The sequence below is a fragment of the Pseudomonas sp. D2002 genome (genome assembly GCF_013385735.1).
GTDB lineage: Bacteria > Pseudomonadota > Gammaproteobacteria > Pseudomonadales > Pseudomonadaceae > Aquipseudomonas.
In genome coordinates, this window is sequence record NZ_JACAPL010000010.1 from 221174 (window position 1) to 336516 (window position 115343).

The 115343-nt window shown below is 57.8% G+C and carries 112 protein-coding genes, 4 tRNA genes and 3 pseudogenes (1 of these 119 cut by a window edge); 39 read left to right on the forward strand and 80 right to left on the reverse strand.

The window, feature by feature from the left end:
* Together HX783_RS20665 and HX783_RS20670 are read right to left on the reverse strand one after the other, a co-directional pair.
* A protein-coding gene (locus HX783_RS20665) for a hypothetical protein (RefSeq protein ID WP_177018066.1) crosses the window boundary here: on the reverse strand, positions 1–1426 show its start. It extends 1787 nt beyond the left edge of the window; the window shows 1426 of its 3213 coding nt (coding positions 1–1426); the start codon lies at positions 1424–1426; its stop codon lies beyond the left edge, outside the window.
* A 395-nt stretch (positions 1427–1821) separates the two neighbouring features.
* Positions 1822–3720, reverse strand: coding sequence for a sigma-54-dependent Fis family transcriptional regulator (locus HX783_RS20670; protein ID WP_177018067.1), 1899 nt, complete (start codon positions 3718–3720; stop codon positions 1822–1824).
* A gap of 271 nt (positions 3721–3991) precedes the next feature.
* Between HX783_RS20670 and HX783_RS20675 the strand changes: the two genes are divergently transcribed.
* The 11 genes and pseudogenes from HX783_RS20675 to HX783_RS20725 all read left to right on the forward strand — a co-directional run.
* Complete coding sequence (locus HX783_RS20675) at positions 3992–5512, forward strand: aldehyde dehydrogenase family protein (RefSeq protein ID WP_159960184.1); 1521 nt, start codon at positions 3992–3994, stop codon at positions 5510–5512.
* 184 nt (positions 5513–5696) lie between these two features.
* On the forward strand, positions 5697–7130 hold the full coding sequence (gene eat / locus HX783_RS20680; protein WP_099603282.1) for an ethanolamine permease: 1434 nt from the start codon (positions 5697–5699) through the stop codon (positions 7128–7130).
* Between the two features lie 61 nt (positions 7131–7191).
* Complete coding sequence (locus HX783_RS20685) at positions 7192–8586, forward strand: ethanolamine ammonia-lyase subunit EutB (RefSeq protein WP_159960188.1); 1395 nt, start codon at positions 7192–7194, stop codon at positions 8584–8586.
* On the forward strand, positions 8583–9413 hold the full coding sequence (gene eutC / locus HX783_RS20690; RefSeq protein WP_177018068.1) for an ethanolamine ammonia-lyase subunit EutC: 831 nt from the start codon (positions 8583–8585) through the stop codon (positions 9411–9413). Before HX783_RS20685 ends, eutC begins: the two co-directional genes overlap by 4 nt.
* A gap of 96 nt (positions 9414–9509) precedes the next feature.
* Positions 9510–9968 (forward strand): N-acetyltransferase, encoded by a 459-nt coding sequence (locus HX783_RS20695; protein ID WP_159960199.1) that lies wholly within the window; start codon positions 9510–9512, stop codon positions 9966–9968.
* A gap of 321 nt (positions 9969–10289) precedes the next feature.
* Positions 10290–10946, forward strand: a complete 657-nt coding sequence (locus HX783_RS20700; protein ID WP_159960201.1) for a DedA family protein — start codon at positions 10290–10292, stop codon at positions 10944–10946.
* 6 nt (positions 10947–10952) lie between these two features.
* Positions 10953–11783, forward strand: a complete 831-nt coding sequence (locus HX783_RS20705) for a zinc-dependent peptidase (protein WP_177018069.1) — start codon at positions 10953–10955, stop codon at positions 11781–11783.
* Between the two features lie 93 nt (positions 11784–11876).
* A complete protein-coding gene (ppa, locus tag HX783_RS20710; protein WP_003219382.1) occupies positions 11877–12404 on the forward strand; it encodes an inorganic diphosphatase in 528 nt (175 codons plus the stop codon).
* Between the two features lie 214 nt (positions 12405–12618).
* Positions 12619–13389: a helix-turn-helix transcriptional regulator gene (locus tag HX783_RS20715; protein WP_177018070.1), complete on the forward strand. Its 771-nt coding sequence runs from the start codon at positions 12619–12621 to the stop codon at positions 13387–13389.
* Positions 13390–13747: 358 nt separating this feature from the next.
* Positions 13748–14989, forward strand: a pseudogene (locus HX783_RS20720) (tyrosine-type recombinase/integrase).
* Between the two features lie 936 nt (positions 14990–15925).
* A pseudogene (locus HX783_RS20725) lies at positions 15926–16395 on the forward strand (hypothetical protein); the annotation flags it as partial.
* 31 nt (positions 16396–16426) lie between these two features.
* Here the strand turns inward: HX783_RS20725 and HX783_RS20730 are convergent.
* Together HX783_RS20730 and HX783_RS20735 are read right to left on the reverse strand one after the other, a co-directional pair.
* Positions 16427–17257: a hypothetical protein gene (locus HX783_RS20730; RefSeq protein WP_170044006.1), complete on the reverse strand. Its 831-nt coding sequence runs from the start codon at positions 17255–17257 to the stop codon at positions 16427–16429.
* A gap of 112 nt (positions 17258–17369) precedes the next feature.
* A complete protein-coding gene (locus HX783_RS20735) occupies positions 17370–20453 on the reverse strand; it encodes a DEAD/DEAH box helicase family protein (RefSeq protein WP_218175315.1) in 3084 nt (1027 codons plus the stop codon).
* Positions 20454–20977: 524 nt separating this feature from the next.
* Between HX783_RS20735 and HX783_RS20740 the strand changes: the two genes are divergently transcribed.
* The 4 genes and pseudogenes from HX783_RS20740 (at position 20978) to HX783_RS20755 (ending at position 25952) form a co-directional block, all read left to right on the forward strand.
* Positions 20978–21361, forward strand: coding sequence for a nucleotide pyrophosphohydrolase (locus tag HX783_RS20740; protein ID WP_170044005.1), 384 nt, complete (start codon positions 20978–20980; stop codon positions 21359–21361).
* Positions 21362–21385: 24 nt separating this feature from the next.
* Positions 21386–23257 (forward strand): annotated as a pseudogene (locus tag HX783_RS20745) (DNA/RNA helicase domain-containing protein).
* 415 nt (positions 23258–23672) lie between these two features.
* Entirely contained in the window at positions 23673–24056 is a 384-nt protein-coding gene (locus tag HX783_RS20750) for a nucleotide pyrophosphohydrolase (RefSeq protein ID WP_177018071.1), read from the forward strand.
* Positions 24057–24080: 24 nt separating this feature from the next.
* A complete protein-coding gene (locus HX783_RS20755) occupies positions 24081–25952 on the forward strand; it encodes a DUF2075 domain-containing protein (protein ID WP_177018072.1) in 1872 nt (623 codons plus the stop codon).
* A 46-nt stretch (positions 25953–25998) separates the two neighbouring features.
* Here the strand turns inward: HX783_RS20755 and HX783_RS20760 are convergent, their stop codons facing one another.
* Positions 25999–26235, reverse strand: a complete 237-nt coding sequence (locus HX783_RS20760; protein WP_177018073.1) for a DUF6124 family protein — start codon at positions 26233–26235, stop codon at positions 25999–26001.
* A 462-nt stretch (positions 26236–26697) separates the two neighbouring features.
* Between HX783_RS20760 and ycaC the strand changes: the two genes are divergently transcribed.
* Positions 26698–27330, forward strand: a complete 633-nt coding sequence (gene ycaC, locus HX783_RS20765) for an isochorismate family cysteine hydrolase YcaC (RefSeq protein WP_177018074.1) — start codon at positions 26698–26700, stop codon at positions 27328–27330.
* 124 nt (positions 27331–27454) lie between these two features.
* Here ycaC and HX783_RS20770 read toward each other — a convergent pair whose 3' ends face one another.
* The 8 genes from HX783_RS20770 to HX783_RS20805 all read right to left on the reverse strand — a co-directional run bounded on the left by HX783_RS20770 (position 27455) and on the right by HX783_RS20805 (position 33502).
* Positions 27455–28612, reverse strand: a complete 1158-nt coding sequence (locus tag HX783_RS20770; RefSeq protein ID WP_177018075.1) for a glutathionylspermidine synthase family protein — start codon at positions 28610–28612, stop codon at positions 27455–27457.
* A 12-nt stretch (positions 28613–28624) separates the two neighbouring features.
* Complete coding sequence (locus HX783_RS20775) at positions 28625–29338, reverse strand: DUF1190 domain-containing protein (RefSeq protein ID WP_159960212.1); 714 nt, start codon at positions 29336–29338, stop codon at positions 28625–28627.
* A gap of 18 nt (positions 29339–29356) precedes the next feature.
* The gene (locus tag HX783_RS20780) at positions 29357–29785 is read right to left on the reverse strand and encodes a DUF350 domain-containing protein (RefSeq protein WP_159960214.1); all 429 of its coding nucleotides are present in this window, start codon (positions 29783–29785) and stop codon (positions 29357–29359) included.
* Positions 29786–29800: 15 nt separating this feature from the next.
* The gene (locus tag HX783_RS20785; protein WP_177018076.1) at positions 29801–30475 is read right to left on the reverse strand and encodes a DUF2491 family protein; all 675 of its coding nucleotides are present in this window, start codon (positions 30473–30475) and stop codon (positions 29801–29803) included.
* Positions 30462–31496 carry an ion channel gene (locus HX783_RS20790; protein ID WP_177018077.1) on the reverse strand — a complete coding sequence of 345 codons (1035 nt, stop codon included), beginning with the start codon at positions 31494–31496 and terminating at the stop codon, positions 30462–30464. The genes HX783_RS20785 and HX783_RS20790 overlap by 14 nt, the downstream gene beginning before the upstream one ends.
* Before the next feature lie 54 nt (positions 31497–31550).
* Complete coding sequence (locus HX783_RS20795; RefSeq protein ID WP_177018078.1) at positions 31551–32111, reverse strand: rhomboid family intramembrane serine protease; 561 nt, start codon at positions 32109–32111, stop codon at positions 31551–31553.
* A 93-nt stretch (positions 32112–32204) separates the two neighbouring features.
* The gene (locus HX783_RS20800) at positions 32205–32903 is read right to left on the reverse strand and encodes a PspA/IM30 family protein (RefSeq protein ID WP_177018079.1); all 699 of its coding nucleotides are present in this window, start codon (positions 32901–32903) and stop codon (positions 32205–32207) included.
* Between the two features lie 17 nt (positions 32904–32920).
* Positions 32921–33502 (reverse strand): YjfI family protein, encoded by a 582-nt coding sequence (locus HX783_RS20805; protein ID WP_145162716.1) that lies wholly within the window; start codon positions 33500–33502, stop codon positions 32921–32923.
* 595 nt (positions 33503–34097) lie between these two features.
* Between HX783_RS20805 and HX783_RS20810 the strand changes: the two genes are divergently transcribed.
* The gene (locus tag HX783_RS20810) at positions 34098–37265 is read left to right on the forward strand and encodes a hypothetical protein (protein WP_177018080.1); all 3168 of its coding nucleotides are present in this window, start codon (positions 34098–34100) and stop codon (positions 37263–37265) included.
* Between the two features lie 60 nt (positions 37266–37325).
* Here HX783_RS20810 and HX783_RS20815 read toward each other — a convergent pair whose 3' ends face one another.
* Positions 37326–38357: a YhcG family protein gene (locus HX783_RS20815; protein WP_177018081.1), complete on the reverse strand. Its 1032-nt coding sequence runs from the start codon at positions 38355–38357 to the stop codon at positions 37326–37328.
* Between the two features lie 207 nt (positions 38358–38564).
* Between HX783_RS20815 and HX783_RS20820 the strand changes: the two genes are divergently transcribed.
* From HX783_RS20820 to HX783_RS20845, 6 genes are all read left to right on the forward strand, one after another.
* The gene (locus HX783_RS20820) at positions 38565–39209 is read left to right on the forward strand and encodes an NAD(P)H-dependent oxidoreductase (protein ID WP_177018082.1); all 645 of its coding nucleotides are present in this window, start codon (positions 38565–38567) and stop codon (positions 39207–39209) included.
* On the forward strand, positions 39148–39516 hold the full coding sequence (locus tag HX783_RS20825) for a MerR family transcriptional regulator (RefSeq protein ID WP_159960230.1): 369 nt from the start codon (positions 39148–39150) through the stop codon (positions 39514–39516). Before HX783_RS20820 ends, HX783_RS20825 begins: the two co-directional genes overlap by 62 nt.
* Positions 39517–39631: 115 nt before the next feature.
* The gene (locus tag HX783_RS20830) at positions 39632–39874 is read left to right on the forward strand and encodes an exodeoxyribonuclease VII small subunit (RefSeq protein ID WP_003176346.1); all 243 of its coding nucleotides are present in this window, start codon (positions 39632–39634) and stop codon (positions 39872–39874) included.
* A complete protein-coding gene (locus tag HX783_RS20835; RefSeq protein WP_177018083.1) occupies positions 39871–40758 on the forward strand; it encodes a polyprenyl synthetase family protein in 888 nt (295 codons plus the stop codon). The genes HX783_RS20830 and HX783_RS20835 overlap by 4 nt, the downstream gene beginning before the upstream one ends.
* A 110-nt stretch (positions 40759–40868) precedes the next feature.
* Complete coding sequence (gene dxs, locus HX783_RS20840) at positions 40869–42767, forward strand: 1-deoxy-D-xylulose-5-phosphate synthase (protein ID WP_159960234.1); 1899 nt, start codon at positions 40869–40871, stop codon at positions 42765–42767.
* A 158-nt stretch (positions 42768–42925) separates the two neighbouring features.
* Complete coding sequence (locus tag HX783_RS20845) at positions 42926–44827, forward strand: TonB-dependent receptor domain-containing protein (protein WP_177018084.1); 1902 nt, start codon at positions 42926–42928, stop codon at positions 44825–44827.
* A 9-nt stretch (positions 44828–44836) separates the two neighbouring features.
* Here the strand turns inward: HX783_RS20845 and HX783_RS20850 are convergent, their stop codons facing one another.
* The 12 genes from HX783_RS20850 to nrdR form a co-directional block, all read right to left on the reverse strand.
* Positions 44837–45193 carry a lipoprotein gene (locus HX783_RS20850; RefSeq protein ID WP_177018085.1) on the reverse strand — a complete coding sequence of 119 codons (357 nt, stop codon included), beginning with the start codon at positions 45191–45193 and terminating at the stop codon, positions 44837–44839.
* Positions 45194–45319: 126 nt separating this feature from the next.
* A complete protein-coding gene (locus HX783_RS20855) occupies positions 45320–46120 on the reverse strand; it encodes a cobalamin-binding protein (RefSeq protein WP_177018086.1) in 801 nt (266 codons plus the stop codon).
* Positions 46117–46536: a nuclear FMR1 interacting 1 family protein gene (locus tag HX783_RS20860; RefSeq protein WP_159960240.1), complete on the reverse strand. Its 420-nt coding sequence runs from the start codon at positions 46534–46536 to the stop codon at positions 46117–46119. Before HX783_RS20860 ends, HX783_RS20855 begins: the two co-directional genes overlap by 4 nt.
* A complete protein-coding gene (gene ribA / locus HX783_RS20865) occupies positions 46533–47150 on the reverse strand; it encodes a GTP cyclohydrolase II (RefSeq protein WP_017135999.1) in 618 nt (205 codons plus the stop codon). The genes HX783_RS20860 and ribA overlap by 4 nt, the downstream gene beginning before the upstream one ends.
* Positions 47151–47279: 129 nt before the next feature.
* Positions 47280–48005, reverse strand: a complete 726-nt coding sequence (locus tag HX783_RS20870) for an ABC transporter substrate-binding protein (RefSeq protein WP_159960242.1) — start codon at positions 48003–48005, stop codon at positions 47280–47282.
* Positions 48006–48060: 55 nt separating this feature from the next.
* Entirely contained in the window at positions 48061–49026 is a 966-nt protein-coding gene (thiL, locus tag HX783_RS20875) for a thiamine-phosphate kinase (protein ID WP_177018087.1), read from the reverse strand.
* 18 nt (positions 49027–49044) lie between these two features.
* On the reverse strand, positions 49045–49545 hold the full coding sequence (gene nusB / locus HX783_RS20880; protein ID WP_159960246.1) for a transcription antitermination factor NusB: 501 nt from the start codon (positions 49543–49545) through the stop codon (positions 49045–49047).
* Positions 49542–50018 carry a 6,7-dimethyl-8-ribityllumazine synthase gene (gene ribE, locus HX783_RS20885; RefSeq protein WP_003176356.1) on the reverse strand — a complete coding sequence of 159 codons (477 nt, stop codon included), beginning with the start codon at positions 50016–50018 and terminating at the stop codon, positions 49542–49544. The genes nusB and ribE overlap by 4 nt, the downstream gene beginning before the upstream one ends.
* Positions 50019–50106: 88 nt before the next feature.
* Positions 50107–51198: a bifunctional 3,4-dihydroxy-2-butanone-4-phosphate synthase/GTP cyclohydrolase II gene (ribBA, locus tag HX783_RS20890; RefSeq protein WP_159960248.1), complete on the reverse strand. Its 1092-nt coding sequence runs from the start codon at positions 51196–51198 to the stop codon at positions 50107–50109.
* Between the two features lie 15 nt (positions 51199–51213).
* Positions 51214–51876 carry a riboflavin synthase gene (locus HX783_RS20895; RefSeq protein WP_065909971.1) on the reverse strand — a complete coding sequence of 221 codons (663 nt, stop codon included), beginning with the start codon at positions 51874–51876 and terminating at the stop codon, positions 51214–51216.
* A gap of 47 nt (positions 51877–51923) precedes the next feature.
* Positions 51924–53060 carry a bifunctional diaminohydroxyphosphoribosylaminopyrimidine deaminase/5-amino-6-(5-phosphoribosylamino)uracil reductase RibD gene (gene ribD / locus HX783_RS20900; protein WP_159960250.1) on the reverse strand — a complete coding sequence of 379 codons (1137 nt, stop codon included), beginning with the start codon at positions 53058–53060 and terminating at the stop codon, positions 51924–51926.
* Positions 53057–53527: a transcriptional regulator NrdR gene (gene nrdR, locus HX783_RS20905; protein WP_162530299.1), complete on the reverse strand. Its 471-nt coding sequence runs from the start codon at positions 53525–53527 to the stop codon at positions 53057–53059. Before nrdR ends, ribD begins: the two co-directional genes overlap by 4 nt.
* Positions 53528–53666: 139 nt before the next feature.
* Here nrdR and HX783_RS20910 point away from each other — a divergent pair, with 139 nt between their 5' ends.
* From HX783_RS20910 to trxA, 4 genes are all read left to right on the forward strand, one after another.
* Positions 53667–54122 carry a YbaY family lipoprotein gene (locus HX783_RS20910; protein WP_159960252.1) on the forward strand — a complete coding sequence of 152 codons (456 nt, stop codon included), beginning with the start codon at positions 53667–53669 and terminating at the stop codon, positions 54120–54122.
* Positions 54119–54772 carry a methyltransferase gene (locus HX783_RS20915; RefSeq protein ID WP_177018088.1) on the forward strand — a complete coding sequence of 218 codons (654 nt, stop codon included), beginning with the start codon at positions 54119–54121 and terminating at the stop codon, positions 54770–54772. The genes HX783_RS20910 and HX783_RS20915 overlap by 4 nt, the downstream gene beginning before the upstream one ends.
* A gap of 263 nt (positions 54773–55035) precedes the next feature.
* The gene (locus tag HX783_RS20920; protein WP_177018089.1) at positions 55036–56037 is read left to right on the forward strand and encodes an Abi family protein; all 1002 of its coding nucleotides are present in this window, start codon (positions 55036–55038) and stop codon (positions 56035–56037) included.
* Between the two features lie 72 nt (positions 56038–56109).
* Positions 56110–56982, forward strand: a complete 873-nt coding sequence (trxA, locus tag HX783_RS20925; RefSeq protein WP_177018090.1) for a thioredoxin — start codon at positions 56110–56112, stop codon at positions 56980–56982.
* On the opposite strand, the gene HX783_RS20930 is transcribed toward trxA, so the two are convergent.
* The gene (locus HX783_RS20930) at positions 56979–57320 is read right to left on the reverse strand and encodes a hypothetical protein (RefSeq protein ID WP_177018091.1); all 342 of its coding nucleotides are present in this window, start codon (positions 57318–57320) and stop codon (positions 56979–56981) included. The genes trxA and HX783_RS20930 overlap by 4 nt on opposite strands.
* 130 nt (positions 57321–57450) lie before the next feature.
* Between HX783_RS20930 and HX783_RS20935 the strand changes: the two genes are divergently transcribed.
* The 5 genes from HX783_RS20935 to HX783_RS20955 all read left to right on the forward strand — a co-directional run bounded on the left by HX783_RS20935 (position 57451) and on the right by HX783_RS20955 (position 61373).
* Positions 57451–58062, forward strand: a complete 612-nt coding sequence (locus tag HX783_RS20935; RefSeq protein ID WP_177018092.1) for a DUF2796 domain-containing protein — start codon at positions 57451–57453, stop codon at positions 58060–58062.
* 6 nt (positions 58063–58068) lie between these two features.
* The gene (locus HX783_RS20940; RefSeq protein ID WP_159960262.1) at positions 58069–58779 is read left to right on the forward strand and encodes an ABC transporter ATP-binding protein; all 711 of its coding nucleotides are present in this window, start codon (positions 58069–58071) and stop codon (positions 58777–58779) included.
* Between the two features lies 1 nt (position 58780).
* Positions 58781–60046, forward strand: coding sequence for an ABC transporter permease (locus HX783_RS20945; RefSeq protein ID WP_110621737.1), 1266 nt, complete (start codon positions 58781–58783; stop codon positions 60044–60046).
* A gap of 11 nt (positions 60047–60057) precedes the next feature.
* Positions 60058–60579 (forward strand): DUF3299 domain-containing protein, encoded by a 522-nt coding sequence (locus tag HX783_RS20950; RefSeq protein ID WP_177018093.1) that lies wholly within the window; start codon positions 60058–60060, stop codon positions 60577–60579.
* Between the two features lie 95 nt (positions 60580–60674).
* Positions 60675–61373 carry an OmpW family protein gene (locus HX783_RS20955; protein ID WP_159960266.1) on the forward strand — a complete coding sequence of 233 codons (699 nt, stop codon included), beginning with the start codon at positions 60675–60677 and terminating at the stop codon, positions 61371–61373.
* A 137-nt stretch (positions 61374–61510) separates the two neighbouring features.
* Here the strand turns inward: HX783_RS20955 and HX783_RS20960 are convergent, their stop codons facing one another.
* The gene (locus HX783_RS20960) at positions 61511–62395 is read right to left on the reverse strand and encodes a sugar nucleotide-binding protein (RefSeq protein WP_116629445.1); all 885 of its coding nucleotides are present in this window, start codon (positions 62393–62395) and stop codon (positions 61511–61513) included.
* A gap of 167 nt (positions 62396–62562) precedes the next feature.
* Here HX783_RS20960 and HX783_RS20965 point away from each other — a divergent pair, with 167 nt between their 5' ends.
* Positions 62563–66810: a DEAD/DEAH box helicase gene (locus tag HX783_RS20965; RefSeq protein ID WP_177018094.1), complete on the forward strand. Its 4248-nt coding sequence runs from the start codon at positions 62563–62565 to the stop codon at positions 66808–66810.
* A 129-nt stretch (positions 66811–66939) separates the two neighbouring features.
* Here HX783_RS20965 and HX783_RS20970 read toward each other — a convergent pair whose 3' ends face one another.
* Positions 66940–69048, reverse strand: a complete 2109-nt coding sequence (locus tag HX783_RS20970; RefSeq protein WP_177018095.1) for a mechanosensitive ion channel family protein — start codon at positions 69046–69048, stop codon at positions 66940–66942.
* A gap of 400 nt (positions 69049–69448) precedes the next feature.
* Between HX783_RS20970 and HX783_RS20975 the strand changes: the two genes are divergently transcribed.
* The 3 genes from HX783_RS20975 to HX783_RS20985 are packed head-to-tail and all read left to right on the forward strand — an operon-like array spanning position 69449 to position 72430.
* Positions 69449–70225 (forward strand): endonuclease/exonuclease/phosphatase family protein, encoded by a 777-nt coding sequence (locus HX783_RS20975; protein WP_159960274.1) that lies wholly within the window; start codon positions 69449–69451, stop codon positions 70223–70225.
* On the forward strand, positions 70222–71484 hold the full coding sequence (clsB, locus tag HX783_RS20980; protein ID WP_177018096.1) for a cardiolipin synthase ClsB: 1263 nt from the start codon (positions 70222–70224) through the stop codon (positions 71482–71484). Before HX783_RS20975 ends, clsB begins: the two co-directional genes overlap by 4 nt.
* Positions 71474–72430, forward strand: a complete 957-nt coding sequence (locus tag HX783_RS20985; RefSeq protein WP_159960278.1) for a lysylphosphatidylglycerol synthase domain-containing protein — start codon at positions 71474–71476, stop codon at positions 72428–72430. The genes clsB and HX783_RS20985 overlap by 11 nt, the downstream gene beginning before the upstream one ends.
* A 112-nt stretch (positions 72431–72542) precedes the next feature.
* Here HX783_RS20985 and HX783_RS20990 read toward each other — a convergent pair whose 3' ends face one another.
* Complete coding sequence (locus HX783_RS20990; RefSeq protein WP_177018097.1) at positions 72543–73298, reverse strand: S9 family peptidase; 756 nt, start codon at positions 73296–73298, stop codon at positions 72543–72545.
* Complete coding sequence (locus HX783_RS20995) at positions 73288–74397, reverse strand: DUF3182 family protein (protein ID WP_177018098.1); 1110 nt, start codon at positions 74395–74397, stop codon at positions 73288–73290. Before HX783_RS20995 ends, HX783_RS20990 begins: the two co-directional genes overlap by 11 nt.
* 239 nt (positions 74398–74636) lie before the next feature.
* On the opposite strand from HX783_RS20995, the gene HX783_RS21000 reads away from it, so the two are divergent.
* Complete coding sequence (locus HX783_RS21000; protein WP_177018099.1) at positions 74637–75197, forward strand: cysteine hydrolase family protein; 561 nt, start codon at positions 74637–74639, stop codon at positions 75195–75197.
* Positions 75198–75218: 21 nt separating this feature from the next.
* Here HX783_RS21000 and tam read toward each other — a convergent pair whose 3' ends face one another.
* Entirely contained in the window at positions 75219–75980 is a 762-nt protein-coding gene (gene tam / locus HX783_RS21005; protein WP_177018100.1) for a trans-aconitate 2-methyltransferase, read from the reverse strand.
* A 115-nt stretch (positions 75981–76095) separates the two neighbouring features.
* Between tam and HX783_RS21010 the strand changes: the two genes are divergently transcribed.
* Positions 76096–77004 carry a LysR family transcriptional regulator gene (locus tag HX783_RS21010; RefSeq protein ID WP_177018101.1) on the forward strand — a complete coding sequence of 303 codons (909 nt, stop codon included), beginning with the start codon at positions 76096–76098 and terminating at the stop codon, positions 77002–77004.
* Positions 77005–77071: 67 nt separating this feature from the next.
* Here the strand turns inward: HX783_RS21010 and HX783_RS21015 are convergent, their stop codons facing one another.
* Both HX783_RS21015 and HX783_RS21020 read right to left on the reverse strand, forming a co-directional pair.
* Positions 77072–77599: a single-stranded DNA-binding protein gene (locus tag HX783_RS21015; protein ID WP_010467282.1), complete on the reverse strand. Its 528-nt coding sequence runs from the start codon at positions 77597–77599 to the stop codon at positions 77072–77074.
* 9 nt (positions 77600–77608) lie between these two features.
* Positions 77609–79003, reverse strand: a complete 1395-nt coding sequence (locus tag HX783_RS21020) for an MFS transporter (protein ID WP_177018102.1) — start codon at positions 79001–79003, stop codon at positions 77609–77611.
* Between the two features lie 178 nt (positions 79004–79181).
* Here HX783_RS21020 and uvrA point away from each other — a divergent pair, with 178 nt between their 5' ends.
* Entirely contained in the window at positions 79182–82016 is a 2835-nt protein-coding gene (gene uvrA, locus HX783_RS21025; RefSeq protein WP_177018103.1) for an excinuclease ABC subunit UvrA, read from the forward strand.
* 64 nt (positions 82017–82080) lie between these two features.
* Here uvrA and bfr read toward each other — a convergent pair whose 3' ends face one another.
* The 46 genes from bfr to HX783_RS21255 form a co-directional block, all read right to left on the reverse strand.
* On the reverse strand, positions 82081–82545 hold the full coding sequence (gene bfr / locus HX783_RS21030; RefSeq protein ID WP_015886133.1) for a bacterioferritin: 465 nt from the start codon (positions 82543–82545) through the stop codon (positions 82081–82083).
* A gap of 155 nt (positions 82546–82700) precedes the next feature.
* Complete coding sequence (locus HX783_RS21035) at positions 82701–84140, reverse strand: catalase (protein WP_218175316.1); 1440 nt, start codon at positions 84138–84140, stop codon at positions 82701–82703.
* A gap of 246 nt (positions 84141–84386) precedes the next feature.
* Positions 84387–84773 carry a 50S ribosomal protein L17 gene (gene rplQ, locus HX783_RS21040; protein WP_003176402.1) on the reverse strand — a complete coding sequence of 129 codons (387 nt, stop codon included), beginning with the start codon at positions 84771–84773 and terminating at the stop codon, positions 84387–84389.
* Between the two features lie 41 nt (positions 84774–84814).
* Complete coding sequence (gene rpoA / locus HX783_RS21045; protein WP_003176403.1) at positions 84815–85816, reverse strand: DNA-directed RNA polymerase subunit alpha; 1002 nt, start codon at positions 85814–85816, stop codon at positions 84815–84817.
* Between the two features lie 22 nt (positions 85817–85838).
* The gene (gene rpsD / locus HX783_RS21050; RefSeq protein WP_003210056.1) at positions 85839–86459 is read right to left on the reverse strand and encodes a 30S ribosomal protein S4; all 621 of its coding nucleotides are present in this window, start codon (positions 86457–86459) and stop codon (positions 85839–85841) included.
* Positions 86460–86477: 18 nt separating this feature from the next.
* Positions 86478–86867, reverse strand: a complete 390-nt coding sequence (gene rpsK, locus HX783_RS21055; RefSeq protein ID WP_002555466.1) for a 30S ribosomal protein S11 — start codon at positions 86865–86867, stop codon at positions 86478–86480.
* 30 nt (positions 86868–86897) lie between these two features.
* Complete coding sequence (rpsM, locus tag HX783_RS21060; protein ID WP_024077676.1) at positions 86898–87254, reverse strand: 30S ribosomal protein S13; 357 nt, start codon at positions 87252–87254, stop codon at positions 86898–86900.
* Positions 87255–87383: 129 nt separating this feature from the next.
* Positions 87384–87500 (reverse strand): 50S ribosomal protein L36, encoded by a 117-nt coding sequence (rpmJ, locus tag HX783_RS21065; protein ID WP_002555468.1) that lies wholly within the window; start codon positions 87498–87500, stop codon positions 87384–87386.
* A 27-nt stretch (positions 87501–87527) separates the two neighbouring features.
* Entirely contained in the window at positions 87528–88856 is a 1329-nt protein-coding gene (gene secY / locus HX783_RS21070; RefSeq protein WP_071485371.1) for a preprotein translocase subunit SecY, read from the reverse strand.
* Complete coding sequence (gene rplO, locus HX783_RS21075; protein ID WP_003176407.1) at positions 88857–89294, reverse strand: 50S ribosomal protein L15; 438 nt, start codon at positions 89292–89294, stop codon at positions 88857–88859. It abuts the gene before it with no gap.
* A gap of 3 nt (positions 89295–89297) precedes the next feature.
* Complete coding sequence (gene rpmD, locus HX783_RS21080; RefSeq protein WP_003176408.1) at positions 89298–89474, reverse strand: 50S ribosomal protein L30; 177 nt, start codon at positions 89472–89474, stop codon at positions 89298–89300.
* Positions 89475–89476: 2 nt separating this feature from the next.
* The gene (gene rpsE / locus HX783_RS21085; protein WP_003176409.1) at positions 89477–89977 is read right to left on the reverse strand and encodes a 30S ribosomal protein S5; all 501 of its coding nucleotides are present in this window, start codon (positions 89975–89977) and stop codon (positions 89477–89479) included.
* 3 nt (positions 89978–89980) lie between these two features.
* Positions 89981–90331, reverse strand: coding sequence for a 50S ribosomal protein L18 (rplR, locus tag HX783_RS21090; protein ID WP_003186037.1), 351 nt, complete (start codon positions 90329–90331; stop codon positions 89981–89983).
* A 10-nt stretch (positions 90332–90341) separates the two neighbouring features.
* A complete protein-coding gene (gene rplF / locus HX783_RS21095; RefSeq protein WP_177018105.1) occupies positions 90342–90875 on the reverse strand; it encodes a 50S ribosomal protein L6 in 534 nt (177 codons plus the stop codon).
* 12 nt (positions 90876–90887) lie between these two features.
* Entirely contained in the window at positions 90888–91280 is a 393-nt protein-coding gene (rpsH, locus tag HX783_RS21100; protein ID WP_010566853.1) for a 30S ribosomal protein S8, read from the reverse strand.
* A gap of 208 nt (positions 91281–91488) precedes the next feature.
* Positions 91489–91794, reverse strand: a complete 306-nt coding sequence (gene rpsN, locus HX783_RS21105; protein WP_003176414.1) for a 30S ribosomal protein S14 — start codon at positions 91792–91794, stop codon at positions 91489–91491.
* Between the two features lie 13 nt (positions 91795–91807).
* On the reverse strand, positions 91808–92347 hold the full coding sequence (rplE, locus tag HX783_RS21110) for a 50S ribosomal protein L5 (protein ID WP_003194642.1): 540 nt from the start codon (positions 92345–92347) through the stop codon (positions 91808–91810).
* A 22-nt stretch (positions 92348–92369) separates the two neighbouring features.
* The gene (gene rplX, locus HX783_RS21115) at positions 92370–92684 is read right to left on the reverse strand and encodes a 50S ribosomal protein L24 (RefSeq protein WP_003176416.1); all 315 of its coding nucleotides are present in this window, start codon (positions 92682–92684) and stop codon (positions 92370–92372) included.
* An 11-nt stretch (positions 92685–92695) separates the two neighbouring features.
* Entirely contained in the window at positions 92696–93064 is a 369-nt protein-coding gene (rplN, locus tag HX783_RS21120) for a 50S ribosomal protein L14 (protein ID WP_002555479.1), read from the reverse strand.
* 23 nt (positions 93065–93087) lie between these two features.
* A complete protein-coding gene (gene rpsQ, locus HX783_RS21125) occupies positions 93088–93354 on the reverse strand; it encodes a 30S ribosomal protein S17 (protein WP_003176419.1) in 267 nt (88 codons plus the stop codon).
* Between the two features lie 2 nt (positions 93355–93356).
* On the reverse strand, positions 93357–93548 hold the full coding sequence (rpmC, locus tag HX783_RS21130; RefSeq protein ID WP_002555481.1) for a 50S ribosomal protein L29: 192 nt from the start codon (positions 93546–93548) through the stop codon (positions 93357–93359).
* Positions 93548–93961 (reverse strand): 50S ribosomal protein L16, encoded by a 414-nt coding sequence (rplP, locus tag HX783_RS21135; RefSeq protein ID WP_003232424.1) that lies wholly within the window; start codon positions 93959–93961, stop codon positions 93548–93550. The genes rpmC and rplP overlap by 1 nt, the downstream gene beginning before the upstream one ends.
* Before the next feature lie 12 nt (positions 93962–93973).
* Positions 93974–94660, reverse strand: a complete 687-nt coding sequence (gene rpsC / locus HX783_RS21140; RefSeq protein WP_003176422.1) for a 30S ribosomal protein S3 — start codon at positions 94658–94660, stop codon at positions 93974–93976.
* 13 nt (positions 94661–94673) lie between these two features.
* A complete protein-coding gene (gene rplV / locus HX783_RS21145) occupies positions 94674–95006 on the reverse strand; it encodes a 50S ribosomal protein L22 (protein ID WP_003103908.1) in 333 nt (110 codons plus the stop codon).
* Positions 95007–95017: 11 nt separating this feature from the next.
* Positions 95018–95293, reverse strand: coding sequence for a 30S ribosomal protein S19 (gene rpsS, locus HX783_RS21150; protein WP_002555486.1), 276 nt, complete (start codon positions 95291–95293; stop codon positions 95018–95020).
* Between the two features lie 16 nt (positions 95294–95309).
* Positions 95310–96134, reverse strand: coding sequence for a 50S ribosomal protein L2 (gene rplB, locus HX783_RS21155; protein ID WP_003210080.1), 825 nt, complete (start codon positions 96132–96134; stop codon positions 95310–95312).
* 14 nt (positions 96135–96148) lie between these two features.
* Positions 96149–96448: a 50S ribosomal protein L23 gene (gene rplW / locus HX783_RS21160; RefSeq protein ID WP_002555488.1), complete on the reverse strand. Its 300-nt coding sequence runs from the start codon at positions 96446–96448 to the stop codon at positions 96149–96151.
* A complete protein-coding gene (rplD, locus tag HX783_RS21165; protein WP_159960300.1) occupies positions 96445–97047 on the reverse strand; it encodes a 50S ribosomal protein L4 in 603 nt (200 codons plus the stop codon). Before rplD ends, rplW begins: the two co-directional genes overlap by 4 nt.
* 12 nt (positions 97048–97059) lie before the next feature.
* Positions 97060–97695, reverse strand: a complete 636-nt coding sequence (gene rplC / locus HX783_RS21170; RefSeq protein WP_003194649.1) for a 50S ribosomal protein L3 — start codon at positions 97693–97695, stop codon at positions 97060–97062.
* Between the two features lie 81 nt (positions 97696–97776).
* Positions 97777–98088, reverse strand: a complete 312-nt coding sequence (gene rpsJ / locus HX783_RS21175) for a 30S ribosomal protein S10 (RefSeq protein WP_003186070.1) — start codon at positions 98086–98088, stop codon at positions 97777–97779.
* Positions 98089–98247: 159 nt separating this feature from the next.
* Positions 98248–99441 carry an elongation factor Tu gene (gene tuf / locus HX783_RS21180; protein ID WP_003176426.1) on the reverse strand — a complete coding sequence of 398 codons (1194 nt, stop codon included), beginning with the start codon at positions 99439–99441 and terminating at the stop codon, positions 98248–98250.
* A 30-nt stretch (positions 99442–99471) separates the two neighbouring features.
* Positions 99472–101577 (reverse strand): elongation factor G, encoded by a 2106-nt coding sequence (fusA, locus tag HX783_RS21185; RefSeq protein ID WP_010206921.1) that lies wholly within the window; start codon positions 101575–101577, stop codon positions 99472–99474.
* Between the two features lie 30 nt (positions 101578–101607).
* Entirely contained in the window at positions 101608–102078 is a 471-nt protein-coding gene (gene rpsG, locus HX783_RS21190) for a 30S ribosomal protein S7 (RefSeq protein WP_002555493.1), read from the reverse strand.
* 118 nt (positions 102079–102196) lie between these two features.
* A complete protein-coding gene (rpsL, locus tag HX783_RS21195; protein ID WP_002555494.1) occupies positions 102197–102568 on the reverse strand; it encodes a 30S ribosomal protein S12 in 372 nt (123 codons plus the stop codon).
* Positions 102569–102784: 216 nt separating this feature from the next.
* Positions 102785–106984, reverse strand: coding sequence for a DNA-directed RNA polymerase subunit beta' (gene rpoC / locus HX783_RS21200; RefSeq protein ID WP_159960302.1), 4200 nt, complete (start codon positions 106982–106984; stop codon positions 102785–102787).
* A gap of 64 nt (positions 106985–107048) precedes the next feature.
* Positions 107049–111122, reverse strand: a complete 4074-nt coding sequence (rpoB, locus tag HX783_RS21205; RefSeq protein WP_053258275.1) for a DNA-directed RNA polymerase subunit beta — start codon at positions 111120–111122, stop codon at positions 107049–107051.
* Between the two features lie 220 nt (positions 111123–111342).
* Entirely contained in the window at positions 111343–111708 is a 366-nt protein-coding gene (rplL, locus tag HX783_RS21210; protein ID WP_010566858.1) for a 50S ribosomal protein L7/L12, read from the reverse strand.
* A gap of 78 nt (positions 111709–111786) precedes the next feature.
* Complete coding sequence (gene rplJ, locus HX783_RS21215; protein WP_010174464.1) at positions 111787–112287, reverse strand: 50S ribosomal protein L10; 501 nt, start codon at positions 112285–112287, stop codon at positions 111787–111789.
* Between the two features lie 199 nt (positions 112288–112486).
* Positions 112487–113182, reverse strand: a complete 696-nt coding sequence (gene rplA, locus HX783_RS21220) for a 50S ribosomal protein L1 (RefSeq protein WP_003232403.1) — start codon at positions 113180–113182, stop codon at positions 112487–112489.
* Positions 113182–113613 carry a 50S ribosomal protein L11 gene (gene rplK, locus HX783_RS21225; RefSeq protein ID WP_003176435.1) on the reverse strand — a complete coding sequence of 144 codons (432 nt, stop codon included), beginning with the start codon at positions 113611–113613 and terminating at the stop codon, positions 113182–113184. The genes rplA and rplK overlap by 1 nt, the downstream gene beginning before the upstream one ends.
* A 117-nt stretch (positions 113614–113730) precedes the next feature.
* Positions 113731–114264, reverse strand: coding sequence for a transcription termination/antitermination protein NusG (gene nusG, locus HX783_RS21230; protein ID WP_003176436.1), 534 nt, complete (start codon positions 114262–114264; stop codon positions 113731–113733).
* A 9-nt stretch (positions 114265–114273) separates the two neighbouring features.
* Positions 114274–114642, reverse strand: a complete 369-nt coding sequence (gene secE / locus HX783_RS21235; protein ID WP_003194658.1) for a preprotein translocase subunit SecE — start codon at positions 114640–114642, stop codon at positions 114274–114276.
* Positions 114643–114687: 45 nt separating this feature from the next.
* Positions 114688–114763 (reverse strand) — tRNA-Trp (locus HX783_RS21240).
* A 161-nt stretch (positions 114764–114924) separates the two neighbouring features.
* Positions 114925–115000 (reverse strand) — tRNA-Thr (locus HX783_RS21245).
* A 26-nt stretch (positions 115001–115026) separates the two neighbouring features.
* Positions 115027–115100: transfer RNA gene (locus HX783_RS21250), tRNA-Gly, on the reverse strand.
* A 24-nt stretch (positions 115101–115124) separates the two neighbouring features.
* Positions 115125–115209 (reverse strand) — tRNA-Tyr (locus tag HX783_RS21255).
* Positions 115210–115343 lie beyond the last annotated feature (134 nt).

Genomic DNA, 115343 nt, shown 5'->3' on the forward strand with positions numbered 1-115343 from the left:
CCCATTGCGGGGAGCCGAACGTTACCGACTCCGGCACATCCGTGACCAAAAACTCCGGAGCCGACATCGCCAGCAATTGGTAGGCGGCTACTTTCGCCATCTCGGGGCCGACGATGCCTGCCATATGGGTTTCAAAACGCTTGACGATCTCGGCTGGCGTACGCCCCACATTGTCTGGTTGGCGCAAGTTATAGCCGGCCAAATTATCGCGTTCCAACCCCGCTGCTGACTTGTCGGCTTCCAACCCCAATGCCGTGAGCAGTGCTTCCTGGCCACTGGTCGCGGTAGGCAATGCGCCAATCGCTTCCTGCAGTTGTTTACCTAATGCACGGGCTTGAGGGGTGTCGATCAAGGCTTTGAGAAACGCCTCTGGATGGGTGTCGGCCAGGGCCCTCGAAGACTCTGGAACCGCACGCTTGAGGTACTCGAAAAGACTGGGAGCCTTACCCTCTGCGTCCAACGGAACCTGAGTTTGAAGCGCCTTCCAGGCACTGACGGTTTCGATTATCTTTTTCTGAGCATCCTCGCCCAGCGGCACACTTTTAGTCAGCAACCCACCATAATTGCCTTCACGTGGCGCACTTAACGGCGGTGCGAACAATACGCGCTCCAAGTTAGCAAGTGCCTCCAGTGTGGTTGGAACTTGCAAACCGTAGGCGGCCATCAATTGCTTGAGGTTCATCGTGATCGGCTGCGGCTGGTCTTCACGCCAAAAGGCGGAGTGCGGTGCGATCTCTACGACGATGGATTCCAGGTCCGGCTTCGCGCCGGGCGCTTCAATCTGTTTTTTCAAAGCGGCGAGCAGGTTATGCTGGGTTTCGGCTTCGCCTGTCTTGTTTAAAATAGTCGCAGGCACGTGATCATCAGCCATTGAGTTCGGCTTTGGGTCATCAATAAATTGACGAACAAGATTCGAATCGACCGTGTAATTGCTGTGCCCTAACTCTTCGAGTTTAAAAACATCGCCACGCCTAAAGGTGCTATCAGGCGCCAACTTTTTAGCGATGATCATCAAGTTTTCAAACAGCGCTTTACCGCCCGGAATAGCGTCAAGTTCAGGCGAGTCTCTATTTATTTTTCTATGCCCCCCGTCAAACCAGATCTCACCTTTATTGTGATCAATGTGAGTAAACGCACCACGCCCACCCTCCAGTTGCGTGAACGCAGAAGAGTTGGTCGCAAACCTCAGCGCTTCAAGCCATCCTCCCAAGGTCGACTCCGGTGGAACCGGCAGGCGCGATCCGGCTGAATGCTGCTTCAAAGTATCTTTGAGACGCGCATCCGCCGCCGCTCGTGAAGTTTCAGTGCTACCCGCCGAGGTGTTCTCATGCGTCGTGGACGGGGCACTGCTCGCGCCAGGGTTGAACTGAGGGGCATCATTCTTTGGCGAGCCAAGGGGCGCAATATTTATATTATGCACAGTCATAAGTAATCTCTTTCACGGTTTTGATGAACGGCTCACAAACGCACCTGAATCAACCGCGCGATTCGCGAACACATTGTATAAAGCCGGCCAAGTTTAACGCCCACTTAATGAGCGCCAACTTTCAGAGTCAACCGTTCGAACAGCCCCGAACTAACGAGCTGTTTTAAATCCCTATAACATGAGCGCAGACCAACTGATCAGCAAAGCTAACCTGCCAGTACTTGACATTGAACAGAGGCTCTCTCGGCCCTCAGTTATTAAGTGGCCCTCACCACCCAAACAGTTCCAAAACAACTAAGACAGGCAGCGGTTATATCGATTAAATATAACTAACAACCCAATAAATCTACCCTATGAACTAACACCCGCACGTGCGCCTATTCCTCTTTACCCCCCTAATCATTGCGCTTGGACACCACCACGCCATGTTTGCGCAATTTGCGGTAGAGCGTATTACGGCTGACGGCCAGTTGCTCAGCGGTACGGGTTATATGCCAACGTTGCTGTTCAAGCGCAGTCAATAGGGTTTTTCGCTCCGCCTCATCCAGCAGCGACGTGTTCAAAGGCGCAACGCTTGGGGTGCGCACGTTCACTGGTAAATCGGCCTCCACAACACGGCCGTTCTCCGCCAACGCCACTAGCGTGCGCAACACCATGCGTAATTGCCGCACATTGCCAGGCCAGGCGTAAGCCAGCAGCGCCTCTCGTGTCGCCCTGTCTACTGTGACCGCCTGCCCTGCCGACTCCTGGTCGAGAATGAAATCCAGCAATTGAGCCTTGTCAGTGCGTTCACGCAGTGCCGGCAGCGCGACCTCCAAACCATTGAGCCGGTAATACAAGTCTTCCCGAAAACTGCCGGCCTGGACTCGCTCACTCAAATCACGGTGGGTAGCACTGATGATGCGCACGTCCACCGCCTGCGCAGCCCCGCCGATAGGCACCACCATGCGATCTTCCAACACCCTCAAAAGGCGGGTTTGCAAAGCGAAGGGCATATCGCCGATCTCGTCGAGAAACAATGTTCCGCCATCGGCCTCTTGCAGCTTGCCGCGCATGCCTTCTTTAAGCGCCCCGGTAAAACTGCCGCCGCGGTAGCCGAACAACTCGCTCTCAATCAGGTTCTCCGGGATGGCGGCGCAGTTGATGGCGACGAAAGGCTTGCGGGCGCGCAGGCTGGCGTGGTGCACAGCCTTGGCAAAGGCCTCTTTGCCGCAACCGGTTTCGCCGCGGATCAGCAACGGCACGTCGCGCTCGAACACCTTCAGCGCCTTGCGAAAATCATTCTGCAGGGCCGGATCACCCAAGCAGATGCCGGGTAACCGTGGCGCCTCGGGCTTGGCCAGTGGCAACGGCACACTGCGCGGCTGCCCACGCAATGCAGCGAACAAACGCCGGCCATCACGGGTTCGCAGCGGCCAACTGGCCGTGGCATTGGCGCAGGCGCGGCCGAGCAGTTCGTCGAGGGAACAGTCGAACAGCGCCTCCACCGGCTGCCCCAGCAAACCACCGCGCACCTGGCCGAGCAGATTCAGCGCGCTCTGATTGACCGCGCAGACGCGCCCTTCGCCATCAAACGCCAGCAACCCTTCACTGAACAGCCCCACGGACTCCGCCTGCAGGTGAAAACGCAGCAGCCAGTGGTTTTCAAAGTGGCGCAGGAAGTAACAGCTCTCGATCATCTTCGCCGACAGATTCACCAGCGCCATGGTGTGGAACTGGCTCTGGCGCGACACCGCCTCACGCGCCGAGGACACGTCCAGCACCGCCAATAGTTCGCCATGAGGGTCAAACACCGGGCTCGCCGAACAGGTCAAGCCGGTGTGGCGGCCACGAAAGTGCTCATCGCGGTGAATCGTCAGCGATTGGCGCTCCACCAGGCAGGTGCCGATGCCATTGGTGCCTTCGCACGCCTCGCTCCAGTCGGCGCCGAGCCACAGGCCGGCGCGCTCGAAAATCTTGCGCTCCGACGGTGCGGTGACGCAGTTGAGGATGACCCCGCGCGCGTCGGTGAGCAGTACCGCATGGCCGGCACCGGAAAGCTGTTGGTGCAGGCTGTTCATCTCGGTGCCGGCAATGTGCAGCACCTGTTGCAGACGCTCGCGGCTTTCCAGCAAGCGGCCGTGTTCGAGCACGGTGGGGGCGATGCTCAGCGCGGGGTCGAGGTGGTAGTCCTCGATGCACCGCAGCCAGGAGCGCGCGATGGACGGGTCGCTGGCGGGGCCGTGCGCAAGGTCTTGCCCGCGCGTAACGGTAAGGACTTGCTGGGCATGGCGACTGAAATGATCGTTTTGCATGTTCTTATTATTCTCTCTGCGGGAGAACAGTCAGCATCCCCTAGCCTCCCGACCATTGCAATCCCGGGCAGGCCCACCCGTCACAGGCTGTACCGTTTATGGCACAAACTGTCACCCGGCCTGTACCAACCCTGTCACAGCAACGCCTTGCGACAAACCCTATCCCCTTGATTTACCTGGCCTGCACAGCAGTGGCCCGACCTTTGCTCTACGCTTTATCAAGCGCAAGACCGCTGTACTCCAATAAACATAAAAGCAGGAGATAACCACCATGCGTTACGCACATCCCGGTACTGACGGCGCGATCGTTTCGTTCAAGGCCAAGTACGGTAACTACATCGGCGGCGAATTCGTTGCGCCGGTGGATGGCAACTACTTCACCAACACCTCGCCGGTCAACGGCAAGCCCATCGCCGAATTCCCGCGCTCCACGGCCAAAGACATCGACAAAGCCCTCGACGCTGCCCATGCCGCCGCTGATGCCTGGGGTAAAACCTCAGCCCAGGACCGCTCGCTGGTGCTGCTGAAAATCGCCGACCGCATCGAACAGAACCTCGAACTGCTGGCCATCACCGAAACCTGGGACAACGGCAAGGCCGTGCGTGAAACCCTCAACGCCGACATCCCGCTGGCCGCCGACCATTTCCGCTACTTCGCCGGTTGCATCCGCGCCCAGGAAGGCACCAGCGCCGAAATCAACGAACTCACCGCGTCGTATCACTTCCACGAGCCGCTGGGTGTGGTCGGCCAGATCATCCCGTGGAACTTCCCGCTGCTGATGGCTGCGTGGAAACTCGCCCCGGCCCTGGCGGCCGGTAACTGCGTGGTGCTCAAACCCGCCGAGCAAACCCCGCTGGGCATCAACGTGCTGATGGAGCTGATCGGCGACCTGTTGCCGCCCGGCGTGCTCAACGTGGTGCACGGTTTCGGCAAAGAAGCCGGCGAAGCCCTGGCCACCAGCAAACGCATCGCCAAGATCGCCTTCACCGGTTCCACGCCGGTGGGTTCGCACATCATGCACGCGGCGGCCGAGAACATTATTCCGTCCACCGTTGAGCTGGGCGGCAAGTCGCCGAACATCTTCTTCGCCGACATCATGAAAGCCGAACCGTCGTTTATCGAAAAAGCCGCCGAAGGCCTGGTGCTGGCCTTCTTCAACCAGGGCGAGGTGTGCACCTGCCCATCGCGCGCACTGGTGGAGGAGTCGATCTACGACGACTTCATGAAAGTGGTGATGAAGAAAATCGAGCAGATCAAACGCGGCGACCCGCTGGACACTGACACCATGGTCGGCGCCCAGGCGTCCGAGCAGCAGTTCGACAAGATCCTGTCCTACCTGGAAATCGCCAAAGGCGAAGGCGCGCAACTGCTGACGGGCGGCAAGGTCGAGCAGCTCACCGGCGACATGGCCGGCGGTTATTACATCCAGCCGACCCTGCTCAAGGGCACCAATGAAATGCGCGTGTTCCAGGAAGAAATCTTCGGCCCAGTGGTGAGCATCACCACGTTCAAGGACGAAGCCGAAGCCCTGGCGATTGCCAACGACACCGAGTTCGGCCTGGGCGCCGGCGTGTGGACCCGCGACATCAACCGCGCCTACCGCATGGGCCGCGCGATCAAGGCCGGCCGTGTGTGGACCAACTGCTACCACCTGTACCCGGCGCATGCCGCGTTCGGCGGTTACAAGAAGTCGGGCGTGGGCCGTGAGACGCACAAGATGATGTTGGACCATTACCAGCAGACCAAGAACTTGCTGGTGAGCTACGACATTAATCCGTTGGGTTTTTTCTAACTCTCCCCGATCGTTCCCACGCTCTGCGTGGGAATGCCGCCTGGGACGCTCCGCGTCCCGATGTCTGCACAGGGCTCAAGCCGGGTGCAAGGTGACGCAGAGCGTCACGGAATGCATTCCCACGCAGAGCGTGGGAACGATCGCTCTTGCTAAAAAAAACAATAAGAATGGACGGTACTTTCCCATGCCTAGCGAACCCACTGGCTCTTCCGTCGACTTTGAAAAAGTCGACTCCCAATACTTCCAACAACGCGAACTGAAAAAAGGCGCCGCCGGCTGGGTGCTGTTAGTTGGCCTTGGCGTTGCCTATGTCATCTCCGGCGACTACGCCGGTTGGAACTTTGGCCTGGCCCAAGGCGGCTGGGGCGGCATGTTCCTCGCCACCTTGCTCATGGCCACCATGTACCTGTGCATGTGTTTCTCCCTGGCCGAACTGTCTTCCATGATTCCCACCGCCGGCGGCGGCTACGGCTTTGCCCGCAGCGCCTTTGGCCCCTGGGGCGGGTTCCTTACCGGCACCGCCATCCTGATCGAATACGCCATCGCCCCCGCCGCCATCGCGGTGTTTATCGGCGCTTATTGCGAGTCGCTGTTCGGCATTGGCGGCTGGATGATTTACCTGGCGTTCTACATCATTTTTATCGGCATCCACATCTTCGGCGTCGGTGAAGCCCTGAAGCTGATGTTTGTGATTACCGCCATCGCCGCCATTGCCTTGGGCGTGTTCCTGGTGTCGATGGTGCCGCACTTCAACGTCGCCAACTTGCTGGATATTCCAGTCACCGAGGCCAAGGGCGCGAGCACCTTCCTGCCGTTCGGCTACGTCGGCGTGTGGGCAGCGATTCCCTACGCAATCTGGTTTTTCCTCGCCGTCGAGGGCGTACCGCTGGCCGCCGAAGAAACCAAAAACCCCAAGCGCGACCTGCCCCGTGGCCTGATCGGCGCCATTGTGGTGCTGACCAGTTTTGCCCTGTTGATTCTGGTCATCGCACCGGGCGGCGCGGGCACTTACGCGCTGATCAAATCCGGCAACCCACTGGTTGAAGCACTGGCACTGTCCTATGGCGGTTCGACCTGGATGGGCAGCTTCGTCAACCTCGTGGGCCTGGCCGGGCTGATCGCGAGCTTTTTCTCGATTATCTATGCGTATTCGCGGCAGATCTTTGCGCTGTCTCGCGCCGGTTACCTGCCGCGCAAGCTGTCGCAAACCAACAAAAGCAAAGCGCCCGTGCTGGCCTTGGTGATCCCCGGCATCATCGGTTTCGGCCTGTCGCTGACCGGCCAGGGCGATTTGCTAATCTTGGTGGCGGTGTTCGGCGCGACCATTTCCTACGTGCTGATGATGGCCGCGCACATCACCTTGCGCATCCGCCGCCCCAAAATGGATCGCCCGTACCGCACGCCGGGCGGCATTTTCACTTCCGGCGTCGCCTTGGTGCTGGCCTGCGTGGCCGTGGTGGCGGGCTTTCTGGTCGATCCTCGAGTGGTGATTGGCGCCGCGATCATCTATGGAGTATTAATTGCTTACTTTGCTTTCTACAGCCGGCATCACTTGGTAGCAGGCACGCCCGAAGAAGAATTCGCGGCGATCCAGGCCGCAGAGGCCGCCTTGCACTAACTGCCGTAAACCTCGACGCGGGCGCTCTCTCATTCTGCCCGCGTCGCCAAGGAGACACTGTATGGCAAGCTTTTCCCACGCGGTGGGTGCACAGACCTACCGCTTCGACAGCCTCAAGGACGTGATGGCCAAGGCCAGCCCGGCGCGCTCCGGGGACTTCCTCGCCGGCGTCGCCGCGCAGAACGACGGCGAGCGCGTGGCCGCGCAAATGGCGCTGGCGAACATCCCGTTGAAACACTTCCTCGAAGAAGTGCTGATTCCCTACGAGCGTGACGAAGTTACCCGGCTGATCATCGACACTCACGATAAACAGGCGTTTAGCGTGGTCAGCCACCTGACCGTCGGCGGCCTGCGCGACTGGCTACTCAGCGACGCAGCCGATGAACATTCCCTACGCGCCCTGGCGCCCGGGCTGACACCGGAAATGGCCGCTGCCGTGTCCAAGATCATGCGCGTGCAGGACCTGGTGCTGGTTGCACAAAAGATCCGCGTGGTCACCCAGTTTCGCGGCACCATGGGCCTGCGCGGGCGTCTGTCGACGCGCCTGCAACCCAACCACCCCACCGACGAACCGGCCGGCATTGCCGCGAGCATTCTCGACGGCCTGCTTTACGGCAACGGCGACGCCATGATCGGCATCAACCCGGCCACCGACAGCATCGCGTCGATCTGCGCCATGCTCGAGATGCTCGATGCGATCATCCAGCGCTACGAAATCCCCACCCAGGCTTGTGTGCTCACCCACGTCACCACATCGATCGAAGCCATCAACCGTGGCGTGCCGCTGGACCTGGTGTTTCAGTCGATTGCCGGCACCGAGGCGGCCAACGCCAGTTTCGGCATCAGCCTGAGCGTGCTGCAGGAAGGTTATGACGCGGGCTTGAGCCTGAATCGCGGAACCTTGGGCCAGAACCTGATGTATTTCGAAACCGGCCAGGGCAGCGCCTTGTCGGCCAATGCGCACTTTGGCGTCGACCAGCAAACCTGCGAAACCCGTGCCTACGCCGTGGCGCGGCACTTCAAGCCGTTTTTGGTCAACACCGTTGTAGGCTTTATCGGCCCCGAGTACCTGTACAACGGCAAGCAAATCATCCGCGCCGGCCTCGAAGACCACTTCTGCGGCAAGCTGCTTGGCGTGCCGATGGGCTGCGACATCTGCTACACCAACCACGCCGAAGCCGACCAGGACGACATGGACACCCTGCTGACCCTGCTGGGCGTGGCCGGGATCAATTTCATCATGGGCATCCCCGGCTCCGACGACATCATGCTCAACTACCAGACCACCTCGTTCCACGACGCCTTATACGCCCGCCAAACACTGGGTTTAAAACCGGCGCCGGAGTTTGAACAGTGGCTGGCGAAAATGGGCATCTTCACGCAAGCCGACGGCAAGGTGCACTTCGGCAACAGCCTGCCACCGGCATTTCGCCACGCCTTGAAGCAATTGGGATGAAGGAGCCGCCTGTGCAACTCGACCTGCCTGACAACCCGTGGCTGGAACTGCGCCGCCTCACGCCGGCGCGCATCGCGCTGGGCCGCACCGGCACCAGCATCCCCACCAGCGCGCAGCTGGATTTTCAATTCGCCCACGCCCAAGCGCGTGATGCCGTGCATTTGCCGTTCGACCATGAGGGCCTGAGCAGCCAAATGGCTGAGCGCGGCCGAGACAGCCTGCTGCTGCACAGCGCCGCCGTTGACCGGCATATGTATTTGCAACGCCCGGACCTGGGGCGGCGCTTGAGTGACGAATCGGCGCAGCGCCTGCGCGAGTATGCCGCCGCCAACCCTGGCGGCGTGGACCTCGCCGTGGTGGTGGCCGACGGGCTGTCGGCGCTGGCCGTGCATAAACATACGCTGCCGTTTCTTACACGCATGGAGGAACAGACCCACGCTGAAGGCTGGTCGTTGTCGCCGGTGATCCTGGTGGAACAGGGCCGTGTGGCGGTGGCGGATGAAGTCGGCCAGTTGCTCGGCGCCAAGATGGTGGTGATTTTAATCGGCGAGCGGCCCGGGCTCAGTTCGCCGGACAGCCTGGGGCTGTATTTCACTTACAACCCCAAGGTCGGGCTCACCGACGCCTACCGCAACTGCATCTCCAATGTGCGCCTGGAAGGCCTGAGCTACGGCATGGCCGCGCACCGCCTGCTTTACTTGATGAAAGAAGCGTGTCGTCGGCAGCTGTCGGGGGTCAATCTCAAGGACGAGGCGCAGGTTCAGACCATCGAATCGGATGATCCTGACTTGATGAAAGGCAATTTCCTGCTCAGCCCGCCGGAATGACTGATCGCTGCACGATTGCGCTTTTTTGCGCCATTAGGCAGCATCCGGTCACGGCCGCTTGTGTGGTCATACCCCCTTTGGAAGTTGAGGCCTGGCATGCGGATTACTCAAGCGACCCTTGAACACCTGGACCTGTTGACGCCGCTGTTCGTCAAATACCGTGAGTTTTATGGGGCGCTGCCGTTCCCGGACTCGTCGCGGGCCTTTCTGGAAAAACGCCTGCGCCGCAAGGAGTCGGTGATTTACCTGGCCCTGGCCGATGATGACGACAAGCGCTTGCTGGGGTTTTGCCAGCTGTACCCGAGCTATTCGTCGCTGTCGCTTAAGCGTGTGTGGATCCTCAATGACATCTACGTCGCAGAAGATGCGCGCCGGCAATTGGTGGCGGACAACCTGATGCGCACGGCGAAGAAGATGGCCAAGGAGACGCATGCGGTGCGGCTGCGGGTGTCGACCAGCAGCGACAATGAAGTGGCGCAGAAGACCTATGAGTCGATTGGGTTTCGCGAAGATACGGAGTTCAAGAACTACGTGTTGCCGATCAGTGAGGATTGACCCAATAAGCCCAAACACCGCAGATCCCCTGTGGGAGCGGGCTTGCTCGCGAAAGCGGTAGTCCAGTCGAATCTTTGTTGACTGATACGCCGCTTTCGCGAGCAAGCCCGCTCCCACATTAGGGTCTGAGTCACCTTTAGATCGTGCACATCGTTGATAACCACGACATCCCCCGCTACAAAACCAACACGCTTTTCACCTCCCAATACGTATAATGCGGACCTTTCAGGGTTGTAAGAAATACGGCATGCCTTTGTAGCCTTACTTACCCGAGCTTCCGCACAGGCCTGCTGAGCCGGGCCATTCACACAGGTGCCACCCATGGATTTCAACCCGCTCGACCTTATCCTGCATCTCGACGTCTACCTCGACATGCTGGTGAGAAACTACGGAGTGTGGATCTACGCCATTCTGTTCCTGGTTATCTTTTGCGAAACCGGTTTGGTGGTCATGCCATTCCTGCCTGGCGATTCCTTGCTGTTTATCGCCGGCGCCATCGCCGCAGGCGGCGGCATGGACCCAATCCTCTTGGGCGGCTTGCTGATGCTGGCAGCGATCCTCGGTGACAGCACCAACTATGTCATCGGGCGAACAGTGGGAGAACGCTTGTTCAGCAACCCGAACTCGAAAATCTTCCGCCGCGATTACCTGCAAAAAACCCACGACTTCTACGACAAGCACGGTGGCAAAACCGTGACCCTGGCGCGCTTCCTGCCGATCCTGCGCACCTTCGCGCCGTTCGTGGCCGGCATCGCCAAAATGCCCTACCCGCGCTTTTTCGGGTTCAGTGTGTTCGGCACCATCCTCTGGGTTGGCGGCCTGGTGACCCTGGGTTACTTCTTCGGCAACGTGCCGTTTATCAAGAAGAACCTGTCGCTGCTGGTGGTATTTATCATCCTGCTGTCGCTGGTGCCGATGATCATCGGTGTGTTCCGCAGCCGCTTCGGTCGCAGTTCTTCCGAAGCCAAGCCGCAGTAACCGGCGATGTGGTCCCTCAGCGCCTGGCGTCGCCGGCGCCTGCTGGCCAAGCACCCGATTGCAGATGACACGTGGCAGCGGGTGCGCCAGCATCTTAGCTTCCTCGACGGCATTACGGCCGAGCAAGACCAGTGGCTACGTGAAGCCTGCGTCGTGTTCCTCGCCGAAAAACACCTCACCGCCCTGCCCGGTGTCGAGCTGCACCAGGAGCAACGCCTGCTGCTCGCCGCCCAGGCGCAGTTGCCACTGATGAACCTCGGCGACCTCGACTGGTATCAGGGTTTCCACGAAATCGTGCTGTACCCCGACGACTTCATCAGCCCCCAGCGCCATCGCGATGCCAGCGGCGTCGAGCACGAGTGGGACGGCGAACACAGCGGCGAAGCCTGGCAACAAGGCCCGGTGATCCTCGCCTGGCCCGGCGTGCTGGCCAGCGGCAACTGGGAAGGCTACAACCTGGTCATCCACGAACTGGCGCACAAGCTGGACATGCTCAACGGCGATGCCAACGGCCTGCCGCCGCTGCACCACGACATGCGCGTGCAGGAATGGGCCAGCGTGATGCAAAGCGCGTTTGATGACCTCAACCACCAGTTGGACGCCAAACCGGACGTCGACACCGAAATAGACCCCTATGCCGCCGAAAACCCGGCGGAGTTTTTTGCCGTCACCAGCGAATACTTTTTCAGTGCCCCGGATTTACTGGTCAACAGTTATCCACAGGTGTACGCACAACTGAGCCGCTTTTATCGCCAGGACCCGCTTGCCCGCCTGCACCAACTGCAAGCCGGCGACGCGCGCTACCAGACGGAACGCCAAGCGCCGTACGACGTCTGACGCATGGCATCGGCGTCAGAATATGCCTATAATCGCCGCCACTTTTAGGCCAATCCGGCCATGTTTCATGGCCAACTACGGGGGCATCGCCCAATGAGCTACAGCAAGATTCCGGCTGGCAAAGACCTGCCGAACGACATCTACGTCGCCATCGAAATTCCGGCCAACCACGCGCCGATCAAGTACGAAATCGACAAAGACAGCGACTGCCTGTTCGTTGACCGTTTCATGGCCACCCCGATGTTCTACCCGGCCAACTACGGTTTCATCCCGAACACTCTGGCTGACGACGGTGACCCCCTCGACGTGCTGGTTGTAACCCCTTACCCGGTTACCCCAGGCTCGGTTATCCGCGCGCGCCCAGTCGGCATCCTGAACATGACCGACGACGGCGGCGGCGATGCCAAAGTCATCGCGGTGCCACACGACAAGCTGTCCCAGCTGTACGTGGACGTGAAGGAATACACCGACCTGCCGCCACTGCTGCTGGAACAGATCAAGCACTTCTTCGAGAACTACAAAGACCTCGAAAAAGGCAAATGGGTGAAGATCGACGGTTGGGGCAACGCAGACGCCGCCCGCGCCGAGATCCTGAAGTCGGTAGCTGCCTACAAAGGCTGATACCCGCTCCTCATTGCCCCGGCAATCAAAAAAGCCCCGACGATTCGGGGCTTTTTTTGTGGGAAAAATTAAACCCAGAGTTCAATGTTTAATGCGCAGCGTTTAATAAAGTTAAAATATTGAAATATCGGCCTACAACTAAGCAAATCCCTACACGCGACATTCAACGCATAGTTTATTTGATGTATTTTTCCGGCCAGTAAACTCTGCGTTTATGAATACATCAGGTGATCGACTAAAAGCGTTATTACGGGAAGTTCATCTTTCCGCCTCCGACTTCGCCAAGAACCGCGGTGTCACGCCTCAACACGTGAACAACTGGTTCAAACGCGGCGTGCCCATGGGCCGACTCAACGAGATCGCAGAACTGCTCTGCGTCTCCAGCCGTTGGCTGCGCACCGGCGAAGGCCTCAAACACCCACCGGCCAACTTCCTGCTGGAAGGCCCGGACACCGCCAAAGGACTGCGCACCCGCGAAGAAAGCGGCAAATACCTCACAGGCCCCGCCTGCCTCCCGGAAAAAATCGACGTGGAGATCGCCCTCCACCCCACCTTCACCTCCAACGAACGCATCCGCGTCACCCTGCACACCCTCGAAGCCCTCAACGTCAACCCCGACCGCGCCATAGGCGCCTACATGGTCGACAACAGCATGATCGACATCATCCAACAAGGCGCCACCCTCGCCATCGACCGTGGCCGCAGCCAAATCACCGACGGCGAAATCTACGCCGTCGAACACGACGGCATGCTACGCATCAAATACCTCTACAACCGCCCCGGCGGCGGCCTGCGCATGCGCAGCCACAACGCCAGCGAACACCCCGACGAATACCTCACCTACGAGCAACGCTTCGAACAGAACTTCCAGATCGTGGGCTGGGTGTTCTGGTGGTCCACCCTCAACAACCGCCGCCCCGTACCCCTGGACGAACACCTGCTCGGCTGGGAAGGCTCTAAATCGGACCCGGAGGTAGGCATTTGAGGTGAATGTGGGTATCATCCGCCGCACATTTGGCAGGGGGTGGCTTAAAGCTATTCACCCTGCTCGGCGATGCGGAGGAGTTCCCGCAGATGCCCCTACTATTCAGCCCGACGTGATGTGGGCTGAGCGATTTGAAGGCTGGTGAGGTTTGTCAAAAACAAGCTGAAGCAGTCCCCGAGAAGCCGGCCACAAGCCGGCTTTTTAATGCCTTTTTGAAAGCTATTCTCATCTACCAAAATCCGCGAGAGCCTTGCTAGATCATGGGTTTCAGCCTATTTTTGTTCCTGTGACTTCCGTTTTGATCCGAGGCGTTCCACGCGTAAGTGGGGGAACAAGTGGGGGAACAGAGGGCGAAAAAATGGGCAAACTGACCGCCAATCAAATCAAAAATTTGGTTGAGGCTGGGACGTATGAAGACGGTGAAGGGCTTCGTCTTTTGGTGAAACCCTCAGGACGAAAAACCTGGGTACTCCGCTTTCAATTGAACGGCAAACGCAGGGAAATGGGTCTGGGGAGCTACCCTCAGCTCGACCTGAAAAAAGCCCGCGCAGCCGCCTATGAAAATAAAGTCCAGATCCTCCACGGCACTGATCCACTCGCGAAACGACAGGCTGAACAAGCCGCTCAGCGGGAGGCAGAGCGCCGAGAACTGGCACATCTGATTACCTTCGAGAAATTGGCCACCGACTATCGAGATGCCCACGGCTCGAGCTGGTCGGAGAAATGGCGCAAGGGCTGGCTGAGGAAACTCGAACTCTATGCATTCCCTACGGTAGGGAAGCTTTCAGCGGACCAGATCGAGACCAAGCATCTGATCAAAGCCTTGCAGCCAATATGGTAAACTAAAACGCGGACGGCTGACGAAGTACGTGGGCAAATCGAACAGATCCTGGATGCCGCCAGAGCCCGAGGTCTCAGAACCGGAGAGAACCCGGCACGCTGGCGCGGCCATCTCGAAAACCTGCTCAGCCGGCATGAGAAGAAGAAAGCTCGCAAACGCCAACATCATCCTGCATTGAAATGGCAGGACCTGCCGAAGCTCATGGAAGCCTTACGCAAGGATACCAGCCACGTTTCTGTCGCAGCTCAGTTACTGATCCTAACCGGGGCTCGCTCGCATATGGTCCGATTCGCACGCTGGGATGAATTTGACTTGAAGTTGGGTCGGTGGTCTCTGCCTGTTGAGCGCATGAAAACACGACAAGCGTTCGCGATTCCCCTGGCCCCAGAGGTGCTTTCACTTCTGAAGGGCCTTCCGAAAATCAATATCAGAAGTCCATACGTTTTCCCCGGCCACGGCCGAAGCGGCGTGATGCACGCTAATGGCATTCGCAATCTGCTACATACACTGGGTTATGAGCACATCACTCGTCACGGCTTCCGCTCGACCTTCCGGGACTGGGCAGGTGAAAAGACTCCTTTCCCGAGAGATATCTGCGAGCTCGCACTGGCCCATGACGAGCGCGGGGAAACGGAAAGCGCATACTCTCGATCAGACTTTTTTGATAAGCGACGGGAGCTGATGAACGCGTGGGCCATCTACGCTACATCCACACCTGAACGCGCTGATAAGGTTCAACGCGAAACCTCTGAAGATTGATGAGGCCGCAACCACGCGACTAACGTCGGTGTAAGGCCACAAGGTCTCTGGTTATCGACTTTCAAGCCGGGTCCATCCAAACAGGGCTGCAAAGCCGCCCTGCTTGGATGGACCTCATTTAAAAAATCTAAAGCCCACGCAACTATCTGTGGAAAACCACGGATCTCCACCAGCGGATAATTTCATCACAGCCGCAGAACTCCCAAAAATTCGAGCCTTGACCCGAATTACCCACAGGGGTAAAAAAGATCGGGCAAAGCGCTGTCGTCGACAGCAACCCAGGTAGCCAGAACCTTTAAGGCTACGCCACACGGTGGTGGTTCTCCCAAAGTGCGATTAGCGTCCGGCGGCTCGCACGGTCACAGCGATGTGATGGATGCCTACTTTTACCAGTGTGCCCACTGCGGCAACTCATTCCCTTTCATAGCTGCCTTGCAGCAACCTATCCGCTTGGCCATTTCCTTGCGCCAACCTGCGCCCGTCTCTTTCTTCAGGAAAGAGACGGGCGCACCTACCGCTGCTGCAGCCCAACTCGTACAAGGCTTTGCGGCATTCCCCCTCGTGACAATCGGCGTGACAAACACCGAAGTCACCAGCAACAGCGATGCAGATGATGGTGCCAGCTCACGGAATGGACTGCACCTGACTGACGGTCAGGCATGCCCCGGTCATCGCTTCACTGCCTTCACCTGACTCAGGATCTCGCGGCGCTGTTCTCGTCAGCCAGTGCAGCCTCCACCCGCCCACGTCCGCGGAAGTGCTCAGGAGGCCAGATCATGAGATGCCCAAGCTCCCGGTCGTAAAGAGCCGCCAGTCCCGCGTTAGTGGACAACCCTCACAGGTCGCAGGGGCCTTGATCCCTGATAACACTCAACATTCTTGGCGGGATGACGTGAGGAAAGGCTTCAACGGTTTGGTTTTGCGAGCAGTTCGATCATGGCACTGATAGGTAAACGGGATGGGCGCAACTTTGGCTACGGCCGGCAATTGAGTTATTCCGGCCACAAGCGTTGCGGGACATGTTTGGCGGCGGCCATTACGGCACGGTCAAAGCGCACAGTGATCGTCGGCAGGCGTTTGTGCGCTGGTGTCGGTTACTACGCGAAGCCAAACACTTAGGCATCATCAACCATCCAAGACGGCACCAAAGGCGGCCGCTCAGGGGCTTCAGCGCCGCGATGGGTCGTGGCAAATGAAGAGGTGAAGGGGCGCTGATGTTTGCTCGTAATGCGTCGCCGACCGGCAGCCGCAACTTGCTGGCCCGAGACGAAAGTTACGCTGCGGTCCTGCAACAGACCGTGCTCCCCGCCCGAGGAATACTGCGTGACCAAGGACTGAAAGGCTTTCATAAACTGTGGGCGGCCTACGCCTGCGAGCGTTACGAGCAGCTGACTGGTCACACCGCCACAGCACGAATACTTAACATTACACTAAAAATTATTTAGTCATCCCAAGGACAGCCTTAACACTATCTATTCGCTTCTTTGGAAATATCCAGCCCTTTAACGAACCATTCCATTTACCACCAAGCTCGACAAACTTATCCTTATAAGAGGTTGTATTTCCTTTTACCAAAATTGCTTTTTCACTGTAATCTATAATTACTGGAGCAACGGTGAAATCGCCGACCGAAGTCGGTGTTACCTTAGGTAACTCGACAACATGTGAACCTGCATTAGTACGCGGTGGTGGAATATCGCTCTCCTCAAATTGCCCAATAATGAGAGACAAGTGATCTTTAATTTTCGCATTAAGCTCATCAACAGATGCATAATCACCAATTAGTCCGTTTCTCATACACTCCTCTTTGAACTCGCAAAGCTCTTCGAACTGCTTTGCATTTTTTTTGTATTCATTCGGATTCATAGGCTTGTTTGAAAAATAAACAATGACAGGCTTACCCATTTGCATAAAAGTCTGAATTTCTTCGACCGTACCACTCCTGGCCTCTCCAGTCGGGCTACCTAGCCTTAAGCCAAATATCGCGATAAGAATATCTGACCCTATGACTATTTGTTTATTTATAAGCTCCTGAGGACGCCCCCCCATAATTGGAACAGTATCCGTCTCCCATTTAGTAGGTAAAAACACTGTTTTCTTATCAAATGAGTTTTTAACATTCCACTCATTTAGTGCCAATGGAATGGCTTTACGCTCTTCAGCAACATCGGATGGAGAACCAATCAACACTCTATAAACTTTTGCGGGAAATGACATTTCTAACTCCAAAGCCAAATTGAAAATTTTATTCTCTAAGAAACTTTTCATCAGCAAAACAACCACTTCACTGAAGCCCCTCTTACTGCGCAACTCTCACCATTCATCAGACTCTAAAACACACACGACACTAAATTAATTCAATATCGCCTTTCACAAAGAACTATACAGAAACGAAAATCTTTAAATCAACATCATTACTATTTGCTGTGGATATCCAACTCTGGATTAGCTGATAGGCTTGGAGCGATTCCTGACTACCATTGTGACCTTTATTCAGTTGGATCTCAAAATGGGTAGCCGAAAAGCTATTTGCGGAAACTATCCAAACTTCTTTTTGCACACGACTTGATCTGCGCCGTTGAGCTACAATTTCCCAAGCCTGCTCAACTGCTCGCTCACGAGCTTTCTGATTAGGAGCTGAAAAGCGCGCACCACGTAGAAGCCTAATCCGTTCCGTCATTTGCTGTGGAGCGTTTCGCGTCGGCCAACTTGATGCCAAAATATTCCAGTTAGCCGCTTTGAGGTTTTTATTACCAGTTATCAGCATTTCAATGTTCTTGATAGCCTGCCCTCCCACCTCTGCTAATGCACCGGCTGAGGAGTGAGGCTTTACTTTGGCGCTGCCGCACTTAACGTGAACGTAAATAAGTTTACTTACCGACGAAAGTATAAAATCTGCTGGCTCGGTATCCATATCCGTACAAAAAACAAGATCAACATCCGGAATATACTTATGAAAAGGGCCAAGCTGGGATCGAGTTGGATTGGGTTGTGAATTGTCTTTTAGCTTATCAAGCAAATGAAACAAAGAACCCTCATTAAATTCTTCATTGACTACTTGAATAACTTTTTTCTCATCCTTATCGAGTTCCACATAACCTTTCTCATCGAGCAACGGACTGAGCAACTCTGGCAACCCAATGACTATATTTTCAAGACTTGAGCTCGCAATTCGAAAACCACCTTCAACTGGAAGTTTTAGCTCGTAGAATTTCCCTTGGGAATAACTAACCCCATCTTCTAGAAGAATTTTGTGCAAGTGTTCAAAGAGAAATGGAAAAAGGTCTACATATTGCTGACCGTCTCCGTATACATCACACAAAAAATTGCTTTCTGATTCAAAGATCACGAATGGACTTTGATCGCAAAGTGAAATATTTATTTTCAACTTTGGAAAAGCCGGATCTAAAATCACTCCACCGCTATTTTCTAGGTACACAAAACTATTATCTATAACAGCTTTGTGCCCATCGATGAGGATGTGTACGGGCTGAGGCAAATCGCTAAAATCAAAAATTACACTTTCAATTTTCAGGTTAAGATCAACAGGAATAGGCTTCGCAAATGAATGCAAGAGATTACTACTTATAATCTTATCGGCAGAAATGGTCGCCTCCATATTTTGTAGCCATTGATCTAGCTCATCCAACATATATTGACCATCTTTTTGATCGGATATTCTTCCAGAATCGATGCCTATATAATAGCTGCTCTGTTTTGCGCCTAAATGATCAAGATTGTCACATTTCAATGTCGCAACACGATAGGAAGAATTTCGCTGAAGATCAGCTATATTTTCAAGATTACGGCCTTTCATCGAAACGCTTTCTGGCCGTTTATTGGCCGTACCAACCGACCTACTACTTGCTTCCTTAGTTACGGCCGAAGCCCCTAGAGACATTACATTTAATAATTTATCTTGTCCTATGGGGCTTCCTATGCACATTTCCGCATCATAGTTAAATCTGCGCCCTCTACTGTCATAGATAGCAACGACGCTTGGTTGAAGCTTTTTCAGGAGAGTAACCTCTAATGACGGTTCAAAGAAAAACTCATCTTTTAAAAACCTAGATCTATTAAAGGCTATTGAAATAATTATATTTATACCTCCTGCAACCTCAAAGTGCTTAGCTAACTCCCCCGCTTGGTTGCTCCGCCAGTACAGAACGTCGGCCGCAGCTTGAATATCAAAATTATCGAGCGTATTAAGAAAACAGATAGATGCGGTTGGTATTATCAATGAGTCTTCAGGATTGAAAGCATTTATATCAAATTTTTTTAGAAACCTATTACCGTAATAACTAGCATCAGGAAACGAATCAAGATATATCTCGATCAGCTTATTTACATCTAAAGAAGATATAAATTTACTTGCCGCCGCGGGGGTGCTTAGTGACCTATCAAAGTACCTATAGTTAACCCACATCCTTTCGTTAGCGTTTACATTACATTCAATCACTATCGGATTAATATCTTGATAAAGCCTTACGATTCGCCCAACTGTTTGTACTAGTTCACGCCCTGAATTTACTGCATAGGTGAGAATCAGCAGCTTTGCCTGAGGAATATCAACCCCTTCATCGAGTTTACGCTGATGTATTATTACTTGATATTCAGAGTCGCGAAGATTTGCAGGGACATCAACCTTTACATTATGCCTTGGGTCGCGAACATACTGTTCATGCACTGCTAGAACGGAGAACTTTTCATTCAAAAGCTTGTAATAGTATTCGATATCCCCGAACTCTTTACACTTTACTATGCATTTCGCACTAGGATAATCTTGTAAGAACATCGTTATGCTTTTAATTAACTCGTCACCTTCTGCCAAGCAGAAGACGGGATCCATCAATATTTTTTGTTCCAGCGCCTCTTCAAATGTATAGATGTAGCTGGAGCTATCATCAACGTCAAACTGGAACAAATCATTCCGATAAGGGGTAGCTGTAATTACAATCTTATGTGCTCCAGCGTCACGAACTAGACCTTTCCAGATTGGAGAGGGTTCGGAGTGACCTTCATCCACTATAATCAAGTCAATTTCTTTCTTAAGTCTGGCAAGCTGCTCGGGCGTAAAACTTACGAGCTTTTGAAAAGTTGATACGTAAACTCCAGGAGCGCTTGTATCATTGACATCTTCGTAAACCTCTTTCTTAGCCCCTTCATAACCAGGAACTAGAGCCTCAAAAAACCCCCCACTAATTTCTTTTATCAACTGGTCGCATACAGCTCTGCGATGACATAAAACCAATACTCTAGGTTGCGGTGATGTATGTGCCACTACAGCTATTACACCAGACTTTCCGGCTCCGGTTGGCAAGCTGATTAGGCAAGATTTTGAGCCTAGCGCCTCCACCGGCCTCTTAATATAGGTGAGAGCTGTCTCGACACTTCGCTTTTGACATTCCCTCAATCCGCTCCACAATTCCGCATTCAGCGGAAAGCCACAAATTTTAATGCTCACATATACCTCCCTGTACGTTAAAACTATAATTTACAAAGGCAGATTTCTGCTTTTATGAGATTAATTTACTAACCATGCCAAGGATAGCATAATGCCACCCCTTAATGAGAGCAGCCACTTATAAACTGCGCATCTTATTCGTGCTCTGCTCTGAGTGGCGTGAGCTCTGCTGAAAACAGTCGTTGATAGTTTCTGCGGCAAAAAAATACCCGCCTGAATTTGAAATGTTCACTTGATCTTGACGTAAAGAAAAACTGGCTCAAATTTCACGTAGCAGTGTTGAACACGGGCGCTCTGCAAACTCACTGTGGCGAGAGCCGGACTGCTCGGGTCTTATCAACCGCACCGGTCGATTGCGGCCCGTCGCCGTTAGTCATTTCAAGCAAGATCCTCGTAGCAAACGAACGAGCCGAGGAAAATCAGCGAAAAATCTGCCACAAAAAAGGAAAGCTCTTACAATCTCGACCTGGATTTCTGAACCAGCTTTTCGGTCACCTTAACTGCTGGCACCAAGAGGCGAGTCTGTGAGCAAGGTTGATAGAACACCCGAGCAGTTGGTCGACGTGAAGAATCTTGAAGCATCGCTGCAACGCTTTGCGGATGATCGCGACTGGCAGCAATTTCACTCACCCAAGAACCTCCTCATGGCACTCACAGGCGAGGTAGGTGAACTCTGCGAAATTTTCCAATGGATGAGCGAGGCCGATTCAACGGGTGCAGCAAAGCGTCCCGAAACCGCTCAAGCTGTGAAGGACGAACTGGCTGACGTGCTTATGTACTTGGTCCGCTTGGGCAGTGTGCTGGGCGTCGACCTCAACGAAGCAGTGACAAGCAAGCTCACCCTGAACGGGCAGAAATACCCTGTCGACAAAGCTAAAAGCACCAGCAAAAAGTACGACCAACTCTGACCCATTGGGTTCTAAGGACCACTCGTGATCGTTTACGCTGCGACCAAACAGCAATTCCTCAAAGACAGCGATAACGACGATATTGAAGACGTGATCCTCAGGCACTTCAAAGAGGCCACCGGTAAGAAGGTAGGAGCTTCGGAGATTAGATCCTGGCAGGGTTCACTGACTTATATGGCCAAGGTGCTTCGAGACGACGGCCTGCCCAACAGCGCCGGCCTGGCAATTGAGCTGCATATCCCTCAGTCATCGAAACGAATCGACTTTTTGCTGACAGGCCGCGATGAGAATCAGGCCAAAAATGCGGTATTGATCGAACTGAAGCAATGGAGCAAGGCCAGCGCAACCACCAAGGATGCGATTGTCAAAACGACGCTGGGTGGAGGTCTTGTCGAAACCATTCATCCGTCCTACCAAGTCTGGTCATACGCCGCGCTGCTGGAGGGCTTCAACGAAGCCGTCTACGACAAAAGCATCGAAGTACGCCCCTGTGCCTACCTCCATAACTATGTCAGTGATGGCGTCATCGACTCTGCTCACTACGAAGCCTATACCAGAAAAGCCCCTTTGTTCCTCAAGGGCCCCGAAGAGCTAGCAAAGCTGCGAAGTTTCCTCAAGAAACACATCATTCATGGCGACAACAAGGAGGTTCTTTACGAACTCGCCAACGGGAAGATTCGCCCGTCCAAAGCACTGGCGGAGGCGCTGAGCGGGCTAATGAAAGGCAAGCCTGAGTTCGTATTGATTGATGATCAAAAGTCAATCTTCGAGTCGGCGCTCGCTGCGGCAAGTGAGGCCTCTGTTGAAGCGCCGAAGGTGCTGATCATCGAAGGAGGTCCGGGTACCGGAAAAACAGTATTAGCGATCAACTTGCTGGTGAGGCTCACCGCCTTGAAGCTGTTGAGCAAGTACGTCTCAAAAAATGCTGCGCCGCGCAAGGTGTACGAGAGCAAGTTGGTTGGCACCGTCAAACGTAGCCACTTCTCCAACTTTTTTTCCGGTTCGGGAGCCTTCATCGATACCGAGCCCAATACGTATGGCGCGCTCATCGTTGACGAAGCCCACAGGCTCAATGAGAAAAGCGGGCTTTATGGAAACCTGGGTGAAAACCAGATAAAGGAGCTGATCGAATCAGCAAAATGCTCGATTTTTTTCATCGACGAAGACCAGCGCGTGACCTTGAACGACATTGGTAGCAAGCAGGCTATCCGCGCCTTTGCCAAAGCCAAAGGCGCAACCGTGGAGGAATACATACTGTCTTCCCAGTTCCGTTGCAGTGGTTCTGATGGCTACCTGGCGTGGTTGGATGACGTATTGGGGATTCACGCGACAGCCAACCCGCTACTCGATACCAGCGAGTATGAGTTCAAGGTGTTCGACTCCCCTCAGGCGATGCATGCGGCTATCGAGCAGAAAAACCACGGAAACAAGGCTCGCGTTGTCGCGGGTTACTGCTGGTCTTAGCTCAGCAAGAAAGACTCCAAGGCCGCTGACATCGTTATCGGCAATGACTACGCACGCCAATGGAATCTGGATCAGGATGGCAGCTTGTGGATCATCGCTGAAAATTCCATTGAACAGGTCGGTTGTATCCACACCTGCCAAGGGCTGGAAGTTGATTATATTGGAGTGATCATCGGACCGGATCTAGTCGTGCGTGATGGGCAGGTGGTGACTTCGCCGCATGAGCGAGACAAGCACGACAAATCGATCCGTGGCTGGAAGAAGTTGATGAAGGAACAACCTGCTCTGGCGCAGCAAGAGACAGACCTGATCATCAAAAACACGTACCGAACATTGATGACTCGTGGGATGAAGGGCTGCTACCTATACTGTACAGATCAGGAGACCGCGCAATACTTTGAGAGTCGACTTGCCGGGTACAGCAACGACTGATGGCCCCGCGGGTTGGATGTCACTATTCGGGTCCAGCCTCACGAAAACCGTAGGCTGAACCACAAAAAAGTCGGTCAAATGCCGTGCAAAAACCACAAAAAAGTGGGGGAACAAATGGGGGATCAGAGCGCTTTTCAAACTATTTAACTTATTGTTTTTCAAACATATAGATCGATTAAAAGCTAACCACAAGCCGGCTTTTTAATGTCTGGAATTCCCCGATCAGCACGGCCTGCTAAATCAAATAGCCTCACGCCTAACACCATTCTCCAATGCCTGAATGGCGTCCAAAAAACTGACCTTACGCTCAGACTGCAAAAAGCTCACACCCAGAACGAATTCTCTTACAATCCCTGTCTAGTTTTCCAAATCCACTTACGGATGCGATAACGATTGGCGATCAAGAGGCGAGCCTGTGAGCAAAGTAGGTAGCACATCCGAGCACCTGGTGAACGTTGAAAATCTTTCTGCTTCATTGCAGCGCTTTGCTGATGATCGTGACTGGCGACAATTTCATTCTCCGAAAAACCTTCTCTTGGCACTGACGGGTGAAGTGGGCGAACTCTGCGAAATTTTCCAGTGGATGAGTGAGGCCGACTCAATGGACGCAGCAAAACGCCCCGAAACAGCCCAAGCCGTAAAAGACGAACTCGCAGACGTCCTCATGTACTTGGTCCGCTTGGCCAGCGTGCTGGACGTCGACCTCAACGAAGCCACCAAAAGCAAACTCGCACTTAACGGTTTGAAGTACCCCGTCGATAAAGCCAAAAGCTCCAGCAAAAAATACGACCAACTCTGACATACAACGCGCTAAGGATTTCTCGTGATCGTTTACGCTGCGACCAAACAGCAATTCCTAAAAGACAACGATAACGACGACATCGAAGAGGTCATTCTCAGGCACTACAAAGAAGCCACGGGCAAACGCGTTGGGGCATCGGAGATAAAATCCTGGCAGGGCTCGCTGACGTATATGGCGAAGGTGCTTCGAGACGAGGGGCTACCGAATGACGCTGGCTTGGCTATTGAACTGCACATCCCCCAATCCTCGAAGCGTATCGATTTTTTGATGACTGGCAGGGATGCAAATCAGGGTAAAAATGCCGTTCTGATTGAGTTAAAACAGTGGAGCAAATCGACAGCGACCACCAAGGACGCAATCGTCAAAACCGCCTTGGGTGGCGGCATAGTGGAAACCATCCACCCGTCTTACCAAGTCTGGTCATACGCCGCATTGCTGAAGGGATTCAACGAGGCTGTCTATGACAAGAGCATTGATGTCCGTCCCTGCGCCTACCTTCACAACTATGTCAGTGATGGGGTCATAAATTCAGCGCATTACGAGGCGTACATCAGCAAAGCTCCGCTGTTCCTAAAGGGACCGGATGAGCTGGAAAAGCTGCGCACTTTTCTCAAGACACACATCCTTTACGGCGATAACAAGGAAATACTCTATGAGCTTTCCAATGGAAAAATTCGCCCGTCGAAGGCTTTGGCTGACGCACTTAAAGGGCTTCTAAAAGGCCAGCCTGAATTCATATTGATCGACGATCAAAAAGCGACGTTTGAATCCGCACTTGCAGCGGCGAGTACCGCCTCTGAGGCTGCGCCGAAGGTGATTATCATCGAGGGCGGCCCAGGGACTGGCAAAACAGTCCTGGCAATCAATTTGCTCGTGAGGCTTACAAGCCTTGGGTTACTGGGCAAATATGTTTCTAAAAATGCTGCGCCGCGAAAAGTGTATGAGAGCAAATTGGTAGGTACGGTCAAACGCAGTCACTTTTCCAATCTATTCTCCGGCTCAGGCGCCTTCATCGATACCGAACCCAACACGTTTGATGCACTAATCGTCGACGAAGCCCACCGCCTAAACGAAAAAAGCGGGCTCTACGCTAATTTGGGTGAGAACCAAATCAAGGAGTTGATCGAGTCGGCGAAGTGCACGGTCTTTTTCATCGATGAAGACCAACGAGTCACCTTGAATGACATTGGTAGCAAACAAGCCATACGAGCTTTTGCTAAAGCAAAAGGAGCAGAGATTGAGGAATACACGCTGTCATCGCAGTTTCGGTGCAGTGGGTCCGACGGCTATCTGGCTTGGCTAGACGACGTGTTGGATATCCGTACAACAGCCAACCAACTGCTTGATAACAGCGAGTATGAATTCAAAATATTCGACACGCCTCACGCCATGCATACGGCGATCGAGCAGAAGAATCACGGTAACAAAGCTCGGGTTGTAGCCGGTTACTGCTGGCCATGGCGCAGCAAGAAGGATGCTCGAGAGTCCGACATCGTCATAGGCAGCGACTACGAACGCCAATGGAATCTGGATCAGGACGGCAGTTTGTGGATCATCGCAGAGAACTCGGTTGATCAGGTCGGGTGTATCCATACCTGCCAGGGTCTGGAGGTCGATTACATCGGCGTAATTATCGGACCGGATCTCATCGTACGGGATGGACGCGTTCTCACCTCAGCTCTAGAGCGAGATAAAAACGACAAGTCTATTCGGGGCTGGAAAAAGATGATGAAAGAGCAACCCGACCTGGCCAAACGGGAAACAGACTTGATCATCAAAAACACCTACCGGACCTTGATGACTCGAGGCATGAAAGGCTGCTACCTGTACTGCACAGATCCTGAAACAGCTCAATACTTTGCGGCTCGGCTTACAAACCAAATCCACGATTGATAGTTCATGGGCGCTTGCCTCGATTACACGAAGCAAGCGCCTCGCATCACCTCGGCTGCAAACACTCCACAGCCCGATCCGCAACCATCTTCGCCATCTCCACCAAATGCATCACCGCCCGATGCGGCGCCCCCAGCGGTTCACCCAGCGCCTGCGACGTAGCCACCGCACATTGCAGCAACTCCGCCACTCGCACCCAGGCATCCTCAAAGCTCAGCTCTTCATTAACAGTGAATGGCTCAGTCGCAGCCGATAACAGCGAATCCGAAACAACGTTATCCATAGAAAACCTCTAGCGGTAAGTAATTACCACCGTCCTTTCGCGACTAAACGAGCAGAGGTGGCGGCTGTACGCAGGTTAGTCGACCGGCCGCTAGGCACCGGCGCACCCGAAGGTGCCCTGCGCACAGCCACCATAAAGTGCAGGTGAGAAGACACCTGGCTTTGGGATGGCGCGTGCGCCTAGCGAAGTCCGGGCGACTAAACCCGATCACTGAATATGCAGTGACGGTCCGCAGCCTAGTCCCGCGATTTTGCTGGCGCAAGCCGCTCGGATTCTCTAGGAAACGTCCTGCAAATGAAAGGGACCGGTACTGCTGGCCACCCAACCACTGTCACCCCTGAGTTGACAGTATTACCCCTCCCACCCGATTTATCCCCCACCACCCACCCATTAATCTATGCCCATGTTGAACGCAACGCCCAACCCAACCCAACCCAACCCAACCAAAAAAGGATTTCAACCATGAGCACTCCAACCCTCAGCCGCTTGAACAAAGACGACGCCGTAGTCTTGCTGGTCGACCACCAAACCGGCCTGATCTCCCTGGTGCAGGACTTCTCCCCCAACGAGTTCAAGAACAACGTGCTGGCCCTGGCCGACCTGGCGAAGTTCTTCAACCTGCCGACCATCCTCACCACCAGTTTCGAGCAAGGCCCTAACGGCCCGTTGGTGCCGGAGTTGAAGGAGATGTTTCCGCAGGCGCCGTACATCGCTCGTCCTGGTCAGATTAATGCGTGGGATAACGAGGATTTCGTTAAGGCAGTCAAGGCGACTGGGCGTAAGCAGATCATCATTGCGGGCGTGGTGACGGATGTGTGTGTGGCGTTCCCGACGTTGTCGGCGCTGGCGGAGGGGTTTGAGGTGTTTGTGGTGACGGATGCGTCGGGCACGTTCAATACCACGGTGCAGCAGGCGGCGTGGAACCGGATGACGCAGGCGGGGGCGCAGTTGATGAATTGGTTTTCGGTGGCGTGTGAGTTACAGGGTGACTGGCGCAATGACATGGAAGGGCTGGGGAATTTGTTGTCTCAGCGGATTCCTAACTATCGGAATTTGATGAATGGGTATGCGGCGGTGACGGCGCGTCAGGGCTAAGGCTGAGGGGGGCTGCCACATTTGAACTTTGCTGATTTGAGCATTAGGGCAAGCCCGCTCGCCATCTGACGCGGAGCGTCACAGGAGGCATTCCCACGCGGAGCGTGGGAACGATCAGCGATCATCAGTCGAGGATCAGGTGCGGCAAGAACCGGCTTGAGTCTTTGGTAATCAAACTATTGTCTTCCCGCACGCCAATCCCCGCCGCTTGATCGCCAATCACCCACGACCCGATCAGCGTGTAGCTGTCACCAAAGCGCGGCAGCGGCGCGAACTCCTGGAGGATGAACGGCGCATCGGTGTAGGGGCCGTCTTCTTTTACGATCAGGCCGTCGGCGGTTTGCAGTTCGATGTTGGCGCCTTCGCGGGAGAAGAACGGTTTGCGCACCCAGCCCTTTGGCACCGCTTTGCCGGGGTCGGTATCCAGGTGGGACGCGAGCAGGTTGGGGTGGCCTTTGTTGAATTCCCACAACAGCGGCAGGATACCTTTGTTGGAGAGGATGGATTTCCAGGCGGGCTCGAAAAACTGCGTATCGCACTGGGCAATCGCGGCGCCGAAGGGCTCGTGGAAGATGAATTCCCAGGCGTGCAATTTGAACAGGTGCGGGATCCAGCGATCTTCGAGGTCGACGAAACGGCCGTCGCTGGTGAGGCCGATGTCTTCGATGTCGATGTGACGTGATTCGATGCCAACCTTTTCCGCGACGAGGCGCAGGTAGTCGGTGGTGCCTTTGTCTTCGACCGAGTCTTTCATGGAGGCGAAGTAGAACGGCTGGTTGACCTGCAATTGGGCGAAGGCCTGGTGCAGTTTGGTGTCGATACTGTTGAACTGGTCGGCATGCTTGGGCAGCAGGCCGCGTTCGATGCACTGTTCCAGCCAGCCCCATTGAAACGCCGCGGCCTCATAGAGGCTGGTCGGCGTGTCGTAGTTGAGTTCGAGCAGCTTGGCGGGCCCGCTGCCGTTGTAGGAGAAGTCCATGCGCCCGTACAAGTGCGGGTGGCCTTCGAGCCATGAGGTTCGAATCATGTCGAAGAACGGCGCGGGAATGCTCAGGCGTTCCAGCAGCTCTTCGCTCTGAACCACGCGGGCCACGAGGTCCATGCACATGTCATGGATCTCGGTGGTCGGGTCTTCGAGGTCGCGCTCGATTTGCTCGAGCGTGAATTGGTAGTACGCGCGCTCGTCCCAGTAGGGTTCGTCGTCGATGGTGTGGAACAGAAAGCCGAGGCTGTCGGCGGTCTGTTTCCAGTCATGACGCTCTGCGCAGTGGATCTTTTTCATGGCCCGGTTTCCTTAGCTGCTCGACCCGCCGCCACCCCAGCCGCTGCGTGCGCTGGCTTTGCTGCCGAAGCCACCGCGGGAGGTAGAGGACGCCACCGACACCGGCTTGCTGGAGGAGCGCAGCGTGTTGGTGTAATTGCTGCTGCCGTACCTGGCCTGGTTGGACCGGCCGAATGTCGCCCCATTCGAGACCCGCTGGTTGAGCGTCGAAGAGCCGTAATCGCCGCGATCATCGCGGTAGCGGTACACCGGCTCGGAACGGTAGCTGTTGCGATTGTTGCTGAGCATGTTGCCGATCAGCAGGCCGGTCAGCAGGCTGCTGGTGGAGAACCCTGAGCCGCCACTGTTCGCTTGGGCGCCGCCGACTTGCGCGTTGGCCGCATCGACTTGGGATTGCGTCACCTGGCCGGCGGCGGTCAGTTCGAAACCGCCCAGTTTGGGGATGAACTTGCCGTTGGAGTCCTGCTGACACCAGTTGGCGACAAAGTCGGCATCGCAATCGGCCTGGCTGTCGTACACCGGGGCAATGCGCCGATGCTCGGCCATGGCCGTCATGTAGGCGTCCGAGCACACGTCCACCGGCAGCTTTTCATCGGCGCATTGCTGAACAGACTGGAAGTTGTACTTCTTCTGCAAATCGTAGGTTTTTTCGGTCGGCCCGCAGCCGGATATCGCCATGGCGACCGACGCTGCCAGCGACAGCTGGACGTACTTGCTTCGTTTCATCGGGAGCTCCGTGCGCGATCAGTTCTGGGTAGGCGTCATGCACGCGGCATTCAACATGCCGACGCTGATGGCCACGGCGGCCACGTAGATACCAGCCGCGAGTTCGCCGTTCTTGATGCGCTCGGACGTGCCTTTGAGCACCAGGCTGGTCAGCAGAAAGGCCAACAGTTGGACGACGGCTGCGATCACCGCCCAGACGACGAAGTCGAGGATGCTGATCGAGTAGGCAATCACGTTGCTGGCCGGAATGGCGAAGCCGATGATGGCACCGCCCAGGGCGACCGCCGCCGACACGTTACCCGCACGGATCAGTTCGAACTCTTTGTGCGGTGTGACGCGGGTGTAGATGAACTGGAACAGCGCGAAGATGACGGCAGCCCCCAGGATGTACGTGACAAACCCGAACACGGCCGCTTTGTTCAGGGAGATGGAGAGAGCTTCTAGCATGGACTTCTTCCTTTTTTAGAGCGCATTCAGGTCGGTTGTGTACAGCGAAATGCCCAGCGAGGTGCTCAGGCTGATGGTGCCTTCGGCGTCTTCTTCGACGGAAAACAGCAAAAATTCTCGACGATCGGTCAGGCCTGTGTCGCGGGCGTACAGCATCGAACGGTGCTCGACGGTGTAGGCGGTCTCGGGGTTGATCACCTGCTCGGTCATCGCCACCAGTTCTGTCTGGCCCGCCTCGCTGCCCCACACACGGGCGTATTCGACGCCGTCGTGGGTGTAGGTCGGCAGCCCGATCAGGCTTTGTGGCCCGGCCAGCCGACGCAGTTCCGCTTCACTGCTGAGGGTGACGACACTGAGGTAGTTGAACAGGATCACCGACTCGACCTGCCCGGCGATGTCGCCGGTGGTGTGCACCTGCAGCCAGTAATCTTCGTCGTTCATGTAGTAGCGCGACAGCCAGGTCGATTGCCCGAGGTCAACGGTGCCGTTGGCCCAGATCTCCTGGGAGCCGGGGATCACCACCGTGGTTTTCTCATCGAGCAGCAATTTCAGGCTCGTGTCGAACATCACGCCTTTGCCCGGCGCCAGGCCCAACGGACCGGTGACCGGCGGGGTTTGGCCTGCGGTCCATTTCGATTCTGTATTCGCTTGCGGGGCCTCAAGCCCCATCAACTGTTTAAACCATCCCATTGGAGATTTCCTTGAGGCGGGTGGAGGCGATGTAGAAGAGTTCGCCGCCTTCAACGCGCGTGGCGCCAGGCGGGTTGATTGACGGTTGTTGAGCACCTTTGGCGCGATAGCCGATGAGCGTGGCGTTGTGCTGTTCTTTCATCCGGGTGTACAGGTCGCCGAACGTTGCCTCAAAGGCCTCGGGCAATTTCATCAGGTATTGGGTGGCGCCTTGCCCCACGCACAGCAGCTCATTGATGACCACTGACGAGCCCGGATCCTGAGAGGCGCGCACCAACATTTCGATGGCCATGCTTGAGGTGCATTCCAGGCTGGGGGCATAGGAGCTGGCGAGTGCGGCAATTTCACTTTCATTGAAGTGGGCGACCACATGCCCCACAGGGCTCAATTGATTCACCGCCAGCACGGTGGCCAGCGTCAGGTCATCAGAGGGGGTTCGCACCAGCACCCGCTCGGCACCGGGAACACCTGCACGCCGCAGTAACGCGGTGGAGGACAGGCTTTCGCCTCTGACGAACGCCGCTTTGCCCGGCATCGGGTTTTCGTCCAGCGTGCAATCGCAAATGACGATCAGGTTGTCGTTCGAGGTTTCGTCTTGAAGCAACAACTCAATGACCCGTTCGCTGGTCGCGCCTTCCCAGCCGATGAGCACGGTGTGGCCGACCTTGCCGGTGAAATCGCCTTTGCCCTTCATGCCTTTTCTCCATGCATCAATAACACTGCTGGTGGTTTTGCCGATGGCCGCCGTCAGCAGCGCAATGCCCCCGAGCATGACCCAAGTGGCGACAAAAATTCGCCCCGCCGAGGTCTGCGGCGCAAGGTCGCCATAGCCGACGGTGAGTGTGGTGGTGAGATAGAAGTAAATAAACGTGGCGGGCGCGGTGAGGTGTTGTTCGCCCAGAAACACCAGGCCCAGATAAGCCGTGCTCAGGTGCACACCCAAGGCAATGAGCAGCCCTGCCCAGCCGAAGCGGTGAAAGAGGGAGGCGGCGTAGAGGCGCAGCAAAAGAAAAATCGACATGTCGTCCCTGATTCCCTGGGTACTTGATTCCTGATGACGTCATCGCCTCGGAATTCACCCGGCATTAAACCTGCTGCGCGGCGTAGAGAGAAGTACCTTGGCCGCAATAAACCCGGCCAGCGCACCAAACAGATGACCTTCGAAGGAAATCCCCTGCCGCGGCACAAAGCCAAGGATCAGGCCGCCATACAGCACCGCCACCACACCGGCCGTGATCAAGTTGCTCCAGCTCCGGTGGAACCAGGCGCGAGACAACAGGTAGGCCCATAGCCCGAATACCCAGCCGCTGGCACCGATATGTACGCCGCTAAAACCGAACAGCCAGACCAGCGAACCGCCCAGCAGAATAATGATCGCGCTGACGGCGATGAACCGGTTGAGCCCTTCGACAATGACCAGGGTGCCCACTACCAAAAAGGCAATCAGGTTGGCGCTCAGGTGCGCGAAGGACGCGTGTAAAAAAGGTGAGGCGAGGATGCCGAACAGCCCCTGCACCGTTCTCGGGATCAGGCCGAATGCCATGAGGCTGTAACCGGTGGCTACATTGAGCAGTTGCAGCGCGACCATAAAGACGGCCAGGCCTGCGATTGTCTTGAAACCCTTGATGGCGTCCATCCTGAACTCGATATAAAGAGGAACACTGTCACTGTGGCGAGGCAGCTTGCTCCCTCGCCACAGGTTATCGGTTGCTCGCCCTATCGTTTATGCTTATTCAGCCGACTTTTGCTTCAGGCGTTCCAGAATCGCATTGGCGCTGCCTGTATCCGGCGTGATGCCGGCGTCGCGCAACTTGCGCTCCAGGTCGCTACCCGTCGACGCCTCAGCCAGCTCATCCTGGGCTTGCAGCTCAGCGGCGCGTTGCTGCTGTTTGGCCTGCAAGCGGTTCAGCGTACCGACGGCAGTTTCCAGCTTGCCGTTGGCACCGCCACTGGCGATGGACGCGCTGACCTGAGCCTTTTGTACGCTCTCGCGCGCCTTGGCCATGTCCACTTGCTGGCGCAGGCTTTTGATCCGGCTTTCGGCCTTGGTGATGTCTTTGCGCATGCTCTCTGCGTACCCACCGAACTCGGTGGTCTGCTTTTGCTCGACGTCACGTTCGTTGGTCAAAGTCGAAATGGCTTCAGCCACTTCCAACGCCAGGTCTTCGCGATTGGCCTGGATAGCGGCCATCGCCTTGGACTCAAGGTCCTTGATCTTGGCGTCGTACTCGCCCACGCGGTCAGCCGCCAGCTTGTGCTTGGCCATGATGCTGACCAGCTCACGCTTGGCGTTGGCCAGCGCGCTGTCAGCGTCGCGAATTTCCTGGTCGAGGATGCGCAGGGCTTGTTGGTCAACGATCGATTCACCGACTTCGCTGGCACCGCCACGTACCGCAGTGAACAATTTGCTCCAGATGGACTGAGTCATTGGATACTCCAGAATAATTAGTTGAAGAAACGTTCGAAGGCTTCGCTGGCGCGCTGCACGTTGTCGACCAGGGTTTTCACCTCGGTCACGATGTTGGTCAGGCTGGAATCGGAGCTCAACGCACCGAACATGTTGTAAACAACTTGCCCGTTAGGCATGGACTCGATACCGATCGAAGACAACGGGAACATTTCCCGGCTGCGCAGCACCGCGTCATTGAAGGCGGTTACGTCGTTGATGGACTCGACGTCGACCAGCACGGTGTCCACGATGATCTGCTCGCCCACTACCGCGATGTAAATCGGCAAGCCCCCGAAGTCGTTCATTTCCAACTTGATGCTGGACTCGGCGCCTTGAACGAGAGAAAGCGTAATGTCGTTGGAAACCACTTCATCCAGAGCCTGAAGCGCTGTGAAGAGGCGATCGATATTCCAGTTAGTACCTGCGCTCATGAAATTCTCCGACATGAATGAGCCAGCCAGAATCGGTTGGCGAAGCTGTTTCTCCATTTGCTTGAGCAGGCTTCGGTTTTCGGGAAGCACCCAAGTCTCGTGTTTCACATAACCGGCAGCCGTCAGGCCCGCGCGCATCTGCTTCATGTAAAAGCTCGATGGTTTTTTTGCGGGCGACTTCAAGCGCTCTCCCTTGCGGCTCGCTGAATCGGTATCGGGCCCTGCTGGCGGGCTCGATGGAGAGCTGCTTTTCATGGTACTGACCTCGTTGTGAAAAACTCACGCGTGAGAAAATCTACAGGTAATTCTCGGCCCACTCAATAGCTCACGCGTGAGATTTTTCCTGGTGTTTCCGCTCGACCCAAATGCCCAAGGGTGTCACGACAGCATCGCAATCTGATGAACGGTTATTCGGCGCTGACACCGCATCAACACTGCGCTTGCCGCGCTCTACGATAAGCCTGCCTTGAACGGTGGGCTTTTTTGTGTGCGCTTGTCTTACTGCATAAATGTTCCCAAATAGCCCTGGCGTTGTGAATTGTTGTGAAGGCTTTGCGAATTGAGCAAAAGTCCGTGCTAAGTTCCGTGACGTTGCAATTCACAGCATTCTTGCACAGCGGCCTGCCAACTAAGGCCGCCCTCTTGTTATTCAATAAACAGCCTCGGGTAGTTAACCAGGAAGTTGTGCGGCCCTGCGCGTTTTAAAAGTGGCCGGCGCAATAATTACATCAGGAGAAGCACCATGGTAGCGAAGGTAGAAACGACCCCAAAGGACGCTGCGGTCACGAATAAAAGCTCCGTCGCTGCCTGGGAAAAATCGGTCAAAAAAGCTGCTGCGCCGAAGGATGAGTTGGGTAAAGGCCAGAAGCGTCCCGAAGGTGATACGCGCTCGGCCCAGCAAATTATTGATGACACGCCGCTGCTGGCTAAGCTCGGTAATCAGAGTGGAGTGAAGGACAACCTGAAGAAGCAGGTCGGGGATTTTGAGAAGGATGCGGATGCGGCTTACCGCGCCTCCAAGGTGCTGGAGCATGTCGAATATATCGACGAAGACGGCAAGCTCACTGACGGCAAGGATGTCGGCAACAGCAGCATCGACGGTTTCACCAAGGATGGGGAGGCGCGGCATGGCACTGAGGCGGGCCGCCTGCAGGATTTCGGCAAGTATGGCTATTCGAGCCTGCGCGGCGAGGTGGTGAAGTCGGATTTGGGCGATCAGCAGAAGCGCCCCGACGGTGATACGCGCTCGGCCAAAGAGATTATCGACGCCACGCCGCTGCTGAAAAACCTCGGCAACCAGAGCGATGTGAAGGACAACCTCAAGAAGCAGGTGGGTGACTTCGAGAACGACGCCGACGCCGCGTACCGCGCCACGCAGGTGCTGGAACACGTGGTGAGCCTCGATGAAAACGGCAACTTGCTCACCGGTATCGACGCCAGGAATAAAGACAACGACAGCATTGATGGTTTCACCAAAGACAAGGAAGCCCGCCACGGCACCGAAGCCGGCCGCTTGCAGGATTTCGGCAAGTACGGCTACTCGAGCCTCAAAGGCGACCTGATGCACGTCAAAGACGCCACCCATTCCGACAAGGCCGCGCCGCCCGATGAGCCGCAAGACGTGCAGGCACTGCGCGACAAGTACAACATCCCGACCTTCGGCGCCGAAGGGCTGATGGACATGGAGTTGCCCAACGACAAGACCGTGGGCGGCCAGACGGCGGAGAACTTTGTGCAGGGCATCCGCGATGACATCAAGAGCGGCAAGCTGGCCGAAGACTCGGATGAAGCCAGGATCGTCAAGCTTATGGACGCGCAAGCCGCGCTGGACAGTGGCTATGACCTGTATGGCTACGCGGAAAGTATCAACCTGGGCAGCGGCACTTACCGTGAGACGGATAAAACACCGACTAAGTTGAATGGCAAAGATGTGAAGGAAATGGTCGACGAGGACAAACTCGCCAAGGAAATTTCTACACTGATGGGCAAGGAAGGGATTAAGGACCGTTACGACGCTGAACTAAAGAAAAGTGTCGGTAGTTTGTCGCAAGACCGCTTGAATGAAGTGCGCGAACAAGTGTTCCCGGCACTCTTCAAGGATGGCACGCGTGAAGCCAACTTGAACTTTGAAGACTATGTCATTGCCATGAACGACTCGGGCGACCCGAAAAAATCTGAAACGGCTGAGTTGGATGTGGACCGCTATTTCGAGTCGCTGCGCATTCTGGAACCCGACAGCTACGCCGCGCGCCGTCAGACATTTGACCAGAACATGATGACGCACCAGCTCAACACCTACATGGAAAACCCCGACAAGGTCTCGCCGGAAAATGCCGAAAGTGGCCTGAAGGCTTCGTTTACGATGATCAAGGGCGGTATCAACGCTGCCTTGGGTGGCCTGGACAAGGGCGACAAAGCCTACGATATGTACAAGAAGATGAAGGATGAGATCGACATCCTCGATGGCCATATCAAAGGCCTGACCCCGGCAGAAAACAAACAGATCGCCGCGGCCATTCGCCTCGCTGCCGCCAGCGGCGACCCGAAAGCCATCGACAAAGTGGTCGACACCCAATTGAAGGGCCTGGGCGCCAATCGCGAGGCGGCCGCCGGCTCCTTGAAGACCGTGCTGCACACCGCCAGCTCCACCGGCGGGCTGAGTGCCATGGCCGGCACGATGAACCTGGTCAGCGGCGCCCTGCAACTGGCCAATGGCGGCGGCAACATGACCGACGACCAGAAAATCGCCGCCGCGAAAGACCTGGTGTCCGGTTTGAGCTTTACCAACGACTTTCTCAAGTTCGGCTCGAACATCGTAGAAACCCTGGGCGGCACTAAAACCTATGACCCGGCCGTGGACAAAGACGGCAAAGGTCCGCCGAAAATCAAAGCCACTGAATGGCTCGGCCTTATCGATGAGAACCTGCCGGATATCTGGGGCAAGAAAACCACGGAAAAATCTGACGCATTGGCTGCCTCCATCAGTACGCGCGTCAAAGAATCTTCCGAAACCCTGAAGAAACTCGATGTGGGCAACCTGTCGGCCGATGAGGTCAAGGAATACGACAACGCCGCCAAATCCCTTGGCGAGCAGATGGGCGTCAAGAACATCCCCGGCAAAGGCACCCCGGCTTCAAAATCCGAAATCGCCATCGCCTCCGGGCGCTCGTTCCTGCGTTTTATGGGCGGTGCCGGCCTGGACTTGACCGGCGGCGTGATGGACATCGTTTCCGGCGCGCGCAAACTGAAAAATGCCAAGACCGCACTGGAAAAAACTGACGCGGCCTTCACCCTGGGCGGTGGCGCGTCCGGCACCGGTATGGCGATCGCCAATACCATCGCGATGTTCGCCCCCAAAGGTGCTCACCTGGCTGGGAAACTGGCCGGTGATGTTGCCGCAACCGTGGTCCGCGGGCTCGCCATCGGCGCCCGCATTGCAGGGCCGGTTTTCGCCGTGGCCGGTGTGATCTTCGGGGTAGCAGGCACGCTGATTGCCGAAGCGGTCGAGCACGCCAAAATGCAAAAGCTCACCGATTCCCAAGGCAAGTTCTTCAAGGACCTCGCCGACGCCGGCGTGACCAAGGACGACTGGGGCGACAAGCTCGAATACGCGCGTTATGCCACGTACATGTACGGCGGCCGCGATACACCGGACGACAAATCGATGTTCGAGTACCAGTCGGATGAGTGGAAACACTTCAAGGAAACCGAAGACAAAAAAGGCAGCTCCCTGGCGCGTCTGGCGCCGTACCTGCACAAAGACAGCGACCCCGACAGCAAGAACCTGTGGGAGAAATTCCTGGCGGGCGGCACCAGCTCCAGCGGGCCGCACGGCAGTGAACGGCATACCGATGACTGGCGGCCGTGGGGCAGCACGGACATGGACACGGGCAAAAAGGAAAGGGCCTGATTTTATCCATTCAACGGTTACAGCCTGGACTGAACGGCAGGCTGTAACCGTTATACGCACCTAGCCTGCCAGCTCCCGCTCAATCTGCTCAATGCTTGGCAAACTTGTTTGCAGCTCTGCCGGTAACGATTCCACCAACTGATATTCCGCCACGCCGATCGGCCGGTTGTTGTCGCGCAATGCGTATTCAGCCACCACTTCATTTTTGCTCTTGCATAACAACAGGCCGATGGTGGGCCCGTCCTGCGGGTGTTTAAGCTTGGCATCCACTGCCGACAGGTAAAAACTCAGCTTGCCGAGGTGTTCAGGCTTGAATTTGCCTGTCTTGAGTTCGATCACTACGTAGCAGCGCAGCTTCAGGTGATAGAACAACAGGTCGACGAAGAACTCATCACCGCCAACATCCAACAACACCTGCTGGCCGACAAAGGCGAAACCGGCGCCCAATTCAAGCAGGAAGTCGGTGACGTGCTTGATTAACGCGTTTTCTATATCGCGCTCCTGTGCATCCAAAGCCAGGCTGAGGAAGTCGAAGCGATAAGGATCCTTGAGCGATTCGCGCGCCAGGTCGGATTGGGGTTTGGGCAAATGGTGTTCAAAATTGCTGACGGCCTTGCCACTGCGCTCCAGCAGGCGATGCTCGATTTGCATCACGAGGGTGTTACGTGACCAGTTGTGTTCAATTGCCTGGGCGATGTACCACCGGCGCGTTTCGGGGCCGGGGAGTTTGTCTAGAAGCACCACATTGTGGCCCCACGGCAATTGTGCAGCAGCCTGTTGCACAAATTCGGCATTCGGCCACGCCTCGGCAAAAGCGCGCATGTATTTGAGGTTGCGCGGCGAAAAGCCCTTCATCTTGGGGAAGGCCGCGCGCAAGTCTTGGGCAAGGCGATCAACCACCTTGCTGCCCCAACCCTGCGCGGCCTGACGGGTCAGAATATCGTGGCCGATCTGCCAGTAAAGCAGCACCAGTTCGCGGTTCACCGCCAGCGTCGCCCGCTGCTGGGCCGTATGGATGCGCAGTTTAAGGTCGCTCAGCCAGTCGCTGTAGCCCACAGGAAGCGTGATCAAGCCAATGGAGATTTCGCTCATGCCCGTTTCACTCTTGACTGGAGGGGCACAAGCTAGTCAGTGGTTTTTACTGTCACAAGGGGCTGCGAACGGTTCAGGAAGGGCCTTGCACAGATCACAGAAACGCCCTGCTGGCCTTTGCAAATCGGCGCATTGCGGCGCCGTGCCTTGACTCTCCCCTATACAGCACACCCTACCCTGAAAGGCCCACTTTCAGGCTTCGGCACCATGACTCAGCGCATCTTGCTCATTCTCGGCCACCCCTCCAGCACCAGTTTCTGCTCAGCCGTTGCTGACACCTACATTCACGCGGCGAAAATCGCCGGCCACGAGGTCCGCGTCCTGCGCCTGGGCGGACTGGCTTTCGACCCGGTCCTGCATAACGGCTACACCCAGCCCCAAGCCTTGGAGCCCGATTTGCTCAGCGCCCAAGCCGATATTCTCTGGGCGACTCATCTGGCGTGGGTTTTCCCGATCTGGTGGGGTGGCATCCCGGCATTGATGAAAGGCTTCATCGACCGCATTTTCCTACCCGGCTTTGCCTTCAAATACCGTAAGGGCAAGGCATTCCCGGATAAGCTGCTGCAGGGCCGCACCGCCCATTTATTGGTGACCCTGGACACGCCGCCATGGTATTACCGCTGGTTCTACCGCATGCCCGGCATTCATCAAATGCGCAGCACGACTCTGGCGTTTTGCGGCATCAAGCCGACCAAGACGTTGATGTTCGGCCCGTTGCTGGGCTCTAAACCGGCGCAACGGCAAAAGTGGCTGACCCACGCCGGCGGGTTATTTGGAAAAGGGAGTTTTCATGTACATCGGCAAAGCCGCGCAACTGTCGGGCACGACCATCAAGGCGATTCGTCACTATGAGGCGATTGGACTGCTGCCAGCGCCGCAGCGGGAGGGCCGTTATCGGGTCTATTCGGCGCAAAGCGTCGAACTGCTGACGTTGATCAAATGCGCCCAGCAGTTGGGGTTCAAGCTCAAGGAGTTGCAAGGGATCTTGCACGGGCATCAGGGTGATAGGTTGCCTTGGGAACGGGCAGACCAGGCCATCGCCAGCAAAAAGCAGGAACTGGCCGGGCAGATTGCCGGGTTGCAACGGATGCAGGCGCAGTTGTTGGCGTTTGAAGCGCAGCTCAACGACGCGCAGGGGCAGTGTTCGGGTGGGCGCTGAGCCGAATAAGAGGCGTAATCGGCTCTACAGAGGATGACTGACGCCCCACTCATTTGCCCAGAATCCGCATGTCTGCTAGTGTCGCGCCGGTTTACCGTCTACCGGAATAGCCGCCATGGCCCGCAAAAAAGTAGCACTCGATTTCGAACAATCCCTCGCCGACCTGCAAACCCTGGTCGAGCGTCTGGAGAACGGCGAGTTGTCGCTGGAAGACTCGCTGACGGCGTTTGAGCAAGGCATCGGCCTGACTCGCGACTGCCAGAGCGCGTTGGCGCAGGCGGAGCAGAAGGTCCAGGTGTTGCTGGAACGTGACGGGGAGTTGGCCGAAGAACCTTTCGATGCGGAACAGCCCGAATGATCGACGCGTATCAGGCCAGTAGCCAAGCCCGGGTGAATGCGGCGCTCGAGCCCTTGTTTGTTGCGCCAAGCCCCGAAATGAATCGCCTCTATGAGGCCATGCGCTACAGCGTGATGAATGGCGGCAAGCGCGTGCGCCCGCTGCTGGCGTACGCGGCGTGTGAAGCCCTGGGCGCCCCCGCCGAACAGGCCAATGGCGCGGCGTGTGCGGTGGAGCTGATTCACGCCTACTCCCTGGTGCATGACGATTTGCCGGCGATGGACGACGACGATTTGCGTCGCGGCCAGCCGACCACCCACAAAGCCTTTGATGAAGCCTATGCGATCCTGGCGGGTGACGGCTTGCAGAGCCTGGCGTTCAGCGCGTTGCTGGACCCGCGCTTGAACAGCGTCAACGCCCAGATCAGCCTGCGCATGGTGACGGCATTGGCCCTGGCCGCAGGCCCGGCCGGCATGGTCGGTGGGCAAGCAATCGACATGGGGTCGGTCAGCCTCAAGCTGGATCAACATGCCCTCGAACATATGCATCGCCACAAGACCGGCGCGCTGATCGAGGCCGCTGTGCACCTGGGCGCCCTGGCCAGTGGCCGTGCTGAAGCACCACAATTGGCGGCACTGCAGACCTATTCGCGGGCCGTCGGCCTGGCATTCCAGGTGCAGGACGACATTCTTGACGTAGAAAGTGACACCGCGACCCTGGGCAAACGCCAAGGGGCGGATGCCGCCCGCGATAAACCGACCTATCCGGCGCTGCTTGGCCTCGACGCGGCCAAGGCGTATGCCCTGGAACTGCGCGACCAGGCCCTGGATGCCCTGCGACCTTTCGACGCGGCGGCCGAGCCACTGCGTGACTTGGCGCGGTATATCGTCGAACGCCGCCACTGATAAGTGCGGCCATTGCAGCCGCATATCGGCCAAGTTCGGCGCTCTGCGTGGGCAGTTTGCACCGCTTGAGGTAAACTGCAGCCTCTTCTATACCTATAACGATTCGCCTGATGCCCACGACGTTTCAAGAGATTCCCCGCAAGCGCCCGTCCACGCCCCTGCTCGACCGTGCTGCCACGCCGGACGGCCTGCGTCGACTGGGTGAAGCCGAGCTGGAAACCCTGGCCGATGAGTTGCGCCTGGAATTGCTCTACACGGTCGGTCAGACCGGTGGGCATTTCGGTGCCGGCTTGGGCGTCATCGAGCTGACTATCGCCCTGCATTACGTGTTCGACACCCCGGATGACCGGTTGGTGTGGGACGTGGGCCATCAGGCGTATCCGCATAAAATCCTCACCGGCCGTCGCGAGCGCATGGGCACCCTGCGCCAGAAAGACGGCCTGGCTGCCTTCCCGCGCCGCTCCGAAAGCGAGTACGACACCTTCGGCGTCGGCCACTCCAGCACCTCCATCAGTGCAGCGCTGGGCATGGCGATTGCCGCCCGCCTGCAAGGCAGCGAGCGCAAAGCGATTGCGGTGATCGGGGATGGCGCGCTGACCGCCGGCATGGCGTTCGAGGCGCTGAACCATGCGCCGGAAGTGGACGCCAACATGCTGGTGATCCTCAACGACAACGACATGTCGATTTCGCGCAATGTCGGTGGCCTGTCGAATTACCTGGCAAAAATTCTTTCCAGCCGCACCTACGCCAGCATGCGCGAAGGCAGCAAGAAAGTGCTCTCGCGCCTGCCTGGCGCGTGGGAAATTGCCCGCCGTACCGAAGAATATGCCAAGGGCATGCTGGTGCCCGGCACGCTGTTCGAAGAGCTGGGCTGGAACTACATCGGCCCGATCGACGGCCATGACCTGCCCACCCTGATCGCCACGCTGCGCAACATGCGTGACCTCAAGGGCCCGCAGTTCCTGCATATCGTCACCAAAAAAGGCAAAGGCTTCGCCCCGGCGGAAGTCGACCCGATTGGTTACCACGCGATCACCAAGCTCGAACCTGTGGACGCCCCCGCCGCCGCGCCGAAAAAAGCCAGCGGGCCGAAGTATTCCGGTGTGTTTGGCGAATGGCTGTGCGACATGGCTGCCGCCGACCCGCGCCTGGTGGGCGTTACCCCGGCGATGAAGGAAGGCTCCGACCTGGTGGCGTTCAGCGAGCGTTTCCCGCTGCGCTATTTCGACGTGGCGATTGCCGAGCAGCACGCGGTGACGTTCGCTGCCGGCATGGCCTGCGAAGGCGCCAAGCCGGTCGTGGCGATCTACTCGACCTTCCTGCAGCGCGGTTATGACCAGTTGGTGCATGACGTGGCGGTGCAGAACCTCGACGTGCTGTTCGCCATCGACCGCGCCGGTCTGGTCGGCGAAGACGGCCCGACACACGCCGGCAGCTTCGACTTGTCCTACTTGCGCTGCATCCCCGGCATGCTGGTGATGACGCCGAGCGACGAGAACGAACTGCGCAAGATGCTCAGCACCGGCCACCTGTACAACGGCCCGGCCGCTGTACGTTACCCGCGCGGTAATGGCCCGAATGCAGTGATCGAGAAAGACCTTGAGCCGATTGAAATCGGCAAGGGCATCGTACGTCGCCAAGGCAGCAAAACGGCGTTCCTGGTGTTCGGCGTGCAATTGGCCGAGGCGCTGAAAGTCGCCGAGAAGATTGACGCTACCGTGGTCGACATGCGCTTCGTCAAACCGCTGGACGAAGCCCTTGTGCGCGACATCGCCGCCAGCCATGAGCTGCTGGTGACGGTTGAAGAAAACGCCATCATGGGCGGCGCCGGTGCGGCGGTCAGTGAGTTCCTGGCGCGGGAGAACATCCTCAAGTCGGTGCTGCACCTGGGCTTGCCGGATGTGTACGTTGAACACGCCAAGCCGGCGCAGATGCTCGCGGAGTGCGGGCTGGATGAAGCCGGGATTGAGGCGTCGGTGCGCGAGCGCATGGCACTGCTGGGTCTGTAACACAATCGCCCGGGAGAAACCGGGGCTAAATGTGGGAGCGGGCTTGCTCGCGAATGCGGAGTATCAGTCAACCAAAATGTTGAATGAGCCACGGTATTCGCGAGCAAGCCCGCTCCCACATTGGTTTTATGCCATTTTCAAAATGCTATGGACAGCCCATGAACCGCCTTCGCTTTGCCCTGCCCTTGCTGCTGCTCCCCGCCCCCGACCTGCTGGCCGATTCGTTCGAGCGCGACGACGCGCTGAAACTCCCCGATGTGGTCATCAGCGCCAACCGCCAGGTACAGGCGCGCAACGACAGCAGCGCCGCCAACACGGTGTTCACCCGCGACGACATCGACCGCCTGCAACCCACCAGCGTGACCGACCTGCTCAGCCGCGTACCCGGCGTCCAAGTGGCGCCCACCGGTGGCCGCGGCAGTTTGCCGGGGATCTTCATTCGCGGCACCAAGGCCGCACAAAGCCTGGTGCTGGTCGACGGCCAGCGCATCGCTAATACCACCTCCGGCGACAGCGGCCTGCAATACCTGAACGTCGACCAGATTGAACGCGTGGAAGTACTGCGCGGCTCGCGCTCGGTGATCTACGGCAGCGATGCGATTGGCGGAGTGATCCAGATATTTACCCGACGCAATGCCGAACAGGGCCTGCAGCCCCGCGTGAAACTCGGGTTTGGCAGCCGCCAGACCTGGGAACGCAGCCTTGGCCTTTCCGGCGGGGATGAGCACACGCGTTTCAACTTGGGCGCGAGCCTGGATGACACGGCGGGGATCAACGCCACGCACGAGTCGTTTCCCAGCGATGGCGACCATGATGCCTACCGCAACCAATCCGTCAGCCTGAACCTCAGCCATGCGTTCAGCGATGAGCTGGAAGTGGGCTTTAACCTATTGGATAACCGCGGCAAGTCGGAATACGACAACAGTTTCGGTCGCTACGACGCCGCGACTCAGCAGACGGTCGGGCAAAAGCCCTACACCGACTACGCCGTCAGCAGCGCCAGCGGTTATGTCGACGCCAGGCTCAACGAACACTGGCAATCGCGCCTGGAGCTGGGCCACAGCGAAAACCGTGATACCAAGCGCGATAAGCTCAGTGACGATTTCAGCGTGTTCAATACCTATCGCGACTCGGTCAACTGGCAGAACGATCTGACGCTCAACGACCAGAACAGCCTGATTCTCGGCGGCGACTGGTACGAAGATCGCTTCCACGGCTCCAGCACCTTTACCGAAAACAGCCGCTGGAACCGCGCCGCCTTTGTGCAGCACCGCTTCCACGGCGAGTGGTTCTCCACCGAACTGGGCCTGCGCCGCGACCAGAACCAGCAATTCGGCGGCCAAAACAGTTGGAGCGGCACCCTCACCGTGCCGATCAACCCCGACAATGACGTGCTGCTGAGCTACAGCGAAGGCTTCCGCGCGCCGACCTTCAACGACCTTTATTACCCGCTGACACAGTACAGCAACCCCAACCTGCAGCCCGAGACTTCAAAGAGCTACGAGCTGCAATGGCGCAGCCAGTTGAGTGAGAGCACGCGCCTGGAAGCCTCGCTGTATCGCACCGACTTAAGCGACGCGATTGTTCTGGACAGCAACAGCAAGCCACAGAATGTGGCGTCGGCGCGTATCAACGGCTTTGAAGCCGCGCTCAAGCAGGAACTGTTCGGCTGGCAGGGCAATTTGGGCGTCGCGTTCATCGACCCGCGCGACCGCGATACCGGCCACACCCTGGCACGCCGTGCGCGGCGCACCTTGAGCCTGGATCTGGACCGGCAATTCGATAAGTTGAGCGTAGGCGCCAGTTGGCAAGCCATCAGCAGCAGCTATGACGCTGAAGACAATCGCCAGCGCCTCGGCGGTTATGCCTTGCTGGGGCTGCGCAGCAGTTGGGCAGTCACTCATGAAGTCAGCGTTTCGCTGAAGGTCGACAACCTGTTGGATCGCCAATACGCGCGTGCGCGCTACAGCTACAACGCTCCCGACTTCTCCAACAACCAGGACTACCGCGAAGAAGGCCAGACCTGGATGCTGGGCCTGACGTGGACGCCACAGTTGTAGGGCGGCCACTTAGTAAATCTGGCGGGCAGGCTCGTTGGAGTTCAGATACCCGGCCTTGATTGCCTCGGCGCAGTTTATGAACCCGTAGGCGTTAACCGCTCCGGTATCGGTAAACCCGATGTATAGGTCCTTTTTCTTGCCTTTGTTTTCAAGCACATAGTCATAGCACTGTGAGCTGCCATTACGAACCTGAGTGATGCCCTGGGGTTGTTGGATCGCAAGAATGCCCTGCTTAGTGGCCCCGCGCTCGGCGGCTTTGGCTGCCACGGGGTGGGCACTGAAATTCATCAACGTCGAGATACCTTCCAGTGTGTTGCAGCCGGTCAGCAACATGGCGGCAGAAATACCAATGATCAAACGGCGCATGGCCACCTCCTGTATGTGAACAATTGCCATGCAATACGCATCGCGAGCGGCAGAGTAAAACCCTGCCGCTGGAATCACCCCGCGGACGCATCTTAATAACAGGTAGGAAAACACTGAGCCTTGACGCTAGCGCTGTGGAGCAATTAACTCGCAGAGCTTCGCCACTGCTTCGACCATCTGGCCGCTGGGTCGCTCCAGGCCTTTGTCGGGAACCACCACCAAACGCCCGTGCGCCACAGCCGCTAGGTGCGGCCAGGCTTTCCAGGCATCGACCTGGGCCTGGTCACCTGCCAGGATCATTTCGGGATCACGCTGCAACACCGACTCGATGCTGACCTGCGGCGCGGGCAGCTTCAGGTCATCGAACACATTGCGCGCGCCGCACACACTCAGCGCATCGCTAATGATCTGCCCACCGCCCACGGTGTACAGCGGCTGGTTCCACACCTGATAAAACACCCGTAACGGCTCGGCACGCTGGTAGCGTTGACGCAGTTCGGCCAGGCGCTGGCGTAGCTGTGCGGCCAGTTGCCGGCCAGCGTTGGCGCGACCCAATTGCTCGGCGATGCTCTGAACCTGGGTGGTCAGCTGTTCGAGGCTATGGGGTTCGGCGACATACACGGGGATGTTCAGGCGCTGTAATTGCTCACGTTGCGCCGGGCCGACACTGCCGGGCCACAGCAGAATCAAATCGGGCTTGAGGCTGAGCAGGCGCTCCATGTTCAGTTGCCCGTACTGCCCAACCGACGGCACTTGCGCCAATGCCGCTGGGCGCTCGCCACCGTCGAGCACGCCCACCAGCAGGTCGGCGGCGCCCAGTTCAACCACGATTTCAGAGAGAGAAGGCGCCAGGCTGACCACGCGCTCGACCGCCATCGCCTGGGCACTGAATGCCAGCAGCATAACCGCCAGCCAATGGCGCCTCATCCCAGTTGACGGGGGATGCGGTAGAGGTAAAACAGCACCAGGGTCGACAGCGCCAGCAAAAACAGCGGCACCGCTTCCAGGCCAACGAACACTGCCAGCGCACCGATCCAGGCCGGAACGGCGGCAACCAGCAGAGCGGTGCGACGACGGGCCGCGAGGGTAATCCAGGCAGCCGGTTCTTCAGGCGTATCGAGGGCTTTTGCGGTGGCGATCAGCGCGTGTTTATAGCCATGAAAATAACGCAGGCTCAGAAACATCGAGGCCACACCGGCGATAAAGAACGGCATGGCCAGCACGGGAAGCAGGGATTGGGCCTGGCCAAACACCAGGTTGAGCACGAACAGCGGGAGCAGTGCCAGGGCCAGGTACTGCCACCAGTTAAAGGACAGTCGCCGTTTCACCTGGCCACGGGTCACGCGCGGTCGACCTCGCCCTGATGCTCGTTGCCCATCATGTGGTCGAGCTTGCTGGCTTTGGTCGCCAGGTAGAGTTTGTTGTGCGGGTTTTGCCCGGTGTGCAGCGGCACGCGCTCGGCCACGGTGATGCCCATCTCGGTCAAGGCTTTGACCTTGCGCGGGTTGTTGGTCATCAGGCGCAGGGATTTCACCCCCAGATGCTCAAGCATCGGCAGGCAGATCGCGTAGTCGCGCTGGTCGGCGGCAAAGCCCAGGCGCTCGTTGGCTTCAACGGTGTCGGCACCGCCGTCTTGCAGTTCGTAGGCGCGGATCTTGTTCATCAAGCCAATGCCACGGCCTTCCTGACGCAAGTACAGCAACACGCCACGGCCTTCACGGGCGATGGCGCGCATAGCGGCTTCCAGTTGCGAACCGCAGTCGCAGCGCTGGCTGAACAGCGCGTCGCCGGTCAGGCACTCGGAGTGCACGCGGCCCAGTACCGGCGCGCCGTCGGCGATGTCACCCAGGCTGAGCACGACGTGCTCGCGGCCGGTGGCCTCTTCGAGAAAGCCGTTCATGGTGAACGTGGCAAAAGGGGTAGGCAGCTTGGAAGCGGCGACGAAAACGACGGGCACCGTGTGCTCCTGATTTCAGATTTCACAGAGGGCGTCATTGTAACAGCAGGTTCCTACAGACGCTTAAGCTGAATTATCGCTGATAAAGATCAATAGGTTCGATTGGCCTTCATCCCGGTTCTATGCAGGTCAGAACGGATACGGCTGTTTCCAGCGCTCGAAAATCGGTTTCAGTTCGCCGCTCTTTACCAGTGCGGGCAAACGCTGGTCATACACCGTCATCAACGCCCGCCCGCGCTCGGTGTCGGCGAAGCCTATGTAGAGCGGCAGTTCGGCGATGTGGGTGAGCTTGAATTGCGCCGCGTCATCCGCCTGGCTGAGCACATACTTGGCCTCGGTGAGGGCGTCGATGTAGAGGTCTGCGCGGGCATGCTGCAGCATGGGCAGGATGCCGTCGCGGCGTTCGATCTGGTTGAAGCGGTGCACGTTCGGCAAGTATTCCTCGTACTTGTAGCCGCGTACCCAGGCCAGGCGGTAATTGCCCAGCGTGGCGATGCTGGGTGTTGGCGTGGTTGCCAGGCTGAGGGCGTAGATATGATCGGCGTCGAAATTCCAGTGTGGGTACAACACGCCACTGGCTTCATCACGATAGGCGCCGACCCAGCCGTCTACCTCGCCGCGCTGGGCCAGGCCGACCGAGCGGGTGTAGGGCACGCTGCGGATTTGCACGGTAATGCCCGCCGGCTCGAAGACCTGACGCAAGACATCCCAGGCCAGGCCGCTGCCATCCTTGTTGGTGTAGTCGTTCCATTCCTCACTGGCCAGCATGATCTTGCCAGGCACCGGGGCGTCCTCCGCCTGCACCAGAGCCGCGACGGCACACAGCAGAATCAGCAGCCAGCGGCGCACATCCATGGTGACAACCTCCTACACCGAGATAACCGTATAGAGGGTAGCGCAGGTGGCGGGCTTACGGCGTTTCGCGAAAATGCTGATAGCCGCGCACGGCCGGGGTGATGTCTTGGCCCTTGGCGTCAAGCAAGGTGACGCCCTGCCCGGCCTCAACTCGGCCGATCACGTGGATCGGCCAGCCACTGGCCAACAAAGGCGCAAGCTCAGCGGGCGGCAGGGTAAACGCCAGTACGTAGTCGTCGCCCCCACTCAACGCGGCGACTCGCGCCTCGTCATCGCCGACAAACGCCAGCAGAGCCCTGGATAACGGCAGGCGCTGGAGCTCGATCAACAGGCTGACAGCCGACGCCTTGGCGATATGCCCACAATCGGCTAATAGCCCGTCGGAGATATCCATGGCAGACGTAGCCTTGCCCCGCAGTGCCAGGCCCAACGCCAATTGTGGTTGTGGCGACCAGTAATGCGCCAGCAGCGGCTCGGCGATGGCGGCGTCAGCCGTGCGTTGCCCCAACACTAGCGGCAAAGCGCCGGCAGCATTGCCCAACTCACCGCCTACGCACAGCAAGTCACCGGGTTGCGCGCCGCTGCGCGTCAACGCCTGCCCGGCTGGCACACGGCCAAACACGGTCAGGGTCAGGCTCAGCGGCCCACGCGTGGTGTCGCCGCCCACCAGGCCCACGCCGCAGCTTTGCGCCATGGCGTTCAAACCCTGGGCATAGCGTTGCAGCCAATCGGCATCGACGGTCGGCGTGGTCAGGGCAAGGGTAAAGGCAAGAGGATGGGCGCCCATGGCGGCCAGGTCGCTGACTGCCACGGCCAACGAGCGCTGGCCGAGCAGGAACGGGTCACACGGGTCGGCAAAGTGCACGCCGGCCACTAAGGTATCGGTGGAGATTGCCAGCTGCTCCCCGGCGGGGAGCGCCAGCAGGGCACAGTCGTCGCCGATCCCAAGAGCAATGCCTTCGCCGCCCTGCGCACAGGGCGCGGCAGCGAAGTAGTTGCGGATCAGCTCGAACTCACCCATTCAGGACTCAAGCGCAGATTAGCGCTTGTGTTCCTTCACTTCGGCTTCACGCAGGCGCGGGGCCAGCTTGTCGAGCACGCCATTGACGAACTTGTGGCCGTCGGTCGAACCGTAGACTTTCGCCAGCTCGATACCTTCGTTGATCACCACGCGGTACGGTACGTCGACGCGCTTGAGCAGTTCCCAGGTGGACAGGCGCAGTACGCACAGTTCAACCGGGTCGAGTTCTTCGATGGTCAGGTCCAGGCATGGGGCCAGGGCCGTGTCGATCTCGGTCAGGTTGGCATGCACACCGTGCAGGATGTCGTGGAAGTAGCTCTGGTCGGCGAAGGTGAAGTCGTTATCGACGCGGAACTGCGCTTCGATTTCGTTCAGCGAAGCGTTGGCCATCAAGCGCTGGTACAGCGCCTGGGTCGCGAGTTGACGCGCCTTACGACGTTTTTCGCTTTTGGACGGCTTGCCGGCATCCGCAGGGCGTGGGTCCTGGGGGTTGAACTGATCGCTCTCGTCGGAAATCACTTGGCCTCCAACTGCGACAGCAGGCTGACCATTTCCAGCGCGGACAAGGCAGCTTCAGCGCCTTTGTTGCCGGCTTTGGTGCCGGAACGCTCGATGGCTTGTTCGATGGAATCTACGGTCAGTACGCCGAAGGCAACCGGCACGCCGAACTCCATGGACACCTGGGCCAGGCCCTTGGTGCATTCGCCAGCCACGTATTCGAAGTGCGGGGTGCCGCCACGAATAACTGCGCCCAGGGCGATAATTGCCGCGTATTCACCCTGTTGAGCAACTTTTTGCGCAACCAGTGGAATTTCGAAGGCGCCAGGGGCACGGATAATGGTGATATCGCTCTCGCTCACACCGTGGCGAACCAGGGCGTCAACGGCACCGCTCACCAGGCTTTCAACCACGAAGCTGTTGAAGCGGCCAACCACCAGGGCATAGCGGCCTTTGGGGGCGATGAAGGTACCTTCGATGGTCTTCAGGGTCATTCGACAAATCTCTTAAAGAGCCGGGACGCGAAAAGTGCGTCCCTCAGTGATGATTTAACCGCGAACAAGGGGCAAAAACAGCCGGCCTTTATTCGGAGGGCACGTATTCTACAACTTCCAGGTCGAAACCGGATATCGCATTAAATTTCATTGGCGCGCTCATCAGGCGCATTTTGCGCACACCGAGGTCGCGCAGGATCTGCGAACCGGCACCGACAATGCTGTAGGTGGTCGGTTTTTTCACCGGCGTGTGGTCGGCGGTTTCGCGGATATGCGCCAGCAATACATCGCCATCCAACGGGTGACCGAGCAACAGCACCACACCGCTGCCGGCCTCGGAGACCGCAGCCATGGCGGCCCGCAGGCTCCAGCGGCCAGGTTGCTTGACCATCAGCAGGTCGCGCAGCGGGTCCATGTTGTGCACGCGCACCAGGGTCGGCTCTTCGGCGCAAATGTTCCCCAATGTCAGGGCCATGTGCACGTCGCCTTCCACTGAATCACGGTAGGTCACCAAATTGAATTGGCCCAGTTCGCTGTCCAGCGGCTGCTCGGCAATCCGCTGAACGGTACGTTCGTGGATCATGCGGTAGTGAATCAGGTCGGCAATGGTGCCGATCTTGAGGTTGTGCTCGGCGGCAAAGGCTTCAAGTTCAGTACGACGGGCCATGGTGCCGTCGTCGTTCATCACTTCGCAGATCACGCCACTCGGCTCGAAACCGGCCATGCGCGCCAGGTCGCAGGCGGCTTCGGTGTGGCCGGCACGCGCGAGGGTGCCGCCCGGTTGGGCCATCAGCGGGAAGATGTGGCCCGGGCTGACAATATCTTCGGCCTTGGCGTCTTTGGCGGCGGCGGCTTGCACCGTGCGTGCGCGGTCTGCGGCAGAAATGCCGGTGGTGACGCCGGTGGTTGCTTCAATGGACACGGTGAACTTGGTGCCGAAACCCGAGCCGTTGCGCGGCGCCATCAACGGCAGCTTGAGCAGTTCGCAGCGCTCGCGGCTCATGGGCATGCAGATCAGCCCACGGGCGTGCTTGGCCATGAAGTTGATGTGCTCGGCCTTGCAGGCCTCGGCGGCCATGATGATGTCGCCTTCGTTCTCGCGGTCTTCGTCATCCATCAGGATGACCATCTTGCCTTGGCGGATGTCTTCAACCAGTTCTTCGATGCTATTGAGCGCCACGCGGCACCCCCTTGGTCAGGATTTAAGGTAGCCGTTAGCGGCCAAAAAACTTTCGGTGATGTTCCCGGCAGTAGGCTCTGCGGCCTTATCGCCCAACAACAGGCGCTCCAGGTAACGGGCAAGCAAGTCGACTTCCAGGTTCACCCGGCGACCCGGCTGGTAAGAAGCCATGATGGTTTCGCTGAGGGTGTGGGGAATGATGGTCAGTTCAAATTCGGCGCCGTTCACGGCGTTCACGGTCAGGCTGGTGCCGTCGACAGTGATCGAGCCTTTGTGGGCGATGTACTTGGCCAGCTCTTTGGGCGCGCGGATACGAAATTCCACGGCACGCGCATTTTCGCTGCGGGCGACCACTTCGCCGACGCCGTCGACGTGGCCGCTGACCAAATGGCCGCCCAGGCGGGTGGTCGGGGTCAGGGCTTTTTCCAGGTTGACCGGGCTGCCGGCCTTGAGGTCGTTCATCGCGGTGCAGTCCAGGGTTTCCCGGCTGACGTCGGCGGCAAAGCCGTTGCCCGGCAGCTCGATGACGGTCAGGCACACGCCGCTGACGGCGATGCTGTCGCCCAGCTTGACGTCGCCGAGGTCGAGCTTGCCGGTTTCAACCAGCAGCCGTACGTCGCCGCCTTTAGGGGTCATGGCGCGGATGCTGCCGATGGATTCGATAATGCCGGTGAACATGGCCTTCTCCTGGAAAACGGGACGGGCACTTGAGCGCCCGGTCAGAATTATACGCTCGCTGGTGGTAGCGGGATGGCAGTGACTCGCCAGTCGTCGCCCACAGCGCGCATTTCAGTGATCTTAAGTTGGGGGGCGTCGGCCAGTTTCTCAAGCGGCCAATCCAGCAAAGGCCGGGCGGCGGAGCCGAGGAATTTGCCGGCAACGAATATGACGTATTCGTCGACCAAGCCCTGCTGGGCAAACGCACCCGCCAGGCTCGGGCCGGCTTCCACCAACACGTCGTTGACGCCACGGGCCGCCAGGGCAACCAACGCCGAGCGCAGGTCGACCTGGCCGTCAACGCCCGGCACAACCAGGCATTCGGGGCCACGCGGAAACTGGTTTTCCGGCGTCACGCAGGTGATCACCAACGCCGGGCCGGCCTTGAAGAAGGGCGCGTTGAGCGGCACCCGCAGGCGGCCGTCGATCAATACGCGCAACGGCGGGCGCGACATGGCGAGGGCCGTGGTGGCTTCATCCAGGCCCAATTCGGCGGCGCGCACGGTCAAGCGGGCGCCGTCGGCCAAGACCGTGTCAGCGCCGGTCAACACCACACTGGCCTCGGCGCGCAGGCGCTGCACGGCGGCGCGGGCAGCCGGGCCGGTGATCCATTGGCTTTCGCCGCTGGCCATCGCCGTGCGGCCGTCCAGGCTCATCGCCAGCTTGACCCGCACAAAGGGCAGGCCGTGTTCCATGCGCTTGAGGAAACCCGGGTTGAGCGCGCGCGCTTCCTTTTCCAGCACGCCGCTGTGGGTTTCGATACCGGCCTGCGCCAGACGCTGCAAGCCACGCCCGGCCACTTCCGGGTTCGGGTCCTGCATGCCGGCGACGACCCGCGCCACACCAGCCGTGACCAGTGCATCAGCACACGGCGGCGTGCGCCCGTGGTGGCTGCACGGTTCGAGGGTCACGTACACCGTGGCGCCACGCGCCTTGTCGCCAGCGGCGCGCAAGGCGTTTGGCTCGGCATGCGGCTCGCCGGTGCGTTCGTGCCAGCCTTCGCCGACAATCTGCCCATCGCGCACGATCACACAGCCCACACGCGGATTCGGGTGGGTGGTGTACACGCCCTTGCGCGCCAATTCGAGGGCACGGGCCATGTAATGGGCGTCGAGGACGGCTTGTTCAGCAGAAGGTGGGTTCATTTCTTGACCGGCTCACGGGCCAGGCGGTCGATCTCTTCGCGGAACTCATTGAGGTCCTGGAAGCGTCGATACACCGAGGCGAAACGGATATAGGCGACTTCGTCGAGCTTTTGCAGCTCGCCCATCACCAGTTCTCCAACCACCAGGCTCTTGACCTCGCGCTCGCCGGTGGCACGCAGCTTGTGCTTGATATGCACCAGCGCCGCCTCCAGCCGCTCGACACTCACCGGGCGTTTTTCCAGGGCGCGCTGCATACCGGCGCGCAGTTTGTCTTCGTCGAAAGGCTGGCGGCTGCCGTCGGACTTGATCAGACGTGGCAATACCAGTTCGGCGGTTTCGAAGGTGGTGAAACGTTCACCGCAGCCAGAGGCCAGGCATTCGCGCCGGCGACGTACCTGGTCGCCCTCGGCGACCAGACGCGAGTCAATGACCTTGGTGTCGTTGGCACCGCAGAAGGGACAGTGCATGGTGGCAGGCAACAAAAAAAGGGAGGGCCATGGTAGCGCATCCCCGTGGCAAGACAAGCCATAGCCTTTACGGTATATAGGCTGACTATTATGTTTCTGAATCTTCAAGCCACGGATTTTGCCCTTTCTGGAGCCGTACATGCAGTTACGACCACTTGTTTTACTCGCCCTGTTCAGTGTTCTGGTCGCCTGCAGCAGCGAAGCCCCCAAGCCTTCGGCGCCTCAACCAACGCCCGCCCAAGAGAAAAAAGTCCCAGGCATCGAAGACCTCGGGCCATTGCCGGCTTACCAGCGTGAAATCAACGGCACCCTCAACGGGGTGCCGGCCAACGCTGAAGTCGAACTGGCCCTGCTGGTGATCGACGAGCGCAACCGCCCGCAACAACTGCTCGCCAGCAGCGTGCTGACCGGCAACGGCAAGCCACTGGCCTTCCGTCTGCGCTTCAACCCGGAAGCCTTCCCCGCCGGTGCGCGGGTTGAACTGCGCGGCCGCGCCAGCCAGTCCGGCCAGTTGATCCTGCACCTGCCCGCCGTGCAAATCACCCAGGCGATCACCCAAACCACCGGCCCCCTGCAACTCGTCAAGGCACCATGACGCCACCGCTGGACCTGCAACGCGCCCTGAGCGAGCTGATCGGCGACGCGCAACTGGTGCCCTGCCCGCTGCCGGGCACCGAGCTGTCGTTGTGGCTGCTGGACGCGGACAACATGGACCGCGCCTTCAGCCCCGAGGAAACCCGGCGCATCCTGCATGAACCGCCGTACTGGAGTTTTTGCTGGGCCAGCGGCCTGGCGCTGGCGCGCTACCTGGTGGCGCACCCCGAATGGGTCGCCGGCAAGCGCGTGCTGGATTTTGGCGCCGGTTCCGGCGTGGCCGGGATTGCCGCTGTCAAAGCAGGCGCGCTGGAAGTGGTGGCCTGCGACCTCGACCCGCTGGCGCTGGCTGCCTGCCGGGCGAACGCCGAACTCAACGGTGTGGCGCTGAATTATTCAGCCGACTTTTTCGCCGAAGCCGACCGCTTCGACCTGATCCTGGTGGCCGACGTGCTCTACGACCGCGCCAACCTGCCGCTGCTCGATCACTTCCTCACCCGCGGCCGCGAAGCCTTGGTGGCGGACTCGCGCGTACGCGACTTTCAGCACCCGGCTTATCAGCGCCTGGGCATCCTCGACGCGCTGACGTTGCCGGATTTGGCTGAGCCTTGGGAGTTTCGGAAGGTGAGCCTGTACCATTCGCGGCGCTAGCCCTACGCGTTACAAATTTCCGGCAATAGATTGGCTGAGACAGGTGATGGCAGGGCATGGAAAATGCCGTTCCTTCGCACGCGGCCTGGACAATCGACCTGCATGCCTTTCAAGACAATTTCACTTATAGCTGGCCCATCAAACGCCTTGCAAAAAGCCTGGCATCTGCCTAACCTTTTGCGCAATACACCCGCCATGCCTCTGGTTACGTCAGTAATCAAGCACAAATTGTGCGGGTTTTTTATGCCCGGTACTTTTTGGGTATGAGGTCATTCAGCAAACCTGCTATCGACGTTCCTGCTCAACTGGAACTGCTCAAGTTGCGCGGACTGATTATTCACGATCAGCCCCGCGCTGAGTGTTTCTTGCAATCCGTCAGCTTCTTTCGACTCAGCCCTTATATGCGGCCTTTCCAACAGTCGGAAGATATCGGCCATCACTTTCGTAACGGCAGCCAGTTTCGTCAATTGACCCGCCTCTACGACTTTGATCGGCAACTTCGTCTACTCACGATGGATGCCATTGAGCGAGTTGAAATAGCATCACGCGCAGTCATCAGCAACCACATGGGGCCGGCCCATGGCAGTCACTGGTATATCAACCCAGGCATGTTTCACCCTACGTTTGATCACCAACGCTTACTGACAGCGCTGTCCAACAAACAAGCCACCGCAATGCGTGACTACCAGCGCGATTGCGAGCGCATCGATAGATCCCATGCCAGCGAAAAGAGAAAAAATCTTCTTAAACGCCAAAGGGCGAAAGAAAGCTACGCCCGCCACTACCCCGTGACTTACGCCCACCCGACCCTGATGCCAGGCTGGGCGATGCTGGAAGAACTGACGCTGGGTGACCTCTCCCACCTGTACAAAGGTTTGGCCAGGGACGCCGACAAGAAGGCCATTGCCAAGCGCCTGATGCTCCCGGCGCCACTCATGCAGTCCTGGCTTCACACACTGACCACCATCCGAAACATTTGCGCTCATCATTCGCGAATGTGGAACCGCGAATTGGGGATTCGTCCCGAGCTACCGAAGAAAGCCAGTTTTCTGTGGCCGGAGTATCTATCTCAACAAGGGGCGCATAGCCGAATATTCTCGGCACTCTGCATTCTGAATCACCTGATGCATCAGGTGAGCCCGCACACGGCATGGGGCCATAGTTTGCGCCAGCTGATCGGCGAGTTCCCCGACGTCAGCCTGAAGGCGATGGGGTTTCCTCCTGACTGGTATCAGGACCCGTTTTGGCACTCGCCCCGCGCCTGAATGCCGTGCTGCTTCCGGTCAACCTCGCCAGCCCTTATAGTTGCTCCATTCCCGCTTTATTCGAGACGCCCCATGAGTGAGCCCACGCCGTACATCTTCGATGTCACCACTGCCAACTTCGACCAGGCGGTGATTCAGAACTCTTTCGAAAAACCCGTGCTGGTGGACTTCTGGGCCGAGTGGTGCGCACCGTGCAAGGCGTTGATGCCGCTGCTGGCGCAGATTGCCGAGAGTTACCAGGGCGAGTTGCTGCTGGCCAAGGTCGATTGCGAAGCCGAGCAGGATATCGTTGCGCGTTTTGGCATTCGCAGCTTGCCGACCGTGGTGCTGTTCAAGGATGGCCAGCCGGTGGACGGGTTTGCCGGGGCGCAGCCGGAGTCGGCGGTGCGGGCGATGCTGGAGCCGCATGTGCAGATGCCTCCACCGGCCGCGGCTGACCCGCTGGAACAGGCTCAGGCGCTGTTCAACGAAGGACGTATCAGCGACGCCGAAGCAGTGCTGATCGCGCTGCTGGGCGAAGACAACACCAACGCCGGCGCGCTGATTCTGTATGCGCGCTGCCTGGCCGAACGCGGTGAATTGGGCGAAGCCCAAACCGTTCTCGACGCGGTAAAAAGCGACGATCACAAAGCCGCCCTCGCCGGGGCCAAGGCGCAAATCACTTTCCTGCGCCAGGCTGCCGACCTGCCCGACGCCGCCGACTTGAAAAGCCGACTCGCGCAAAACCCGCAGGACGATGAAGCGGCCTATCAGTTGGCCATTCAGCAACTGGCGCGCCAGCAATACGATGCGGCGCTGGAAGGCTTGCTCAAGTTGTTTATCCGCAACCGCAGCTACAGCGAAGGCCTGCCGCACAAGACCTTGCTGCAGGTGTTCGAGCTGCTCGGCAATGACCATCCGCTGGTCACCGTATACCGCCGCAAGTTGTTCGCCGCGCTGTATTAATCGCCGACCCAGCTGTACAGCGGCGTATCCCCGCCGCTGGCCACTTTCACGTTAGCGCTATGGCGCAGGCGCACCAGCAGGCGTTTGCCGGAAGCGGCATCGCCGGCCAGGCCTTCCAATTGATCGAGCAACTCAAGCCCGTTGAGTTGCCCGGCCTTGCGCAGCAGGTCCTGGGCGTTCTGCCATAGATCATCGTTCTGTTTGACTGGCGCCGCAGCCGGCGCGCTCGGCGTTGGCGGCGCCTGCAAGTGCGCGCCCAACCGCGCCCAATCGCCGTCGTCCAGCTCCAGGGTCAAGTCCACCGGCACGTCGCCGACGGTTCCACGAATTCGCACCATCGTCCTTACTCCTGCACTTTTCTGACCGGCATGCTCCCACGCGGCTTGCGCAACGCCAAGCGGGCGGTCAAACTCTGGCACTATTGTTATAAGATCACATAACAAAACTTTCATGTTCTGGAGCCTTCTCATGCGCCGTCTGCTGCTTGCTTTGCCGTTTGCCCTGTTGCCGCTGGCTATCGCCCACGCTGGCGATGAGCACGATCATGAGCATGAACACGCCAGCCTCGGCGCTCATGAACACGGCGTCGGCCGCCTCAACGCGGTACTCGACGGCCAGGCGCTTGAGCTGGAATTCGACAGCCCTGCCATGAACCTCGTGGGTTTTGAACACCAGGCCACGACGCCTGCCGACAAAGCCAAAGTCGCCGCCGCCCGCAAGCAGTTGGAAAACCCGCTGGCCCTGTTCAACCTGCCCAAGTCTGCCGGTTGCGTGATCAGCACCCAGGAACTCAACAGCCCGTTGTTCGGCGACAAGCCGGAAGCCGATCATGACGACGACGATGACGCCCACGCCACCGACGGCAAAGGCGCGGCGGCCCACGAACATCATCACGATCACAGCGAAATCCACGCTCACTACCAATTCACCTGCGCCACGCCGACGGCCTTGAGCAACCTCGACCTGACTCAAGTGTTCAAAACCTTCCCCGCCACCCAGAAAATTCAAGTACAACTGATCGGCCCAAGCGGTCAGCAAGGTGTTGAAGCGACGGCCACCGCAGCCACCCTGAAATTCTGATTTCCTATGACCCAAGCACTGATTGAACTGTCTGACCTGGGCTTCAACTGGCCCGGCCACCCACAGTTGCTGGACATCCCCGCGTTCCGCCTGGAAGCCGGGGAAACCCTGTTTCTCAAAGGCCCGAGCGGCAGTGGCAAAACCACCCTGCTCGGTTTGCTCGGCGGCGTGCAGAAACCCAGCCAGGGCAGCATTCGCCTGCTCGGCCAGGAGCTGACCGAACTGTCGGCCGGCGCCCGCGACCGCTTTCGCGTCGACCACACCGGCTACATCTTTCAGCAGTTCAACTTGCTGCCGTTCCTGTCGGTGCGCGAGAACGTCGAGCTGCCTTGTCACTTTTCCAAGCTGCGCGCGCAACGGGCGGTTCAACGCCACGGCAGCGTCGACCAGGCCGCCGCGACCTTGTTGGCGCACCTGGGTTTGAAAGATAAAAACCTGCTGGAGCGCCGCGCCGACTCACTGTCCATCGGCCAACAACAGCGCGTGGCCGCCGCCCGCGCATTGATTGGCCAACCGGAACTGGTGATCGCCGACGAACCCACCTCGGCACTGGACTACGACGCCCGCGAAGCCTTCATTCAATTGTTGTTCGCCGAATGCCGGGATGCCGGCGCCAGCCTGTTGTTTGTCAGCCATGACCAGAGCCTCGCGCCGCTGTTCGACCGTCACCTGTCGCTGGCCGAACTCAATCGCGCCGCCACGCCCGCAGAGGTTTGAGATGTATTTGTTTCGTCTAGCCATGGCCAGCCTGGCTAACCGCCGCTTTACCGCGATCCTCACCGCCTTCGCCATCGCGCTTTCCGTCTGCTTGCTGCTCGCGGTAGAACGCGTGCGCGTTGAGGCGCGCAACAGTTTCGCCAGCACCATCAGCGGCACCGACCTGATCGTTGGTGCCCGCTCCGGCTCGGTCAATTTGCTGCTGTACTCGGTGTTCCGCATCGGCAATGCCACCAACAACATCCGTTGGGACAGCTACGAGCACTTCGCCGCCAGCCCGCAGGTGAAATGGGCGATCCCGATTTCCCTCGGCGACTCCCATCGCGGCTACCGCGTGATGGGCACCAACGAATCCTACTTCGAGCACTACCAATACGGCCGCAAACAGAACCTCGAACTGGCCAGCGGCCGCGCCTTCGCCACCGACCCGTTTGAAGTGGTGCTCGGCGCCGAAGTCGCCGATGCGCTGCACTACAAGCTGGGCGACAAGCTGGTGTTGGCCCATGGCGTGGCGGTGGTCAGCCTGGTCAAGCACGATGACAAGCCATTCACCGTGGTCGGCATTCTGAAACGCACCGGCACGCCGGTGGACCGCACGCTGCACATCAGCCTCGGCGGCATGGAGGCGATCCATATCGACTGGCACAACGGCGTGCCGGCCCAGGGCAAAGGCCGCATCAGCGCCGATCAGGCGCGCAATATGGACCTGACCCCGCAAGCCATCACCGCGTTTATGCTCGGGCTGAACAACAAGATTTCCACCTTCGCTTTGCAACGCGAAATCAATGAATTCCGTGGCGAGCCGATGCTGGCGATCCTGCCCGGCGTGGCGCTGCAAGAGTTGTGGAGCATGATGGGCACCGCCGAAAAAGCGCTGTTCGTGATCTCGCTGTTTGTAGTGCTGACCGGTTTGATCGGCATGCTCACAGCCATCCTCACCAGCCTCAATGAACGCCGCCGCGAGATGGCGATCCTGCGCTCGGTGGGCGCACGGCCTTGGCATATCGCGACATTGCTGATCTTCGAAGCCTTCGCCCTGGCGCTGTCTGGGGTGGTGGCGGGCGTTGGTCTGTTGTACGTGTGCATCGCCGCATCGCGTGGGTATTTGCAGGCCAACTACGGCCTGGACTTGCCGATGTCATGGCCCAGCGAATATGAATGGACGCTGCTCGCCGGCATCCTCGCGGCGGCGCTGTTGATGGGCAGCGTGCCCGCGTGGCGCGCCTATCGACAATCTTTGGCCGATGGCCTGTCCATACGTTTATGAGGAAGGCTTCGATGCGTCGTGCCCTGTTTGCATTGTTGCTGTTGGTGGCGCTGCCCACGTGGGCGGAAGACCAGCCCAAGGACTTGTCCTGGCAGGAAATGATCCCGCCGGATGCGCCGCCGGAAATCCCCAATATGAAGCCGCTGCACGACCTGTCGAACATGGCCGATGCGTTGTCGGTAGAGTCGGCGCCGGCCGCCAAGCAGGACTTGCCCAACGCGCCGGTGGTGCAGAGCCTCGATGGCCAGCACATCCGCTTGCCGGGTTACATCGTGCCGCTGGAAGTCAGCGAAGAAGGCCGCACCACCGAGTTTTTGCTGGTGCCGTATTTCGGCGCGTGCATCCACGTACCGCCACCGCCGTCGAACCAGATCGTGCATGTGAAAAGCGAAGTCGGGGTGAAACTCGATGAGCTGTATCAGCCGTATTGGATCGAAGGTTCGATGCAGGTCAAGCCGTCTTCGAGTGAGCTGGCAGATGCCGGTTACCAGATGGATGCCGAGAAGATTTATGTCTACGAGCTGCAGGAATAAGGCCTGATCGCCCTTTCATTGAGCTGAGTCAAAGGATCGAACGGAACGATCTTTACCATTGGACGTACAACTTTTAACGTCCTTTTGGAGCTCCCATGAACAAGTCTCTGCTCGGCGCGTCCCTCTTCGCGCTCGCCCTCGCCGCCCCGGTCGCACACGCTCACGAAGCGGGCGACATTCTGATTCGCGCCGGTGCAATTACCGTGAATCCGAAGGCTGACAGCGGCAGCGTCAAAGTTGATCAAGGCCCATTGGCCGGCACCAACTTGGGCGGCAAGGCGACCATGAGCAGCGACACCCAACTGGGCTTGAACTTCGCCTACATGCTCACCAACCACGTCGGGATCGAGCTGCTGGCCGCCACGCCGTTCGAGCATGACGTGAAGATCAAGAACACCGCCCTCGGCGCCGCCAACGGCAAGCTCGGCACCCTGAAACACCTACCGCCAACCCTGAGCGTCGTGTACTACCCGCTGGACAACAAATCCGCCTTCCAACCGTACGTGGGCGCCGGTATCAACTACACCTGGATCTACGACGAGCACGTCGGCAGCCGCGCGGAACAAGCCGGTTTCAGCAACTTCAAGGCTGAAAACTCCTGGGGCTGGGCCGCGCAGATCGGCGCCGACTACATGATCAACGACAAGTGGATGATCAACGCCCAGGCGCGCTACATCGACATCAGCACCAAGGCCACCGTGGACAACAACGCGCTGGGCCAAGGCACACGCGCCAAGGTCAATGTGGACGTTGACCCGATGGTTTACATGGTAGGTATTGGTTACAAGTTCTAAGCGATATTTCACCAACACCACAACACCAATGTGGGAGCGGGCTTGCTCGCGAAAGCGGTGGGTCAGTCGACTAATCTGTTGACTGACACTCCGCCTTCGCGAGCAAGCCCGCTCCCACATTTGGTTTTGTGTGACGCTCAGCTATGCCGGTAAAACCGATCCAGCAACGCCGGCAACCCCGCCCGCCACGCCCGTGGCTTGATACCAAAGGTGTGCAGGATCTTCTTGCAGGCCAGCACTGCATGCTGCGGTTCATCCGCCGCATCCGGCCGGGCCGCGTGGGCCTGGGCGGTAGGCGATTCAATCGCCAACGGGTGAAAGTTACGCGCTTCGGTGAGGATCGCCTGGCCCAGCGCCAACGGCGTGGTCGCTTCGTGCCCGGCGTAGTGATAGGTGCCCCACAGCGGCGCCGCGCAATCGAGTTGCTTGAGCACCGAGATGATCACCCGCGCGGCATCGTCCACCGGCGTCGGGTTGCCACGCCGGTCATCGGCCATCAGCAATTCATCCGGCTTCTCGGCCCGCGCCAGAAAGCGCCCGAGGGTGCCGTCGACGCTGTCATCCAGCAACCAGCCAAAACGTAGCAGCACATGTTGCGGGCAGGTCGCGCGCACACTCTGTTCGATACGCCACAACGCCTGGCCGCGCAGGCCAAGCGGCACCGGCTCGTCTTTTTCGCTGTAGGCGGTGGCACGGGAGCCGTCGAACACGCGGTAACTGGAAGGCTGCAGCAAGGTGATGCTGTGGTGCTGACACAACTCAGCCAGGCGTTCGATGGCGAATTCCTGGGCAGCCAAGCGGGTTTCGCTGACGGCTTCGGCCTGGAACCAGTCGAAATAGTAGGCGAGGTTGATCAACGCATCGGGACGGGTGTCGTCGAGCAATTGGGTGAGGCTCGCGGCATCCCAGCCGTCTTGGGGCGGTTTGGGTGCGAGGAAACCGATGTCTTCCTCTGCACCGAGGCGAATCAGCGCCTGCCCGAGGGCATTCCCGCCGCCCAGTAACATAAGGCGCATTCGCATAGATTGAGCAGGCCCGGTCTGTTTGGAACGATGGTTATTATCGGCAGGCCTGTGGGCCTTACCGTTGGTGGTTGCCAGAATCGTTGCATTTTGCGGGTTTGTAGCGCAACCGTCACTTATAAAGTGCGGGGTTGCAACTTATGGGAGACGGCCGCATAACTCCCTGCATGAACCTTCATGAATCCACGGGCACGGTATTGAACGGCTTCCACCCCGCCGTCAGCGCCTGGTTCCGCAGCAGCTTCCCGTCGGTGACCGGCGCGCAGGCCCAGGCATGGCCGCTGATCCGCCAACGGCGCTCGACGCTGATTGCCGCGCCCACCGGCTCCGGTAAAACCCTGACGGCGTTCCTGGCCGTGCTGGATGACCTGGTTCACCAAGGCCTGGCCAACGGCGGGCAACTGCCGGATGAGACGCTCGTGGTCTACGTCTCACCGCTCAAGGCGCTGTCCAACGACATCCAGATCAACCTGCAAAACCCGCTGGCCGGCATCACCGAACAGTTGCAGGCCATGGGCCTGCCGCCCTTGGTGATCCGCACCGCCGTGCGCACCGGCGACACCCCGCAAAAAGACCGCGCGCTGATGCGCAAGCGCCCGCCGCATATCCTGGTGACCACTCCGGAATCGCTCTACGTGCTGCTGGGCTCGGACTCCGGCAGGCGGATGCTCGCCAGCACGCGCACGGTGATTGTCGACGAAATCCACGCCATCGCCGCCAGCAAACGCGGTAGCCACATGGCCTTGAGCCTGGAGCGTCTGCAAGGCTTGTGCGCCGAGCCGCTGACCCGCGTTGGCCTGTCGGCCACACAAAAACCCATCGAGGCCGTGTCGCGCTTTCTGGTCGGCGCGGGACGTGATTGCGCGATTGTCGATATCGGCCACGCGCGCCCGCGCGACCTGGATATCGAAGTGCCGCCGGTGCCGCTCTCGGCAGTAATGGCCAATGACGTGTGGGAACTGGTCTACGACCGCCTCGCCGCGTTGGCGCGCGAACACCGCACCACGCTGATTTTCGTCAACACCCGCCGCCTGGCCGAGCGCCTGGCGCGGCACTTGAGCGAGCGCCTGGGCAAGACCGCTGTGGCCGCCCACCACGGCAGCCTGGCCAAAGAGCTGCGCCTGGACGCCGAGCAACGGCTCAAGGCCGGCGAGCTGCAAGTGCTGATCGCCACCGCGTCCCTGGAGCTGGGGATTGATATCGGCGACGTCGACCTGGTGTGCCAGATCGGCTCGCCCGGTTCGATCAACGGCTTTCTGCAAAGGGTGGGCCGCTCCGGCCACCAGGTTGGCGGCACGCCCAAGGGGCGCCTGTTCGCCACCACCCGCGATGACTTGATCGAATGCGCCGCCCTGCTCGACTGCGTGCGCCGCGGCGAACTCGACACCTTGCAGATCCCGGTCGCGCCGCTGGACGTGCTGGCCCAGCAGATCATCGCCGAAGTCAGCGCCCAGGAATGGTCGGAACAGGCATTGCTCGACCTTATCCGCCGCGCCTCACCTTACGCGGCGCTGGACGAACGCCATTACCAGGCGCTGCTGCAGATGCTTTCCGAGGGCTATAACGGTCGCCAGGGCATCCGCAGCGCCTACCTGCACCGCGACGCCGTGACCCACACCCTGCGCGGCCGCCGTGGCGCCAAGCTGACCGCCGTGACCAGCGGCGGCACCATCCCCGACAACGCCGACTACAGCGTGTTGCTGGAGCCGCAGAGCCTGAATATCGGCAGCGTCAACGAAGACTTCGCGGTGGAAAGTATTGCCGGGGATATCTTCCAGCTCGGTAACACGTCCTACAGAATTTTGCGGGTCGAAGCCGGCAAGGTGCGCGTCGAAGATGCGCACGGCCAACCGCCGACCATTCCGTTCTGGCTCGGCGAAGCGCCGGGTCGCAGTAACGAGTTGTCGGCGGCCGTGGCGCGCTTTCAGGGGCAGTTGGACGCGTTGCTCAGCGCCACGCCCGGCGACTTGCAAGCCGCACAAGACTGGCTCACCGGCACCCTCGGCCTGAACCGCGCCAGCGCCGAACAGATCCTCGATTACCTGGCCCGCACGCGCCTGGCGCTCAGCGCGTTGCCGTCCCAGGACACGTTGATCATGGAGCGGTTTTTCGACGCGTCCGGCGGCACTCAATTAATCATTCACACGCCGTTCGGCAGCCGGGTCAATCGCGCCTGGGGCCTGGCCTTGCGCAAGCGTTTTTGCCGCACGTTCAATTTCGAATTGCAGGCGGCGGCGAGTGAAAATGCAATCGTGCTGTCGCTGTCCACCAGCCACAGCTTCGAGCTGGACGAAGTATGGCGCTACCTCAACAGCAACAGCGCCGAGCACATCCTGATCCAGGCCGTCCTCGACGCGCCGCTTTTCGGCGTGCGCTGGCGCTGGAACGCTGGGGTGGCCCTGGCGTTGCCGCGTTTTACCGGCGGGCGCAAAGTGGCGCCGCAGATCCAGCGCATGAAAAGCGAAGACCTGATCGCCAGCGTGTTTCCCGACCAGATCGCCTGCCTGGAAAACCTCGCCGGCGAGCGTGAAGTGCCCGAGCACCCATTGGTGGAACAGACCCTCGACGACTGCCTGCACGAAGCCATGGACAGCACTGCCTGGCTGGCGCTGTTGCGACGCATGGAAAGCGGCGAAGTCCGCCTGATCAGCCGCGACCTGCCGGCGCCCTCGCCCATGGCCGCCGAAATTCTCAGCGCGCGCCCGTACACCTTTCTCGACGATGCGCCCCTGGAAGAGCGCCGCACCCAGGCCGTGCTCAACCGGCGCTGGAGCGACCCGCACAGCACCGACGACCTCGGCGCGCTGGATGCCGACGCCATCGCCGGCGTACGCGAAGAGGCGTGGCCGGCGCCCCATGGTTTGGACGAAATGCATGAGGCGTTGATGAGCCTGGCCTGTATCGCCGCCAGCGAAGTCACGCCGCAATGGGCCGAGTGGCTGCGCGCTTTGGCCAAAGGTGGGCGCGCCTATCAGCTGAAAAATGGCCTGTGGGTGGCCGTTGAACGCTTGAGTTGTGTACAGGCGATCTATCCCAACAACTTGCCGCTGCTGCCGGGCTTTGATGAGCCGTGGACTGTTGATGAGGCGCTGGCGGAAGTATTGCGCGCACGCCTCGGCGGCTTCGGCCCGCTGACCTTGATAGAGATTGCCGCGCCGCTGGCTCTGCCGGTGGCGGACGTGACCCAGGCATTGGCGCGCCTGGAGCAGGAAGGCTACGTACTGCGCGGCCGCTTCAGCCCTGGCGCCACGCAAGAGCAATGGTGCGAGCGGCATTTGCTCGCGCGTATTCATCGCTACACGGTCAAGCGCCTGCGCCGGGAAATCGAGCCGGTGGCGTTACAGGACTTCATGCGTTTTCTGTTCGATTGGCAGCACCTCGCCGAGGGCACACGCGGCCAGGGCAGCGCCATGTTGCCGCAGATCGTCGCGCAGTTCGAAGGCTACGCCGCCGCCACCTCGGCCTGGGACACTGACCTGCTCAGCGCGCGGCTCAAGGATTACTCCTCCACTTGGCTCGACGACTTGTGCCGCAGCGGCAAGCTGGTGTGGACGCGGCTGAGCAACAAGGCCAGCGCGATGGCGCTGCGCAGTACGCCGGTGGTGCTGCTGCCGCGTAGCCAGGTGCCGCTGTGGAGTGGGCTCACCGAATTGACCGACAGCACCACGCTGTCGCCTAAAGCGCAGAAGGTCCACCTGGCCTTACGCGAGCATGGCGCGTTGTTTTTTGATGAGCTGGTGCACGAAGCCCATCTGCTGCGCAGCGAATTGGAAAGCGCCTTGCAGGAACTGGTCGGCGCCGGCCTGGTGAATGCCGACAGCTTCGCCGGCCTGCGCGCCCTGACCACGCCCGCCAGCAAACGCCAGGCGCGCAGCAGCCGGCGTGGGCGCGGGGCATTTGTTGGCGGCATGGACGACGCCGGGCGCTGGGCCTTGGTGCGCCGCTCGCCCAGCGCTGCCGGGGCGCATTCGGCCGAGACGCTGGAACATGTGGCGATGACCTTGCTGCGCCGCTATGGCGTGGTGTTCTGGCGGCTGCTGGAGCGCGAAGCGGACTGGTTGCCGAGCTGGCGCGAATTGCTGCGCACGTTCCATCGGCTGGAGGCGCGTGGTGAGATTCGCGGCGGACGGTTTGTCAGCGGCCTGGCGGGCGAGCAGTTTGCGTTGCCGGAGGCAATTCCGTTGTTGCGCGAAGTCAGGCGCAGACCACATGACGGCAGCTTGATTGCGGTGTGTGGGGCGGACCCGCTTAACCTGGTGGGCACGTTGTTGCCGGGCAATAAGGTGCCGGCGGTGAGTGGTAATCGGATTGTGTATCGCGATGGCGTGCCGGCGGCAGTGATGGTCGCGGGCAAGCAGCAGGTGTTGGTGGATGTTGATCAGCAGGCGGTGCAGGAAAAGCTGATCAGGCATTGAGGTGGAGTGACTTTGAAGGCCTCTTCGCGAGCAAGCCCGCTCCCACATTTTGACCGTATTCCAAAGATGTACTCGGTCGAATGTGGGAGCGGGCTTGCTCGCGAAGGCGTCAGCCTCAGACGCTATAAATCACTGGGTGCGCGGCTGCTCGGTCAACACCACCGAAACCGGCGCCTCTTCATCCGGCTCATCCACCTGCGCCGCACGCTTGGGCAGCCAAACCTGTTGTGGATAAGTTTGCGCGAAGTGCACCTCATCACAGTTATCCACAAGCTTTTTCAGGCGCTGGTTAAACGCACGACTCACCGCATATTGCCCGCCCGACACGGTGCGGAATTGCGCCGTGAGTACCACGCCGTTGAGGTCCATTTTGTCGACGCCAAATACTTCCAGCGGCCCTTGCAGGTTGTACTTGAGGAACACGTCGTCGCGGATCGATTGCCCAGCCTCGCGAATCAACTCCACGGCCTTGTCCACATCGGTGTCGTAGGTGAATTGCACCGAGAAGAATGCGTAGGCGAATTGCCGCGACTGGTTGGTGACCGCCTTGATCTGCCCGAACGGCACCGAGTGCACAAAACCCTTGCCGTCGCGCAGGCGCAGGGTGCGGATGGTCAGGCCTTCGACGGTGCCGGCGTGGCCGGAGTCGAGCACCACCCAATCGCCGATCGACAGCGTGTCTTCGATAATGATGAACAGGCCGGTGATCACATCCTGCACCAATTGCTGCGAGCCGAAACCGATGGCCAGGCCGACCACACCGGCACCCGCCAGCAACGGCGCGACGTTGATGCCCAGGTTGGCCATGGTGGTGATCGCGCAGATCACCACGAGGATGATCTTCACCGCGTTGCGCAGCAGCGGCAGGATGGTTTTGACCCGCGTACTCGGCTGGCGACTGGAGCGTTTATTCACCGGTGGTTTCAGCGCTTCCTGGATCGCGGTGTCGAGCACTACCCAGAACAACCAGGTCATCAACAGGATCAGGCCGATGCTGCTGAGGGAATCGCTGATCGCCCGGCCCACGGAGTTGCGCTGGGCAAATTCGAACAGCGATATGCCCCAGATACGCCCGAGGATTTCGATAAAGGCGACCGCCATGACAATGCGCAAGATAGCGTGCAGCAGGCTCAGGAAGCGTTCCTTGTAGGCGCTGCTGCGCTGGATCGCCACCTGGCTGCGGGACTTGAACAGGTGTTGCAGCACCGTGCTGAGAAACACCGTGCCGATCAGCAGAATGGTGGTGAACAGCGCGCAACGCAGGGCTTTCTGGTTGTCGTCGCCAGCGCCGATCAGGTTGATGGCCGAGACCAGCACCATCAACAGAATCGGCCAGTACCACAACCCGGAAAACACTCGCAGCGATTGCTGCAATGCCGGGTGTTTAAGGCGCTGGGCCAGCGGCCGATTGCGTATCAGATGCGCCACCGGACGACGCAGGCGCACCACCAGCACACCGAAAATCACCGCTGCAAACAGACCGGTGAACACCGCGATGCTGCTGGTGATATTGCCGCCCAATTGGCGAGCGATTTGCGGGCTGGTCAGCGCGTCGCTGAGGGCGGCGAGGAAGCCGATCAGGAACAGCGGTTTTGGGCAGTAGTCACGAATAATCTGCACGGCCGGGCGTTTGTGGCCGACGTTGAACATGACGATGACGCACAACAACATCGAGGTGGAAAAGATGCCGCTGCTGGTGGCGTAGGCAAAACACAGCGCCAGCGCGCGCCCTACCGATGTGGGTAAAAAATGGCTGACGTAGAGGGTCAATGGCAGACAGATAACGGCCGGAATCGTGTAGGGCACCACATAGCCCAGCACGGCTTGCAGGCGTTTGCGCTGTGCGACGAAATGCCGGCGACTCAAGCGTTGCACGATAAAGCGCCCCAGCAGCGTCAACACCGCAAAGGCGCCCACCCATACACCCGACAGCAGCAGGAAGTCGCCGGCCACGCTCCATGGCGAACGTTCGGCGGTCTGGTCGACCAGGCGCCCTACTTCGTCCGCCGCGCGATCGGCGCGCAAGCGCCAGGCGTCGATCAGGTTCTGGTTGAGGTCGAGCTTGTCTTGTACATCGTCGATGCTGGAACTGATGGCGCCGAGCAGGCCGCCTTCCACCAATAACTCCGGCTTGGCCGGCGCGGCAGGTTCAGCCGGCGCTGGGGTTGCGGCTTGCAATGCGCCATTGCCACACAACAGCAGCGCACCAAGCAGTAATGCAGTCTTTAGATTCAGCAAAACGCCGGGCCTCCATCAGCAGGGTCTGTAAGGAACTGACGGGTTTAAGCGCTGATCGTTCCCATGCTCTGCGTGGGAATGCAGCCTTGGGCGCTCTGCGTCTGCATTAAAAAGCGTGACGCGGAGCGTCACCGGAGGCATTCCCACGCGGAGCGTGGGAACGATCTGTCCAGTGTCGCCCCGGAAACTGTGGGAGCCGGGCTTGCCCGCGATGGCGGCCCACCGCTATCGCAGGCAAGCCAGCTCCCACACTTCTGACCGTGTACCGTCTGTAGGAACGGCGAAACTTTCAAGCAAAAACCGCAGTCATCCCAAAACGGAGGTCACCCGACCCTATATCCACGGGAGCAAGCATGGCGGCGATTCATATCGGCATATCCGACTGGCGCGGGGGGTTGTCATGACCCACCCGGAATTGATCCCCGTCACGCCCACCACGGCCATCACGCGGTTCACCGTGCTGACCGTGAATATCCACAAGGGCTTCACCGCGCTGAACCGGCGTTTCATCCTGCCCGAGCTGCGTGAAGCGGTGCGCAGTGTGGGCGCCGACATGGTGTTCCTGCAGGAAATCCACGGCACCCACGAACGCCACCCCCAGCGCTACAGCGACTGGCCGAAGATGCCGCAATACGAATTCCTCGCAGACAGCATCTGGCCGCAGTTCGCCTATGGGCGCAACGCGGTCTACCCGCATGGCGACCACGGCAATGCGTTGCTGTCGAAATTCCAGATCGTGCGCTACGACAACCTCGATATCTCGCAAAGCGGCCATGAAAGCCGTGGCTTGCTGCATTGTGTGTTGCGCCTGCCGGGCAGCGGCCAGGAGGTGCATGCGATCTGCATGCACTTGGGCCTGCGCGAGGTGCATCGCCAGCAGCAATTGCGTTTGCTGGAGCAGCGTATCAGCGAGATTCCTGCCGACGCGCCGCTGGTGGTGGCCGGTGACTTCAACGACTGGCGCCAGAAGGCCGACCTGAGCCGCAGCGGCCTCAAGGAAGTCTTCGTCGAGGCCCACGGCAAGCCCGCACGCACGTTCCCGGCGCGTCTGCCGCTACTGCCGCTGGACCGCATCTACGTGCGCAACCTGAAGATTCATAACCCCAAGGTGCTGACGACTCGGCCCTGGTCGCATCTGTCCGACCATGTGCCGCTGTCGGTGGAGATCGAGTTATGACTGTCGCAGTAGAGCACATTGCCACTGATCAGCCGCCGGACGAAGCCAAGGCGCGGGATGTCGATTACGGCTGGCAGAGCGGTAACCAAGTGGAGCTGCTGGAGAACGGCGAGGCGTACTTTCCCCAGGTGTTCGAGGCCCTGCGTGGGGCGCAGCGGGAGATCCTGCTGGAGACTTTTATTCTGTTCGAAGACAAGGTCGGCCATGAACTCAAAGGCATCTTGATCGAAGCGGCGCAGCGCGGCGTGAAGGTGGTGGTCAGCCTCGATGGCTTTGGCTGCGGCGAGCTGAGCCCGGCCTTTCTGGGCGAGCTGGCGGAGGCTGGCGTGCTGGTGCAGATGTTCGACCCGGCGTCGAAAAGGTTGGGGATTCGTACCAACTGGTTTCGTCGCCTGCACCGCAAGATTGTGGTGGTGGACGCCACGGTGGCGTTTATTGGCGGGATAAACTTTTCGGCTGATCACCTCGGCGATTTCGGCGCCGAAGCCAAGCAGGATTACGCCGTGCAAATCATCGGCCCGGCCGTGGCGGACTTGCACCATTTCGCCCTCGCCCAAAGTGGTCGCCAGGTTCGCACCCGGCGCGGCTGGCGGCGGCGCCAGCAACGGCCCTCGCTGTGGACGACCGCAAACGACGACGGCCTGGTGCGCCTGATCTATCGCGACAACGTGCAGCACCGCGACGACATAGAAGAGGCGTATATCCACGCGTTGAGCAAGGCGCAAAAACGCGCGGTGATTGCCAACGCCTACTTCTTCCCCGGCTACCGCCTGCTGCGCGAAATCCGCAATGCCGCGCGGCGTGGCGTGCACGTGCAACTGATCATGCAAGGCCAGCCCGATGTGCTGCTGGCCAAGCTGGCGGCGCGCATGCTCTACGATTATTTGCTCAAGGATGGCGTGGTGATTCACGAGTATTGCCAGCGCCCGCTGCACGGCAAAGTCGCGTTGGTGGATGACGATTGGAGCACGGTGGGCTCAAGCAATCTGGACCCGCTGAGCTTGTCGCTGAACCTGGAAGCCAACGTGCTGATTCGCGACCGCACGTTCAATCAGCAGCTCTACGAGCGCCTGGAAATGCTCGCCAAAAACCACTGCCAGACCATGCCGGAAAACCGCAAGCCGCGCCTGTGGTTATGGCGTTTGACCGTGGGCTTCCTGGTGTTTCATGTGATGCGCCATTTCCCCGCGCTGACCGGCTGGCTGCCCGCACACAAGCCGCGCTTGAAACCCTTCGAGAGCCAGGCCCATGACCGCTGAAGCCGGCAGTTCACGATTCAAGCGCTGGAAGAAACCGCTGACCATCGCCTTCTTCCTGTTGCTGATTGTGCTGTTCACCTTGCTCGCGCGGCGCATCGACTGGAGCGAAGTGCTGCAGACGCTGGGCGACTTCAAGCTGCGCACGCTGTTGATCGCCGGTGCGCTGACCCTGTGCAGTTTTCTGGTGTACGCCAGCTTCGATCTGATCGGCCGCACCTACATTCGCCAGCCGCTGCGCTGGAAGCAGATCCTGCCGGTGGGGATTATCAGCTATGCGTTCAACCTCAACCTCAGCGCGTGGGTCGGCGGGATTGCCATGCGTTATCGCCTGTATTCGCGGCTCGGCGTGAGCACCAGCAACATCGCCAAGATTCTTGGGCTGAGCCTGGCGACCAATTGGTTTGGTTACATGGCGCTGGCCGGCGTGGTGTTCAGCAGCGGCCTGGTGACGATGCCGCCCGGTTGGAAAGTCAGCACCTTGGCGTTGCAGGGCATTGGTGTGGTGCTGGTGTTGGCCAGCCTCGGCTACTTGGCGGCGTGCCGGTTTTCAAAGAAGCGTGCGTGGTCGATCAAGGGCATCGAGATCAATCTGCCGTCGTTGCGCATGGCGTGTTTACAGTTGGCCCTGGGCGCGTTGAATTGGTCATTGATGGCGGCGGTGATTTTTACCTTGTTGCCGGCCAAGCTGGACTATCCACTGGTGTTGGGGGTGTTGTTGATCAGCGCGATTGCCGGTGTGGTCACGCATATTCCAGCCGGGCTTGGGGTGTTGGAGGCGGTGTTTATTGGCTTGCTGCAGCATGAGGCGTCGCGCGGGAGTTTGCTGGCGGGGTTGATTGCCTATCGGGCGGTGTATTTTATTTTGCCGCTGGTTATTGCGTTGGTGATGTACCTCGCGGTGGAGGCTAAGGCCAAGGCGTTGCGGGTGAAAAAGACACCGGCTTGAGATATATGTCGATTGGTCTGGCGCCTTCGCGAGCAAGCCCGCTCCCACATTTGAAATGCATTCCAAAGGTGGGAGCGGGCTTGCTCGCGAAGGCGGCCTGAAGAGCACTGCATCAACGGGACTGGATGATGCTCAACCGCTCGCCCACCACCATCTCGGTAATCCAGTCCACCAGGATTGAGGTGTAGGCCTGCTGCGACACCGGGTCGCTCAACGAGTGGTCGGCGCCGTCGATGATGCGGTGGGTCAAGGAGTGAGTCTGCTGGCACGCCGCGCGGTAACTCATGATGGTGGCGTGGGGCACGTGGTCGTCGGTTTCCGACTCGACAATCAGCACATCGCCGGTGAATTTCGCGCAGGCATGCAGGGCGCGGTTGGTTTCGGCGTGCACCAGGGTGCTGCGGTAATCCATCAGGTCGGCCTTGTCCAAGTCGCGTTTGGGCTTGAGCCATTCCTGATCGCGGTACAGCGCCGGCACGCGCAGCGCCAGCCAGCGCACCGGGCGCAATGAGGTGAGAATCGCCGCCAGGTAGCCGCCGTAACTGGTGCCCACTACCGCCACGGCCGAGGTGTCGATGGCTGGGTGCGACAGCAAGCGGTCATACGCCGCCAGCAGGTCGCGCAGGTTGTCTTCACGGGTGACGCGGGACAACGGAATACCGGTGCCGGCATGGCCGCGCAGGTCGAAGGTCAGGCATACGCAGCCTAACCCGGCGATGCCTTTGGCGCGCTCAAGGTCGCGCTCCTGGCTACCGCCCCAACCGTGCACAAACAACACGCCAGGGACTTTGGATTTTGGGCTCAGGAAGGTGCCGCTCATCTGTTCGTCGTCGATATCGATCGCAATGCTTTCGCTTCTAGCCGTCATAAGATTTAACCGTCACGTACTTGAGAAGAAAGTCGCTGTTTTCTGCGGGGCCGCGATACACCTCAATGGCGTCTGCCGGCAGCGGTTGGTCCACGTAGGTTTCCACCGATGAAACGCGAATAGCGCGCAGGCCGGGGTTGTTGATAAAGCTCTGCAACGCCGCGACTTCCGCGCTGCTGGCCCCGCCCATGCGCCAGGATTGTTCGAGCACGCCGCTACGGCGCTGGCCTTCACTGTCCAGGCCTTGGGCGATGTCGTAGTTGCGCCGGGAGGCGTAGAAACCAGGGTAGGCCTCATCGGCCGCCGTGTCGAAAACCTGGGCTTGCTCGATGGCCTCACGTACGTCGTCGGGCAGGTCGAGCTTCAACAAGTCTTCGTAGTAGCCGGGCACCACCAGCAGGTTGGAGCCGCCATAGACGTCTTCGCCCTGCCCGTCCTGGGTGAGGTATTGCTCGCCGCAGTAGCTGAACACGTGATCGCCGATAAAACTCTGGCCCACGCTGTGGGTAACCACCTCGTGCAGGTCTTGCTCCAGCACCACGCCTTCGGCGAATAACTGCTGCGCTTCAGGCCGCGCCAGTAACGCCTCGAATTCGTCGAGACTGTGGATAACTTCTTGCCCACGGCCAGCGCAGGCATGCACGGGTTTCAGGCGGATCGGCCCGCTGTAGAGCAAGCGCGTGGCGGCGGGCAACGCGTCTTTCAGCGCGAACACACTCAGGCCGTCGAGCACGACTTTGCGCACACGCTCGCAGAACAACGGCGACCAACCCTCCGGCGCCGTGGATTCAGGGCTGAGGACACCATGGGTGATGGCTTTGGTGCAGATGAAATCGTGGTCGACATAACCGCCCCACAGGTCGTGCGGGCCTGTGACGTTGAGCTGGAGCGCCTGGGCGGCGCCGACCAGGGTTTGCGTGGGCAACAGATACAGCTCACGGTCGGTGTGTTTCTGCGGGTCATAGCTGCCGCCGAACTTGAGCCCCAATATCTGCGCCAGCCAGCGCGCCAGTGCGAGGTTGGTGCCGACTTCGTGCTGCGGTGCGCCTGCTCGCGTTGAGTGAGCGACCACCAGTTTCTTGCGTTGAGTCGGGGTCATGCGTCCCCCTTGGCTATCCTGCCATGTGTGTGAAAAGACTGTTGCAGAGATCAAGCCAAGGCACGACTGAAAAGGATGGTTGTTAAATCAACCAGTTACTGAAAAAGTAGTGGCAGTAGGCCTGTTTGATTCTGCACGACACGAGGTTAAACACGCGGCGTTCTGCACGATTCACACGGCCCTCGCCTGGCGCCAGCTAAGCTGCTGGAAGCCAGCCCACCGACCACGAGGCATCACGCATGGCCAAGCAAGCGCTCATCCTGATCGACATCCAGAACGACTATTTCCCCCAAGGCAAGTGGCCACTCGACGGCGTGGAAGCGGCGGCAGACAAGGCCGCGCAAGTGCTGGCAGCCTTTCGTCAGGCCGGTGATGCCGTGATTCATGTGCGCCATGAATTCACCGCCGACGATGCACCGTTCTTCACGCCGGGCTCCGAGGGTGCGCATCTGCACGCCAAGGTGCTGAATGAGGCGGATGAGCCGGTGGTGCTTAAACACTTCGTGAATGCGTTTCGCGGGACTGATCTGCGGGCCTTGCTGGAAAAACGCGCCATCACCGAGGTAGTGGTGGTGGGCAGCATGAGCCATATGTGCATCGACGGCGTGGTGCGGGCCGCTGCGGACCTGGGCTACAAGGTGACGGTGCTGCATGACGCGTGCGCCACGCGGGATCTGGAATTCAATGGGCAGGTGATTCCGGCGGCGCAGGTGCATGGGGCCTTTATGGCTTCATTGGCCTTTGCGTATGCCGGCGTGATGTCGACGGATGAGTACTTGAAGGCGCAAGCGGCGGCATGACCGCCACTTGTCTGCCGGGTGTCAGCGCGTAGCGATGATGAACAGGCGGGGGAATGGCAGCAACACCGTGCCATCGCCCAGGGCTGGGTAAGCCTGGGTAATACGCGCCTGGTATTCCTGTAGGAAAGCGGCTTTTTCACTGTCGCTCAACGGTGCGAGAAAGGGCCGTAACGCCGACGCCTTGAACCACTCCACCACCGCCGCAGAATCCGCCAAGGGATGCTGATAGGTGGTGCGCCATACGTCGACGGTGCTGCAGTGTTTGCTCAGCAGCTCGTAGTAGTAACTCGCAGTGTGGCGCTCATTGTGTTTCACCGCGCCGATCTTCGCCGCCCACGGGCCCTCGGCCGCCACTTCACGGGCCAGGCGGTGGGCAGGTTCGTCGAGGTTGTCCGGGGTTTGCACAGCCAGCGTGCCGCCAGGTGTCAGTTGGTTGACCAAGTGCGGATAAAGCGTGGCGTGGTCCGGCAACCATTGCAGGGAGGCGTTGGCCAGAATCACGTCGAATTTTTGTGCGGGGCTCCAGGCACCGATATCCGCCAATTCAAAGCTCAGCGCCGGTAGCCGCTTGCGCGCATCCACCAGCATGTCGTCGGAGCTGTCCAGGCCGGTGACATGCGCCTGTGGAAAACGCTCGGCCAACACCTCGGTGGAATTGCCAGGGCCGCAGCCCAGGTCGACGGCGCTGCGTACATCGGTAGTGGGAATGGCCGCGACCAGGTCACGGACGGGACGTGTGCGCTGCTGTTCAAACATCGTGTACTGCTTGGCTGACCAGGTCATCGCGGCGTTCCTTCTTGTTGAGGTTGGCCACAGCCTAAATCTTGTGAGCCATGAGAACAAATGCCAGGATTGGTGACCTCCCATACCTTGAAAGTATCCTTATGTTGGAACTCTTATGTTGGAATTTCGCCAGCTCAAAGCCTTCATTGCGATTGCCGAGGAAGGCTATATCACCCGCGCGGCAGAGCGCTTAGGGATGCAGCAACCGCCGCTGACCCGGCTGCTGCAAAGCCTTGAAGCCGAACTGGGCGTGATGTTGATGGAGCGACTGCCCCGTGGCGTGCGCCCTACCACCGCCGGGCTGGCCTTGTTGGACGAGGCCCGCAACATTCTCGCCCAGGTTGAAGGGGTAACCGACGTGGTGCGCCGTGCCGCTCGCGGTGAGCGCGGCCGCTTGGCGATCGGCTTCACCAGCTCCGCCGCGCTGCACCCGTTCGTGCCCAGCGTGTTGCGGCTGTTTCGCGAAACCTTTGTCGGCGTTTCGGTGGTGCTGGAAGAAGCGGGCACTGGCGAGCTGTTGGACGCGCTGGTGCATGAAAAACTCGACGCGGCGTTTATCCGCTCGCCGCTCAGCGGCTCTCAGTCGTTGCAAGACCAGCCTATTTTGGTGGAGCCGATGCTGCTGGCGCTGCCTACCGATCATCCGCTGGCCATCGACGCGCAATCGCCCCTGCCCTTGGCCGCGTTGGCGACCGAAGCGTTTGTGCTGTATCGCCGCCGCGTAGGGCTGGGTTTGTATGACGCGATTCTGGTGGCTTGCCGTGAAGCAGGGTTCAGCCCGCAGGTGGTTCAGGAAGCGCCACGCATGACCGCGACATTGAGCCTGGTGGCGGCGGGACTTGGGGTGTCCATAGTGCCGGCGTCGATGCAAAGGCTGCGTGGGGACGGCATCGTTTATCGCGAACTGACCGACTGTCGCAGCCTGGTGGCACCGTTGCATTTGGCCACGCGGGTCGGTGACGGCTCGGCGGTTTTGCGGCGTTTCAAGGAGATGGTGGTGGCAGCGGCTGCGGCAGAGGCCTGATCATCGGCAATAAAAAACCCCCGAGGCCTGGGCCATCGGGGGTTTTGTGCGTTCTGGGTGCTGGACCTTAGAACGGGATATCGTCATCAAAGCTGTCGAAATCCGGAGCCGGCTGTGGTGCGGCCTGTTGTGGAGGCGGCGCCTGGCGCGACTGTTGCGGTGCCGACTGCTGCGGGCGCGGAGCCTGCTGGCGTGGGGCCGGAGCGGACTGCTGGTAGTTGTTGCCGCCGCCTTGTTGGTCGCCCTGTTGTGGACGGCCGCCGAGCAGTTGCATGGTGCCTTGCATGTCGACCACGATTTCAGTGGTGTAACGCTTGATGCCGTCTTTTTCCCACTCGCGGGTTTGCAGTTTGCCTTCGATGTAGACCTGCGAACCTTTGCGCAGGTATTCACCGGCGATCTCTGCGACCTTGCCGAACATCGACACGCGGTGCCATTCGGTTTTCTCGACCTTCTGGCCGGTTTGCTTGTCGGTCCACTGTTCGCTGGTCGCCAGACTCAGGTTGGTCACGGCGTTACCGTTAGGCAAGTAGCGAACTTCGGGATCCTGGCCGCATGTACCGACCAATATGACTTTGTTAACCCCACGGGCCATAACGTTCTCCTAGGCTGGGCGCGCTGTCGGCACTGGGTTGACCAGTTGCTCGAGCGTCGCGCGATCCAATAATTCGGTGTCCAATTTGATGTAAATGGCCGCCTCTTCAGCGACCACAACTGCATCTGTTACCCCAACGACGGCCTTCAGGCGCTCGACCAGACCGCTTTCACGGATCGCCTCAGGCGATAGCGGCAAACGCAGGCTTGTGACGTAGGGAGGTTCGCGCATGGTAACAGCAAAGGCCAGCCAAAGTGCAGCCAGCCCGGCGCATCCGAGGAACACAACCGACAAACCGCCATGCTGGAACATCCAGCCGCCCATGATGCCGCCCAGCGCAGAACCCAGGAACTGGCTGGTGGAATACACCCCCATCGCCGTGCCCTTGCCACCGGCGGGTGAAACTTTACTGATCAGCGAAGGCAACGAGGCCTCCAGCAGGTTGAACGCGGTAAAGAACACCACCGTACCGATTACCAGCGCCCGCAGGCTGTCGCCGAACTGCCAGAAGAATAGCTCAGTGAGCATCAGCGTCGCGACGGCGCCGAGCAAAACTCGTTTCATTTTGCGTTTCTTCTCGCCGTAGATGATGAACGGGATCATGGCGAAGAACGAGATCAACAAGGCGGTGAGGTAGACCCACCAGTGCTGCTCCTTGGGCAGGCCGGCTTTTTCGACCAGCGCCAGAGGCAAGGCAACGAAGCTGCACATCAGCATGGCGTGCAACACGAAGATACCTAAATCCAGGCGCAGCAGGTCCGGGTGCTTGAGCGTCGGCAACAATGCCTTGCGTGCCACGCCGGACTCTCGGTGCTGCAAGGTGCCGGTGGAGCGCGGCACCATGAACGCCACGATCACGATCCCGAACAACGCCATGCCGCCCGTGGCGAGGAACAGCCCGTGCAAGCCAAAGGCGCGCGTCAGCAATGGGCCGACCACCATGGCCACCGCAAACGACAGGCCGATGGTCATGCCGATCATGGCCATGGCCTTGGTGCGATGTTGCTCGCGGGTCAGGTCCGAGAGCAGCGCCATGACGGCGGCGGAAATCGCACCGGCGCCCTGCAGGACCCGCCCGGCGATTACGCCCCAGATCGAGTCTGACTGTGCCGCGAGGACACTGCCGAGGGCGAACACGATGAGCCCGAGGTAAATCACCGGCCGACGGCCAATGCGATCGGAAATGATCCCGAACGGAATCTGAAACAGCGCCTGGGTCAGGCCATAGGCGCCAATCGCCAGGCCGATCAATGCGGGGGTTGCGCCTGCGAGATCCATTCCATAGGTCGCCAGCACCGGCAACACCATAAACATGCCAAGCATACGGAAGGCGAACACCAGGGCCAGACCGCTTGCCGCTCGGGTCTCGCCGCTACTCATGCGTTCGCTGTGGGGATCGTGCATGGAAAAACCTCGTGTGAACCGGCGGCGATTCTACCAGTCCCATCGATTGAGAGGGTATATGCGGCGCTTTGCCGCGCAGCTTTCATGTAAGGCTGCACCCGGCACTTTGACAGTGTATATTCATCCAGTCTTTAGCCGTATACTCCTGCATTATTTACGCCCGCCGTGCGAGGCCATCTTGGACAAGATCCTGATTCGTGGGGCTAGAACCCACAACCTGAAGAACATCGACCTGACCCTGCCCCGGGACAAACTGATCGTCATCACCGGCCTGTCCGGCTCCGGCAAATCGTCCCTGGCGTTCGACACGCTGTATGCCGAAGGTCAGCGTCGCTATGTGGAATCGCTGTCGGCCTATGCCCGGCAATTCCTGTCGATGATGGAAAAGCCCGACGTCGACACCATTGAAGGCCTGTCACCGGCGATCTCCATCGAGCAGAAGTCGACGTCCCATAACCCACGCTCCACGGTGGGCACCATTACCGAAATCTACGACTACCTGCGCTTGCTGTATGCGCGCGTGGGTATTCCGCGCTGCCCGGACCACGATATTCCCCTGGAAGCCCAGACCGTCAGCCAGATGGTCGACCTGGTGCTGGCCCAGCCGGAAGGCGCCAAGCTGATGCTGCTGGCGCCGGTGATTCGAGAGCGTAAAGGCGAACATCTTTCGGTCTTTGAAGAGCTGCGTGCGCAAGGTTTTGTGCGCGCGCGCATCAACGGCAAGCTCTATGAGCTGGATGAAGCGCCGAAGCTCGACAAGCAGAAGAAGCACTCCATTGATGTGGTGGTCGACCGCTTCAAGGTCCGCGCTGATTTGCAACAGCGTTTGGCCGAGTCGTTCGAGACCGCGCTGAAGCTGGCGGACGGTATTGCACTGGTCGCACCGATGGACGACGAGCCGGGCGAAGAGATCATCTTCTCCGCGCGTTTTGCCTGCCCAATCTGTGGTCACGCAATCAGCGAGCTGGAACCCAAGCTGTTTTCCTTCAACAACCCGGCTGGCGCCTGCCCGACCTGTGATGGCCTGGGGGTTAAGCAGTTCTTTGACATCAAGCGTCTGGTCAACGGTGACCTGACCCTGGCGGAAGGTGCGATACGCGGCTGGGACAGGCGCAATGTCTACTACTTCCAGATGTTGGGGTCGCTGGCATCGCACTATAAATTCAGCCTGGAAGTGCCGTTCAACCAACTGCCGGCCGAGCAGCAAAAAGTCATCCTGCACGGCAGCGGCTCGCAGAACGTCGACTTCAAATACCTGAACGACCGTGGCGATATCGTCAAACGTTCGCACCCGTTCGAAGGTATCGTGCCGAACCTGGAGCGTCGCTACCGCGAGACCGAGTCGGCGAGCGTGCGCGAAGAGCTGGCCAAGTTCCTCAGCACTCAGCCTTGCCCGGATTGCCGGGGTACTCGTCTGCGTCGTGAAGCACGGCATGTGTGGGTGGGTGAGAAGACCTTGCCGGCAGTGACCAATCTGCCGATTGGCGACGCGTGTGAGTACTTTGGTGTGCTCAAGCTGACTGGGCGCCGTGGGGAAATTGCCGACAAGATTCTCAAGGAGATTCGTGAGCGCCTGCAATTCCTGGTTAACGTTGGCCTGGATTACCTGTCACTGGATCGCAGCGCCGATACGCTGTCGGGTGGTGAGGCTCAGCGGATCCGATTGGCCAGCCAAATTGGTGCCGGCCTCGTGGGCGTGTTGTACATCCTCGATGAACCGTCGATTGGCTTGCACCAGCGAGACAACGACCGCCTGCTGGGAACGCTGAAGCACCTGCGGGATATCGGCAACACGGTGATCGTGGTTGAGCACGATGAAGATGCGATTCGCCTGGCGGATTATGTGGTCGACATTGGCCCGGGTGCGGGTGTGCACGGTGGGCATATTGTTGCCGAGGGCACGCCTGCCGAGGTCATGGCTCACCCGGACTCGTTGACCGGTAAGTACCTGTCCGGCCGCGTGAAGATTGAAGTGCCGGCCAAGCGTACGCCACGCAACAAGAAGCTGGCGCTGCACCTCAAGGGCGCGCGCGGCAACAACTTGCGCAATGTCGACCTGGAAATCCCATTGGGTTTATTGACCTGTGTGACCGGTGTATCCGGTTCGGGCAAGTCGACGCTGATCAACAACACGCTGTTCCCTCTGAGTGCGACCGCCTTGAACGGCGCGACCACCCTGGAAGCGGCTGCGCACGACAGCATCAAGGGCCTTGAGCACCTGGATAAGGTCGTCGACATCGATCAAAGCCCGATTGGCCGTACACCACGCTCCAACCCGGCGACATATACCGGGTTGTTCACGCCGATTCGCGAACTGTTCGCCGGCGTACCGGAGTCCCGCTCGCGGGGTTATGGGCCTGGCCGGTTCTCGTTCAACGTTAAGGGCGGGCGCTGCGAAGCGTGCCAGGGCGATGGCCTGATCAAGGTTGAGATGCACTTTTTGCCGGACATCTACGTGCCGTGCGATGTGTGCAAGAGCAAGCGCTATAACCGCGAAACCCTGGAGATCAAGTACAAGGGCAAAAGCATCCATGAAACCCTCGAAATGACCATCGAGGAAGCACGGGTGTTCTTCGACGCGGTTCCTGCGTTGGCGCGCAAGCTGCAAACGTTGATGGATGTGGGCCTGTCGTACATCAAGCTGGGGCAATCGGCGACTACCTTGTCCGGCGGCGAGGCGCAGCGGGTGAAGTTGTCTCGTGAGCTGTCCAAGCGTGATACCGGCAAGACCTTGTATATCCTCGATGAGCCGACCACGGGTCTGCACTTTGCGGATATTCAGCAGTTGCTGGACGTGCTGCACCGCCTGCGCGACCACGGCAACACCGTGGTGGTGATTGAGCACAACCTGGATGTGATCAAGACTGCCGATTGGCTGGTGGACCTGGGGCCGGAAGGCGGCTCCAAGGGCGGCCAGATCATTGCGGTGGGCACACCGGAGCAGGTCTCGGAAATGCCGCAGTCGCATACCGGTTACTACTTGAAGCCGTTGTTGGCACGCGATAAAGCCTGATTGTCGGGCGCATGAAAAAGCCCCTGTCACTTTGCGGTGACAGGGGCTTTTTTGTAGCCGGGAATCAGAACTGCGATTGCAGATAATTCTCCAGACCAACCAATTTGATCAGGCCCAACTGCTTTTCCAGCCAGTAGGTGTGATCTTCTTCGGTGTCATTCAACTGCACCCGGAGGATTTCGCGGGTGACATAGTCGTTGTGCTGCTCGCAGAGCTCGATGCCCTTGCAGAGCGCGGCACGCACCTTGTACTCGAGGCGAAGATCGGCTGCGAGCATGTCAGGCACCGTGGTGCCCACATCCAGGTCGTCGGGACGCATGCGTGGCGTGCCTTCGAGCATAAGAATACGGCGCATCAGCGCGTCGGCGTGCTGTGCCTCTTCTTCCATTTCGTGGTTGATACGTTCGTAGAGCTCAGTAAAGCCCCAGTCTTCGTACATACGCGAATGGATGAAATATTGGTCACGAGCTGCCAGTTCGCCCGTCAGCAACGTGTTGAGGTAATCGATTACGTCGGGGTGACCTTGCATCGCCCTACATCTCCCTGCTTGAAAGTCTGTAGTTTGAACCATCATGACCCGGAGGTCACGAGACCAACGGCAGAAAAGCGAAGATTTTCTGAGAAAAGTAGCGGAAATAACGCAAAAACCGCCCTAATGAGGGCGGTTCTGCTTCTCGTTTAGAGTCAGCTAAGCGTTACGCCCAGCGCCGTTGCAATGCCTTGGCCGTAATCGGGGTCGGCTTTGAAGAAGTGCTGCAGCTGACGCTGAACCACATCCCTGCTCACGCCATCCATAGCCCCGGCAATGTTGTTGATCAGCAGGGCCTTTTGCCCAGCATCCATCAAACGGAACAGTGCGCCTGCGTGACTGTAGTAGTCGGTGTCTTCACGCTGATCGTAGCGATTCGCCGCACCATTGAGTGCCAGAGGTGGCTCAGCGTATTGAGGCGCCTGTTGTGGCGTACCAGCGACGCTGTTTGGTTCATAGTTAGGAGACGCACCTCCGAAACCAAAGGACATCGAACCGTCACGCTGATTGTTATTAACCGGGCTCAAGGGAGCATTGACCGGCAACTGCTGGTGGTTGGTGCCAACACGATAACGGTGAGCATCCGCATAAGCGAAAACGCGGCCTTGAAGCATGCGGTCCGGCGAGAGACCAACACCCGGAACCATGTTGCTTGGGCCAAAGCATGCCTGCTCGACTTCAGCAAAGTAATTCACCGGATTACGGTCCAGCACGAGCTCGCCAACCTCGATCAGCGGAAACTCCTGCTGTGACCAGGTTTTGGTCACGTCAAACGGGTTTTCGTAGTGAGCTTCAGCCTCGGCTTCGGTCATGACCTGAATGTTGACGCTCCACTTGGGAAAGTCGCCCCGCTCGATAGCGTTGAACAGGTCACGCTGAGCATAATCAGGATCAGTGCCGGCAATGCGAGTCGCCTCTTCAGGCGTCAGGTTCTTGATACCTTGCTTGGTTTTGTAGTGCCACTTGACCCAATGGCGCTCGCCTCTAGCATTGATCAGGCTATAGGTATGACTCCCGAAGCCGTGCATATGGCGGTAACCATCTGGAGTGCCACGATCCGAGAACAGGATGGTGATCTGGTGCAACGCCTCAGGAGAGAGCGACCAGAAATCCCATACCATCTGTGCACTTTTCAGATTCGTTTGCGGCAACCGCTTTTGGGTGTGAATGAAGTCGGGGAACTTCAGCGGGTCGCGGATGAAGAACACTGGGGTGTTGTTGCCAACGATGTCCCAGTTGCCTTCTTCGGTATAGAACTTCAAAGCAAAGCCACGCGGGTCACGCGCGGTATCCGCCGAGCCGCGCTCGCCGCCAACGGTGGAGAATCGAAGGAAAGTAGGTGTTTCTTTACCAACGGATTCGAACAGCTTCGCACTGGTGTACTGGGTGATGTCCCGGGTTACGGTGAATTTACCGTGAGCGCCCGAACCCTTGGCGTGTACGCGACGCTCAGGAATGTTTTCACGGTTGAAGTGCGCGAGCTTTTCGATCAGGTGAAAGTCATCGAGGAGCAACGGGCCACGCGGACCGGCAGTACGGGAGTTCTGGTTGTCCGCAACGGGGGCGCCGCTGGCGGTAGTAAGGATATTACTCATGCTCAATCTTCCTCAGGTCAGACTAGGAACTGCCGGCTAATCGGCTTGGAGGGAGTATTGACCATCAAGATGACACCATCAAATGCATTAAATCATGGACTTTGATAGAAAATAACTAACACAGAACCTCAACGGAAAGCGGCGGGTTTATTAGAGAACCGGCAGTGACGTGAGAAATATAGCCGGTTTTCGACCGCCCACAAAAAACCGGGCACTAGGCCCGGTTCTCTGTTGCAGACTGTCGTCTTACTCGGCGCTTACAGCTTCGCCGGCAGTAGCACGATCAACCAACTCGACGTACGCCATAGGCGCGTTGTCGCCAGCGCGGAAACCGCACTTGAGGATGCGCAGGTAGCCACCCTCACGGGTAGCGTAACGCTTGCCCAGGTCGTTGAAGAGCTTACCAACGATAGCTTTCGAACGAGTACGGTCGAAAGCCAGACGGCGGTTAGCCAGGCTGTCTGTCTTGGCCAAAGTGATCAGCGGCTCAGCAACGCGACGCAGTTCTTTAGCTTTCGGCAGTGTAGTTTTGATCAGCTCGTGCTCGAACAGCGACACCGCCATGTTTTGAAACATGGCCTTGCGGTGCGAGCTGGTACGGCTCAGGTGACGACCACTTTTACGATGACGCATGGTTCATTCCTTACCAAACTCACGTTCGGTGATTACGACGATCAGGCAGTCGCCTTGTCGTCCTTCTTAAGACTTGCAGGCGGCCAGTTGTCGAGGCGCATGCCGAGGGACAGACCGCGGGAGGCCAGAACGTCCTTGATTTCAGTCAAGGATTTCTTGCCCAGGTTCGGAGTCTTCAACAGTTCTACTTCGGTACGCTGAATCAGGTCGCCGATGTAGTAAATGTTTTCCGCCTTAAGGCAGTTAGCCGAACGTACAGTCAGTTCCAGATCGTCAACCGGGCGAAGCAGGATCGGATCGATCTCGTCTTCCTGCTCGATTACCACTGGTTCGCTGTCACCTTTGAGGTCGACGAACGCAGCCAACTGCTGTTGCAGAATGGTTGCAGCGCGGCGGATAGCCTCTTCAGGATCCAGAGTACCGTTGGTTTCCAGATCAATAACCAGCTTGTCCAGGTTAGTACGCTGCTCGACACGGGCGTTTTCCACCACGTATGCGATACGGCGAACCGGGCTGAACGAAGAGTCAAGCTGCAAGCGACCAATGCTGCGGCTTTCGTCTTCATCGCTCTGACGCGAGTCGGCCGGTTCATAACCACGACCACGAGCTACAGTGAGCTTCATGTTCAGGGCGCCGTTAGACGCCAGGTTAGCGATTACGTGATCGGGGTTAACGATCTCGACATCATGATCCAGCTGAATATCGGCAGCGGTAACCACCCCCGAACCCTTCTTCGACAAGGTCAGCGTAACTTCGTCACGGCCGTGCAGCTTGATAGCCAGACCTTTAAGGTTCAACAGGATTTCAATTACGTCTTCCTGTACACCTTCGATGGCGCTGTACTCGTGGAGCACACCGTCAATCTCGGCCTCGACTACTGCACAGCCGGGCATTGAGGACAACAGGATGCGGCGCAGCGCGTTGCCCAGGGTGTGGCCAAAACCACGCTCGAGAGGCTCGAGAGTGATCTTGGCGCGGGTTGGACTGACAACCTGCACATCAATGTGGCGGGGTGTCAGGAACTCATTTACCGAAATCTGCATGGATGCACCTATTTTCTAGCCCTTACTTGGAGTAGAGCTCGACAATCAGGCTTTCGTTGATGTCGGCGGACAGATCACTGCGAGCAGGAACGTTCTTGAAAACGCCCGACTTCTTCTCAGTGTCTACTTCTACCCATTCTACGCGGCCACGTTGGGCACACAGATCGAGAGCTTGGACAATGCGAAGTTGGTTTTTTGCTTTCTCGCGAATCGCGACTACGTCACCAGCACGAACCTGGTAAGACGGTACGTTAACGGTTTGGCCGTTTACGCTGACGGATTTGTGCGATACCAGCTGACGGGATTCGGCACGAGTCGAACCAAAGCCCATACGGTATACAACGTTGTCCAGACGGCATTCGAGCAGTTGCAGCAGGTTTTCACCGGTTGCACCTTTTTTGCCAGCAGCTTCTTTGTAGTAGCCGCTGAACTGACGCTCGAGAACGCCGTAGATACGACGGACCTTCTGCTTTTCACGCAGTTGGGTGCCGTAATCGGACTGGCGACCGCGGCGTTGGCCGTGGATACCAGGTGCTGCTTCAATGTTGCACTTCGATTCGATCGCGCGCACGCCGCTCTTCAGGAAGAGATCGGTGCCTTCGCGACGAGCGAGTTTGCATTTTGGACCAATGTAACGAGCCATTCTTTACAATCTCCTGGATTACACGCGGCGCTTCTTCGGCGGACGGCACCCGTTGTGCGGGATTGGCGTCACGTCGGTGATGCTGGCGATCTTATAGCCACAGCCGTTCAAAGCACGGACAGCAGACTCACGACCTGGACCTGGACCTTTGACGTTAACGTCGAGGTTTTTCAGGCCGTATTCCAGCGCAGCTTGACCAGCACGTTCAGCAGCTACTTGAGCAGCGAACGGGGTGGACTTGCGGGAACCGCGGAAACCCGAACCACCAGAGGTAGCCCAAGACAGCGCGTTACCTTGACGGTCGGTGATGGTCACGATGGTGTTGTTAAAAGAAGCATGGATGTGGGCGATGCCATCAACCACTGTCTTTTTAACTTTTTTACGAGGACGAGCAGCAGGTTTTGCCATGATAATTTTCCTGTCGATTCGCTGGGGCGATTACTTGCGGATCGGCTTACGCGGACCTTTACGGGTACGCGCGTTAGTCTTGGTACGCTGACCGCGTACTGGAAGACCACGACGATGACGCAGACCGCGATAGCAACCGAGGTCCATCAAACGCTTGATTTTCATGTTGATTTCGCGACGCAGGTCACCTTCAGTGGTGAACTTCGCCACTTCGCCACGCAGCAATTCAATCTGCTCGTCGCTCAGATCCTTGATCTTAGCGGCTGGGTTTACCCCAGCAACTGCGCAAATTTTCTGCGCAGTAGTGCGACCAACACCATAGATGTAGGTCAGCGAGATAACAGTGTGCTTGTTATCTGGAATGTTAACGCCTGCAATACGGGCCATTCAGTGGGACTCCAATTGACAGCTACCTACGCCCCGGAAGCCAAGAAATAGGGCGCGAGATAATATCGCTGTAATAACAAATAATCAACCCGGCAGCGCACTAGCTGCCGGGCTTCAAGCGGATCACACTCAGCCTTGGCGCTGTTTGTGACGCGGTTCCGCGCTGCAAATTACTCGAACAACACCTTCGCGGCGAATAATCTTGCAGTTACGGCACAGCTTTTTCACCGATGCACGAACTTTCATCACCAACTCCTCGAACCTTATGGGTACTCAGCGCAACATGCCGCTGCCGTAACCCTTCAGGTTGGCTTTCTTCATCAGGGATTCGTACTGGTGCGAAACGAGGTGCGATTGTACTTGGGACATGAAGTCCATCACAACCACGACCACGATCAGCAACGAGGTCCCGCCAAGGTAGAACGGAACGTTTGCTGCAACCACCAGGAACTGGGGCAACAAGCAGACGGCCGTCATATATAGAGCACCGAACAGGGTCAAACGAGTCAGAACGCCATCAATGTAGCGTGCAGACTGCTCACCTGGACGGATACCCGGAATAAAGGCACCGGACTTCTTCAGGTTTTCCGCTACGTCTTTCGGATTGAACATCAACGCCGTATAGAAGAAGCAGAAGAAAATAATCCCTGCACTAAACAGCAGAATATTCAACGGCTGACCAGGAGCGATCGACTGAGAGAGGTCCTGCAGCCAGCCCATGTTTTCAGACTGACCAAACCAGGTACCCAACGAAGCCGGAAACAGCAAAATGCTGCTCGCGAAAATTGCCGGAATAACACCGGCCATATTCACTTTCAGCGGCAAGTGGCTGGTCTGCGCAGCGAAGACCTTGCGGCCCTGCTGACGCTTGGCGTAGTGAACAGCAATACGACGCTGGCCACGCTCAATGAACACCACAAAACCGATAATCGCTACTGCCAGCAAACCGATAGCAACCAAGGCGAAGATATTGATATCACCCTGACGTGCAGACTCGAAAGACTGCCCAATTGCTCTCGGAAGACCGGCGACGATACCTGCGAAAATCAACATCGAGATACCGTTACCAACACCACGCTCAGTAATCTGCTCACCCAGCCACATCATAAACATCGCACCAGCCACAAATGTGGATACCGCGACGAAATAGAAGCCAAAGTCACCAGTGAACGCAACACCCTGCCCGGCCAAGCCAACGGACATGCCGATAGCTTGAACCAGGGCAAGGATGACAGTGCCGTAGCGGGTGTACTGGCTAATCTTGCGACGACCAGCTTCACCTTCCTTCTTCAACTGCTCCAACTGCGGACTGACGGCGGTCATCAACTGCATGATGATCGATGCCGAAATGTACGGCATGATCCCCAGTGCAAAGATACTCATCCGTTCCAGCGCGCCGCCGGAAAACATGTTGAACAAGCTAAGAATGGTCCCCTCATTCTGTCGAAACAGGTCTGCGAGTCGGTCCGGGTTGATACCTGGAACCGGGATGTGTGCGCCTATTCGGTAGACGATAATCGCCAGGAACAGAAAACGCAGACGAGCCCAAAGTTCAGACATACCGCCTTTGCCGAGCGCTGAGAGAGCACCTTGCTTAGCCATTTATTCCTCGAACTTGCCGCCAGCTGCTTCGATAGCCGAACGCGCACCTTTGGTGGCGCCGATTCCCTTGCCGATAGTGACAGCGCGAGTCACTTCACCGGACAGCATGATTTTCACACGCTGTACGTTGACGTTGATCACGTTGGCATCTTTCAGGGTCTGCACAGTAACGATGTCGCCTTCCACTTTAGCCAGCTCGGACAAACGCACTTCTGCGCGGTCCATGGCTTTCAGGGATACGAAACCGAACTTAGGCAGGCGACGATGCAGCGGCTGTTGACCGCCTTCAAAGCCTGGAGCGATGGTGCCACCGGAGCGGGAGGTTTGACCTTTGTGGCCACGGCCACCAGTCTTACCCAAACCGCTACCGATACCACGGCCCGGACGATGCTTTTCGCGACGGGAACCCGGCGCTGGACTCAGATCATTGAGTTTCATCGATTAACCCTCTACACGCAGCATGTAGTAAGCCTTGTTGATCATCCCGCGATTCTCGGGAGTATCCTGGACTTCTACAGTGTGACCGATGCGACGCAGCCCCAAACCCTTAACGCACAGTTTGTGGTTAGGAATGCGGCCGGTCATGCTTTTGATCAGCGTTACTTTAACGGTAGCCATGATCAGAAGATCTCCTTGACAGTCAGACCACGCTTGGCAGCGATGGACTCAGGAGATTGCATAGCTTTCAAACCTTTGAAAGTGGCGTGAACCACGTTTACCGGGTTAGTCGAGCCGTAGCACTTGGCCAGAACGTTCTGAACACCAGCAACTTCGAGGACAGCACGCATAGCGCCGCCAGCGATGATACCGGTACCTTCAGAAGCAGGCTGCATGTACACCTTCGAAGCGCCGTGAGCGGACTTCATAGCGTACTGCAGAGTGGTGCCGTTCAGATCAACTTGGATCATGTTGCGACGAGCAGCTTCCATTGCCTTCTGGATCGCAGCAGGCACTTCACGTGACTTGCCACGGCCGAAGCCAACACGCCCTTTACCATCACCCACCACGGTCAACGCGGTGAAAGTGAAGATACGGCCGCCTTTAACGGTTTTGGCTACGCGGTTAACTTGAACCAGCTTCTCAATGTAGCCTTCGTCGCGCTTTTGGTCGTTATTTGACATAACTTAGAACTCCAGCCCAGCTTCACGAGCAGCATCAGCCAGCGCTTTAACGCGGCCGTGGTACTTGAAGCCAGAGCGGTCGAAAGCCACTTGCGAGACGCCAGCGGCCTTAGCACGCGTAGCGACCAGCTGGCCAACCTTTGTGGCCGCGTCGATGTTGCCAGTGGCACCATCACGCAGTTCTTTATCCAAAGTCGAGGCGCTTGCCAGGACTTTGTTGCCGTCGGCCGAGATGACCTGGGCGTAGATGTGCTGCGACGAGCGGAACACGCAGAGACGCACGACTTCGAGTTCGTGCATTTTCAGGCGTGCTTTGCGAGCGCGACGCAGTCGAGTAACTTTTTTGTCGGTCATTTGCTATGCCCTACTTCTTCTTGGCTTCTTTACGACGGACGACTTCGTCCGCGTAGCGCACACCTTTGCCTTTGTACGGCTCTGGTGGACGGAAGTCGCGGATCTCAGCGGCCACCTGACCTACCAGCTGCTTATCAATACCCTTGATCAGGATATCGGTCTGGCTAGGGGTCTCAGCGGTGATGCCTTCCGGCAGTTCGTAATCCACTGGGTGCGAGAAGCCAAGGGCCAGGTTCAAAACCGTGCCTTTTGCTTGCGCTTTGTAACCAACACCGACCAGCTGGAGCTTACGCTCGAAGCCTTGGCTTACGCCTTGGACCATGTTGTTTACCAACGCACGCGTGGTACCGGCCATTGCGCGAGTTTGTTGATCGCTATTGCGAGCAGCGAAACGCAGCTCACCAGCTTCTTCAACGATCTCAACGGACGAATGGATGTTCAGTTCAAGAGTGCCCTTGGCACCCTTCACCGAAAGCTGTTGGCCTGCGAATTTGACTTCGACACCGGCTGGCAGCTTAACGGGGTTCTTAGCGACGCGAGACATGCTTATCCCCCCTTAGAACACAGTGCAAAGAACTTCGCCGCCGACACCGGCAGCGCGCGCAGCACGATCCGTCATCACACCTTTGTTGGTGGAGACGATAGACACGCCCAGACCGCCACGAACTTTCGGCAGATCTTCAGCGGACTTGTACTGACGCAGGCCTGGACGGCTAACGCGCTTCACTTCCTCGATGACCGAACGGCCTTCGAAGTATTTCAGCTCGATGGACAGCAGTGGTTTTGTTTCGCTGCTGATCTGATAACCCGCAATGTAGCCTTCGTCTTTCAGGACTTTGGCAACAGCTACCTTCAACTTGGAAGATGGCATGCTTACGACGGACTTTTCAGCCATCTGGGCATTACGGATACGAGTTAGCATGTCCGCTAACGGGTCCTGCATACTCATGGGCTAGACGCTCCTAATACAAAAAAATTAGCCTTGCGGCTACATATGTCGCCGAGAATCTCCGAGCATAGAAAACACGGGCTCAGGCGAGCCGGGTATTCTAGACACACTCCGGAAATGAAACAAGCCCCAAAAGGGGCTTGTTCCAGATTCAAGGTCACCGGTGGTCAGTATCTTGCGACGCAAACCACCTGGACTTCGAAAGTACTTACCAGCTGGCTTTAACCAGACCTGGTACGTCACCACGCATTGCCGCTTCACGCAGTTTGTTACGGCCGAGGCCGAACTTGCGGTAAACGCCGTGTGGACGACCGGTCAGGCGGCAGCGGTTACGCATGCGCGAGGCGCTTGCGTCACGTGGCTGCTTCTGCAGAGCAACTGTAGCTTCCCAACGCGCTTCTGGACTTGCGTTCAGATCAACGATGATTGCTTTCAGTGCTGCACGCTTCTTGGCGTACTTGGCAACCGTGAGCTGACGCTTCAGCTCGCGGTTTTTCATGCTCATCTTGGCCATGGTCCTACTCCAATCAGTTGCGGAACGGGAATTTGAAAGCACGCAACAGGGCGCGACCTTCATCATCGTTCTTGGCAGTGGTGGTCAGGGTGATGTCCAGACCGCGGAGAGCATCGATCTTGTCGTAGTCGATTTCCGGGAAGATGATCTGCTCTTTCACGCCCATGCTGTAGTTACCACGACCATCGAAGGACTTGGCATTCAGGCCGCGGAAGTCGCGAACCCGAGGCAGGGAGATCGACAGCAGACGATCCAGGAATTCGTACATACGCTCACGGCGCAGAGTCACTTTGACGCCGATCGGCCAACCTTCACGGACTTTAAAGCCAGCGATGGATTTCCGAGCGTAAGTCACAACGACTTTTTGACCGGTGATCTTTTCCAGGTCGGCAACAGCGTGCTCGATGACTTTTTTGTCACCGATCGCTTCGCCCAGACCCATGTTCAGGGTGATTTTGGTAACGCGCGGAACTTCCATCACGTTCCCGAGCTTAAGTTCTTCCTTAAGCTTAGGGGCGATTTCCTTCCGGTAAATCTCTTGTAGTCGTGCCATGGTCTAATCTACCTAGCAGTGTTCAAGCATCAACCGCTTTTTGGGTCGACTTGAAGACACGAATTTTCTTACCGTCTTCTACTTTGAAACCAACGCGGTCAGCCTTGTTGGTTTCGCCGTTGAAGATGGCGACGTTAGAAGCGTCCAGCGGAGCTTCTTTCTCGACGATACCGCCCTGCACGCCCGACATCGGGTTAGGCTTGGTATGACGCTTGACCAGGTTCAGACCACCGATAACCAGACGGTTATTAGCGAGAACCTTAAGCACCTTACCGCGCTTACCTTTGTCTTTGCCGGCGATCACGATGATCTCGTCGTCACGACGAATCTTTTGCATGTCGGATCTCCTTACAGCACTTCTGGGGCGAGCGAGACGATCTTCATGAACTTCTCAGTACGAAGTTCACGGGTCACTGGCCCAAAGATACGGGTGCCGATCGGCTCTTGCTTGTTGTTCAGAAGAACAGCAGCGTTGCCATCAAAGCGGATAATGGAGCCATCTGCACGGCGTACGCCGTGACGAGTGCGGACTACAACAGCAGTCATCACTTGGCCTTTTTTCACTTTACCGCGAGGAATTGCTTCCTTCACGGTAACTTTGATGATGTCACCGATACCAGCGTAACGACGATGGGAGCCACCCAGCACCTTGATGCACATAACACGGCGAGCGCCGCTGTTATCGGCCACATCGAGCATGGATTGAGTCTGAATCATATAATTTCTCCGACCCCTAGTCCTTAGACTTCCACAGCGCGTTCGAGAACATCAACCAGTGCCCAAGACTTGGTCTTGGCCAGCGGACGAGTTTCACGAATAGTGACTTTGTCGCCGATGTGGCACTGATTGGTTTCGTCGTGCGCGTGCAGCTTAGTCGAACGCTTAACATATTTACCGTAGATCGGGTGCTTAACGCGACGCTCGATCAAAACGGTGATGGTTTTGTCCATCTTGTCGCTGACAACACGGCCAGTCAGCGTACGGACAGTCTTTTCGGCTTCAGCCATGATCACTTACCTGCCTGCTGGTTGAGCACAGTCTTCACGCGAGCGATGTCACGCTTAACTTGCGAGAGCAGATGAGACTGCCCCAACTGGCCAGTTGCTTTCTGCATACGCAGATTGAACTGGTCGCGCAGCAGGCCGAGCAGTTGCTCGTTCAGCTGCTGTGCGGATTTTTCACGAAGTTCATTCGCTTTCATCACATCACCGTCCGTTTAACAAAGGCGGTGGCGAGCGGCAGCTTTGCAGCAGCCAGGGCAAAAGCCTCACGCGCCAGCTCTTCAGTTACACCCTCGATTTCATACAGGACTTTGCCTGGCTGAATCTGGGCTACCCAGTATTCCACGTTACCCTTACCTTTACCCATCCGAACCTCGAGAGGCTTTTTGGAGATCGGCTTGTCCGGGAATACACGGATCCAGATCTTGCCGCCACGTTTAACGTGACGGGTCAGTGCACGACGCGCTGACTCGATCTGACGAGCGGTGAGACGACCACGAGCTACAGACTTCAGCGCGAACTCGCCGAAGCTGACTTTGCTACCGCGCTGTGCCAGACCACGGTTGTGGCCTGTCATCTGCTTGCGGAACTTCGTACGCTTAGGTTGCAACATTTGGCGTACCCCTTACTTAGCAGCTTTTTTACGAGGCGCTGGTGCTTGTGGTTTCAGTTCTTCTTGGCGACCACCAATTACTTCGCCTTTGAAGATCCAAACCTTTACACCGATCACACCGTAAGTGGTGTGAGCTTCGTAGTTGGCATAGTCGATGTCGGCACGCAGGGTGTGCAGTGGCACACGACCTTCGCGATACCATTCAGTACGTGCGATTTCAGCACCGCCGAGACGACCGCTCACTTGGATTTTGATGCCTTTGGCACCAATGCGCATGGCGTTCTGTACAGCGCGCTTCATGGCGCGACGGAACATTACGCGACGCTCCAGCTGCTGAGCTACGCTCTGCGCAACCAGCATACCGTCGAGCTCCGGCTTGCGGATCTCTTCGATATTGATGTGCACAGGCACACCCATTTGCTTGGTCAGGTCCTGACGCAGTTTCTCAACATCTTCACCTTTCTTCCCGATAACGATACCTGGACGAGCGGTGTGGATGGTGATACGTGCAGTTTGCGCCGGACGATGGATATCGATACGGCTTACGGACGCGCTTTTTAGTTTGTCTTGGAGATACTCACGCACCTTCAGATCAGCGAACAAATAGTCCGCATAAGTCCGACCGTCTGCGTACCAGACGGAGGTGTGCTCCTTGACGATTCCCAGGCGAATGCCAATGGGATGTACTTTCTGACCCATCTCTTCGACTCCGTTACTTGTCAGCAACCTTGACAGTGATATGGCAAGACCGCTTGACGATGCGATCAGCACGGCCTTTGGCACGTGGCATGATGCGCTTCAGCGAACGCCCTTCGTTGACGAAAACGGTGCTGACCTTCAGGTCATCAACGTCTGCGCCTTCGTTATGCTCGGCGTTGGCTACGGCCGACTCCAGCACTTTCTTCATGATCTCGGCGGCTTTCTTACTGCTGAAAGCCAACAGGTTGAGCGCTTCGCCCACCTTCTTCCCGCGGATCTGGTCGGCGACCAAGCGGGCTTTCTGGGCGGAGATTCGAGCGCCCGACAACTTAGCGGCTACTTCCATTTCCTTACCCCTTAACGCTTGGCTTTCTTGTCTGCCACGTGCCCACGATAAGTGCGGGTACCGGCAAACTCGCCTAGTTTGTGGCCGACCATGTCTTCGTTAACGAGAACTGGGACGTGTTGACGACCGTTGTGTACTGCGATGGTCAAACCGACCATTTGTGGCAGGATCATCGAACGACGCGACCAGGTCTTAACTGGTTTGCGATCGTTCTTTTCCGCCGCCACTTCGATCTTCTTCAGTAGGTGAAGATCAATAAAAGGACCTTTTTTCAGAGAACGTGGCACTGTCGTATCCCTCTATTTACTTGCGACGACGGACGATCATTTTGTCGGTACGCTTATTACCACGAGTCTTCGCGCCCTTAGTCGGGAAGCCCCATGGCGATACCGGATGACGACCACCAGAGGTACGACCTTCACCACCACCGTGTGGGTGGTCAACCGGGTTCATGGCAACACCACGAACGGTTGGGCGAACGCCACGCCAGCGTTTGGCACCAGCTTTACCCAGCGAACGCAGGCTGTGCTCGGAGTTCGAGACTTCACCCAGGGTCGCGCGGCATTCAGCCAGCACTTTACGCATCTCACCAGAACGCAGACGCAGGGTCACGTAGACACCTTCACGAGCGATCAGCTGAGCCGAAGCACCAGCGGAACGAGCGATTTGCGCGCCTTTACCTGGCTTCAATTCGATGCCGTGTACGGTGCTACCAACTGGAATGTTACGCAGTTGCAGAGCGTTGCCCGGCTTGATCGGCGCCAGAGCACCTGCGATCAGCTGGTCGCCAGCACTCACGCCTTTAGGGGCGATGATGTAGCGACGCTCGCCATCTGCGTACAGCAGCAGAGCGATGTGAGCAGTACGGTTTGGATCGTATTCGATACGCTCGACAGTGGCAGCGATGCCATCTTTGTCGTTGCGACGGAAATCGACCAGACGATAATGCTGCTTATGGCCACCACCGATGTGACGAGTGGTAATACGACCATTGTTGTTACGACCACCAGTCTTCGATTTTTTCTCGAGCAGCGGTGCGTGAGGAGCGCCTTTATGCAGCTCCTGGTTGACCACCTTGACCACAAAACGGCGGCCAGGGGAAGTCGGTTTGCATTTAACGATTGCCATGATGCACCCCTTCCTTACTCAGCACTGCTGCTGAAATCGAGATCTTGGCCTGGCTGAAGGGAGATAACTGCCTTCTTCCAGTCATTACGCTTGCCCAGACCGCGAGCAGTGCGCTTGCTCTTACCCAGAACATTCAGGGTAGTAACACGCTCTACTTTCACGCTGAACAGGCTTTCGACGGCCTTCTTGATTTCCAGCTTGGTTGCGTCAGTTGCAACCTTGAAAACGAACTGGCCTTTCTTGTCAGCCAGAACCGTAGCCTTTTCGGAAACGTGCGGGCCAAGCAGAACTTTAAATACGCGTTCCTGGTTCATCCCAGCAGCTCCTCGAATTTCTTCACGGCCGACACGGTGATCAACACCTTGTCGTATGCGATCAGACTAACTGGATCGGAACCTTGCACGTCACGTACATCAACGTGTGGCAGGTTGCGAGCAGCCAGGTACAGGTTCTGATCAACAGCTTCAGACACGATCAAAACGTCGGTCAGATTCATGTTGTTCAGCTTGCCCAGCAGATCTTTGGTTTTTGGACCTTCAACAGCGAAGTCCTGAACCACGACCAGACGATCAGTACGCACGAGTTCAGCAAGGATGGAGCGCAGAGCTGCGCGGTACATCTTCTTGTTGAGCTTCTGAGTGTGATCCTGTGGACGAGCTGCGAAAGTGGTACCGCCGCCACGCCAGATTGGGCTACGGATAGTACCGGCACGAGCACGGCCAGTGCCTTTCTGACGCCAAGGGCGCTTACCGCCACCACGTACGTCGGAACGGGTCTTTTGCTGCTTGCTACCTTGACGGCCGCCGGCCATGTAGGCCACGACTGCTTGGTGAACCAGCGTCTCGTTGAATTCGCCGCCAAATGTCAGTTCGGAAACTTCGATCGCTTGAGCGTCATTTACATTTAATTGCATGTCAGCTTCCCCTTAACCGCGAGCCTTGGCCGCTGGACGTACAACCAGGTTGCCGCCAGTAGCGCCAGGAACAGCACCCTTGACCAACAACAGATTGCGTTCAGCGTCGACGCGCACTACTTCGAGGGACTGCACGGTCACGCGCTCAGCGCCCATATGACCGGACATTTTTTTGCCCTTGAATACACGACCAGGAGTCTGGCACTGGCCAATAGAGCCCGGGACGCGGTGGGAAACGGAGTTACCGTGAGTGTTGTCTTGGCCACGGAAATTCCAACGCTTGATCGTACCCTGGAAGCCTTTACCTTTGGACTGACCGGTTACATCAACCAGTTGACCAGCAGCGAAGATTTCAGCGTTGATCAGATCGCCAGCCTGGTAGTCGCCATCTTCAAGACGGAACTCCATAACAGTGCGACCAGCTGCAACGTTTGCTTTAGCGAAGTGACCTGCTTGAGCAGCAGTCACGCGCGAAGCACGACGCTCGCCGACAGTGACTTGCACTGCACGATAGCCATCGGTTTCTTCAGTTTTGAACTGGGTGACGCGATTCGGTTCGATCTCAATGACCGTGACCGGAATGGAGACACCTTCTTCGGTGAAAATACGGGTCATACCGCATTTACGACCGACTACACCAATAGTCATGTTGTAAACCTCATGAGTGTACGGGGCTTTCACCCGCTATGGCCGCCCATTTCAGAGCGTTACACGACTAAGACCCAAGTCTTAGCCGAGGCTGATCTGTACTTCCACACCGGCCGCCAGATCAAGCTTCATAAGAGCATCAACGGTTTTATCCGTTGGCTGGACGATGTCCAGTACGCGCTTATGAGTACGGATCTCGTACTGGTCACGCGCGTCTTTGTTGACGTGCGGGGAGACCAGAACGGTGAACCGCTCTTTACGGGTAGGCAGTGGAATTGGACCACGCACTTGAGCACCAGTACGTTTCGCGGTTTCCACGATTTCCTGGGTGGATTGGTCGATCAGGCGATGGTCAAAAGCCTTCAACCTGATACGGATTTGCTGATTTTGCATTGGATTTCAGACTCCGGCTGCTATTCCCAGCGAGCGCAATACGCCCGTTAAAAGGAGGCGCAATTCTATAGACGGCCCTGATAGGTGTCAACCCAATAAAAAAGGCCCCCGCTAAGCGGGGGCCTCCTCAAAACATCAAGGCTATCTCAGAAGAGATAATTACTCGATGATTTTAGCTACAACGCCAGCACCAACGGTACGGCCGCCTTCACGGATAGCGAAGCGCAGACCGTCTTCCATTGCGATGGTTTTGATCAGGGTAACAACCATTTTGATGTTGTCGCCTGGCATAACCATTTCAACGCCTTCCGGCAGTTCGCAGTTACCAGTCACGTCAGTAGTACGGAAGTAGAACTGTGGACGGTAGCCTTTGAAGAACGGAGTGTGACGACCGCCTTCTTCTTTGCTCAGCACGTACACTTCAGCTTCGAACTTGGTGTGCGGCTTAACCGAACCCGGCTTAACCAGAACCTGGCCACGCTCAACGTCGTCACGCTTGGTACCACGCAGCAGAACGCCGCAGTTCTCGCCAGCACGACCTTCGTCGAGCAGCTTACGGAACATTTCAACACCGGTGCAGGTGGTGACGGTAGTGTCACGCAGACCAACGATTTCCAGTGGATCTTGAACCTTAACGATACCGCGCTCGATACGGCCAGTCACAACAGTACCGCGACCGGAGATCGAGAATACGTCTTCGATTGGCATCAGGAACGGCTTGTCGATAACACGAACTGGATCTGGGATGTAGCTGTCCAGAGTTTCAACCAGTTTACGAACGGACGTGGTGCCCATTTCGTTGTCGTCTTTGCCTTCCAGAGCCATACGAGCAGAACCGATGATGATCGGAGTGTCGTCGCCTGGGAAGTCGTAAGTGCTCAGCAGATCGCGCACTTCCATCTCAACCAGTTCCAGCAGCTCAGCGTCGTCTACCAGGTCAGCCTTGTTCAGGTAAACCACGATGTACGGAACGCCTACCTGACGGGACAGCAGGATGTGCTCACGGGTTTGTGGCATCGGACCATCAGCGGCCGAGCAAACCAGGATTGCGCCGTCCATCTGGGCAGCACCGGTGATCATGTTCTTCACATAGTCAGCGTGACCTGGGCAGTCAACGTGAGCGTAGTGACGGATCAGCGAGTTGTATTCAACGTGCGCGGTGTTGATGGTGATACCACGAGCTTTTTCTTCTGGTGCGCTGTCGATTTTATCGAAATCAACGATTGCGGAACCGAAAACTTCGGAGCAAACGCGAGTCAGAGCAGCAGTCAGAGTGGTTTTACCGTGGTCAACGTGACCGATAGTGCCAACGTTGACGTGCGGTAGGGAACGATCAAATTTTTCTTTAGCCACGACAATTAACTCCTTGCCTAAAGGACTGAATCAGCCTTGTTTTTTGGATACAGTTTCAGCGATGTGCGCCGGAGCTGTGTTGTATTTTTTGAATTCCATAGAGTAGCTTGCGCGACCCTGAGACATGGAGCGAACGTCGGTCGCATAACCGAACATCTCACCCAACGGAACCTCGGCGCGAATCACTTTGCCGGAAACCGTGTCTTCCATACCCAAGATCATGCCGCGACGACGGTTAAGGTCGCCCATGACATCACCCATATAGTCTTCAGGTGTAACAACTTCTACCGCCATGATTGGCTCAAGCAACTCACCACCACCCTTCTGGGCCAGTTGCTTGGTTGCCATGGAAGCAGCCACCTTAAACGCCATCTCGTTGGAGTCGACGTCGTGGTAAGAACCGTCAAAAACGGTTGCTTTCAGGCCGATCAGCGGATAGCCGGCAACAACACCGTTCTTCATCTGCTCTTCGATACCCTTCTGGATAGCCGGGATGTATTCCTTAGGAACAACGCCACCAACTACTTCGTTCACGAATTGCAGACCTTCCTGACCTTCGTCAGCAGGTGCAAAACGGATCCAGCAGTGACCGAACTGACCACGACCGCCGGACTGACGAACGAACTTGCCTTCGATTTCACAGTTCTTCGTGATGCGCTCACGATAGGAAACCTGAGGCTTACCGATGTTGGCTTCGACGTTGAACTCACGGCGCATCCGGTCAACCAGGATGTCCAGGTGCAGCTCGCCCATGCCGGAGATGATCGTTTGACCAGTCTCTTCATCAGTCTTGACGCGGAAAGATGGATCTTCCTGAGCAAGTTTGCCCAGAGCGATACCCATTTTTTCCTGGTCATCCTTGGTCTTAGGCTCTACGGCAACCGAAATAACCGGCTCCGGGAAGTCCATGCGAACCAGGATGATTGGCTTAGCAGCGTCGCACAAAGTCTCACCAGTGGTGACGTCCTTCATGCCGATCAGGGCCGCGATGTCACCAGCGCGCACTTCCTTGATCTCTTCACGGGCGTTTGCGTGCATTTGCACCATACGACCCACGCGCTCTTTCTTACCTTTAACCGAGTTGATCACGCCGTCGCCGGATGCCAACACGCCCGAGTAAACACGGACGAAGGTCAAGGTACCCACGAATGGGTCGGTAGCGATCTTGAACGCCAGGGCCGAGAACGGCTCGCTGTCGTCTGCATGACGCTCCATTTCTTCTTCCTCGTTATCAGGGTTGGTACCCTTGATAGCAGGAATGTCGGTTGGAGCAGGCAGGTAGTCGATCACAGCATCGAGAACCAGGGGAACGCCCTTGTTCTTGAACGAGGAACCGCAAACAGCCAAGACGATCTCACCAGCGATAGTACGCTGACGCAGAGCGGCCTTGATTTCCACGTTGGTGAGTTCTTCACCTTCGAGGTACTTGTTCATCAGCTCTTCGCTGGCTTCGGCAGCAGCCTCAACCATGTTGTTGCGCCACTCGTCAGCCAGTTCCTGCAGTTCAGCAGGGATAGGCTTACGGACAGGAACCATACCTTTGTCGGAATCATTCCAGTAGACAGCTTCCATGTTGATCAGATCGATCTGACCCTGGAAGTTATCTTCGGAACCGATAGCCAATTGGATTGGCACCGGGGTGTGACCCAGACGCTGCTTGATCTGACCGATCACGCGCAGGAAGTTGGCACCAGCACGGTCCATCTTGTTTACGTATACAAGACGTGGAACGCCGTATTTGTTGGCTTGACGCCATACGGTTTCCGACTGAGGCTCAACGCCCGAGGTACCGCAGAACACAACGACAGCGCCGTCGAGTACACGCAGGGAACGCTCAACTTCAATGGTGAAGTCTACGTGGCCCGGGGTATCGATTACGTTGAAGCGGTGCTCATCTTTGTACTGCTTCTCGGAACCTTTCCAGAAGGCGGTAATAGCAGCAGAAGTAATGGTAATACCACGCTCCTGCTCCTGAACCATCCAGTCTGTGGTCGCGGCGCCGTCATGCACCTCGCCCATTTTGTGACTTTTGCCGGTGTAAAACAGCACGCGCTCGGTGGTGGTGGTTTTACCAGCATCCACGTGAGCAACGATACCGATGTTACGGTAGCGGCTAATCGGAGTAGTACGAGCCATAAAGCCCTCGCAAAATTAGTGAAGCTAAGATTAGAAGCGGTAGTGCGAGAAAGCTTTGTTAGCTTCAGCCATACGGTGCACGTCTTCACGCTTCTTAACAGCAGCACCTTTACCTTCAGCAGCGTCCAACAGTTCGCCAGCCAAACGCAGAGCCATAGACTTCTCGCCGCGCTTACGGGCGAAGTCTACCAACCAGCGCATTGCCAGAGCGTTACGACGGGACGGACGAACTTCAACCGGAACCTGGTAAGTAGCACCGCCTACACGGCGCGACTTCACTTCGACCAGCGGAGCGATGGCGTCGAGAGCTTTCTCGAAGATTTCCAGGGGGTCGCTGTTCTTGCGTTCTTTAACCTTTTCCAGCGCGCCATAAACGATACGCTCGGCAACGGCTTTCTTGCCGCTTTCCATCACGTGGTTCATGAACTTGGCCAGAATTTGGCTTCCGTATTTTGGATCGTCAAGCACTTCGCGCTTGGCTGCTACGCGTCTTCTTGGCATGGATAAGCCCTCAAACGGTCTTCAGGTTCGCTCGGAATCAGTGCCCTTTCGGGACGCCTCCGACCTTACTCTTATCGACTCAGAAAATAAGATGATTCAGTTTTACAAAAAGCCGCTACTACTTAGGCTTCTTGGTACCGTACTTCGAACGACCCTGGTTACGACCTTTAACGCCGGAAGTATCCAAGGAGCCGCGTACGGTGTGGTAACGAACACCTGGCAAGTCTTTTACACGACCGCCGCGGATCAGTACCACGCTGTGCTCTTGCAGGTTGTGGCCTTCACCACCGATGTACGAGGAAACCTCGAAACCGTTGGTCAGACGCACACGGCATACTTTACGCAGTGCCGAGTTAGGTTTTTTCGGCGTAGTGGTATACACGCGAGTGCATACGCCACGACGTTGCGGGCAGTTCTGCAGCGCAGGCACGTCGGATTTCTCGACGATACGCTTACGCGGCTGACGTACCAGCTGGTTGATAGTTGCCATCTACTAGCTCCACTGTTGTCTTGCGACGCTATTGTCTTGCAAGAAAAGCAAAATGGCAGGAACGAATTCCCGCCAAATTTAGGGGTACAAGAGTCTAAAGAGGATCTTGCCCCCAGTCAAGGCAAGGCCCCGACCTCCCCTCTCATCGAACCGGGACAAAACTGCCTCGATCCGACGAATGGGGCTGCCAGGGCCCGGACTTATTTACCGCAGAACTCAGTTACCGCTTGAGTTCAGCGCTTCGGTCAGTGCAGCTTCCACTTCACTGGCGCTTACGCGCAGCGGCTTGTCAGCATCACGGCGGCGCTTGCGCTCGCTGTGGTAAGCCAAACCGGTACCCGCCGGGATCAGACGACCCACGACCACGTTTTCTTTCAGGCCGCGCAGGTAATCGCGCTTGCCGGTTACCGCTGCTTCGGTCAGTACGCGAGTGGTCTCCTGGAAGGAGGCCGCCGAGATGAACGACTCAGTGGACAACGACGCCTTGGTGATACCCAGCAACACACGAGTGAACTTGGAGACAAATTTGTCTTCCGCGCTCAGACGTTCGTTTTCTACCAGTACGTGAGTCAGTTCCATCTGGTCGCCCTTGATGAAACTGGAATCGCCGGATTCAGCGATTTCAACTTTACGCAACATCTGACGCAGGATGGTCTCGATGTGCTTATCGTTGATCTTCACGCCTTGCAGACGGTAAACGTCCTGGATCTCGTTAACGATGTACTTGGCCAGCGCACTCACACCCAGCAGACGCAGGATGTCGTGTGGATCGCTTGGGCCGTCGGAGATAACTTCGCCGCGGTTTACCTGTTCGCCTTCGAACACGTTCAGGTGACGCCACTTCGGAATCAGCTCTTCATACGGATCGCTACCGTCGTTCGGGGTAATGACCAGACGGCGCTTGCCTTTGGTCTCTTTACCGAACGCGATGGTGCCGCTGACTTCAGCCAGAATCGACGCTTCTTTCGGACGACGAGCTTCGAACAAGTCGGCAACACGCGGCAGACCACCGGTGATGTCACGGGTCTTCGAAGTTTCTTGCGGGATACGCGCGATAACATCACCGATCGCGATCTTCGCACCGTCCGCTACACCGACCAGGGCGTTGGCTGGCAGGAAGTACTGAGCGATTACGTCAGTGCCTGGCAGCAACAAGTCCTTGCCGTTGTCATCGACCATCTTAACGGCAGGACGGATGTCCTTACCGGCAGCTGGACGATCTTTCGCGTCGAGTACTTCAATGTTGGTCATACCGGTCAATTCGTCAGTCTGACGCTTGATCGTGATGCCTTCTTCCATGCCCACGTAGGTCACGGTACCTTTCATTTCGGTAACGATTGGGTGAGTGTGCGGATCCCACTTGGCCACGATTGCGCCAGCGTCGACCTTGTCACCTTCTTTAACCGAAATCACAGCACCGTACGGCAGCTTGTAACGCTCACGCTCACGACCGTAGTCATCAGCGATTGCCAGCTCACCGGAACGGGACACAGCAACCAGGTGGCCATCCACTCGCTCAACGTGCTTCAGATTGTGCAGACGGACAGTACCGCCATTCTTCACCTGAACGCTGTCAGCTGCGGAGGTCCGGCTTGCCGCACCACCAATGTGGAACGTACGCATGGTCAGCTGGGTACCCGGCTCACCGATCGACTGGGCAGCGATAACGCCGACCGCTTCACCGATGTTCACCTGGTGACCACGAGCCAAGTCACGACCGTAGCACTTGGCGCAAATGCCGTAGCGGGTTTCGCAGCTGATCGGCGAGCGAACAATCACTTCGTCGATGCTGTTGAGTTCGATGAACTCGACCCACTTCTCGTCTACCAGAGTGCCGGCAGGAACGATGATTTCCTCGGTACCTGGCTTGAATACGTCACGGGCGATTACTCGACCCAGTACGCGCTCACCCAACGGCTCTACAACGTCGCCGCCTTCGATGTGCGGAGTCATCAGCAGACCGTGCTCGGTGCCGCAGTCGACTTCAGTCACAACCAAGTCTTGCGCAACGTCTACCAGACGACGAGTCAGGTAACCGGAGTTAGCGGTTTTCAGCGCGGTATCCGCCAGACCTTTACGAGCACCGTGAGTGGAGATGAAGTACTGAAGTACGCTCAAACCTTCACGGAAGTTCGCAGTAATCGGCGTCTCGATGATGGAACCGTCCGGCTTGGCCATCAGGCCACGCATACCGGCGAGCTGACGGATCTGCGCAGCAGAACCCCGTGCGCCCGAGTCGGCCATCATGTACATCGAGTTGAACGACTCTTGATCGACTTCTACGCCATGACGATCGATAACCTTCTCTTTCGAGAGGTTAGCCATCATCGCCTTCGACACTTCGTCGTTGGCCTTGGACCAAAGGTCGATCACTTTGTTGTACTTCTCGCCCTGGGTTACCAGGCCGGAGGCGTACTGGCTTTCGATCTCTTTCACTTCATCGGTAGCGGCACCGATGATCTGAGCTTTTTCATCCGGGATAACGAAGTCGTTAACACCGATGGAAACGCCGGAAATAGTCGAATAAGCAAAACCGGTGTACATCAACTGGTCAGCGAAGATCACGGTCTCTTTCAAACCAACCACGCGGTAGCACTGGTTGATCAGCTTGGAGATCGCCTTTTTCTTCATCGGCAGGTTGACGACGTCGTACGACAGACCTTTTGGCACAACTTGATACAACAGCGCACGGCCGACAGTGGTGTCGACGATACGGGTGTTGGTCACGCTGCCGCCGTCACGGTCGTTGACGGTTTCGTTGATCCGCACTTTGACCTTGGCGTGCAGTGCGGCTTCGCCGGCACGGAACACACGGTCAACTTCTTGCAGGTCAGCGAACACACGACCTTCGCCCTTGGCGTTGATCGCTTCACGGGTCATGTAGTACAGACCCAATACAACGTCCTGCGACGGAACGATGATTGGCTCACCGTTGGCTGGCGACAGAATGTTGTTGGTCGACATCATCAACGCACGCGCTTCCAACTGAGCTTCCAGTGTCAGCGGTACGTGCACGGCCATTTGGTCGCCGTCGAAGTCGGCGTTGTACGCAGCACAGACCAGAGGGTGCAGCTGGATAGCCTTACCTTCGATCAGTACTGGTTCAAACGCCTGGATCCCCAGACGGTGAAGGGTCGGTGCACGGTTGAGGAGAACCGGGTGTTCGCGGATCACCTCAGCGAGAACGTCCCAAACCTCTGGCAGTTCGCGCTCGACCATTTTCTTGGCCGCTTTGATGGTGGTCGCGAGACCGCGCATTTCCAGCTTGCCGAAGATGAATGGCTTGAACAGCTCAAGTGCCATCTTCTTAGGCAGACCGCACTGGTGCAGACGCAGGGTCGGGCCTACGGTAATTACCGAACGACCGGAGTAGTCAACACGCTTACCGAGCAAGTTCTGACGGAAACGACCTTGCTTACCCTTGATCATGTCAGCCAAGGATTTCAGAGGACGCTTGTTGGAACCGGTGATAGCGCGGCCACGACGACCGTTGTCGAGCAAGGCATCGACAGCTTCTTGCAACATACGCTTTTCGTTGCGCACGATGATGTCCGGAGCGGACAGATCAAGCAGGCGCTTCAAGCGGTTGTTACGGTTGATCACGCGGCGGTACAGGTCGTTGAGGTCGGACGTCGCGAAACGACCACCGTCCAACGGTACCAGCGGACGCAGGTCTGGCGGCAGAACCGGCAGAACGGTCAGCACCATCCACTCTGGCAAGTTGCCGGAACCCTGGAAGGCTTCCATCAACTTCAGACGCTTGGACAGTTTCTTGATTTTGGTTTCGGAGTTGGTTTGCGGAATTTCTTCACGCAGACGGCCAATCTCGTGTTCCAGGTCGATAGCGTGCAGCAGTTCACGGACAGCTTCGGCACCCATGCGGGCATCGAAATCGTCGCCGAACTCTTCCAGCGCTTCGAAGTACTGCTCGTCGTTCAGCAGCTGACCTTTTTCAAGGGTGGTCATGCCTGGATCGATAACGACATAGCTCTCGAAGTAGAGAACGCGTTCGATATCACGCAGGGTCATGTCCATCAGCAAGCCGATACGGGACGGCAGCGATTTCAGGAACCAGATGTGGGCAACCGGCGAAGCCAGTTCGATGTGCGCCATACGCTCACGACGAACTTTAGCCAGCGCAACTTCAACGCCGCACTTCTCGCAGATCACACCACGGTGCTTCAAGCGCTTGTACTTACCGCACAGGCACTCGTAATCCTTTACCGGGCCAAAGATCTTGGCGCAGAACAGGCCGTCACGCTCAGGTTTGAACGTACGGTAGTTAATGGTTTCCGGCTTTTTAACTTCACCGAACGACCACGAACGGATCATCTCAGGCGATGCCAATCCTATACGGATGGCGTCGAACTCTTCGACTTGACCCTGGTTTTTCAGCAAATTCAGTAGGTCTTTCAAGGCCTTTCCTCCTGGCGGAGCAGAGAGCGGGCTAAACAGCCCCGCTCTCGATTCGCGTCACGTGTTATTCGGTTTCCAGATCGATATCGATGCCGAGGGAACGAATTTCTTTGATCAACACGTTGAAAGACTCGGGCATGCCCGGCTCCATACGGTGATCGCCGTCCACGATGTTTTTGTACATCTTGGTCCGACCGTTCACATCGTCCGACTTCACTGTGAGCATTTCTTGCAGAGTGTAAGCAGCACCGTATGCTTCCAGTGCCCAGACCTCCATCTCCCCGAAACGCTGACCACCGAACTGAGCCTTACCACCCAGCGGCTGCTGGGTAACCAGGCTGTACGAACCGGTAGAACGAGCGTGCATCTTGTCGTCTACCAAGTGGTTCAGCTTCAGCATGTACATGTAGCCAACAGTAACCGGGCGCTCAAACTTGTTGCCGGTACGGCCGTCGAACAGCTGCATCTGGCCGCTTTCTGGCAGGTCTGCCAGTTTCAGCATGGCCTTGATTTCGCTTTCCTTGGCACCGTCGAACACCGGGGTAGCCATTGGAACGCCGCCGCGCAGGTTCTTCGCCAGATCCAGGATTTCCTGGTCGGAGAAGGTGTCCAGCTCTTCGTTGCGACCGCCGATCTCGTTGTAGATCTCGTGCAGGAACTTGCGCAGGTCTGCGACCTTGCGCTGCTCTTCGATCATACGGTTGATCTTCTCGCCCAGACCTTTGGCCGCGAGGCCCAGGTGGGTTTCAAGGATCTGACCAACGTTCATACGCGAAGGTACGCCCAACGGGTTGAGGACGACGTCGACCGGGGTGCCATTGGCATCGTGCGGCATGTCTTCAACCGGCATGATCACGGAGACCACACCCTTGTTACCGTGACGACCGGCCATCTTGTCGCCCGGCTGGATGCGGCGACGGATTGCCAGGTAAACCTTGACGATTTTCAGCACGCCTGGAGCCAGGTCATCGCCCTGCTGCAGTTTGCGCTTCTTGTCTTCGAACTTGTCGTCCAGCAGACGGCGGCGATCAACGATATAGGCCTGGGCCTTCTCGAGCTGCTCGTTCAGAGCATCTTCAGCCATGCGCAGTTTGAACCACTGGCCGTGCTCAAGACCGTCGAGGATTTCGTCGGTGATGTCCTGACCTTTCTTCAGACCTGCGCCGCCTTCAGCCTTGTGGCCTACCAGAGCGGAACGCAGACGTTCGAAGGTCGCGCCTTCAACGATACGGAACTCTTCGTTCAGGTCCTTGCGGATCTCGTCGAGTTGGGTCTTCTCGATGGACAGTGCACGAGCATCACGCTCAACGCCGTCACGGGTGAAGACCTGTACGTCGATGACAGTACCCTTGGTACCGGTAGGTACGCGCAGGGAGGTGTCTTTAACGTCGCTGGCTTTTTCACCGAAGATGGCACGCAACAGCTTCTCTTCCGGAGTCAGTTGGGTCTCGCCTTTCGGAGTGACCTTACCGACCAGAATGTCGCCTGCGCCAACTTCAGCACCTACGTAAACGATACCGGCTTCGTCCAGCTTGTTCAGTGCAGCTTCACCCACGTTCGGGATGTCTGCAGTGATCTCTTCAGGCCCAAGCTTGGTGTCACGTGCCACACAGGTCAGTTCCTGGATGTGGATCGTGGTGAAGCGGTCTTCTTGAACAACACGCTCGGACAGGCAGATGGAGTCTTCGAAGTTGAAGCCGTTCCATGCCATGAACGCGATGCGCATGTTCTGACCCAGAGCCAGCTCACCCATATCGGTGGACGGGCCGTCGGCCATGATGTCGCTACGCTGAACGCGATCACCCTTGCTCACCAGCGGACGCTGGTTGATGCAGGTGTTCTGGTTCGAGCGGGTGTATTTGGTCAGGTTGTAGATGTCGACACCGGCTTCGCCAGTTTCAACTTCGTCATCGGCAACACGAACCACGATACGGCTGGCATCAACGGAGTCGATCACGCCGCCACGACGAGCCACGACGCAAACGCCGGAGTCACGGGCTACGTTACGCTCCATGCCGGTACCTACCAGCGGCTTGTCGGCACGCAGGGTCGGTACAGCTTGACGCTGCATGTTGGAACCCATCAACGCACGGTTGGCGTCATCGTGCTCCAGGAACGGGATCAGCGACGCAGCAACCGAAACTACCTGCTTCGGCGAAACGTCCATCAAGGTGACGTCTTCCGGCGCCTTAACGGTGAACTCGTTCAAGTGACGAACAGCTACCAGCTCGTCGATCAGGACTTTCTTGTCGTTCATCGTGGCCGAAGCCTGAGCGATCACGTGATCAGCTTCTTCGATAGCGGACAGGAATACGATCTCGTCGGTGACCAGAGCGTCTTTAACTACACGGTACGGGCTCTCGAGGAAGCCGTACTGGTTAGTGCGCGCATAAGCGGCCAGGGAGTTGATCAGACCGATGTTCGGACCTTCCGGCGTTTCGATCGGGCAAACACGACCGTAGTGCGTCGGGTGTACGTCACGAACTTCAAAGCCTGCACGCTCACGGGTCAGACCGCCCGGGCCCAGTGCGGAAACACGGCGCTTGTGGGTGATCTCGGAGAGCGGGTTGTTCTGGTCCATGAACTGCGAGAGCTGGCTGGAACCGAAGAACTCTTTCACCGCCGCAGCCACTGGCTTGGCATTGATCAGGTCTTGCGGCATCAGGCCTTCGCTTTCAGCCATCGACAGACGCTCTTTGACCGCACGCTCGACACGTACCAGGCCAACGCGGAACTGGTTCTCGGCCATTTCGCCTACGCAGCGAACACGGCGGTTACCCAAGTGGTCGATGTCATCGACGATGCCTTTACCGTTGCGGATGTCGACCAGAGTCTTCAGTACCGCGACGATGTCTTCCTTGCACAACACGCCCGAACCTTCGATCTCGGTACGACCGATACGACGGTTGAACTTCATCCGGCCGACCGCAGACAGGTCATAGCGCTCAGGGCTGAAGAACAGGTTGTTGAAAAGGGTCTCGGCAGCGTCTTTGGTTGGCGGCTCACCAGGACGCATCATGCGATAGATCTCGACCAGCGCTTCCAATTGGTTGCTGGTGGAGTCGATCTTCAGTGTGTCGGAGATGAACGGACCGCAGTCGATGTCGTTGGTGTACAGGGTCTCGATGCGAACAACCTGGGCCTTGGCGATTTTCGCCAGGATCTCGGTGTTCAGCTCGGTGTTGCACTCAGCCAGGATTTCGCCTGTAGCCGGGTGAACGATGACCTTGGCAGTGGTGCGGCCCAGGACGTAGTCCAAAGGCACGTCCAGCGACTTGATACCGGCTTTTTCGATCTGGTTGATGTGGCGCGCAGTAATACGGCGGCCGGCTTCAACGATGACCTTGCCATTCTCATCCTGGATATCCAGGACAGCAATTTCACCACGCAGACGCGAAGCAATCAGTTCCAGGCTGAGGGTTTCATCCTTCAGGCTGAATACGTTGGTGGTGTAGAAAGCGTCCAGCACTTGCTCAGTGGTATAGCCGAGCGCGCGCAGCAGCACCGAGGCCGGCAGCTTACGACGACGGTCGATACGCACGAACACGCAGTCTTTCGGGTCGAACTCGAAGTCCAACCACGAGCCGCGGTACGGAATGATCCGCGCGGAGTACAGGAGCTTACCGGAGCTGTGCGTCTTGCCGCGGTCGTGGTCGAAGAACACGCCCGGGGAACGGTGCAGCTGGGAAACGATAACGCGTTCGGTACCGTTGATAACGAAGGTACCGTTTTCAGTCATCAGTGGGATTTCGCCCATGTAGACTTCTTGCTCTTTGATGTCCTTGATCGCTTTGTTCGACGATTCTTTGTCGAAAATGATCAGACGGACTTTTACCCGCAAAGGTACGGCGTACGTAACACCGCGCAACACGCATTCTTTGACATCAAATGCCGGTTCGCCCAGGCGATAACCCACGTACTCCAGCGCAGCATTGCCGGAGTAGCTGATGATCGGGAAAACGGATTTGAAGGCCGCATGCAGGCCCACGTCGCGGAACTGATCTTTAGTCGCTCCCGCTTGCAAGAATTCACGATACGAATCCAGCTGGATAGCCAGAAGGTACGGGACATCCATGACGTCCGGCAACTTGCTAAAGTCCTTGCGGATACGTTTTTTCTCAGTATATGAGTAAGCCATCAGCGTTCCCCAGCTTGGTCACCTGCTTGTTTGGCCCCTCCCGACGGGAGCAGCCAGAAAATCTCGCAAACCCCATGGTTTGCACCACCGCATCGGGTGGCTACAGCGCGTTAATGGCGGCGACCGAGTCGACAGCCAAGAACGGAAAAAGGCCGGTGGCAAGAGCCACCAGCCATCAGCCTTCAGCTTAACGCTTGGGCTGGAGACGCAAGGTCGATGCTTACTTCAGCTCGACTTTAGCGCCTGCTTCTTCCAGCACTGCTTTAGCTTTGTCAGCGGCGTCTTTCGACACTGCTTCCAGAACCTGGGCAGGAGCGCCGTCAACTACAGCCTTGGCTTCTTTCAGGCCCAGACCGGTCAGTTCACGAACTGCCTTGATCACGTTTACTTTCTTCTCGCCAGCTTCCAGCAGCATGACGTTGAATTCGGTTTGCTCTTCAGCAGCAACAGCAGCAACAGCTGGGCCAGCGGAAGCAGCGGCAGCGGAAACGCCGAATTTTTCTTCGAAAGCTTTGATCAGCTCAACAACCTGCAGAACCGACATTTCAGCTACGGCGTTGAGGATATCTTCTTGGGAGATAGACATTACTGTATTTCCTGAATTGGGGGACGGCCTACGCGGCCATCGAAATAAACAAAAATACGCGAAAGGAGGTGCTCAGCCTTAGGCTGCGGCAGCTTCTTTTTGCTCGCGAACTGCAGCCAGAGTACGAGCCAGCTTGCTGGTAGCGCCTTGAATCACGCTCATCAGCTGCGAAATAGCTTCGTTACGGGTCGGCAGTGTTGCCAGTACGTCGATTTGGTTAGCTGCGAGGAACTTGCCCTCGAACGCAGCTGCCTTGATCTCGAACTTATCCTGACTCTTGGCGAATTCTTTGAACAAACGGGCAGCAGCGCCTGGATGTTCTTTAGAGAACGCGATCAGAGTCGGGCCGGTGAACACGTCGTTGAGGACACTGTATTCAGTGTCAGCAACAGCGCGCTTGAGCAGGGTGTTACGTACAACTCGTACGTATACGCCAGCTTCACGAGCCTCTTTACGGAGTCCGGTCATAGCGCCTACTGTCACACCACGGGCATCAGCCACGACAGCGGACAGAGCAGCTTTGGCAGCCTCGTTGACTTCAGCGACGATGGCCTTCTTGTCTTCGAGATTAATTGCCACGGGTTTAACTCCTGCTTGTTACCGTTTCATCTGGCCGAAGCCGGATGTCGTTTTGGTGTCTGATTCGGTAAGGAACCGGGAGCACCATCTGCGTAGGCTTGTGGTTTAAGGCTTGCGCCGCCTACGGTCTTGGATAGCCCCCGCCAGGCAGGGACCCCAATTTTTTCGATTGGCGCGATCTCTCGCGCCAATCTGTGTCTTATACGTCCAGCGAGCCTTGGTCGATGACCAGACCTGGGCCCATAGTGGTGCTCAGGGTAACGCGCTTAACGTAGATGCCTTTCGAGGAAGCTGGCTTGATACGCTTCAGATCAGCGATCAGGGCTTCAACGTTTTCCTTCAGCTTGACGGCGTCGAAGCCGACTTTGCCAACGGAAGTGTGGATGATGCCGTTTTTGTCGGTGCGATAACGAACCTGACCAGCCTTGGCGTTTTTAACCGCGGTAGCTACGTCTGGGGTTACGGTGCCGACTTTAGGGTTAGGCATCAGACCACGTGGACCGAGGATCTGACCCAACTGACCTACAACGCGCATTGCATCCGGGGAAGCAATAACTACGTCGTAGTTCAGGTCGCCGCCTTTCATTTCGGCAGCCAGGTCGTCCATGCCAACGCGATCGGCGCCGGCGGCCAGAGCAGCTTCAGCTGCCGGGCCTTGGGTGAAGACAGCAACACGTACAGTCTTGCCAGTACCGTGTGGCAGCACAGTAGCGCTACGAACGACCTGGTCGGATTTACGTGGGTCAACACCCAGGTTTACAGCAACGTCAACGGACTCGCTGAACTTGACAGTCGACAGCTCGGTCAGCAGGGCAGCGGCGTCTACAAAGTTGTAGGCCTTGCCTGCTTCGATTTTGCCGGCGATAGCCTTTTGGCGCTTGGTCAGCTTAGCCATTACACACCCTCCACGTTAAGGCCCATGCTACGAGCAGAACCGGCGATGGTACGCACGGCTGCATCCATATCAGCTGCAGTCAGATCCGCGTTTTTGGTTTTCGCGATTTCTTCCAGCTGAGCACGAGTTACGGTGCCAACCTTAACGGTGTTAGGACGAGCGGAACCGCTAGTCAGACCTGCAGCCTTCTTCAGCAAAACCGAAGCCGGGGTCGACTTGGTTTCGAAAGTGAAGCTACGGTCGCTGTATACAGTGATGATCACTGGAGTCGGCAGACCTGGCTCAAGACCCTGAGTACGGGCGTTGAAGGCCTTGCAGAATTCCATGATGTTCACGCCGTGCTGACCCAGGGCCGGGCCGACAGGTGGACTTGGGTTGGCCTGAGCGGCCTTCACTTGCAGCTTGATGTAAGCGGTAATCTTCTTGGCCATGAGGCACTCCAATTACGGGTTCAAACGCCTCGAAAGGCTCCCCGGTTACTTGCGCGTTTATCCCAGTGACGACAAAACCCCACAGCCTAAGGCTGCGGGGTTGGGATGCTTGCTCAGCTAGACCTTCTCGACCTGGCTGAACTCCAACTCTACCGGAGTAGAGCGACCGAAAATGAGCACTGCCACTTGGATCCGGCTCTTTTCGTAGTTAACTTCTTCGACAGTACCGTTGAAATCAGCAAACGGACCATCTGTGACACGAACAACCTCACCCGGCTCGAACAACGTCTTCGGCTTAGGCTTGTCGCTACCGTCAGCAACACGACGCAGAATTGCTTCCGCCTCTTTGTCGGTGATCGGAGCAGGCTTATCGGCAGTACCGCCAATGAAACCCATGACACGAGGAGTGTCCTTGACCAAGTGCCAAGTACCTTCATTCATGTCCATCTGAACCAGCACATAGCCAGGGAAGAACTTGCGTTCACTTTTACGCTTCTGGCCATTCCGCATTTCAACCACTTCTTCAGTGGGAACCAGAATTTCGCCGAAGCCATCTTCCATGCCTGCCAGCTTTACGCGCTCCAGCAAAGAGCGCATCACATGCTTCTCGTAACCCGAGTAAGCATGCACAACGTACCAACGCTTAGCCACGGGACACCCTTAGCCAACAATCAAGGAAACAAGCCAGCCGAGCAGGGAATCAAGCCCCCACAACAGCAACGCCATAACCAGAACAACAGCCACAACAATCAACGTGGTCTGCGTGGTTTCTTGGCGAGTCGGCCAAACGACTTTACGGATTTCTGTGCGAGCTTCCTTTACCAGGACTGCGAAAGACTTGCCTTTGGCAGTCTGCAGGCCTACAAAGGCAGCTACAGCAGCAAGGGCAAGCAAAGCGAGTACGCGGTACAGGATCGGCGAAGCAGAATAGTACTGATTGCCAACTACGCCTACGACTACCAATGCGACTACAGCAAGCCACTTGACTAGATCGAAACGAGAGCTTTGAGCTTCAGCCTTAGGAGTCATCTATGAAGATCCTGTGAAAAGAAAGCCAGACACACCACGTGAATCTGGCAGGTCAGGAGGGAATCGAACCCCCAACCTACGGTTTTGGAGACCGTCGCTCTGCCAATTGAGCTACTGACCTAAAACAAAATCAGGCCGACCATTATGCAGGCCTGAAAAAGACTTTACAACAACCAACCCCAAGAGGCTTGAAATCACCCAACATCAACGCCAGGCACAACACCATCAAGCCGAGGTAGCTGTTAAAACAAAGGCAGATATTTTCATATCTGCCTTGTTATATGGAGCTCTTGAGCGGATTTGAACCGCTGACCTCACCCTTACCAAGGGTGTGCTCTACCAACTGAGCTACAAGAGCAAAACACCGTGCACAACCTGCAAACTTGGAGCGGGTAGCGGGAATCGAACCCGCATCATCAGCTTGGAAGGCTGAGGTTCTACCACTAAACTATACCCGCGGAGCTTGCAGCTCACGCTAAAAATGGTGGAGGGGGAAGGATTCGAACCTTCGAAGTCGTAGACGTCAGATTTACAGTCTGATCCCTTTGGCCGCTCGGGAACCCCTCCTAAGCGAGCCGGCATTCTACATCACGCCGGCCTTCTGTCAAGCATTTTCTCATTAAAAAATATGAGGTTAGCTGCGTTGACGCTCGCTTCGCACTGCAGGCCGTAAAGGTCTTCACTGCGAAGCGGGCGCCATT

Coding starts and splice junctions, on each gene's coding strand:
- HX783_RS21035 (WP_218175316.1), bottom strand. CDS start 84,140: ATGAGTAATATCCTTACTACCGCCAGCGGCGCCCCCGTTGCGGACAAC.
- HX783_RS20915 (WP_177018088.1), top strand. CDS start 54,119: ATGACGCCACCGCTGGACCTGCAACGCGCCCTGAGCGAGCTGATCGGC.
- rpsL (WP_002555494.1), bottom strand. CDS start 102,568: ATGGCAACTATCAACCAGCTGGTACGTCAGCCGCGTAAGCGTATCGTC.
- HX783_RS20955 (WP_159960266.1), top strand. CDS start 60,675: ATGAACAAGTCTCTGCTCGGCGCGTCCCTCTTCGCGCTCGCCCTCGCC.
- HX783_RS20835 (WP_177018083.1), top strand. CDS start 39,871: ATGATCGACGCGTATCAGGCCAGTAGCCAAGCCCGGGTGAATGCGGCG.
- HX783_RS20850 (WP_177018085.1), bottom strand. CDS start 45,193: ATGCGCCGTTTGATCATTGGTATTTCTGCCGCCATGTTGCTGACCGGC.
- bfr (WP_015886133.1), bottom strand. CDS start 82,545: ATGCAAGGTCACCCCGACGTAATCGATTACCTCAACACGTTGCTGACG.
- HX783_RS21020 (WP_177018102.1), bottom strand. CDS start 79,003: ATGCACGATCCCCACAGCGAACGCATGAGTAGCGGCGAGACCCGAGCG.
- rpoA (WP_003176403.1), bottom strand. CDS start 85,816: ATGCAGATTTCGGTAAATGAGTTCCTGACACCCCGCCACATTGATGTG.
- eutC (WP_177018068.1), top strand. CDS start 8,583: ATGAAGGAGCCGCCTGTGCAACTCGACCTGCCTGACAACCCGTGGCTG.
- rplN (WP_002555479.1), bottom strand. CDS start 93,064: ATGATTCAGACTCAATCCATGCTCGATGTGGCCGATAACAGCGGCGCT.
- rplA (WP_003232403.1), bottom strand. CDS start 113,182: ATGGCTAAGCTGACCAAGCGCCAAAAGGCTATCGCCGGCAAAATCGAA.
- thiL (WP_177018087.1), bottom strand. CDS start 49,026: ATGGGTGAGTTCGAGCTGATCCGCAACTACTTCGCTGCCGCGCCCTGT.
- rplK (WP_003176435.1), bottom strand. CDS start 113,613: ATGGCCAAGAAGATTACCGCTTACATCAAGCTGCAAGTGAAGGCCGCT.
- HX783_RS20760 (WP_177018073.1), bottom strand. CDS start 26,235: ATGGATAACGTTGTTTCGGATTCGCTGTTATCGGCTGCGACTGAGCCA.
- trxA (WP_177018090.1), top strand. CDS start 56,110: ATGAGTGAGCCCACGCCGTACATCTTCGATGTCACCACTGCCAACTTC.
- HX783_RS21010 (WP_177018101.1), top strand. CDS start 76,096: ATGTTGGAATTTCGCCAGCTCAAAGCCTTCATTGCGATTGCCGAGGAA.
- rplD (WP_159960300.1), bottom strand. CDS start 97,047: ATGCAATTAAATGTAAATGACGCTCAAGCGATCGAAGTTTCCGAACTG.
- HX783_RS21000 (WP_177018099.1), top strand. CDS start 74,637: ATGGCCAAGCAAGCGCTCATCCTGATCGACATCCAGAACGACTATTTC.
- HX783_RS20935 (WP_177018092.1), top strand. CDS start 57,451: ATGCGCCGTCTGCTGCTTGCTTTGCCGTTTGCCCTGTTGCCGCTGGCT.
- HX783_RS20920 (WP_177018089.1), top strand. CDS start 55,036: ATGAGGTCATTCAGCAAACCTGCTATCGACGTTCCTGCTCAACTGGAA.
- HX783_RS20700 (WP_159960201.1), top strand. CDS start 10,290: ATGGATTTCAACCCGCTCGACCTTATCCTGCATCTCGACGTCTACCTC.
- eat (WP_099603282.1), top strand. CDS start 5,697: ATGCCTAGCGAACCCACTGGCTCTTCCGTCGACTTTGAAAAAGTCGAC.
- rplL (WP_010566858.1), bottom strand. CDS start 111,708: ATGTCTATCTCCCAAGAAGATATCCTCAACGCCGTAGCTGAAATGTCG.
- ribD (WP_159960250.1), bottom strand. CDS start 53,060: ATGAACCCACCTTCTGCTGAACAAGCCGTCCTCGACGCCCATTACATG.
- HX783_RS20705 (WP_177018069.1), top strand. CDS start 10,953: ATGTGGTCCCTCAGCGCCTGGCGTCGCCGGCGCCTGCTGGCCAAGCAC.
- HX783_RS20930 (WP_177018091.1), bottom strand. CDS start 57,320: ATGGTGCGAATTCGTGGAACCGTCGGCGACGTGCCGGTGGACTTGACC.
- rplC (WP_003194649.1), bottom strand. CDS start 97,695: ATGACTATTGGTGTAGTCGGTCGTAAATGCGGTATGACCCGTATTTTC.
- HX783_RS20940 (WP_159960262.1), top strand. CDS start 58,069: ATGACCCAAGCACTGATTGAACTGTCTGACCTGGGCTTCAACTGGCCC.
- HX783_RS20675 (WP_159960184.1), top strand. CDS start 3,992: ATGCGTTACGCACATCCCGGTACTGACGGCGCGATCGTTTCGTTCAAG.
- rpsE (WP_003176409.1), bottom strand. CDS start 89,977: ATGTCAAATAACGACCAAAAGCGCGACGAAGGCTACATTGAGAAGCTG.
- HX783_RS20805 (WP_145162716.1), bottom strand. CDS start 33,502: ATGAAGCAGATGCGCGCGGGCCTGACGGCTGCCGGTTATGTGAAACAC.
- HX783_RS20950 (WP_177018093.1), top strand. CDS start 60,058: ATGCGTCGTGCCCTGTTTGCATTGTTGCTGTTGGTGGCGCTGCCCACG.
- HX783_RS20845 (WP_177018084.1), top strand. CDS start 42,926: ATGAACCGCCTTCGCTTTGCCCTGCCCTTGCTGCTGCTCCCCGCCCCC.
- clsB (WP_177018096.1), top strand. CDS start 70,222: ATGACTGTCGCAGTAGAGCACATTGCCACTGATCAGCCGCCGGACGAA.
- rpsD (WP_003210056.1), bottom strand. CDS start 86,459: ATGGCTCGTTACATTGGTCCAAAATGCAAACTCGCTCGTCGCGAAGGC.
- ribE (WP_003176356.1), bottom strand. CDS start 50,018: ATGACCCTGAAGACCATCGAAGGTACCTTCATCGCCCCCAAAGGCCGC.
- rpsH (WP_010566853.1), bottom strand. CDS start 91,280: ATGAGTATGCAGGACCCGTTAGCGGACATGCTAACTCGTATCCGTAAT.
- HX783_RS20830 (WP_003176346.1), top strand. CDS start 39,632: ATGGCCCGCAAAAAAGTAGCACTCGATTTCGAACAATCCCTCGCCGAC.
- rplO (WP_003176407.1), bottom strand. CDS start 89,294: ATGAAACTCAATGATCTGAGTCCAGCGCCGGGTTCCCGTCGCGAAAAG.
- HX783_RS20715 (WP_177018070.1), top strand. CDS start 12,619: ATGAATACATCAGGTGATCGACTAAAAGCGTTATTACGGGAAGTTCAT.
- HX783_RS20730 (WP_170044006.1), bottom strand. CDS start 17,257: ATGAAAAGTTTCTTAGAGAATAAAATTTTCAATTTGGCTTTGGAGTTA.
- HX783_RS20910 (WP_159960252.1), top strand. CDS start 53,667: ATGCAGTTACGACCACTTGTTTTACTCGCCCTGTTCAGTGTTCTGGTC.
- HX783_RS20685 (WP_159960188.1), top strand. CDS start 7,192: ATGGCAAGCTTTTCCCACGCGGTGGGTGCACAGACCTACCGCTTCGAC.
- HX783_RS21015 (WP_010467282.1), bottom strand. CDS start 77,599: ATGGCCCGTGGGGTTAACAAAGTCATATTGGTCGGTACATGCGGCCAG.
- HX783_RS20960 (WP_116629445.1), bottom strand. CDS start 62,395: ATGCGAATGCGCCTTATGTTACTGGGCGGCGGGAATGCCCTCGGGCAG.
- tam (WP_177018100.1), bottom strand. CDS start 75,980: ATGACCTGGTCAGCCAAGCAGTACACGATGTTTGAACAGCAGCGCACA.
- HX783_RS20990 (WP_177018097.1), bottom strand. CDS start 73,298: ATGACGGCTAGAAGCGAAAGCATTGCGATCGATATCGACGACGAACAG.
- rpsC (WP_003176422.1), bottom strand. CDS start 94,660: ATGGGTCAGAAAGTACATCCCATTGGCATTCGCCTGGGAATCGTCAAG.
- HX783_RS20800 (WP_177018079.1), bottom strand. CDS start 32,903: ATGACTCAGTCCATCTGGAGCAAATTGTTCACTGCGGTACGTGGCGGT.
- HX783_RS20870 (WP_159960242.1), bottom strand. CDS start 48,005: ATGGATGTGCGCCGCTGGCTGCTGATTCTGCTGTGTGCCGTCGCGGCT.
- rplE (WP_003194642.1), bottom strand. CDS start 92,347: ATGGCACGACTACAAGAGATTTACCGGAAGGAAATCGCCCCTAAGCTT.
- dxs (WP_159960234.1), top strand. CDS start 40,869: ATGCCCACGACGTTTCAAGAGATTCCCCGCAAGCGCCCGTCCACGCCC.
- rpsG (WP_002555493.1), bottom strand. CDS start 102,078: ATGCCAAGAAGACGCGTAGCAGCCAAGCGCGAAGTGCTTGACGATCCA.
- rplB (WP_003210080.1), bottom strand. CDS start 96,134: ATGGCAATCGTTAAATGCAAACCGACTTCCCCTGGCCGCCGTTTTGTG.
- rplV (WP_003103908.1), bottom strand. CDS start 95,006: ATGGAAGTAGCCGCTAAGTTGTCGGGCGCTCGAATCTCCGCCCAGAAA.
- HX783_RS20825 (WP_159960230.1), top strand. CDS start 39,148: ATGTACATCGGCAAAGCCGCGCAACTGTCGGGCACGACCATCAAGGCG.
- rpsJ (WP_003186070.1), bottom strand. CDS start 98,088: ATGCAAAATCAGCAAATCCGTATCAGGTTGAAGGCTTTTGACCATCGC.
- HX783_RS20815 (WP_177018081.1), bottom strand. CDS start 38,357: ATGAGCGAAATCTCCATTGGCTTGATCACGCTTCCTGTGGGCTACAGC.
- rpmJ (WP_002555468.1), bottom strand. CDS start 87,500: ATGAAAGTTCGTGCATCGGTGAAAAAGCTGTGCCGTAACTGCAAGATT.
- HX783_RS20995 (WP_177018098.1), bottom strand. CDS start 74,397: ATGACCCCGACTCAACGCAAGAAACTGGTGGTCGCTCACTCAACGCGA.
- rpoB (WP_053258275.1), bottom strand. CDS start 111,122: ATGGCTTACTCATATACTGAGAAAAAACGTATCCGCAAGGACTTTAGC.
- rpmD (WP_003176408.1), bottom strand. CDS start 89,474: ATGGCTACCGTTAAAGTAACGCTGATCAAAAGCATGACCGGCCGCATT.
- rpsN (WP_003176414.1), bottom strand. CDS start 91,794: ATGGCCAAGATGAGCATGAAAAACCGCGAGCTGAAGCGTCAGCTCACG.
- rpsK (WP_002555466.1), bottom strand. CDS start 86,867: ATGGCAAAACCTGCTGCTCGTCCTCGTAAAAAAGTTAAAAAGACAGTG.
- HX783_RS20975 (WP_159960274.1), top strand. CDS start 69,449: ATGACCCACCCGGAATTGATCCCCGTCACGCCCACCACGGCCATCACG.
- HX783_RS20785 (WP_177018076.1), bottom strand. CDS start 30,475: ATGGGATGGTTTAAACAGTTGATGGGGCTTGAGGCCCCGCAAGCGAAT.
- HX783_RS20695 (WP_159960199.1), top strand. CDS start 9,510: ATGCGGATTACTCAAGCGACCCTTGAACACCTGGACCTGTTGACGCCG.
- HX783_RS20810 (WP_177018080.1), top strand. CDS start 34,098: ATGGTAGCGAAGGTAGAAACGACCCCAAAGGACGCTGCGGTCACGAAT.
- rpsM (WP_024077676.1), bottom strand. CDS start 87,254: ATGGCCCGTATTGCAGGCGTTAACATTCCAGATAACAAGCACACTGTT.
- HX783_RS20670 (WP_177018067.1), bottom strand. CDS start 3,720: ATGCAAAACGATCATTTCAGTCGCCATGCCCAGCAAGTCCTTACCGTT.
- ycaC (WP_177018074.1), top strand. CDS start 26,698: ATGAGCACTCCAACCCTCAGCCGCTTGAACAAAGACGACGCCGTAGTC.
- HX783_RS20985 (WP_159960278.1), top strand. CDS start 71,474: ATGACCGCTGAAGCCGGCAGTTCACGATTCAAGCGCTGGAAGAAACCG.
- HX783_RS20855 (WP_177018086.1), bottom strand. CDS start 46,120: ATGAGGCGCCATTGGCTGGCGGTTATGCTGCTGGCATTCAGTGCCCAG.
- rplX (WP_003176416.1), bottom strand. CDS start 92,684: ATGCAAAAGATTCGTCGTGACGACGAGATCATCGTGATCGCCGGCAAA.
- rpsQ (WP_003176419.1), bottom strand. CDS start 93,354: ATGGCTGAAGCCGAAAAGACTGTCCGTACGCTGACTGGCCGTGTTGTC.
- HX783_RS20775 (WP_159960212.1), bottom strand. CDS start 29,338: ATGAAACGAAGCAAGTACGTCCAGCTGTCGCTGGCAGCGTCGGTCGCC.
- rplP (WP_003232424.1), bottom strand. CDS start 93,961: ATGTTGCAACCTAAGCGTACGAAGTTCCGCAAGCAGATGACAGGCCAC.
- HX783_RS20770 (WP_177018075.1), bottom strand. CDS start 28,612: ATGAAAAAGATCCACTGCGCAGAGCGTCATGACTGGAAACAGACCGCC.
- secE (WP_003194658.1), bottom strand. CDS start 114,642: ATGACTCCTAAGGCTGAAGCTCAAAGCTCTCGTTTCGATCTAGTCAAG.
- rplR (WP_003186037.1), bottom strand. CDS start 90,331: ATGACCGACAAAAAAGTTACTCGACTGCGTCGCGCTCGCAAAGCACGC.
- rplF (WP_177018105.1), bottom strand. CDS start 90,875: ATGTCTCGCGTCGCTAAGAACCCCGTTAAGCTGCCAGCCGGTGTCGAA.
- rplW (WP_002555488.1), bottom strand. CDS start 96,448: ATGAACCAGGAACGCGTATTTAAAGTTCTGCTTGGCCCGCACGTTTCC.
- rpmC (WP_002555481.1), bottom strand. CDS start 93,548: ATGAAAGCGAATGAACTTCGTGAAAAATCCGCACAGCAGCTGAACGAG.
- HX783_RS20790 (WP_177018077.1), bottom strand. CDS start 31,496: ATGTCGATTTTTCTTTTGCTGCGCCTCTACGCCGCCTCCCTCTTTCAC.
- ppa (WP_003219382.1), top strand. CDS start 11,877: ATGAGCTACAGCAAGATTCCGGCTGGCAAAGACCTGCCGAACGACATC.
- HX783_RS20945 (WP_110621737.1), top strand. CDS start 58,781: ATGTATTTGTTTCGTCTAGCCATGGCCAGCCTGGCTAACCGCCGCTTT.
- fusA (WP_010206921.1), bottom strand. CDS start 101,577: ATGGCTCGTACTACTCCGATTAGCCGCTACCGTAACATCGGTATCGTT.
- HX783_RS20965 (WP_177018094.1), top strand. CDS start 62,563: ATGAACCTTCATGAATCCACGGGCACGGTATTGAACGGCTTCCACCCC.
- HX783_RS20820 (WP_177018082.1), top strand. CDS start 38,565: ATGACTCAGCGCATCTTGCTCATTCTCGGCCACCCCTCCAGCACCAGT.
- HX783_RS20780 (WP_159960214.1), bottom strand. CDS start 29,785: ATGCTAGAAGCTCTCTCCATCTCCCTGAACAAAGCGGCCGTGTTCGGG.
- HX783_RS20795 (WP_177018078.1), bottom strand. CDS start 32,111: ATGGACGCCATCAAGGGTTTCAAGACAATCGCAGGCCTGGCCGTCTTT.
- rplQ (WP_003176402.1), bottom strand. CDS start 84,773: ATGCGTCATCGTAAAAGTGGTCGTCACCTGAGCCGTACCAGCTCGCAC.
- nrdR (WP_162530299.1), bottom strand. CDS start 53,527: ATGCACTGTCCCTTCTGCGGTGCCAACGACACCAAGGTCATTGACTCG.
- secY (WP_071485371.1), bottom strand. CDS start 88,856: ATGGCTAAGCAAGGTGCTCTCTCAGCGCTCGGCAAAGGCGGTATGTCT.
- HX783_RS20895 (WP_065909971.1), bottom strand. CDS start 51,876: ATGTTCACCGGCATTATCGAATCCATCGGCAGCATCCGCGCCATGACC.